At 35.4% G+C, this 115,343-nt stretch carries 86 protein-coding genes (2 of these 86 only partly in view); 30 read left to right on the top strand and 56 right to left on the bottom strand.

Annotation, left to right across the window (positions count from 1 at the left end; all coding sequences use genetic code 11):
* The 28 genes from FDM27_RS05535 to FDM27_RS05400 form a co-directional block, all read right to left on the bottom strand.
* Nucleotides 1–380 carry the start of a glycoside hydrolase family 78 protein gene (locus tag FDM27_RS05535; RefSeq protein ID WP_140485524.1) on the bottom strand. Its footprint begins 2,374 nt before the window's first position, so the window shows 380 of its 2,754 coding nt (coding positions 1–380); it begins with the start codon at nucleotides 378–380; the stop codon falls past the left edge of the window.
* Nucleotides 381–562: 182 nt separating this feature from the next.
* Nucleotides 563–2,128 (bottom strand): MGH1-like glycoside hydrolase domain-containing protein, encoded by a 1,566-nt coding sequence (locus tag FDM27_RS05530; protein ID WP_140485523.1) that lies wholly within the window; start codon nucleotides 2,126–2,128, stop codon nucleotides 563–565.
* A gap of 103 nt (nucleotides 2,129–2,231) precedes the next feature.
* Nucleotides 2,232–4,709 carry a glycosyl hydrolase family 95 catalytic domain-containing protein gene (locus FDM27_RS05525; protein ID WP_140485522.1) on the bottom strand — a complete coding sequence of 826 codons (2,478 nt, stop codon included), beginning with the start codon at nucleotides 4,707–4,709 and terminating at the stop codon, nucleotides 2,232–2,234.
* Nucleotides 4,693–6,120, bottom strand: a complete 1,428-nt coding sequence (locus FDM27_RS05520) for an alpha/beta hydrolase family protein (protein WP_255510486.1) — start codon at nucleotides 6,118–6,120, stop codon at nucleotides 4,693–4,695. Before FDM27_RS05520 ends, FDM27_RS05525 begins: the two co-directional genes overlap by 17 nt.
* Before the next feature lie 26 nt (nucleotides 6,121–6,146).
* A complete protein-coding gene (locus tag FDM27_RS05515) occupies nucleotides 6,147–8,936 on the bottom strand; it encodes a family 78 glycoside hydrolase catalytic domain (RefSeq protein WP_140485521.1) in 2,790 nt (929 codons plus the stop codon).
* A gap of 125 nt (nucleotides 8,937–9,061) precedes the next feature.
* On the bottom strand, nucleotides 9,062–10,936 hold the full coding sequence (locus FDM27_RS05510; protein WP_140485520.1) for a six-hairpin glycosidase: 1,875 nt from the start codon (nucleotides 10,934–10,936) through the stop codon (nucleotides 9,062–9,064).
* A gap of 78 nt (nucleotides 10,937–11,014) precedes the next feature.
* Nucleotides 11,015–11,932, bottom strand: coding sequence for a glycoside hydrolase family 43 protein (locus FDM27_RS05505; protein ID WP_140485519.1), 918 nt, complete (start codon nucleotides 11,930–11,932; stop codon nucleotides 11,015–11,017).
* A 13-nt stretch (nucleotides 11,933–11,945) separates the two neighbouring features.
* Nucleotides 11,946–13,526, bottom strand: a complete 1,581-nt coding sequence (locus FDM27_RS05500) for a glycoside hydrolase family 28 protein (protein WP_140485518.1) — start codon at nucleotides 13,524–13,526, stop codon at nucleotides 11,946–11,948.
* Between the two features lie 45 nt (nucleotides 13,527–13,571).
* On the bottom strand, nucleotides 13,572–14,996 hold the full coding sequence (locus tag FDM27_RS05495) for a glycoside hydrolase family 140 protein (RefSeq protein ID WP_255510485.1): 1,425 nt from the start codon (nucleotides 14,994–14,996) through the stop codon (nucleotides 13,572–13,574).
* Between the two features lie 2 nt (nucleotides 14,997–14,998).
* Nucleotides 14,999–18,157, bottom strand: a complete 3,159-nt coding sequence (locus tag FDM27_RS05490; protein ID WP_140485517.1) for a DUF6298 domain-containing protein — start codon at nucleotides 18,155–18,157, stop codon at nucleotides 14,999–15,001.
* 34 nt (nucleotides 18,158–18,191) lie between these two features.
* Nucleotides 18,192–18,854 carry a DUF3826 domain-containing protein gene (locus FDM27_RS05485; RefSeq protein WP_140485516.1) on the bottom strand — a complete coding sequence of 221 codons (663 nt, stop codon included), beginning with the start codon at nucleotides 18,852–18,854 and terminating at the stop codon, nucleotides 18,192–18,194.
* A gap of 11 nt (nucleotides 18,855–18,865) precedes the next feature.
* Nucleotides 18,866–20,551, bottom strand: coding sequence for a thrombospondin type 3 repeat-containing protein (locus tag FDM27_RS05480; protein WP_140485515.1), 1,686 nt, complete (start codon nucleotides 20,549–20,551; stop codon nucleotides 18,866–18,868).
* Between the two features lie 224 nt (nucleotides 20,552–20,775).
* On the bottom strand, nucleotides 20,776–21,441 hold the full coding sequence (locus tag FDM27_RS05475; protein ID WP_140485514.1) for a DUF3826 domain-containing protein: 666 nt from the start codon (nucleotides 21,439–21,441) through the stop codon (nucleotides 20,776–20,778).
* 195 nt (nucleotides 21,442–21,636) lie between these two features.
* The gene (locus FDM27_RS05470) at nucleotides 21,637–23,355 is read right to left on the bottom strand and encodes a polysaccharide lyase (protein ID WP_140485513.1); all 1,719 of its coding nucleotides are present in this window, start codon (nucleotides 23,353–23,355) and stop codon (nucleotides 21,637–21,639) included.
* A 126-nt stretch (nucleotides 23,356–23,481) separates the two neighbouring features.
* Nucleotides 23,482–25,503: a RagB/SusD family nutrient uptake outer membrane protein gene (locus FDM27_RS05465; RefSeq protein WP_140485512.1), complete on the bottom strand. Its 2,022-nt coding sequence runs from the start codon at nucleotides 25,501–25,503 to the stop codon at nucleotides 23,482–23,484.
* 24 nt (nucleotides 25,504–25,527) lie between these two features.
* A complete protein-coding gene (locus FDM27_RS05460) occupies nucleotides 25,528–28,782 on the bottom strand; it encodes a SusC/RagA family TonB-linked outer membrane protein (RefSeq protein WP_140485511.1) in 3,255 nt (1,084 codons plus the stop codon).
* A 356-nt stretch (nucleotides 28,783–29,138) separates the two neighbouring features.
* Nucleotides 29,139–31,154 carry a glycoside hydrolase family 127 protein gene (locus tag FDM27_RS05455; RefSeq protein ID WP_181161637.1) on the bottom strand — a complete coding sequence of 672 codons (2,016 nt, stop codon included), beginning with the start codon at nucleotides 31,152–31,154 and terminating at the stop codon, nucleotides 29,139–29,141.
* Between the two features lie 100 nt (nucleotides 31,155–31,254).
* The gene (locus FDM27_RS05450) at nucleotides 31,255–33,723 is read right to left on the bottom strand and encodes a polysaccharide lyase family 1 protein (RefSeq protein ID WP_140485510.1); all 2,469 of its coding nucleotides are present in this window, start codon (nucleotides 33,721–33,723) and stop codon (nucleotides 31,255–31,257) included.
* Between the two features lie 5 nt (nucleotides 33,724–33,728).
* The gene (locus FDM27_RS05445) at nucleotides 33,729–36,059 is read right to left on the bottom strand and encodes a DUF5703 domain-containing protein (protein WP_140485509.1); all 2,331 of its coding nucleotides are present in this window, start codon (nucleotides 36,057–36,059) and stop codon (nucleotides 33,729–33,731) included.
* A gap of 97 nt (nucleotides 36,060–36,156) precedes the next feature.
* Nucleotides 36,157–37,593 carry a sialate O-acetylesterase gene (locus FDM27_RS05440; protein ID WP_255510484.1) on the bottom strand — a complete coding sequence of 479 codons (1,437 nt, stop codon included), beginning with the start codon at nucleotides 37,591–37,593 and terminating at the stop codon, nucleotides 36,157–36,159.
* A 92-nt stretch (nucleotides 37,594–37,685) separates the two neighbouring features.
* Nucleotides 37,686–41,114, bottom strand: a complete 3,429-nt coding sequence (locus tag FDM27_RS05435) for a glycosyl hydrolase (RefSeq protein WP_140485508.1) — start codon at nucleotides 41,112–41,114, stop codon at nucleotides 37,686–37,688.
* 101 nt (nucleotides 41,115–41,215) lie between these two features.
* Nucleotides 41,216–44,494, bottom strand: a complete 3,279-nt coding sequence (locus FDM27_RS05430) for a glycoside hydrolase family 2 TIM barrel-domain containing protein (protein WP_140485507.1) — start codon at nucleotides 44,492–44,494, stop codon at nucleotides 41,216–41,218.
* Between the two features lie 161 nt (nucleotides 44,495–44,655).
* On the bottom strand, nucleotides 44,656–45,789 hold the full coding sequence (locus tag FDM27_RS05425) for a glycosylase (RefSeq protein WP_140485506.1): 1,134 nt from the start codon (nucleotides 45,787–45,789) through the stop codon (nucleotides 44,656–44,658).
* 160 nt (nucleotides 45,790–45,949) lie between these two features.
* Nucleotides 45,950–47,638 (bottom strand): hypothetical protein, encoded by a 1,689-nt coding sequence (locus FDM27_RS05420; protein ID WP_140485505.1) that lies wholly within the window; start codon nucleotides 47,636–47,638, stop codon nucleotides 45,950–45,952.
* A 63-nt stretch (nucleotides 47,639–47,701) separates the two neighbouring features.
* Complete coding sequence (locus tag FDM27_RS05415) at nucleotides 47,702–49,882, bottom strand: family 78 glycoside hydrolase catalytic domain (RefSeq protein WP_140485504.1); 2,181 nt, start codon at nucleotides 49,880–49,882, stop codon at nucleotides 47,702–47,704.
* A gap of 1 nt (nucleotide 49,883) precedes the next feature.
* Nucleotides 49,884–51,467 (bottom strand): sodium:solute symporter, encoded by a 1,584-nt coding sequence (locus FDM27_RS05410; RefSeq protein ID WP_071184471.1) that lies wholly within the window; start codon nucleotides 51,465–51,467, stop codon nucleotides 49,884–49,886.
* On the bottom strand, nucleotides 51,464–52,528 hold the full coding sequence (locus tag FDM27_RS05405) for a Gfo/Idh/MocA family protein (RefSeq protein WP_140485503.1): 1,065 nt from the start codon (nucleotides 52,526–52,528) through the stop codon (nucleotides 51,464–51,466). The genes FDM27_RS05410 and FDM27_RS05405 overlap by 4 nt, the downstream gene beginning before the upstream one ends.
* Before the next feature lie 147 nt (nucleotides 52,529–52,675).
* Nucleotides 52,676–55,180 (bottom strand): L-rhamnose mutarotase, encoded by a 2,505-nt coding sequence (locus FDM27_RS05400; RefSeq protein WP_140485502.1) that lies wholly within the window; start codon nucleotides 55,178–55,180, stop codon nucleotides 52,676–52,678.
* A 280-nt stretch (nucleotides 55,181–55,460) separates the two neighbouring features.
* Here FDM27_RS05400 and FDM27_RS05395 point away from each other — a divergent pair, with 280 nt between their 5' ends.
* On the top strand, nucleotides 55,461–56,411 hold the full coding sequence (locus tag FDM27_RS05395) for a helix-turn-helix domain-containing protein (protein WP_140485501.1): 951 nt from the start codon (nucleotides 55,461–55,463) through the stop codon (nucleotides 56,409–56,411).
* Between the two features lie 152 nt (nucleotides 56,412–56,563).
* On the opposite strand, the gene FDM27_RS05390 is transcribed toward FDM27_RS05395, so the two are convergent.
* Nucleotides 56,564–57,520, bottom strand: a complete 957-nt coding sequence (locus FDM27_RS05390; protein WP_071184467.1) for an SPOR domain-containing protein — start codon at nucleotides 57,518–57,520, stop codon at nucleotides 56,564–56,566.
* A gap of 102 nt (nucleotides 57,521–57,622) precedes the next feature.
* Here FDM27_RS05390 and dprA point away from each other — a divergent pair, with 102 nt between their 5' ends.
* Nucleotides 57,623–58,723, top strand: coding sequence for a DNA-processing protein DprA (gene dprA / locus FDM27_RS05385; protein WP_140485500.1), 1,101 nt, complete (start codon nucleotides 57,623–57,625; stop codon nucleotides 58,721–58,723).
* A 141-nt stretch (nucleotides 58,724–58,864) separates the two neighbouring features.
* Complete coding sequence (locus FDM27_RS05380; RefSeq protein ID WP_140485499.1) at nucleotides 58,865–60,013, top strand: TlpA family protein disulfide reductase; 1,149 nt, start codon at nucleotides 58,865–58,867, stop codon at nucleotides 60,011–60,013.
* A 91-nt stretch (nucleotides 60,014–60,104) separates the two neighbouring features.
* Here the strand turns inward: FDM27_RS05380 and trpS are convergent, their stop codons facing one another.
* Complete coding sequence (gene trpS / locus FDM27_RS05375) at nucleotides 60,105–61,082, bottom strand: tryptophan--tRNA ligase (RefSeq protein WP_140485498.1); 978 nt, start codon at nucleotides 61,080–61,082, stop codon at nucleotides 60,105–60,107.
* Between the two features lie 289 nt (nucleotides 61,083–61,371).
* On the opposite strand from trpS, the gene FDM27_RS05370 reads away from it, so the two are divergent.
* Nucleotides 61,372–62,133, top strand: a complete 762-nt coding sequence (locus FDM27_RS05370) for a lysophospholipid acyltransferase family protein (protein ID WP_140485497.1) — start codon at nucleotides 61,372–61,374, stop codon at nucleotides 62,131–62,133.
* 56 nt (nucleotides 62,134–62,189) lie between these two features.
* Here the strand turns inward: FDM27_RS05370 and FDM27_RS05365 are convergent, their stop codons facing one another.
* From FDM27_RS05365 to FDM27_RS05300, 14 genes are all read right to left on the bottom strand, one after another.
* A complete protein-coding gene (locus FDM27_RS05365) occupies nucleotides 62,190–62,627 on the bottom strand; it encodes a hypothetical protein (protein ID WP_140485496.1) in 438 nt (145 codons plus the stop codon).
* Nucleotides 62,628–62,870: 243 nt separating this feature from the next.
* Entirely contained in the window at nucleotides 62,871–63,278 is a 408-nt protein-coding gene (locus FDM27_RS05360) for a hypothetical protein (protein WP_140485495.1), read from the bottom strand.
* A gap of 148 nt (nucleotides 63,279–63,426) precedes the next feature.
* Complete coding sequence (gene recA, locus FDM27_RS05355; RefSeq protein WP_071186197.1) at nucleotides 63,427–64,434, bottom strand: recombinase RecA; 1,008 nt, start codon at nucleotides 64,432–64,434, stop codon at nucleotides 63,427–63,429.
* 125 nt (nucleotides 64,435–64,559) lie between these two features.
* Nucleotides 64,560–65,300: a hypothetical protein gene (locus FDM27_RS05350; RefSeq protein WP_140485494.1), complete on the bottom strand. Its 741-nt coding sequence runs from the start codon at nucleotides 65,298–65,300 to the stop codon at nucleotides 64,560–64,562.
* A 67-nt stretch (nucleotides 65,301–65,367) separates the two neighbouring features.
* Entirely contained in the window at nucleotides 65,368–65,706 is a 339-nt protein-coding gene (locus tag FDM27_RS05345) for a DUF86 domain-containing protein (protein WP_140485493.1), read from the bottom strand.
* Nucleotides 65,699–65,998, bottom strand: coding sequence for a nucleotidyltransferase family protein (locus FDM27_RS05340; protein ID WP_140485492.1), 300 nt, complete (start codon nucleotides 65,996–65,998; stop codon nucleotides 65,699–65,701). Before FDM27_RS05340 ends, FDM27_RS05345 begins: the two co-directional genes overlap by 8 nt.
* Nucleotides 65,999–66,063: 65 nt before the next feature.
* Complete coding sequence (locus FDM27_RS05335; RefSeq protein ID WP_140485491.1) at nucleotides 66,064–66,573, bottom strand: acyl-CoA thioesterase; 510 nt, start codon at nucleotides 66,571–66,573, stop codon at nucleotides 66,064–66,066.
* Between the two features lie 87 nt (nucleotides 66,574–66,660).
* On the bottom strand, nucleotides 66,661–67,044 hold the full coding sequence (locus FDM27_RS05330) for a DoxX family protein (protein WP_071184453.1): 384 nt from the start codon (nucleotides 67,042–67,044) through the stop codon (nucleotides 66,661–66,663).
* Between the two features lie 5 nt (nucleotides 67,045–67,049).
* A complete protein-coding gene (locus FDM27_RS05325; protein ID WP_140485490.1) occupies nucleotides 67,050–68,198 on the bottom strand; it encodes an ATP-binding protein in 1,149 nt (382 codons plus the stop codon).
* A gap of 91 nt (nucleotides 68,199–68,289) precedes the next feature.
* Nucleotides 68,290–71,376, bottom strand: coding sequence for a glycosyl hydrolase family 95 catalytic domain-containing protein (locus FDM27_RS05320; protein ID WP_140485489.1), 3,087 nt, complete (start codon nucleotides 71,374–71,376; stop codon nucleotides 68,290–68,292).
* A 158-nt stretch (nucleotides 71,377–71,534) separates the two neighbouring features.
* The gene (locus FDM27_RS05315; protein WP_140485488.1) at nucleotides 71,535–73,268 is read right to left on the bottom strand and encodes an alpha-L-fucosidase; all 1,734 of its coding nucleotides are present in this window, start codon (nucleotides 73,266–73,268) and stop codon (nucleotides 71,535–71,537) included.
* A gap of 75 nt (nucleotides 73,269–73,343) precedes the next feature.
* Nucleotides 73,344–73,688, bottom strand: coding sequence for an L-rhamnose mutarotase (locus FDM27_RS05310; RefSeq protein ID WP_140485487.1), 345 nt, complete (start codon nucleotides 73,686–73,688; stop codon nucleotides 73,344–73,346).
* Nucleotides 73,689–73,708: 20 nt separating this feature from the next.
* Entirely contained in the window at nucleotides 73,709–75,628 is a 1,920-nt protein-coding gene (locus tag FDM27_RS05305) for a glycoside hydrolase family 97 protein (RefSeq protein WP_140485486.1), read from the bottom strand.
* 19 nt (nucleotides 75,629–75,647) lie between these two features.
* Nucleotides 75,648–78,272, bottom strand: coding sequence for a glycoside hydrolase family 31 protein (locus FDM27_RS05300; RefSeq protein ID WP_219846404.1), 2,625 nt, complete (start codon nucleotides 78,270–78,272; stop codon nucleotides 75,648–75,650).
* A 514-nt stretch (nucleotides 78,273–78,786) separates the two neighbouring features.
* Between FDM27_RS05300 and FDM27_RS05295 the strand changes: the two genes are divergently transcribed.
* From FDM27_RS05295 to FDM27_RS05255, 9 genes are all read left to right on the top strand, one after another.
* Nucleotides 78,787–79,620 (top strand): helix-turn-helix domain-containing protein, encoded by an 834-nt coding sequence (locus FDM27_RS05295; RefSeq protein WP_255510483.1) that lies wholly within the window; start codon nucleotides 78,787–78,789, stop codon nucleotides 79,618–79,620.
* A gap of 48 nt (nucleotides 79,621–79,668) precedes the next feature.
* Nucleotides 79,669–80,727, top strand: coding sequence for a sensor histidine kinase (locus FDM27_RS05290; protein ID WP_140485484.1), 1,059 nt, complete (start codon nucleotides 79,669–79,671; stop codon nucleotides 80,725–80,727).
* Nucleotides 80,721–81,410 (top strand): LytR/AlgR family response regulator transcription factor, encoded by a 690-nt coding sequence (locus tag FDM27_RS05285; protein WP_140485483.1) that lies wholly within the window; start codon nucleotides 80,721–80,723, stop codon nucleotides 81,408–81,410. Before FDM27_RS05290 ends, FDM27_RS05285 begins: the two co-directional genes overlap by 7 nt.
* A gap of 134 nt (nucleotides 81,411–81,544) precedes the next feature.
* Entirely contained in the window at nucleotides 81,545–82,300 is a 756-nt protein-coding gene (locus FDM27_RS05280; protein WP_140485482.1) for an intradiol ring-cleavage dioxygenase, read from the top strand.
* Nucleotides 82,301–82,316: 16 nt separating this feature from the next.
* Nucleotides 82,317–82,982: a hypothetical protein gene (locus FDM27_RS05275; RefSeq protein WP_140485481.1), complete on the top strand. Its 666-nt coding sequence runs from the start codon at nucleotides 82,317–82,319 to the stop codon at nucleotides 82,980–82,982.
* Entirely contained in the window at nucleotides 82,979–83,485 is a 507-nt protein-coding gene (locus FDM27_RS05270; RefSeq protein WP_140485480.1) for a hypothetical protein, read from the top strand. The genes FDM27_RS05275 and FDM27_RS05270 overlap by 4 nt, the downstream gene beginning before the upstream one ends.
* A gap of 207 nt (nucleotides 83,486–83,692) precedes the next feature.
* A complete protein-coding gene (locus tag FDM27_RS05265) occupies nucleotides 83,693–84,880 on the top strand; it encodes a phosphoglycerate kinase (protein WP_071184437.1) in 1,188 nt (395 codons plus the stop codon).
* Between the two features lie 108 nt (nucleotides 84,881–84,988).
* Nucleotides 84,989–86,974 carry a LysM peptidoglycan-binding domain-containing protein gene (locus FDM27_RS05260; protein ID WP_140485479.1) on the top strand — a complete coding sequence of 662 codons (1,986 nt, stop codon included), beginning with the start codon at nucleotides 84,989–84,991 and terminating at the stop codon, nucleotides 86,972–86,974.
* A 172-nt stretch (nucleotides 86,975–87,146) separates the two neighbouring features.
* Complete coding sequence (locus FDM27_RS05255; protein WP_071184435.1) at nucleotides 87,147–88,166, top strand: DUF4837 family protein; 1,020 nt, start codon at nucleotides 87,147–87,149, stop codon at nucleotides 88,164–88,166.
* Between the two features lie 3 nt (nucleotides 88,167–88,169).
* On the opposite strand, the gene FDM27_RS05250 is transcribed toward FDM27_RS05255, so the two are convergent.
* The 3 genes from FDM27_RS05250 to rnpA form a co-directional block, all read right to left on the bottom strand.
* Complete coding sequence (locus FDM27_RS05250; RefSeq protein ID WP_140485478.1) at nucleotides 88,170–88,976, bottom strand: OmpA family protein; 807 nt, start codon at nucleotides 88,974–88,976, stop codon at nucleotides 88,170–88,172.
* Complete coding sequence (locus tag FDM27_RS05245) at nucleotides 88,976–90,610, bottom strand: S41 family peptidase (protein ID WP_140485477.1); 1,635 nt, start codon at nucleotides 90,608–90,610, stop codon at nucleotides 88,976–88,978. Before FDM27_RS05245 ends, FDM27_RS05250 begins: the two co-directional genes overlap by 1 nt.
* 71 nt (nucleotides 90,611–90,681) lie before the next feature.
* Nucleotides 90,682–91,092 (bottom strand): ribonuclease P protein component, encoded by a 411-nt coding sequence (gene rnpA, locus FDM27_RS05240; RefSeq protein WP_140485476.1) that lies wholly within the window; start codon nucleotides 91,090–91,092, stop codon nucleotides 90,682–90,684.
* A 123-nt stretch (nucleotides 91,093–91,215) separates the two neighbouring features.
* On the opposite strand from rnpA, the gene FDM27_RS05235 reads away from it, so the two are divergent.
* From FDM27_RS05235 to FDM27_RS05205, 7 genes are all read left to right on the top strand, one after another.
* Nucleotides 91,216–91,950, top strand: a complete 735-nt coding sequence (locus tag FDM27_RS05235) for a lysophospholipid acyltransferase family protein (protein ID WP_071184431.1) — start codon at nucleotides 91,216–91,218, stop codon at nucleotides 91,948–91,950.
* 14 nt (nucleotides 91,951–91,964) lie between these two features.
* Complete coding sequence (locus tag FDM27_RS05230) at nucleotides 91,965–92,951, top strand: acyl-ACP desaturase (RefSeq protein WP_071184430.1); 987 nt, start codon at nucleotides 91,965–91,967, stop codon at nucleotides 92,949–92,951.
* A gap of 156 nt (nucleotides 92,952–93,107) precedes the next feature.
* Nucleotides 93,108–93,761 (top strand): HD domain-containing protein, encoded by a 654-nt coding sequence (locus FDM27_RS05225; protein ID WP_140485475.1) that lies wholly within the window; start codon nucleotides 93,108–93,110, stop codon nucleotides 93,759–93,761.
* A gap of 234 nt (nucleotides 93,762–93,995) precedes the next feature.
* A complete protein-coding gene (locus tag FDM27_RS05220; protein WP_140485474.1) occupies nucleotides 93,996–94,382 on the top strand; it encodes a hypothetical protein in 387 nt (128 codons plus the stop codon).
* Nucleotides 94,383–94,522: 140 nt separating this feature from the next.
* Complete coding sequence (locus FDM27_RS05215; RefSeq protein WP_140485473.1) at nucleotides 94,523–95,605, top strand: efflux RND transporter periplasmic adaptor subunit; 1,083 nt, start codon at nucleotides 94,523–94,525, stop codon at nucleotides 95,603–95,605.
* Nucleotides 95,606–95,628: 23 nt separating this feature from the next.
* Nucleotides 95,629–98,874: an efflux RND transporter permease subunit gene (locus FDM27_RS05210; RefSeq protein WP_140485472.1), complete on the top strand. Its 3,246-nt coding sequence runs from the start codon at nucleotides 95,629–95,631 to the stop codon at nucleotides 98,872–98,874.
* Nucleotides 98,867–100,318: a TolC family protein gene (locus tag FDM27_RS05205; protein WP_140485471.1), complete on the top strand. Its 1,452-nt coding sequence runs from the start codon at nucleotides 98,867–98,869 to the stop codon at nucleotides 100,316–100,318. Before FDM27_RS05210 ends, FDM27_RS05205 begins: the two co-directional genes overlap by 8 nt.
* A gap of 140 nt (nucleotides 100,319–100,458) precedes the next feature.
* Here FDM27_RS05205 and FDM27_RS05200 read toward each other — a convergent pair whose 3' ends face one another.
* From FDM27_RS05200 to FDM27_RS05160, 9 genes are all read right to left on the bottom strand, one after another.
* Nucleotides 100,459–101,013 (bottom strand): hypothetical protein, encoded by a 555-nt coding sequence (locus FDM27_RS05200; RefSeq protein WP_140485470.1) that lies wholly within the window; start codon nucleotides 101,011–101,013, stop codon nucleotides 100,459–100,461.
* Nucleotides 101,014–101,032: 19 nt separating this feature from the next.
* Nucleotides 101,033–101,431 carry a hypothetical protein gene (locus tag FDM27_RS05195; protein ID WP_140485469.1) on the bottom strand — a complete coding sequence of 133 codons (399 nt, stop codon included), beginning with the start codon at nucleotides 101,429–101,431 and terminating at the stop codon, nucleotides 101,033–101,035.
* Between the two features lie 79 nt (nucleotides 101,432–101,510).
* Complete coding sequence (locus FDM27_RS05190) at nucleotides 101,511–102,293, bottom strand: enoyl-CoA hydratase/isomerase family protein (protein ID WP_140485468.1); 783 nt, start codon at nucleotides 102,291–102,293, stop codon at nucleotides 101,511–101,513.
* A 9-nt stretch (nucleotides 102,294–102,302) separates the two neighbouring features.
* Nucleotides 102,303–103,718 carry a sensor histidine kinase gene (locus FDM27_RS05185; RefSeq protein WP_083382062.1) on the bottom strand — a complete coding sequence of 472 codons (1,416 nt, stop codon included), beginning with the start codon at nucleotides 103,716–103,718 and terminating at the stop codon, nucleotides 102,303–102,305.
* A gap of 120 nt (nucleotides 103,719–103,838) precedes the next feature.
* A complete protein-coding gene (locus FDM27_RS05180; protein ID WP_140485467.1) occupies nucleotides 103,839–104,390 on the bottom strand; it encodes a CopD family protein in 552 nt (183 codons plus the stop codon).
* 115 nt (nucleotides 104,391–104,505) lie between these two features.
* Entirely contained in the window at nucleotides 104,506–105,519 is a 1,014-nt protein-coding gene (gene hemH / locus FDM27_RS05175) for a ferrochelatase (protein ID WP_140485466.1), read from the bottom strand.
* A gap of 113 nt (nucleotides 105,520–105,632) precedes the next feature.
* Complete coding sequence (locus FDM27_RS05170; protein WP_071184419.1) at nucleotides 105,633–106,499, bottom strand: AraC family transcriptional regulator; 867 nt, start codon at nucleotides 106,497–106,499, stop codon at nucleotides 105,633–105,635.
* A gap of 134 nt (nucleotides 106,500–106,633) precedes the next feature.
* Nucleotides 106,634–107,173 carry a YceI family protein gene (locus tag FDM27_RS05165; protein ID WP_140485465.1) on the bottom strand — a complete coding sequence of 180 codons (540 nt, stop codon included), beginning with the start codon at nucleotides 107,171–107,173 and terminating at the stop codon, nucleotides 106,634–106,636.
* A gap of 16 nt (nucleotides 107,174–107,189) precedes the next feature.
* Nucleotides 107,190–107,558, bottom strand: a complete 369-nt coding sequence (locus FDM27_RS05160; RefSeq protein WP_140485464.1) for a hypothetical protein — start codon at nucleotides 107,556–107,558, stop codon at nucleotides 107,190–107,192.
* Nucleotides 107,559–107,715: 157 nt separating this feature from the next.
* On the opposite strand from FDM27_RS05160, the gene FDM27_RS05155 reads away from it, so the two are divergent.
* The 10 genes from FDM27_RS05155 to FDM27_RS05110 all read left to right on the top strand — a co-directional run.
* A complete protein-coding gene (locus FDM27_RS05155; protein ID WP_140485463.1) occupies nucleotides 107,716–108,105 on the top strand; it encodes an OB-fold protein in 390 nt (129 codons plus the stop codon).
* 34 nt (nucleotides 108,106–108,139) lie between these two features.
* Complete coding sequence (locus tag FDM27_RS05150) at nucleotides 108,140–108,979, top strand: DUF5777 family beta-barrel protein (RefSeq protein WP_140485462.1); 840 nt, start codon at nucleotides 108,140–108,142, stop codon at nucleotides 108,977–108,979.
* A 135-nt stretch (nucleotides 108,980–109,114) separates the two neighbouring features.
* Nucleotides 109,115–109,543 (top strand): hypothetical protein, encoded by a 429-nt coding sequence (locus FDM27_RS05145; protein WP_255510480.1) that lies wholly within the window; start codon nucleotides 109,115–109,117, stop codon nucleotides 109,541–109,543.
* An 18-nt stretch (nucleotides 109,544–109,561) separates the two neighbouring features.
* Nucleotides 109,562–110,152, top strand: coding sequence for a hypothetical protein (locus FDM27_RS05140; protein ID WP_071184413.1), 591 nt, complete (start codon nucleotides 109,562–109,564; stop codon nucleotides 110,150–110,152).
* A 373-nt stretch (nucleotides 110,153–110,525) separates the two neighbouring features.
* On the top strand, nucleotides 110,526–111,782 hold the full coding sequence (gene hemA / locus FDM27_RS05135) for a glutamyl-tRNA reductase (RefSeq protein WP_071184412.1): 1,257 nt from the start codon (nucleotides 110,526–110,528) through the stop codon (nucleotides 111,780–111,782).
* A gap of 66 nt (nucleotides 111,783–111,848) precedes the next feature.
* The gene (locus FDM27_RS05130) at nucleotides 111,849–112,253 is read left to right on the top strand and encodes a GxxExxY protein (protein ID WP_140485460.1); all 405 of its coding nucleotides are present in this window, start codon (nucleotides 111,849–111,851) and stop codon (nucleotides 112,251–112,253) included.
* Nucleotides 112,254–112,333: 80 nt separating this feature from the next.
* The gene (gene hemC / locus FDM27_RS05125; RefSeq protein WP_140485459.1) at nucleotides 112,334–113,260 is read left to right on the top strand and encodes a hydroxymethylbilane synthase; all 927 of its coding nucleotides are present in this window, start codon (nucleotides 112,334–112,336) and stop codon (nucleotides 113,258–113,260) included.
* A gap of 22 nt (nucleotides 113,261–113,282) precedes the next feature.
* Nucleotides 113,283–113,936: a uroporphyrinogen-III synthase gene (locus FDM27_RS05120; protein ID WP_140485458.1), complete on the top strand. Its 654-nt coding sequence runs from the start codon at nucleotides 113,283–113,285 to the stop codon at nucleotides 113,934–113,936.
* A 36-nt stretch (nucleotides 113,937–113,972) separates the two neighbouring features.
* Nucleotides 113,973–114,998 carry a uroporphyrinogen decarboxylase gene (gene hemE, locus FDM27_RS05115; RefSeq protein ID WP_140485457.1) on the top strand — a complete coding sequence of 342 codons (1,026 nt, stop codon included), beginning with the start codon at nucleotides 113,973–113,975 and terminating at the stop codon, nucleotides 114,996–114,998.
* 33 nt (nucleotides 114,999–115,031) lie between these two features.
* Nucleotides 115,032–115,343, top strand: partial view of a hypothetical protein gene (locus tag FDM27_RS05110; protein ID WP_071184408.1) — the 5' portion only. Its footprint extends 63 nt past the window's final position; the window shows 312 of its 375 coding nt (coding positions 1–312); the start codon lies at nucleotides 115,032–115,034; its stop codon lies beyond the right edge, outside the window.

Below are 115,343 nucleotides of genomic sequence, written 5' to 3'. Positions count from 1 at the left end.
TTATCTGTAGATTTTATTTCGCCTTTATTGGTAAAAGCAATTACTTTCCAAAACGCATTTTGTCGGTCTCCCAGCTTTTTCCCGTTGTAAACAACATTAACCGAATTATCGCTTGTTACTTTTCCACTATCCCACAAATCGGCTTGGTTTGCATTCAGGTTTTCTAAAGTCGAAGCCACAAGAATTTGATAGGCCGTTTGCTTTACATCGTTTACATCCGACTTTATCTGCCAGCTCAAACGAGGTTTTAAAACATCAATCCCTTCCGGATTGTTCAGCATTTCGCACTGCAGATTGGTTACGCTGATTTTATTTTGGGCTTGCGCCGAATAAGTCAAAAGTGTAATGATTAATGTAAGATGTAAAAAAAACTTTTTCATAATGTTATTTTAACCAATGTAAAATCCCAAAGGGACGATATATTTATAGATTTTATAATAGTAAAGTTCATTAAGCCCCAGCTAGGCGACATAATTTTTTATATGTATCGCTCCGCTGGAGCTTTTTATCATTCGGACGTATTTTGCTATAAATATTATGCTTCTCCGAAGCATTCAAAACTCTATTCCGAAATCACTCGCTGCAATTTTTCAGAAACCGCAATTTCCTTACCGTTTTTAAAAATTCTGAAACCTTTTCCTTTACCATATTTCTCCCCTGTTTTATCCCAAAGAATCGTTATGATATTCCCGTGATACAAAACATTATCCAAACAAAACCAATCCCACTTATCTTGTGGAATCAACGGATTCACTTCAATTTTTTCATCCGCTCTTGGACGTAAACCAACCAATCCGGTAATCATCAAATCGTTAAAAGTCGAGTGATTGTAATAACGGCTTCTTTCCCTGTCACCCATCAGCCAATAACCTGTCGTTTCATCCAGATATTCTCCAATATAAGGTCTGCCACGATAGTATTGTGATTCGACATACAGATTCATCTGTTTAAAATAATCGGTTTTGGCAACGAAATTCTGATTGTAATTATTCAGAACATTCGCCAAAGCGGTTAAGGTTTGCGCTGTCGCAAAAGGCCAAATCGCACCGTCCCATTCGCAGGTTCCAGTTCCGTGAGTTCTAAAACGCGGACTTCTTCGCTCGGCAGTTGTCAAACCAAAAGGCGCCGAAAACCCTTTTTCATCCTTAATCTGTTCCCATGCTTTTTCAAAACCTTTGTCTTTTTGTGGCAAATTAAAATACCACGGAATAAATCCGATGGCTTCGCGAACCTGCGCTAAAGTATCTTTCTCGGTAAAAGTTTCAAAAAATTCACTTTTCGAATTCCATAATTTGGTTTCTATCAATTGTTTCAGGACATCAGCTTTGGCTTTAAACTTCGCTTCCACTTCCTTGTCGCCTTTCATAGATGCCATTTTAGCAATCGCAATTGCATTTCCATACATATAACTGTTAATCGTCGGTCTTGCATTTTGCACTTTTCGCCCGCCACTCAACGACTCTTCCATTCCGTCCTTTACGTCATGTTGCCAAAACAAACCATCTTTACGCTGACGGTCTTTTTCCCAAACCGCATAATCAGTCACCATATCTGGGTACATATCCAATAAGAATTTTTCATCCTTATTCACCAAATAACGATTGTACAAAGCATCAGCTGTCCAACTGCTGAATTTATACAATTTGTTCATAGGTTTTCCTTCATTGCCACGGTACCAAATTTTCACATCCTGCTCAATGTACTGCGGATTGTGCACCCAACGAAATTCATTGATATGATGCCCAACCGCACAAGCAATCAAATTGTATTTATCAGCATACGAACGATCTACCAAAAACTCCGTAATTCCGAAACCAAGTGGCGTTTTCTTGATGTGTTTTCGAGCTGTCCACCAACGATAATAATAAATTTCCTCAAAATTCTGTTGCGGACATTCAAACAACGGAATATTTTTTTCCATCCACGCCCACGCACTATCATTCGGAATCGCAAATTTCAGATTCTCCTCTTCCATGATGTTGAAATAATCAACATAATGCTTGTAATTATCCGCTTTTAAAATAACTGCCGTTCCTTTTTTAGAATGTGCCGCTCCTGACTTACAACTACTGAAAGCTGCAATCATTATTACGAAAGCTATTATCTTGTATTTAAATTGGTGTAACATTGTTCTAATTATTTTATTTAGTTTTCCGTTTGTCATTGCGAGGAACGAAGCAATCACATCTGTTGCTCACGTTATGAGATTGCTTCGTTCCTCGCAATGACCATTAATTCCCATAAAAAGTATAAGTCTGCCCAGCTTTCATTTCCACATCATATTCATTATACTTTGGCAATTGCACTTTAGGCAATTTTGCTTCTTTAGAAATGATTGGTTTCTTTACTTCAACCTCATAAAACAACGGATTCGGGTTTTTACCTTTTGCTTTTTTAAACGCAATTCCTTTTTCTGCTTTTAATGTATTTTCCAATTTCAATCGGCAGTTTCCTCCTAATTTTGAATACACTTTCAAAATCGAAACTTTATTGTTTTTCCAGGTCATATCAATTACAAATCCGCCTCGGGTTACCAAACCTTTGATGCTTCCTTCTTTCCAAACCGTTGGCAAGGCCGGTAATAAATGAATCGCATCTTCCTGAGATTGCATCAGCATTTCGGCAATTCCGGCAGTACATCCAAAGTTACCGTCAATCTGAAATGGCTGATGGGCGTCAAGCATATTTGGGTAAGTTCCTCCACCTTTGCGTTGGTCAGCGGTTACCAAATGCAATTGGTCCTGAATTAATTTATAAGCGTGATTTCCGTCTAGTAAACGAGCCCATAAATTAACTTTCCAACCCATAGACCATCCTGTCGATTCATCTGTTCTGTAAATCAAGGATTGTTTAGCCGCTTCAAATAATTCAGGTGTTTTAATTGGTGAAATTTGATTACTCGGAAACAAACCGTATAAATGCGAAACATGACGGTGATTGTCTTTTGGATTGTCCCAATCTTCCTGCCATTCCTGTAACTGATTGTGTTTTCCCACTTTCATTGGAGGCATTTTAGCCAAAGCTTCCTTCAATTTTTTAGTAAAAGCTGCATCTGGAGAAACCAAAGCTGAAGCTTTCATCACATTAGTAAATAAATCAAAAACCAACTGATTATCCATAGTTGTTCCCGAAGCAATGGTCGATTTTCCATCCTCACCGGCATGAACATTCTCAGGCGAAGAAGAAGGCACTACCACCAAATAACCTGTATTTGGATCTTGAATCATAAAATCTAAAAAGAACTGAGCCGCTCCTTTCATCACCGGATAAATTTCGTTTAAATATTTTTTATCACCGGTGTACAAATAACGTTCCCACAAATCCTGACAAACCCAGGCGCCACCTGTTGGCCACATTCCTGAAGCTGCCTGATCTACCGGAGCGGTTACGCGCCAAATATCGGTATTATGATGCAAGACCCAACCGCGGGCATTATACATTGTTTTTGCTGTTTCGGCACCGGTAACACTCAATTCTTTTGCCATTTGGATAAACGGCTCGTGCATTTCAGAAAGATTGGTAACCTCAGACGGCCAATAATTCATCTCTGCATTGATATTCATGGTGTATTTACTATCCCAAGGCGGAGAAACCATATCGTTCCAAATCCCCTGTAAATTAGCCGGCTGACCACCCGGTTGCGAAGAAGAAATCAACAAATAACGTCCAAACTGAAAATACAGCGCTGCCAGTTGCGGATCAAATTGATTCTTAAAATCACGAATACGTTCGTCTGTAGGTTTCTTTGCATTAGCATTTGAACCTAAATCTAAACTCACACGATCGAAGTACTTTTGATAAAAAGCTACATGATTCTTTTTAATGGTTTCGAAATCTTTTGGCAAAGCCACTGCTAAATATTTTTTACATTTTGGAGTTTGATCTTCATCCAAAGTTTTATAGTCCACAAAATTGGTCGCAATCGAAATGTACAAAGTCGCTTCATCGGCACCATTAATGCTTACAACACCATTTTTAGAAGTTACTTTTCCGCCTTTATTTTGAACTGCCAAACGCCCTTCAAATTTCACTTTTCCTTTTACTCCTTCAAAATTAGTTCCCGTTCCTGTCATTACAATCTCGTTGCTGTCTGAAAAAGAAACTGTTTTATCAATCGGGCTGTTCATCATTACATTACAAGTGATTTTTCCAGCTTTACTTGCCGATAATTTCACTGCAATCACCTGATCAGAAAAAGAAGTCAAGACTTCTCTCTTGTAAGTCACACCATCTACTTCGTATTGTACCGAAGCAGTGGCATTAGAAATATCTAAATCTCTATAATAGTTTTTGTAATCATTATGTCCGTTAAACGAAATATAAACGCCTCCAAAAGTCTGGTATGGCATTCCGTCATTGGTTTGCGACATAATATCGCGTGTGGCTAAATCCTGAGCTTCTTTGAATTTGCCTTCGAAAACTAATTTTCTAACAACCGGCAAAGCTTCCAATGATTTTGAATGCGCATTAGTATTTGGCGAACCAGCCCAAATAGTTTCTTCGTTTAATTGTAATCTTTCAATTGACGGATCTCCAAAAACCATCGCTCCTAAACGACCATTACCCAAAGGCAAGGCTTCGTTCCAGATAGCTGCGGGTTTATTGTACCACAATTTTAAATCGGATTTTGATTGCGCCTGAAATGTAAACGTTACCACAAAAGCCGATAATACAAATATTATTTTCGCTATATTATTTCTTAACTTCATATACTTTTTCGTTTTTTTCGCCAAAAAGGGCATACAATTCATTAATATCTTTTAAAGCATTTGCCGGTAACTTTTCGCCTTTAGTACCAAAAACCAATAACTTTTCTGTTGGTTCAATTACGCAAGTCGATTCATCTATTTCGCCTTTGCTGTTTTTTACTTTGCTAATATCCAAACCTAAATATTTTGCCATAAAAGGATACATCGCCATGCGTTTTGACTCTCCATAATTATGTCCTTCTTTAGGAAAATGTACATTTTCAACCAAACTTTGTTTTCCATACATACCATAGGTTTTTTGAATAAATGGAAATTCTAATTCCGGCACTGTAGCCGTCCAATCGCCACCATCGGAAACAATCAACTGTGGTTTTGGAGCTGCCATGGCTGCAATTTCAGCATTGTTAGTTCCGTTTCCACAAAGGTGTAAACCGCGACCACTTTCGCAAGGACAACCGCCTGTAAAATGAGACGAAGTCATAACCACAGTAACTGAAACTTTAATTCTGTCATCAATCGCTGCTAAAAACATCGTTTGAGAACCACCTCCTGAACCACCTGTAGCTCCTACCCGGTTCATGTCGGCATATTTTTGTGTTGCCAAATAATCTAACAATCGTTCTGCACTTAAAACCTGAATGGTTTGAGCAATACTATTTCTATGCAAAGTCGATTCAAATTGTAAAGTAGATTCGCCCCAGGCAAACAAGTCAAAATCTACTACAACTGCTCCCATTTTTGCCAAAATAGCGCAACGCAATTGCTGGTCTTTTCTATATCTTCCATCACCAAAATGCCCATTTGGCGTAATTACCACCGGCACTTTTCCTTTTAAAGGATAGGGTTTATAAATAGAACCTGTTACATAAACACCCGGAATAATTTCTAAACCAATATTCTCCACACTGTAATCTTTATAGATTCTTTTTGGGGTTAAAATTGGCTTTGCCTTTGGCATCGGCGGTGCTTTGTCTAAACCAATGGAACTAATGATGCATTGTTTTAAATCGGCTTTTCTGGTTTCCCAAGCTTTTAAATTAGGATACAAATCAGCCAAAAATTCTAAACGTTCTTTTCCAATAGTAGCCGATCTTCTGGCATATTCAAATTTTCGAATAGCATAAGTTGAATCGTTTTCTTTAAAAAAAGTAAGATCAAATGGCGCTAAAATGGCTGTCAATGAAACGTCTAGATTGCCTTGTCGAATTCTCCATTCGGCATAATCCAGTTCCTTGCCTTTTAGCAAACCATCTTTGTCGATGATGGTTATTTTAAAAATGGATTCTATTGTTTTGATGGCCTTTACTATCGGTTCTTTATAATTATCATCCGATGTTTGTGCTTCTACCTTTGGCAGCAACAAAAATAGCAATACCACAATAAACAACTTCTTCATTTTATTCCTTTTCATCCTTAAATTTATCATTTTATTTTCATTTACAAAGCACATTCTACAACATACATTCCTGAACCTAAAACAAATGAAGCTTTTTCTTCATTGGCTAAAACTTTTAGAACATTTTTAGAATCGCTTAGTATTTTACCATTTACTTTGATAAGTGCATTCTTTTTTACCGGCAATTTTACTGTTGCCGTGGTATTAGCAGGAATCGTAAATTTAAAAGATACTTTACCCTCTTTTTTCTCCCACTCCGATGCAATTTCCCCAAAAACCGAATTGTAACTTCCTTTTACAAAAGTCATATCACCTACAATTTCCGGTTGCAGGAAGAAATGTTTGAATCCTGGATTCGTTTCATCAGGAACAATCCCTACTAAACTTTCATAAAACCATTCCTCAATTTGCCCCATCATAAAATGGTTCCATGAATTTCCTTTTCTCGGATCCCATTGCTCCGTTAAGGTGGTCAAGCCAAATTTAATTTGGAAACCATAACCCGGAGCATCATAATGATTGTGCATTTTGTACATTACCTCATTCAGCCCATTATCGGCCAAAACCTGAAATAAATAACGATTCCCCACATCTCCGGTGGTCAATCGATAATTTCTAGCTTTAATGTCGTTAACCAAATTGTCTAAAACAGCCTGCTTATCTTCCGGAGCAACCATGTTTAAAAACAACGGAACGGCATTGCTAAACTGACTTCCTGTGCCATATTGTTTCGTCTTTGTATCAAAGAACTTGCCATTAAATGATTTTTTTACACTTATTGCTAAATTTTCATAAGTAACTGCATCTTCTTTCTTATTTAATAGCTTCGCAGCCTTAGCCAGCAAATCGACTCCAAAATAATAATGTGATGTAGCGGAAAGTGCTATCGGACTGTTTTTAGAATAACCCGCCGCATGTTCTCCGTAGTCATACCAATCGCCCAAGCCATAAGAAACAATGCCTTTGTCTGCCTTTGAAGTCAGGTAATCCACATATTTTTTCATTACAGGATAATATTCTTTCAACAAAGAATCATCGCCATAATATTCATAATACATCCAAGGCAAAATTACACCTGCCACACCCCATTCAGGCGAATCGGTAAAATCGCCACCAAAAATCACATATTCCGGCGCAATAGTAGGAATCATGCCGTTTTCACGCTGTGCATCGGCAATGTTTTGCATGATGGACGGAATATAATTTTTCAGATTGTAATTGTAAATTAATCCGGGACCGTTTAGATGTGATTCTTCAAGCCAACCCAGTTTTTCTCTGTGCGGACAATCGGTCAATACACTTTGAAAATTACTTTTAATGGCATTATTAATCAGCTCATGCGTTTTATTAAAAATTTCATTCGAAGAAGTAAAACTTCCTGCTGTTCCAGCCGAATTATAAATAAAATTAGATTTTAAATCTACAATTGTTGGCAGTGAAAAATCCTTTGTTTCTTTGTAATTCACACCTTCAATTTGCATGTATTGGTAGCCATAATAGCTAAATCTTGGCTGCCATTCTTCTACGCCTTCCCCATTTAAAGTATAATCAAAATAATACGTTTTTCCTGACCTTCCCTGACCAACGGTTCCGTCGTCATTCAATCCTTCACCAACCCAAATGCGTACTTTTTGTCCTTTTTTTCCTTTTACTTTTATCGTTGGAAAACCGGATAAATTTTGTCCCATATTAAAAACACGAACTCCAGCTTTTGGTTCCGTTACGGCTTTAACGCCAAATTGTTCTTCAATCTGTATAGGAGTGGTTTGTTGGGCTCTTAAAAACCCTTTTGGCGCTTCCTGAACAACAACTGATTTCCAATTATTATCATTAAAACCAGCCGTATTCCAGCCTTTCTGCTCCAGATTGGCATTATAATCTTCGCCTCCAAAAATACTGTTGAACGTAATTGGACTTTTTGAATATTTCCAACTTTTATCGGTTTTTATAATTTGTTCCGAACCGTCTTCGTAGACTACTTTCATCTTCAAAAACAAGGTTGGCGGGCCAAAACTCACGAAGAATTTCGCATACCTTTCGGCAAGCATATTGTACATTCCGTTACCCAATAAAACCCCGATTACGTTCTCGCCTTTCAGCAATTCGTTCGCATTGATTTCATAGGTATTGTAATAAACTGTTTTGTCATAATCCGTCCACAAAGGTGCAAACACACTATTACCTACTTTTTTTCCATTCAGTGTCAATTCATAATGTCCCAATCCCGAAACATAAACCACGGCTTCTTTTATTTTTTTCGAAACAGCAAATGATTTACGCAATTGAATACTTCTTCGGGACAAAGAATCGCTGGCATCAATAATGGCTTGTTTCTTTTCTTTTTTGAAAGTTACAGCATGATAATTTCGGCCTTCCGGCAAATGACTATCGGCCTTTGTAATGGCACCAATCCAAGTTGGATTCAAATCCGAAGGCTGCGTTCTGAAATAAGCTGCGACACTCCAATTAGAAACTGTCTTTTCATTCGACCAAACTCTTACTTTCCAGAAATACTTGCTTTCGCTTTTTAAGCCTTTACCATTATAACGCACATCCTGACTTGCAGCAGAAACTACTTTTCCGCTATCCCAAACATCTCCTTCGTTGCGATTTAATTTCTCTTTTGACGAAGCTATCAATAACTGATAAGCCGTCTGCAAAACATTGAAATCTTTAGAACTTAATTGCCAACTAAAAACAGGTGTTTGTGCACTTATTGCCAAAGGATTTGTAGCGCTATTGCATGTTAAATGGCTAACAGCAATTTGTCCATTAGAACTAAAAGTCACTAATAAACAAAGTAGAAATACTATGGATTTTAAATTCTTCATTTCTTATTGTTGAGATTAGCACACGGATGACACTGATTTACTTTGTAAAAGCGCGGATAAAAACGGATTTTTAAAATCTGTATTAATCTGCGTCTTCGCGATAGCGAATCCGTTTCATCTGTGTCCTATAATTTTTTCGTAACCAAAGATTTGATATTAAACACAGCTTCCGGGATTAATTTACCCGTATCAGGCAAATCAACAAAATCCGGTGTATCCGGTTCTGTATCTGGATTTGGCGTATAACGTTGCTCTCCTGTGCGGAACATAATGCGTGAAATACCATCAACCGGAGCATAGAATATCTTAAAAGTTTCTTTACTGTCGTTCACCTGAATCGTATAAGAACGAGAAGTAACATCTAACTTCACAGTAAGCTTATATTCTTTTCCGGCTTCGTATTTTCCAATTCCACCATGACGAGCTCCATGTTTTACTTTTATTTCCCCATCCGAATCAAATACAATTCGAATAGCAGGAAGTCCTTGTCTATTTTGGAATTCAACCTGTAAAAGACCATTATTATTTTGTTCAGGAACTACGGTAAAAGTAGCTTCCATTTTTTGGGCAAACGGAATCACACGTTCGGCACGGGAATAGTCGAAAGCATCCTGATCGCGAAGAGTCAGTGCTTTTTGGCCGTCAGCTTTCTTTTCTATTTTAGCAGAAGCCCATGCCAAATCGTAAGTATTCCACATTTTTAATTCATCGCCATTTGGCAAATTATTGAAAACATCGTTGGCATTTTCTTTCACCTCACTGGTTACCGGAACCGGAATTGAAGCTACCCAAATATCTTCTTTGTTCACACTGTAACTCACCCAAAGTTTACCGTCTGGTGGCGTTCCGTTTCCTTCCAGAATTCCGCGTACATACTGTGGACCTGCCGATTTGTAGTTTCCACCATAACGCATCGGACTGATTTCGCCGTGAACCAACAATAAATCTTTATAATTCAAACCATCATCAGAGGTAGAAATTGCCAATGGCCAACGGTATTCTGAAGGATTATATACTGTTGCATAACGGTTATCAGATGTTTTTTGTCCCCAGATTTTAGCATTGCTGTTTACAAAACCAGGCGCACGCAAAGGGGTATATTCCCAGGTTTTTCCATTGTCTTTACTTAAAGATGTCAAAGCAAATTTCCAAAGTCCCACGACATTTCCGTTAGGCAAATGATAATAATTGAAAGCTTTGTATTGTTTTTTTAATGGAATTAATTCGTCATCCCTGTCGGCTTCTTCCACCCACTGTTGCATTAACAAAGGTTTAGAAAGTAACTCATCGCAGGCTTTGATGAATTTTTTGTCTTTACTCTTTTTATAAAACGGAAAGGTCGTTGGCAACGGGTTTCCAGTTTTGTTGTATCTGATAAAATAAATTGGCCCAAAAGTTCCGTCTTTGTAGATTTCCCTCACCACACGACCAATTCCTTTCCCGTCATTAGGGTCGTCTTTTTTATCCATGGCCACTCCGTAATAACCTAAAGAAAGTAATCTGTTATCCGAAGAAACATAAAATCCCATACGCTGGTGCATAATGGCATCCAGATTTTTAGCCACACCTTCTACCTCTGTTTTTTTAAATCCGTCAGGAACGCGGTAAATAGGGAAAAGCACCTTAGGTTTTGTCCAGTTGACCCCATCTTTAGAAGTCATCAAAAAAGTCTGACTCGGCGGAATGTGCTCACCCGAAGGATCACTCAAATAATGTAAATAAAAAGTATTATTCCAATACGCCATCATTGACTGATGATTGTAGGTCCAACCAAAACCATCTGCTTTATCAGGATGTTCACGACTGGCACGCATAATTTGCGTAGCGTGAACCCCCACAGCCGGACTCAATTGTCCATGATGGTAATCGACATTGGAAAGTGTTTTACCAACATATTTTATGGTATCATTTTGAGCAATTGCAGAATGAATTGCACCACAAGTCAATAAAATTGTTGTTGCTGTTGCAATATTGCTTTTTATATTTTGAAATAGAATCATTGTTCTTTAATTTTATTTTTGCCACAGATTTTACGGATTTCAAAGATTTCTAATCCTTTTAATCTGTGGCATTATATTTTACTTCTTTTCAATTAAAGCTTTCAAAGTTTTCTTTGAAATAGTTGTAATCGTTCCGTGTTTATGACCTTCCGGAAGTTTAATTTTTGAACTTACGTTTTCAAAATTTTTAAAATCAGCAGTTCGAATGGCCTGGTAATTTTTAGCTCCGTAGTTATCGTAATAAATCAACCAGTCTTTGCCTAAATTCACTACTGTAGGCCCTTCCGACAAATAATCGGTTAAGGGATTTGAAATATTTTCGAATGGTCCCAGAGGTGTTTTTCCAAAAGCCACTTTTATATTTCGCATCGGTCGGGTATTGTCCTTTAAAACCAAAACATAATCGTTTTTAGCACGTTTTAACAACACACAATCAATAACCGAAAAACCAGGTTCAAAAAACAATTTGGTATCCGAAAAAGTCTTGAAATCCTTAGTCGTTACATAATACATTCGATGATTGTTTTTCTCTTCTTCCACTCCTTTTGCAAAACGGAAAGGAATAGTAGAAGCCCAAATGATAATATAACGATCCTGTTCATCATCATAAAAAATTTCGGGAGCCCAGACATTGACAACCTCTGGTTCGTTTTTCATCACGTGGATGTACTGTTGCTCTGACCAATGGATTAAATCCTTAGAACTGGCATAACCAAAACCGTCCCCGCCTTTCCAATCGGTGGTCCAAACCATGTGATACACATCATTTTTCCCTTTTACAATGGAAGGATCTCTCATGATTTTACTCTTTCCGGCTTCAGGTTTTAAGTAAGGCCCGCCCAAATCTTTCCAATGGTAACCGTCTTCACTGGAAGCCAAATACAATCCATCAGTAGCCGGTTCTCTAAAAGAAGTAAACAAATAAGCTTCATTCTTTTTAGAAACACAACTGGATAAACCAACTAATACTAATAATGCTATTGTAATTTTTTTCATCAAATTAATCCTTTTATTCAACAATGGCTGCCGCGTTTAATGCTGCTCCTTTGTTTACTACTTTTTTCACATTGTTAAAAACGTTATTCTTTAAATAAATTCCTTTGGTTTTAGCACCATCGGCTTCTAAGAAAATATCGGTAGCAAACATTGGGAAATTATTATTAATCATCATATTTGAAACATTCGTCAATTTAATCAATGGAGTATTGGCAATTGGTTTCATTGTAGCCACATTGTCTAAAATTAAATTAGTCGAATTTTCGATTTCGAAAGAAGCCCCCATTTTAGTGGTAACTTTTACATCGTGAAATTCAACATTATCTGTGGTGTTCAATGTAAATCCGTCTTCAGACTGGATATTTATGTTCGAAAAAGAAATATTTTGAACCGGCATTTCAGAAATCCCAACAATAGATCCGGCTTTTTTAACATCAGTTCCTGTTAAATTACTGATGTGAATGTTTCTAAAAATAGGTGTTCGCTCCGAAACCGGTTCTTCTTTACTTGATTTATCATAAAACAAATCCATGATAATAGCATTTTCTTTGATGTTTTTCATCACGATATTGTCAACACGAATGTCTTCAACCACTCCTCCACGACCACGAGCCGATTTCAATCGGATTCCTCTGTCGGTACCGTCAAAAACACAATTTGAAATCGTGATTTTTTTGATTCCACCCGACATTTCACTTCCAATAACAACTCCACCGTGACCGCTCAACATAGTACAATTGGTAATCGTTACATTCTCGGTAGCTACACCATATTTTCTACCGTCGGCATCTCTTCCTGATTTAATGGTAATACAGTCATCACCTACGCTAATGTGACAATTAGAAATGTGTACATTTTTGCAAGACGAAGGATTGATTCCGTCGGTATTAGGCGAATGCGGATTGTTGATTGTAATTCCAGTAATGGTTATGTTCTCACAAAACTCCGGATTTATCGTCCAAAAAGGAGAATTTTGAAAAGTAACTCCTTCTATTAAAATATTCTTGCAATTAAGCACCTGGAAAAAAGAAGGTCTGAAGAACTTTTTATCCATGGTTCTTTTATAATATGGTTCATAACCAATTGCAGGATTTTGTTCGTCCCACATTTTTTGCCATTTTGTTAAAGGAATTGGTCCTTTGGCAGTTTCAATTCGGTACACTTCATTCCACCAGACTTTTCCCTGTCCGTCGATTACTCCTCTTCCTTTGATGCTAATGTTTTCGGCATCTTTAGCATAAAATAATGGCGAAAAAGTTTTCATCATGATACCTTCATAACGCATTTCTACATAAGGCAGGTAATCATCAAAATTCTCAGAAAATTTTAAAACTGCCCCGGCATCCAAATAAATTGTGATGTTGCTTTTTAATTTTAAAGCACCTGTTAAATAATTTCCGGCAGGAAAATAAACAGTTCCACCTCCATCATTAGTTGATGCTTTATCAATAGCACCTTGAATTGCTTTTGTACACAGGATTCCTTTGTTGTTTCCACCAGCATTCAGGATATTAATCCATCCTTCATTTTTAGCGAAAGCGGAATTGAATCCAGCAATTAAACAAAGTAGTAATAGTATATGTTTGATTTTCATAATTGTTGCTTTTGGTTTTGCGCAGATTCGACAGATTTATGCAGATTATATTTTTGTATAAACTGATTCTAAAATTAGTACCCAGTCATTTCCATCTTCTTTTTTCCCAGAAGGCTGGAATTCTTTTTTTCCTTTGTTATCAAATGTTCCAATCTTTGTTTTTTCTCCGTTTCTTGGGTTGTACCAGCTTGCAGTTACTTTATTTCCTTCTATTTTACCAAGATTTATGGCTAATTTTCTTCCGTTGTAAGTATAAATCAAAGCATATTTTTTGCCTTTTATAGCTGGTAAATAATCGTATTTTGTACCCTGATTAGCAATTATCGAAGTATCGGCAACACCTTCAGTAAAAGGGAATTCCTCTATCAATTTTTTGATGTAAATCATTTGTCCGGCGCCAGTATCATTTATTGCATCGTTCCAAAGTACTTTATTCCCGTAAGCCGGATTATCTCCTTTTCTGAAAAATTGCATTACAGCACTGTGTCCGTATGTATATCCTGCAGCTCCCGAAAGTACCGACCAATATCCGTAACGACGTACATCATTAGCATTCCATTTTGGCTGTAAAGTGTCGTGTAAACCATGAGGAATTCCTTCATAAGATGGTTCTCCATCAAGCGTTGGTTTTTTAGGTTTTAATTCTAAATCTCTTAAAACAAATTTGTAATTGTCTTCTTTAAAAGCAGTAGGATCTGTTTCCTGTGCATACGTTTTATGTCCAGATTGAAACATATTGAAATCTAACCAAGTGGCGTTATGGAAATTCTCAGATGAATCTGTTCTTCCAAATGGATGAAAAGTTACTAATTGATTTGGATTAGATGTTTTTAAAGTTGTTCCAATGGCATTCCAAATGTCTTGAAATTCATTTCCTTTAGTATCACCACCGTTTAACCAAATTACATTAGTACGTTTTTTATATCTATCTGCTAAAAATTTAGCGTATTTTTCAGCTTGATCTTTCGTTACCTTACTGTCTTTTTTACTCACATTTGTACCCCAAACAGGAACCATTGCAACATAAATTCCGTTTTGTTGCGCTACATCCAAAGTATAATCTACATGATCCCAATAATCATATTCAGAAGCATTATTTGGATCGTTACCAGGTGAAGTAATCTGATGTGTTAAATTATCATTCATTAATGCCTGAGCACCATACACATTTACAGCATTCAAATTATGCAATACCATAACCTGAACAACGTTGAATCCTTTTGCTTTTCGATCTTCAAAATATTTTTTTACTCCTCCTCTATCCAGTTTACTGAATGCCAGCCAGCCTGTATCTCCTAACCAGAAAAATGGTTTTCCATCCTCTGTTTGAAAATACTGTTTGTTTGCAGTGATTTGAAGGTTTTGTAAAGGTTTTACAGTGTTCTGTGCATTAGAACAAATACTCGCAAAACTCAATCCTGCAAGAGTAATTATTTTACCAATCTTCTTTTTAGAAATCATTATTTTCATTTTTATTTCTTTTTAATATATGCTACTATTTTAGTTTCTTTTCCTTCAGGTACTGTCAAAGTATGTACTGATTTTCCTTGAATTGTTTCTTTAGAAATAACATTTCCTTTTTCAGGATTAATCCAATATACCTCAAAAGTACCGCTATACTGTGATAAATCAACTGTCGCTTTATTGGCTTTTAACAGATAAAAAATATAAGTTTTTCCATCGTCTTTTAAAGTCCAAACAGCACTGTTGTAATTCTCATCCTTGACTGTTTTCATGTTTGCCAATGACTCATAAAAACCGGGAACTGCAATCTCAGGAATTGCCGGCAAAGAACCTCCTGCCATTAACACTGACCAACCAAATCTATTTGCTCCGGGTGTATTATAAATAACCGCTTTATCGGCATATTTATCTCGGTATTCACGAACCGCTCTGTAGGTTTGTTCGTCGGTTTCTTTACCCACTTTCATCTGTCGGGCGTGTTGCCTTGGCGCCAGGTTTTTTCCGCCTTCAGGAGCATACAAACTTCCGTCTTCTTTATAATACCAATATCTAATATCGATTACATCAACTACCGCAGATCTAGAGGCATCATTTAAAACAGCATCCTGCACATCTTTAGTAGCACTCAAAGCGATTTTAGATTGGTTTTGATGTGCTTTTTTGTAATTAGCCGTTACGTCTATCCAAAATTGCATGAAGGACAATGGGCCTGTATATTCGGCACTTGTAAACTGAATCACATTAGCATTATCCTTAAAGTTTTCTAAGCTTTTTTCGATAAAGCCCTGATGTAATTTCTTGATATTCTCATTTTTGACATCATAGAATTGTTCGGCAATAAAAATTCTTTTATCACCCATATAAGGCGGTGGTTCAGGAAGCCCTGTGTTATTAATATTATTGGCCGGACGCCAAGGAGAACTTGACCAATGTGCTCCCGCTTCTAAAATATTATGCTGAAAATACTGTTGATTCATCAATATTTTATTTTGTTGAGCAGCTAAATCAGCAAAAGTTTTCAAACGATCCCAATACCAGGTATTGAATCTTGTCAAATCGTATTTACTCAAATGATCCCAGGCAGTACCTTGTCCTGTTCTGTCAAAAGGTTGTTCGTAAAAAGGTGCCCAAACATCGGCATCCATTCTGCGAATACGTTCGTGGTCGGCCATACGTTGTTCGTACCATAAACCATAATTATGATCCAAAGCCACTTTGTTATTATCCACTAAAAACTGAACTGTTTCGGATAAATTATCGGTATAACCCACACCATAATGCCCCGGTACAAAACGCGTAATATGCGGTCTTGCTTTTGCTATGTCCGACTCACGCAAACTTCCTCTCCACCAAGGAACATCAATAGTTTCGCCCGCAAGCAATCCTTTATTGGTAACTAAAAGCCCGTTTTTAATCATGATTTTGGAAGTAACTTCTGTTGATTTGGCTTCTGCCTTTACTTCACTAAACTGTTTTGCTTTCGAATAATCAACTCCAATTGGATTTCTGGTTGCAGCCTCCTCAATCCATTGTTTCAGGGTAGTTTGTTTCTTGCGGGATTCGGCAGTTAAAATTGCTGCCTGTTCAATTGTAGGACTTGAAGAAGGTTCTGTTCCTAAGTCTAAAATTTGAGCCTGCATTGGTAATTTCCCAAGGCGTTGTTCCAATAAAGCATAATACAAACTTCTAGGCGAAATATGATTATTAACATCAGTCCAATGACCGTTTCCAGCCCATTGTGCCCAGACTCCAAAAGCCCAGTTATCGGCTGTAGGCGGACTGTAATTTTCGATTTTAGAGGCCGAAGATTCCCAAATAACACTATTGGCAGCATTCCATCCCAATCCACGGGCATCCTGTTCTTTGTTTTTAAAACTGATGGCATTACCGTCAATTAAAACTACATCAAATAACATTCCTGTAGCCCAGCTCCCGATGGAACCACTAAAACTATAAGGCAAATAAGACTGACATTGTAAAAAGACATTTGGCCCTGCCGTAGCATAACCACCAACAGCAAAATCATTATATCCATATTCAGAATAGCAACGTTGAAATAAGGTTTGCTGGCCTTCGGTATAAAAAGTATTTCTTCTGAAAGCGGCAATTTCTGAAATTGGATTCAAAGAGATACAATCTTCAACGGTGATTCTTTTAACCGATTTTAATATCAAAACTGCACCACCTGCAAACTGCTCAAAGTTCACTTGTCTAACCCAAGCATCTTCGGTATTTTGTATCGAAACACCATGCCATCTGTGTTGTTCGTCTTTAGGATTTGTAGTGTCAAAATCTGATTTTAAAGTCAGATTTTCAACTCCAATACTATTAATTCTACCTGACCAATTGTAAACTACCACTTCCGATTGAGATAATTTTTCGTTCAAAGCATTCGTCAATGGAGCATCGATAGTGATTTTGTTATTCTGTACCTGAGTTACCTCCCTATCGGCACGAATTACAAAGTCATCTTTTTTCCAACCTATCCATCCCGTTTCTGCCCCGTATTCGGTCATACCAAGACTTTCTATCCACTGCTGACTGATAGGAGTATTAATCAAAATATGATCGCCTTTTTTAATAGTCGTACCATTTTTTAATGCAATAGTAGTGCTCCCTAAAGGAGTATATTCATCGGCCAGTTGAAATTTATCTTTCAAAACACGATTAGCTGTTCCCGAAATATTGACAATTGCTTCTCTATTAGTTCCGGTTCCCAGTATAATTGTACCGTTGTTTCCGGCTCCGCTTCCTCTTAAAACAATTCCGCTTACATTGATATTAATAATTCCCGAAACGGTATAAGTTCCTTTGTCTAAAAGTACTGTTCCTCTAAAACCATTGGCATCAACTTTAAGTGTAGCCACATAATCTATTGCTGCCTGAATAGTTGCAGTAGCATCTCCCGAAATATTTGGTACAAATGCTTTGACAGCAATAGTAGGAATTGCATATTGGGCTGCGCGATAACCCGCAAATGAAAAATCAGGTATTTGATTTCCTGAGTTATCCTGAGTTCTAACTATTTTCCCAGCCTTATCTTTGATAATGGTAGGAAAGTTATTTTGCGCAAAACTACTGTTGAAACTAAAGAACAAAACAAAACAGGAGATAAAAATCACATCCTGTTTTGATAGTATTCTATATTTGAGTTTTATAAAATTCACGTTGAAGTGGTTTTAATATTTGATTTAAAAAGAACTATTTTGATGATTCTTTTTTCTCTAATTGCTTTTTTTCCCAAGCTTTACTTGTATGATGCAATTCAATTCCTTGTGAAGCCAAGATATTATTTATTTTTCCTCTGTATTTAGCAAACCATTGAAACTGCCATTTATGCGTTCCCACATTCATAGCATTTTCTCTTGCCTCAACCAAATGATTGTAAATCATCTTTTTTTGCTCCTCATTAAGATTCTGAAACATGTCCAGAAAATTATGGTAGGTTTTAGGCATCACCTGATAAGTCATGGCATCTTTGACTTGAACTATTTGCAATTCATTTAATTTTTTAGATAATTTATCCAAATAATCATCATGCAATTTACTAATCGAAGCTTTATATTTTACCCAAACTTCTTCTGATTTTAACTTCTGTTCCTCCTGATCAATTACTGTTTTTTTTAGCTTTTCCAATTGAGAATCTCTTTTGAATTCGATTTTCTCAATATTAATATATTGCTTAACGATAATTGTTTGAATCTCTTTTTTATCAGACTCATTTACATCTAATTTAGCTACAATATGTAATGCTCGATCATTAATATCAGTTATATAATCTGTAACTTCATGCTGTTGTGCATTTGTATCGTAACAAATGCACATTAAAAATAACAGCTGTAATTTATTGATTTTTTTCAACATAAAGCTTCGTATTAATTTAATAATGATTGATTTAGCGTTTCTTTATTATTTGCAGGATTTGTCCAATCTACTTTTTGATTAGGATCAATTCCGTTAATATATTTTTCAATATTAGTGTAGCCGTCTCCATTCAAATCGCCATTAGCATCCGAAGCATCTTTAGGATTTAAACCGTATTTTTTCTCCCAGGCATCCGGAATACCGTCATTATCTGAATCTTTATAAGCTTTTCCTTTGTAATTAGGATAACCGCCCACTTGATCCGGATGCGTTATAATTCCTTTTTTATAAGAATCGGCCGGCAATCTTCTTTTGATAAATTCTTTTCCAATGCTGTTTTCCAGGCCGTCTTTGTACTCAATAGTTCCTGTGCGAACTTGTTTAATTACTCGTTCATCAACTGCATCTCTCTTTGGTAAAGTAGCTCCAACATTGTTCAATACAAATTCATAAGCCGCCTCAGCACTCATAATGGTAATTTGTGGCATCGGGAATGCTTTGTTTTGTTTGATATAGGCCAATTTATCTTTGGCTTCTTCAAAAGAAAGATTCTCTAATTGCACCCCACCATTCCAGTTGTCTTTAGTCACTTCGGGAACACCGTCTATATAATTTCCGTTTACGTAAGCACGTCCAAAAGTTTTTGGAACCATATAACCTGATTCCGGTTTTAAGATGCGGTAGCTAATCGGCTCCCCTTTTGGTGTAATAGGTCCCGGTTTGAAATAATTGTTGATGATATTAAACATCGAACGATAATCGCCTCCATCTAATGAACGATTCCACCAGTTAAACACCACATTATTTACAAAATTGAAATCGCCATACATCCCGATAGAGCAGTTTCTCGAAATATTATTAGCCCAAAGATTACGCATAAAAGTACTGTTTAGCCCTCCAATGGTACTTCCAAAAGCGTGGTTGTAAGTATCTAAACCTTCTGACGAAATAGTGTTCTGAATAGTAATATTACAAGCCGGTAATTTTTCTAATTTTGATTTTTCATTAGCCTGAAATTGATGACGGTACAATGAAATATTTTCGTCTAATCCCCAACTCATCGAACAATGGTCAATAATTACATTCCCGATTACATTTCCACCCAAAGCATCATCTCTACGGGTTACTTCTGTAGCTCCTCTTCTAAAACGCATGTGTCTGATAATCACATCATGCGTATCTATCAATAATGATTCTCCGGCAATACATATTCCGTCACCGGGAGCAGTTTGTCCGGCAATGGTAACATAAGGCGCACGAAGAGAAATTGGTTTTTGTAATTTGATAATTCCCGAAACGTTAAAAACAATGGTTCTGGCTCCAACGGCTTCACAGGCTTCTCTAAAAGTTCCCGCACCGCTGTCTTCTAAGCTGGTCACTACAAATAATTTTCCGCCTCGACCACCCGGAGTAAAAGCGCCTCCGCCTTCGGCTCCCGGAAAAGCAGGAATGCTGGCATGAACAAAATCTTTTGGGTAAGATGCCCAAGGCAAATAGGGACGACCTTGCAAGGTTTCTGCTTTGATAACGTTTACATTATCAGCCCAAATTTTAGCTAATCTTGCTTCTTCCTGTGCCAAAACAGCATCGGTTTTATCCTGAATTTCTTTTGGAATATCGGGATATTGGGCATGGATTGCTGAACAACTAAATAAAACGATACTTAAGCTGAACAAATATTTTAAATTGTACTTCATTTTTTAGGGATTTTTTTTGAGAATGAATTATTAATTCGAAAATAGAATTGATACAGTAAAATCAATTATTAATTCGAACAATATAACTGAATCAGTCAAATTGCATCGTTTTGTAATTGTTCCGCCTGTTCACTATCGAGTCCAAAGAATGAGGAATCACATAACTTGAATACCTAGTGTGATTCCTTCGTTCCTCGGAATGACATAAAATGAATAGTTTTAATCTACTTCTTTTTGTTTTTCTCTCTTTCTTCCAAACGTTTGTGCCAATCAGCACTTTCTTTGTTCAAATCGTAACCTTGTTTAGAAAGGTAATTGTTGATTCTTCCTTTGTATTTTCCAAACCAAGCATGCTTTTCTTTAGAAGTACCACCATCCATGGCGTGTTCTCTTGCTTCCACAAGTGCGTCATAGATGTATTTTTTTTGCTCAGCGGTTAAATTAGGCAACATATCGTTGTAACCTAAAACAGTAATAGGCAATACTCCATAAGTCATTCCGTCTTTGACCTGAACAATTTGGCTGTTAGTTAGCTTTTTACTCAGCTTTTTCAGATAGGATTTATGAAGCGACAGGATTTTTCTATCAGCATCATTTTTTAATTTGTCAATTGCTTTTTGCTGTTGGTCTTTATCCGTAACTGCTTTTTTAGTAGCATCAATTTTAGCATCACGAGATTCATGAATTGTATTCAATGAACGGTATTGCTCAGCAATTATATCTCTAACGGCTAATTGATCTTCTTTTGAATTTAATTTCAAATTATCAACTATTTTTTGAGCTCTTTCATTGGTTACTTTTACATATTCCGGATCATATCCTTTTTGTGCCAAAACTACATTGGTACCCAGAAAAAGGAATAAAACCGCTACGGTTAATTTCTTGTACATTTTCATATGTTTAGATTTTAATTTTTTAATGGTAACATATGTTATCGCCTTTTTAAATCATTGGTATTTGCTTACGCAAAGATTTTAATAATGGCGATTTCATCTTCTATATTTTTTAAAACTTAAGGATTATAAAGCAAAATTCTTGCTTCATCAGTTACAGACGAAGCAAGAAGTGTGCCATTTACAATTAAATTATTTCTTATATTCGGCTAATCCTTGTTCGATTTTAGCCAAAGTATCTTCATTATTATCTAAGTTTTTCCAATCTACTTTTTTAGTAGGATCTATGCCATTAATGTACTTTTCGATGTTTGTATAACCATCACCGTTTAAATCTCCATTAGCATCAGAAGCATCATTAGGATTCAATCCGTATTTTTTCTCCCAAGCGTCTGGCATACCATCATTATCTGAATCTTTATAGGCTTTTCCTTTGTATTCCGGATAACCACCTACTTGAGCAATATCAGTAATAATTCCTAATTTATACGAATCAGGTCCAAGACGTCTATGTTCAAACTGATAAAAAGTTTTCTTCTCTAAACCTTTGGCATATTCCGGAACACCTGTTTTAACCACTCTTAAGATACGAGTATCAACAGGATCACGTAATGGCAAATTAGCTCCTACATTCTTAAGAACATAATCATAAGTTTCATTAGCAGTCATAAACTTTTTTAACCAAGGCATTGGCATTGGTTTATTTACTTTCATCTTAGCAAAATAAGTTGAAGCCTCTTCAAATGTCATAGGATTTCCCTTTTTGTTTTCCATTTGCACTCCACCAGCCCAGTTGTCATTAGACACTTTTTCATTGCCTTCCACCACGTTTCCGTTCACATAAGCTCTACCAAAAACCACATAAGGTAATTTACTTCTACCCGATTCCGGTTTTAAAATTCGGTAGCTAATAGGATCATTTCTATCTGTAGCCGGACCTGGCTTGAAATAGTTATTTATAATATTGTATTGAGCAGTATAATCTCCACCGTCTATAGAACGATTTACCCAGTTAAAAATCACATTATTGGCAAAATTAAAGATTCCGTTCCAACCAATAGATGGATTTCTACCTGTATTAGAAGACCATAAATTTCTAACGAAAGAACAATTTTCGCCTCCTAAAGTACTACCAAAAGCATGGTTGTAAGTATCTAATCCTTCGGCAAACAAGCTGTTTTGAATAGTAACATTTACGGTTGGGAATTTTTTCTCCGGAATACCTGTACCATCATCATACATGTGTCTATAAAAAGACATATTTTCATCTAATCCCCAAGTGGCTGATACGTGATCGATAATGATATTTCCAACCGGATTTCCACCAATAGCATCGTCACGACGACCTACGAAAGTTTCTCCTCTACGAAAACGCATGTGACGAATAACCACATCATGTGTGTCAATCCAAATGGTTTCACCAGCTACACAAATTCCGTCTCCGGGAGCAGTTTGCCCGGCAATAGTTACATAAGGAGCACGAACAATTAACGGACTTTTTAATTTAATAATTCCCGAAACATTAAAAACGATGATTCTCGCTCCACCTTGTTCCAAAGCTTCACGCAAGGTACCCGGTCCTCTGTCCTCTAAACTTGTCACAGTATAAACCTTACCTCCGTGACCACCAAAGCTATACATTCCTCCTCCTTCAGCACCTGGAAAAGCAGGAATGGAAGCCTGTGGCAAATCAGTTGGTCTGGATGCCCAAGGAATAAAAGGTTTACCTTCTCGCTCTTGCTGTTCCACAATTACTTTAGCTTTTTCCCAAGCCTCATTTGAAAGTTTCTCCGCTTCCGCCTTAATCGCATTTTCTCTCGCCTGAACCTCAGGTGATATTTTCGGGTATTGTGCAAAACAATTCGCACTTCCCAAAACTAAAAAAGCTAATAAAAAATTTAATTTGTTCATTTTAAAATTATTCTTAATTAATAAAAAAATTGGGTTAGAATTGCTATTAATTAGATTAAAATTGGTGGTTTAAAAAAGAACTACCTGCATTCTTTTCAGGATACAGGTAGTTTTTATTACTTATCTTTATTGTAATGGGTCAAAGGTTGATGTACCTCCAGACCATCCTGTTGTTTGTCCTAAATAAATAGAAGTGTTTAATGCACTAGCAGGAATACCAAAGAAATAATATTGGTTATACCATTTGAATTTCCAGTTAGCAGATGTTGGATCAGCATTGTCTTTCACAACCACTCTTAAGAAGTTTGTATAGAAATAATCCAGATACTGATCATATGTAGTGATACCAGTTGGGTAAGTTGCAGGATTTCTATCCGCTACTGGAGCAACACCATTAACTGGTACAAACGGATCTGCATTACCTACATAATCTGTACCATTTTGTCTTTTAGCAATAAAGAACAATCCTTGTCTTCTCATACCCTCGATAGGAGTTTGATTCAATCGGGTACAGGTTCCAAAATCATCATTAAACAATAACCAACGTCTTAAATCCCAGAAACGTTTACTTTCATAGGCAAACTCTACTTTTCTTTCATTGATTACTGCAGCAAAATGTTGATCTCTAGTCAAAACATCAGCTAAACCAAATGTTCCTCCATTACTTTCAATACCTGCTCTCTCTCTAATTTTAGCAATTAAGGCTTTTCCTTCTGCTAATTGATTGATTCCAATAGCAGATTCGGCTAAATTTAATAATACTTCAGCAAAACGCATTTCCATATAATCTGTACCGCTAAACTGGAAATTGTTAGCTTTACTCGCACTTGGATTCGTTGCTTTACCTATATACAAATTAGTATTTACAGTACCTAATGTTTCGGTTACACCTGTTGGTAATACAGTTGCATTAGCTGGAGCTGTTCTAAACCAGTGATAAGAGAACTGTTTAAAAGCTGGTTCCTCAGCATGAGGCCATGGAGCACCACTATAAATAAAAGTTTTATAGAATCTTGGATCTCTATTTTTGTAAAACGTCTGTAATGAATAAGGATATGTTGTTGATACACCAGGTGCTTTACCATCTTTCATCGGAAAAGCTTCCATCATTTGCAAAGTAGCTCCTACTGAACCATTAGCTCCTTGAGTTTTAGAACGAACCGCTCTTTCCCAACCATTATTTCTTTGCACATTAGAAGAAGTCGTATTGTTAAAACCATAAACAATAACCGCTTCAGGATTTCCCACTTCGCTAAACCACATATTTCCCCAAGCAGTTCCATTTGCAAATCCGCCCGTATTAAATAATCTTTTAGACCCTCCCTCTGCTGATTCAAGTAAAGTAACTGCTTCCTTATTTGCATCATAAGCACGTTGCCAACGGCTCACATCATCATTACGATTGAACAAAGGACTTGCCCAAGTTAATAATACGCGTCCTTTGAAAGCAGCAGCAGCACCTTTAGTGATTCTTCCCCAGTTTACATTAGGCTCAGCCCAAACACCCGGTAATAAACTCTGTGCCATGTCTAAATCTGCGATAATTTGTTCAATACAGGCTGCAGTAGAGCTTCTTGGTATTTTTAATGTTTCAGGATCATCAGTAATAGAACTTTGAGCTGTCAAAACTAATGGAACACCTCCATACAAACGCACTAAATCAAAATACTGCCAAGCTCTCCAAAAGTACATTTGACCCTTTAATGGATCTTTATCAGCAGGAGCCATACCATACTTATCAATATTATCCAAGAATAAATTAATTTGTCTCAATCGTGTATAAGCATCATTACGAATCCCTGTAGTCATAGCAGATCCTATATAAGGCAAACAATTGGCATCAGTATTTCTTCCCGGATCCGCCCAAACTTTATTCCAATGTACTTCGCCAGTTAATTCATCAGTAGTTTGAGAAAAATCATCATTCCCATTAGAAGCTAAATCCCAAGTATAGGATTGTGCATTATTTCCCGGTAAAAATAACCTGTAGATATAATCTACATAAGATCGTGCTTGAAGAGGCTCTTGATAGACCTCTTCATTAACACCTGACAAATCTCTTTTTTCCTCAAGAAAATCATCACTACAGCTTCCTAAAAAAAATGCCGTTGCAAGACAAGCGAGTATATTTATTTTTATATTTTTCATTTTCAAAAATTTTAGTATTCTTAATTAAAAAGATAGATTCAATCCTAGAGAATAGGTTTTCAATTCAGGATAGATGTCATAGGCACCGTTGGGAGCTTTATATTCAAATGGATTGTACAAAATAAACGGATTAATCGCAGTTAAATTTAATCTACAAGAGCTAATTCCTAAGGCATCTGTATATTTTTTTGGCATTGTATAACCTAAATTAATATTACGCATTTGAATACTGGTTGCTGAACGCTGCCAGAATGATGATGTTGGACTTAAGTTCAATGCTTCGCTGTAAGGGTTAGGCATAGTTCCATTAGGATTCAATACCGGATCATAAATATTATTCCAGATAGAAGGTCTGTTGTCAATACCATCATTAATAGCGGAGTTCATTGTTTTTCTGGTTTGACTATCCACCTCATTAAATCCTCCACCAAATGAAGCTGTTACCACTGCATTTAAAGTAAAGTTTTTATACCCAAGCTTCAAGGTTGTTCCTGTTCCATATCTTGTATTTCTTCTTTTGGCTAATCGAATTTGATCATTTTCATCTATAATTCCGTCTGGTGCTCCAAACTCACCTGTAGCAGGATTAAATTGACCACGAACATCAGCATAAGATAAAGACCCTGGTCTTAGATTAGCTGCCAAGACACCAAATACTGATTGAATATTGTATTTTTCTACATAAGCATCAATATCTTCTTGTGTTTTTAACATCCCTACATAATCATAACCCCAAGCACCATTATCTCTTCTTCCTCCTGGTTGCGGATTCCAGGGTTTTAAAATTTCAATTGGATTAAAATCACCCACTACCATTTTATCATCTCCCCAACCAAAGTTAACATTGATTCCATATTTAAAATCACCTCCAATTGTATCATCCCAACCTATGGCAAATTCATAACCATAATTGTCTCTCCTTCCAAAGTTTTCTGAAGCTACTGAACCTCCAATGGTAAAAGGAACATCCGCAGTTCTGCCAAGCAAAATATCATCCTCAACATTGTAATAAGCTTCTGCAGTTAATGACAATCTGTTATTGAACAATCTGGCATCAATACCAAAGTTGGTTTTTGTATGATTTTCCCATGTAGCATCTCTATTCGGTGTAACTTCCATCTTCAACCCCGTAGTACCTAACTGATTATTTCCTCCTACAAACCCCTGTCCATCTTGGTAAGTAAAACGTTGTCTCCAACCCCAAGCTCTTGTTCCATCAGCACCAAGCAATCCTAAAGAATACCTTACTTTTAAGAAATCAATAAACTTCGATTTAAAGAAATTTTCTTTAGAGATTACCCATCCTGTAGAAATACTGTAGAATCGTCCCCAATAATTTTCTGGTGCAAAACGTGTAGAAGCATCACTTCTGAACAACACTTCTGCCAAATACTTATCTGCATAAACGTAATTCACACGACCTATATAACCCAAAGTACCTGATTCATTTCCTGTAGCCGTACCATCAATCGTTCCAAAGGCAGAATTAGAAAAACCATTAGTTGTTTGTAACGGACCGTCTCTATAAAACTGATCACGGGTATCGTTAGCTTCTCCTTTTTCTACAGAAGCTAATGCAGAAATAGAATGTTTTCCAAAGTCGCGGCTATAAGACACATTAAAGTTATACTGTTCTGAAAGGGAATTTGTATTATCCCAACCTAATCTATTACCATTGTTATTCGTTCTAGGTGTAACTGCTGTAAATTGGTCTAAAGGTCTATTCGGGTCATAGATATGCCCATTAGCTCCAGCTCCATTAATCCCTGGAGTAGTTGTAAACTGATACAATGTAAATCTTGTTCCAATATAGTTAGATCTATTGGTAACCATATTTCTCGCATAAGATGCTCTTGCTTTTAAACCTTTTACAAACGGAACTTGGTACTCCGCATAAAAATTAGAGGTTAAATTAAATCCTTTATTTGTTGCTACGTTATTTAATCTGTTAATCTCAAAGTAATGGTATTGTGATTCATTACGAGTATTTAAACGCTGTACTGGTAAACCTTGAATATACTGAGGCAAAATAGGAGAAGAATTTAACAATCTTCTATAATCATTTTCGTCATTTGTTCCTCCAACCCTACTATTTACTTTAGAATCATCATTATAAAATCCTGAAATCTGAATCCCTGCTTTAAAATCATCAGAAACTTTAAAATCAGCACCTGCCCTGTAAGTCCATCTTTTATAATCTACATTATCTAAATTACCACTCTGAGTATAGTAAGAAGTTCCTGCAAAAAAAGTAGCCCTATCTGTCCCACCAGTTACATTCATAGTGTGTTTCTGATTATAGGAAGGCTTCCACACATCCTCCATAGGGTTGTAATTGAGAGTTTTATAATACTCTATCTCATCCGGAGAAAAAACATATCGAGGATCAGTGTCTCTTCCTACCTGAGTGGATGCCCAACCATTAGGCCCATTCATAATGTTATAATAATTAGCATATTCCACTGCATTCAACATTTTAGTACGATACACCTCATCCTGCATCCCATACAATCCTGTATAAGTGAATTTTGCAGGTCCAGTTTTTCCTCTTTTTGTAGTTACCAAAACCACTCCATTGGCACCTCTGGAACCATAAACTGCTGCAGCAGCATCTTTCAGAAACGAGATACTCTCTACCTCTGAAGCATCCAGATTATCAAACAAAGTGGAATCTGGCGCACCATTTCCTGAAATCTGTATAATCCCATCTATTACATACAATGGCTGATCTGTCCCTCCATCTTTAGAAAGACTTACTGATCTACGAATATTCACTCTAGATTCTTCCCCTGGTCTTCTGGTTCCTCCTGAAAAACTAACACCTAATACCCTACCTACTAAAGTAGATGCTAAATTATTTGTTGGCAAGTCTTCTACCTCACTTGCTTTGATAGTTTGTATAGCACCTGTTAAATGGGCTTTTTTCTGACTACCATAACCCACAACTACCACCTCATCCAAAGAAGCAGAATCCTCCAACATAGTTAAATTAATAGATGATGCGTCCCCTACTTTTCTTTCCTGGGTCTTCATACCAATAAAGGTAAACTGCAACACCGCTCCTTTAGGAACCTGAATTCTATAGCCTCCATCAATATCAGTCAAAACACCATTTTTGGTACCTTTTTCGACAACATTAAGACCTATAACTCCAAGTCCATCTTTATCCACTACTTTACCTGTAATGATGACCTTATCATTTGCATTTTGAGCAAAACCATTCAGACACATAATACTGAACAGTAATACACTAAACACCATTTTAAATGTTTGTTTCATAAGTGTGTTTCTTTTTGGTTAAAAAATTAATTGTTTAAGTTTGGTTTATTATTTCTATTTGTAACTGAGAAATCGAAAGTAAAGCTCTTCATGCTATTTGTTTTTTTTAGATGGTACTGTTTAATAAGAGCAAATCACGATTTGTAAACGTTTACATTTTTTAAAACCACCTTAACATTTTATCTGAACTACAAGCTAAGCAAGTAAAATGTAAACGTTTACATTTATCAAAAGTAATAAAATTTTATTACACCACTCTTTTTTATCTATTTTTTTTTAAGTTTATTTTAAGTTTTCGTGTTTTTTTTATGTTAAAATTTCATTATCGAAATATTTCCGTGGTTTTAACAAGTCTTTTAATGTGAAAACCAAACACTCATTTCTTTAGCCGTTCCGTTGCCCCAGGAAAAATACGGAATTAATCGTAAGAAAATTTGTTCTTTACCTTGATTTAAAGGCTGATACAATTTCTTATTCCATGAATTATTGTCTAAAAATCCTTGTGCCGCTATCGAAATTAGACTTCTATTGCTCTTTTGAATAGGCTCAATTTTAAAATCAGAATTGGTATTCAGCACAATATTGTTTATCGAAGCCGTTTTAGAAATCCCATCTGATTCTAAACAATAAACTAATGGACCACGTTTTACCGCCACCTGATTTTTAGTTTCTTCCACTAATGGATTGGCTTCCATCAGTTCTACCGGCATTGGAATATTCAAACTAATTACATCCCCTTTTTTCCATTTACGTTCCACTTTTAAATAAGAACCAGAAACCGGATTACCTTCGACCTTTTGATTATTAACCAAAATAGTAGTTCCATTACTCCAGCCCGGAATTCTTAAAAACAACGCATACGCTTCTTTTGGAGCTTTATCAATGGTAATTGTAATAGCACCATCCCATGGATAATTGGTTTGTTGATGCAATTGGATTTCGACTCCTTCCTGAGTAGTTGTATTTAAATTATTACTTCCGTATAAATTAACATACAATCCTTGTTTAGATAAGCTATAAGCATAATTACCCACTTCGGCTAGCGTTCGGGTAACGTTTGGCGCACAACAGTTAGATAAGGCAATATATCCTTCACGTTCATTACTCCATCTTTGTTCGAAAGGCAAATCGACAGTTACAGTCAAAGGATTATTATAGCAAAATTTATTTCCCTCTAAATTAACTCCGGACAATACGCTGTTATATAGAGCCAATTCCACAATATCAGCATATTTGGCATCAGCCGTAATTTGTAACATTCTCCAGTTCCATAATACGTTTCCAATATTGGCACAGGTTTCAGTATGCGCTGTCGCATTCGGCAATTGGTACGGACGACCATAAGCCTGGTGTATTTTTTGAACAACAGTTGGATCATAAGAAGTTCCATCAGGAGAAACACCATCATACAAAGCTCCACAAGCTCCGGTAATGTACATTTTTCTAAAAGCCACATCATCCCAAATTGACTTTAAATTCTCCAACAATTTAGCTTCTCCAGTTTCGGCATACAAATCGGCAACACCAGCGTATAAATAATTGGCTCTCACCGCATGTCCCATAGCAGTAGTTTGTTGTCTAAACGGAATTCGATCCTGATTATCATCGGTTCCGTCATTTGTAGTTCCTCTAATATCAATTAGATTATTAGCCAGTTCCAGGTATTTTGGATTCTTTGTCGTGCGGTACATTTCGACAATTCCCATATAATGAGAAGGACAAATGGCATTTCGGGCTAACTCCGGCGAAGCTTTTTTATAAAAATCATATAAAAAGTCGGCAACTCCTTTGGCTACATTTAAAAAACTGGTTTTCCCTGTGGCACGATAATGTACACAGGCAGCTGTCATTAAATGCCCCATATTGTATTTCTCAAAACCCAATTGTTTTTTTACTTCTTCAGGACCCAAAGTTCCCCAACGCTGGTCAATTAAAACAGGGGTGTGCAAATAACCATCTTTACGTTGTACTTTCGCAAACATAGCAATGGCTTCGTCCATTTGTTTGTCCAACTTTTTGTCTTTGGTCACAGCATAAGTTGCCGCCAATCCTTCGAAAATTTTGTAAAAATCACCATCATGAAAAGAAGGACCCTTGAAGGTTCCTTTTCTATTTCCGGCAGCTATTTCAAAATTGGCATAGGCGTGAGAAACTTCATCATTGTGATACAAGTCCCACATAAAAGGTAAGGTTTCCTGATTCGCTACATTCAGTTGCTCTTTCCAAAATCCATTGGTCCAATTTACATCCTGCAAACCAACACTTCTCAATTTAGAATAAGGACTAGCCGAATTATCTACCAATCCCTTATTCTGAGCGAATGACACAGTCGAAAAAAGTACGGCTGACAATAGAATAATGTTCTTTTTCATTTTTATGATTTTAATATTTCGCACCAGATTAAAGTTTATTTTTTTACCGCAGATTCGCAGATTTTAATAATTAATAAAATCTGCGAATCTGCGTTATAATTTATTTTACAAATACATTTATTATTCTATTCATACTATCTCCATCAGCATCTTCAACCCTAACTTCAAGAGAGGCAAAACCTTTTTTAGTTGCTTTAAAAACAACTTCTTTTTTAGAAATTGAAGCAGAACCGTTTTCTTCTTTTACAATAGTGTATTTTGGTTTATCTGTAAAACCTTTAAATAAACTTTCAACATCTATTTTTAGAGATTCAGTAGCATTTACAAAATAATGTGGTTGTGCCATCCAGTTCAAATAATCTTCTAACTGTGTAAAACCTTTTCCTGTACCTTCATTGGCATCAGCGAAATCCCCTTTAATCGAATTTACATTCAATCCTTTTGCTTCTTCCCACCAGTTTGGTAATCCATCCTGATCGGTATCCCAATCCGTTGGACGAGTTTCTGATACAAAATTTGGCCATCCCCCTGCATCCTGTTCGTTATCGATCATTCCGCCTAAACCACTTTTACTTCCTTTATAAGTATAAGTTCCTTTTAAAGTTTCCTGAATAATTCTTTGATCATGAGTATCAAATACAGGTTGATTCGCACCAACATCTGACAATACATTTTTATAAGCAGCTTCAGCCGATTGTGTATTTACATGCGATTCGAAAAACGGTTTTGGTAAAAAGACATCATAATCTACTATTGCTTTATTAGAAAGGGTAAACTTTCTCCCTTTCTCCTGATTTCTAACATCAAAATAACCTGGCATAACATTACCATCAAAATAATATTGCTGTTTTCCTTTACCCACACCTTCAATCTGTGCATTCAAAGCGACAAATATTTTAGTAGCAACTCCCGGTTTGTAATAATTATTGACAAAGTTTACCTGATTAGCTCCTCCATCGGTAGCACGTCCACCCCAATTATACACCACATTATTACGAATATCAATTTTCCCACCATAATAACCATCTCCATTCAAACCTCCACCAATACTCCAATTGCGTCCGTAATTGTGAGCCAATAAATTATGATGAAAACTACCTACATCACCACCAATAGTGGCTGCATAACCATGCATTTTTCCAGCTGGATATTTATCGTGACCGGCAACATTCAAGGCTTCGGAAATTAAAGTGCGTTGCAAACTAATGTTATGCGCTCCTCTTGAACTGAAAGATTCATCAATAGTCCAGCTAATCGAACAGTGATCTATAATACTATGATTAGCCCCTGTTAATCCCATCCCGTCATAAGTAGTTCCACCTCCAATACGAACTCTCAAAAATCGAATAATCCCATCATTTCCAGTCAACCCAATAGGTGCTCTGCTGATCGTAATTCCTTCGCCCGGAGCTGTCTGCCCTGCAATAGTTACAAATGGCTGACTTACAACTAAACGTGATTTCAATAGGATATTTCCAGAAACATTAAAAACAATCGTTTTAGGCCCTACTTCCTGCTCAACAGCATCACGCAAACTTCCCGGTCCGCTATCATTTAAGTTGGTTACCGCAATCACTTTTCCACCTCTTCCTCCAATAGCAAAACGTCCATAACCTTCAGCACCCGGGAAAGCAATTTGGGCTGGTTTAAAAAACCAAACTTTTCCTTGGGTTACTTCCTTATTGGCATCAATTTCATCCACTCTCCAATAATAATTTTTCAAATTACTAAGTGATGCATTATCAACAGTAGCGGTATTTTTGTTCAAATTTCCTTTGAATTCTGGCGAATTATGATTGGCTTCAGCAACTTTTTGTTCGTTTTCTCCAAAATAAAAATCGTGAGAAACAGTTCCTTCCGGAGAATTCCATCCCAACTTAAAATCATTTCCTAAAATCACATGACCGTCATTATTAGCTGGTTTTGGAGTATTAGCTTGTTTTTTAAGGTTAGGCAAATCCAATTCGAAACCATTAAGAATCACTTTTTGAATTTTTCCGGTTGCTTTTGCATCAGCTTCAAAACGGATAACAACGTCTTTTCCGGTTTCAGCATTAAAATTAATGTAAGAAGTAGCCGCCTGAATGGTAGCCGTTACCCTATTAGTAGGCTGAATAGTTTGTATAAAAACACCATTCACAAAGATTGAAACCGGGGCATAATTAGCCAGTTCAGGACTATCAAAAGTATTACTGAAAACTAGTAAACTATGGTGTCCTTTGGACAATCCACTAATTTCCATTTCAACACTTTTATCAGCAACAATTCCATCACTTACCAAACGGGCGTAAAATGGTGCCTGCATTCCTGTTTTGTGCCAGCTCGAATTAATAGCTCCTTTCATAGTCACTTTCAGGTCTCCAAAACTTTTCTCAAATTGAGTTCCTTCGCTAATTGGCCAGGAAATATAATTGGGATCATTTACTTCCAAAGTTCTGCGTTGTGCCAAATCAAAATCGACTTTTAGGGATTTTGTAACTGGAATTGTATTTTGATTTTGCGCGCCAACACTGAATGTAAACGTTATCATTGTTCCTGCGCAAAAAGCAAGTTGTTTTACTAAATTCATATTTTTTATTTTAAATTTTTTTTTTCTGTTAGACCTTTTCCTAACAGATTTATGATATCTTTTTCTCTCTCTTTCGGAAAAACCTTAAGAAAAGTTACTTTTCCTTTTTCCATTTTTACTTCAACGGTCGTGTCTTTTGGTGCGTGCAATTTAAAATGCACATCCCAGGCTGCTGGCCAGGCAGGGAAAATATAAATTACATCTCCGTTTGTTTGCAACAGCATTTCCTGCATTCCTATCATGCCTGCACCTCCCCAGTTGTGATCTGGAACCCAATCAAATCCTGGCCCCCAAAAAGCAGGGAATCGTCGGTCAGAATTTGCCATTTTCAACAAATTGTATTTTGCAGCTTCTTCTGTTAATCCCAATCGAGCCGCAAAAATATTATCCTGCTTCCAACCAATATGACTTCTAAATTTCAATGCATCCGTATCGTATTTCCAGGTATTTACAGCAGTCTCTAAATCGGATTTCCCAATACCGTAAATTCCCCAAGGATAAACCGGATACAACTGTGGCACTTCAGAATTATTGATTCTTTCCCAAGTTTTGGCTGGAGCCAAAGTTTTATGTCCGTCAAATTCCCTGAAATTCAAAGGTGGAATCCGGGTTTGAAACCCTTGCAAATAAACTAAATCCTCTTTTGATAATTCGTTTTGCGATAATAACAAAAACTGTTCCGTAATTGTTCTTAAAGCAGAAATTGTACTATTGGCATTATTCGTCATTTTATAAGTTTCGGCAGCTGAACCTGGAAAAAGAACCAAATGACCATTTCCATCCAATGTTTTTCTACCTCTATTTTTTGCTAAATACAGATAATGTTCATCAAAAAAACGAATACAACTCATGATAAACGGATTGTATTTTCGAATATCTTCATTCGCATATTGCTTTTGTTGCAACATCATTTGGCAAAACTCAAAAACCGTATCCCATTCATATTCTAACCAGGCATTATATTCCATTCCCGGGTCATAATCCGCAGGACGTTTCCAATCGTATTCGGCTGGATTGGGTAAACCAAAATTTTCCAATTGTTCTGTAAAAGAAGCTCCGCCGTGTTTCCAATAGACTTCACTTCGCAATTCGGCATTTTTTTGTAAACTCAAATAATAATCCAATTGGGATTTCATCATATCAAAATCGCCACTTTTCACCATTGGAAAATAAACCAATCGCTGGTTTTGTGCTGTCATTGTTCCACCACCCCAATTACGGAAATCAGGCGTAAAATTCAATTCTTTATTCGTATGCACTGGATCTACAGTAAATAATCCACCGTTAAATTTGGTTGGATATTTTCCATACGCATTACACCCCAGCATATAACGAAACAACTGATAATTTTGTCCAATTTGATAGACCGAATCCTTCTCAGTTTTTCCTTTTTGCGTATAAATAAAAGAACGATTCCAGAAGTTATTCCACCACGCAATTGTATTTTTTTCTGCTTTATTGGATGTTTTCTTATATGCCAGAGTTTGTTTTTGCAATTCCTTTTTCCACAAACTCGCATCAGTAGATCGATTGGTATGCAACTGGATTTGGAATTCATGTTTTTTGGCTGATTTTATACTCGAAAGTCGGTAGCCTTTGAAATCCGTATCCTGATACATGCCATTATAAGTCCCGTCTGCTTTTAAATTGTTTCCAAACAATTGCCCCCCAAAAGTAAGATTCGCAATAGGATTCAGCATTTGGTCTTTAACCGATTCCATTTTTTGTTGCTTCACCGTGACATCAAAAACAGTATTGGCTCTATTCCTGTGGTAAAACTGCACCGCATTTCCTTGAAAAGAAATCGAATCTTTATAAGTGATAATATCGCCTTGCGGAGCCCATTTGTATGAATTGGCATTATTAGCTTTTCCTTTAGAATCCCGGTTTTTGTAACGCCAACTTTCATAAGCCACTTTCATTTCAGTTGGATTTTTACTCATCACATCAACATGAATAACTGGATTAAAAACATCAACCCAAAGTTTCACTGAAGTTCCGTTTTGAGAAACAGTTATATAGCCATCTTTCAATTGCAATTCCTGCTTAAAACCTTCATTATCCTTAAAAGGATTTGGATTCAAACTTACTTTTACTCTTCCTAATTTCAATAAAGTGTTGTGCTCATCAAAAGTACCAGAACGAGAAAAATAGAAATACAAATCGTCTTTTTCTACCCATACATTCGCACCAATATCACCTCCACCCAAAGGCATGGATTCAGATGAATTGTTACTCTGCGTTTTCCAAACCTGATTGTAATTATCAAGCGTGGAAATTTGCGCCTTGGTACAAAGCGTTACTAAAAGAAGAAATAGGAATATTTTATTTTTCAAAATTATTATTTTATTTATTAGTCATTGCGAGGAACGAAGCAATCACAAGTAGTTATTCACGTTATGTGATTGCTTCGTTCCTCGCAATCACAAAACCCTACCAATTATCAGTCCTGAAAGATGAAACTGGCAAACCACCGTTACTAAAAATTTGCGCTTTTGCAACATCTTTAAATAAGTAACGAACTGCAACCGGTTTTTCTACCTGTGGCGAAGAAAGCAAAACGGATTTTCTTCTTAATTCGGCTTTAGCGGGATAAAAAAACTTATTTTCTCCAGCAATTTCAAATCCAATTACTTCTTTTCCATAAGAAGTAATTCCGTTTGGAGCATTATCAAAAGCTACTGTTACAATGCTTCCTTTAATTTCCAATGCCTTAAATACAGGGCTTTCAAACTCAAAACCAGTCAATCCATAAGTTTTACTCAAAGCCAAATACCCTAATCGGCTTCCGCCAGCTTCTTTATCGGCGGGATGAATATTATTTTCTTCGCCAATATCCATCAATACTGCCATTCCAGCATTCGGAATTTCTGTTGAAGCTTTCAACTGTGCCTCACGCAAATAAGCCGAATTGTATTCTTCTTTATTGTCTTTTGGATGAAATTGTGCATAATTAAATGGAGCTATTTGTGCATAATAAAACGGAAAATCACCTTGTTGCCAAAGTCCTCTCCAGCTGCTCACCATCTTTTTCATCAAATCTTTATATTGCCCGGCACGCTCATAATTCGATTCGCCTTGGTACCAAATACAACCTTTGATTCCGTAACCAATTACAGGCGATAACATTCCGTTAAACAAAGTTGTTGCCACACGATTTGGGTCTTTAGCAATATCTTCTTTCTTGGTTGGAATCTTTGCTCCTTTAAAATCCTTCAACATTTCCTGATTCATCCAGGCTTCCATACTCGAACCACCATAAGAAACGTGAATTAAACCCACAGGAACATCTAAAACTTCCTGTAAAAGTGAACCAAAATACCAAGCCGTAGCGCTAAAATCTCCTGTAGTTTGAGCACTGGCAACATTCCATTGTCCGACAAAATCCTCGTTTGGAGTTAAAACTGTAGCTCTTGGAATGGTAATAAAACGGATTTTATTATTTTTCGAATGAACCACCGCTTCGTTTCCTTTCAACACTGGTTGTCCCGGAAATCCTTTTAACGGCATTTCCATATTCGATTGGCCGGAACACAACCAAACTTCTCCAATTAAAATATTTTTGATTGATTTTTTTTCTGTACCGTCCGAAACTAAAATTTCATAAGGTCCGCCTGCTGCAGGAGTTTGCAAAGCTATTTTCCATTTTCCTGATTTATCGGCTTTCACTTCATAGGTTTTAGAATCCCACGAAGTTTGGATTTTTATCGTTTGATTTTTATCTGCCCAACCCCAAATTGGCGCATTGCTTTGTTGTTGCAACATCATATTATCCGAAAACAAAGCCGGTAATTTGATAGCCGCATTCATCTGGAAACTTCCTATCAAACCTAAAATCGCAACAAAACCGTTTATTAAATTCTTCATCATTAAAATTTCATTTTAATTCTATTAAAATTTCACCATTAAGAAGTTAAGTTTCATTTAGCTTAATACTCTAAATATCTTAATGGTAAAAAAACTTATTTTTCAATTTTTAATGTCACTGGCCCCAGCAATCCTGCTTTCAATAAATTCTCTGATTCTACTAATCGATACGGAGCCGTTGTCCAGGTTAATCGCTCTTTTTCTGGTAATTTTTGATCACCAATTAATCGATTCGCCCAGGTATTCGTAATCTTTATAATAATCGTATTTTTTCCTTTTTTCAATGCTTGTGAAATGTCCGTTTTATACGGAAAAGTCCAAATCGTACCGCAATCTTTTCCATTAACAATTACTTCGGCCATATTTGCAATGCTCCCCAAATCAATCCAGATTTTATCAGCGTTTTTTCCTTTCCAAACAAAATCTTTTTTATAAACCGCTGTTCCCGAATAATATTTAATTTGTTCATTAGTTGAACTACTCCAATCAAAAAGCTTGTTGATTTTCACCACCTCTTTTGGACCTTTAAATTCAGCATCAAATTGCAATTCCCAATTTTCATCTAAAGTTTGCACGGTTTCAAAATTGGCACTATTTTGATTTCCTTTCGCCAAAGTATTTTTAGTCTCTTCTTTAAAAATCACAAAACCTGATTCATTTGCGTCTAAAGTTAGCGAAACAATGGTTCTTCCATTTTCAATTTTCCAATTGGCTAATTCCGAACTTTTATCAGTCACCGGATTGTACCAAACTGGAACTTTTCCAGCAATTCGAAATGAAACTTCCAGTTGTCTTTTTTCTTGGATTTGATTCGAAAGAAAATAAATTTCTTCGTCACCATTTTTTCGATGTGTCCAGGCAATCGAACTTCTGTCATTGTTTTTAGCATCCGAAAACAAAACATCTGCCTCTATTCCTATTTTTGCAAAATCAGTATCTAAAAACGGAAGCACAATAACTGTTCCTTTTCCTAGCTTCCATGAAGTAGAACCTTGCTCATTTTTAGTTGTCTCTTTCCCTTTTGTCCATAATTCGTCAACAACAGCCTGCCATTTTTTAGCCTCTAAATCCGATTGAAAACTAGGTGTATCCATTGGTTTTTCATCAATAAATACCGTAGCTCCTTCTTTTACTAATTGCAGTATTTTTTCGGCTACAGCCAAAGAAATAACTTTGTTAGGCGCCATTCTTCTGCTTCCCGGAAACAACAAAGCACCATATTCAATTCCTCCCCCGAAACTTACTTTACCATTAACCACTTTGGAACGATTCACTAAAACATCGGCATTAAAAGAATCATATTGGTAGCCATTCATTGGATTTACCCATTGTGATAAATCGGTATTGTTTTTTGAATAGGTAACTTCTTTCGGCATTTTGGTTGTCGGCTGCCCTTCATTTTCCAATCGTATTTTTTCACTTGCCACTCTTTCTTGCCCAAAAACATTCGGAATAAAAGGGAACAAACGATCTGGAACCAGCGAACGCGACGGTAAATCTTCGCCAATAAAAACCGCTAAATCCACCACTGGTTTTCCTTTTTGCAATTGCAATTGTACTCTTTGACAATAATCAAACCAGGCCTTTCCAGGTTTCCACCAAGTTTGGTCTCTTTGAAAAAAAGTTCCAATATCATCCAAAGTCATCCCTGGCGTTCTGTCCGTCCAAGGATTGTGTACAAAAACGTGATAGAAAAAACGGTTGATTCCCAAAGCATAATTTCTATCGGCCAATGTTTTTAAATTCCCCGGATGCTCGTCCCAATCCATTCGTAAAGCAGTAAAAGCTTCTGCCTGAATGATGTCTTTTCCATAAATATGTCCGCCAGAAATAGCGTCTAACATGTCAAAAGGTTTGTCGTGCGTAGGGCTTTTTAACCAAAACTCACCGCTTGGATAATCCACATATTTAAAGTGCAACAAAGCATCGCTCATCATTGTTGGCGCCACATTTTCGGAACTAAACTTCACATTCGCTTTTTTAGCGATATCAGCCACCGTTCCATAAAAATTATCGGCTACTAATTCGGCTATTGTTTTTCGAACATCGTATAAAACCTTTTCAGAAGTCGCTACATTTTCGATAGGAATTCCAGCCATTACAGGCAAATAATCGACAATATCATAACCACGACGTTTTTGAAATTCAGCCTGAAAAACAGACGACCAATTCTGGCTTCCACATTCCCAGCTATCCAAATGTAAAATTTCCAATACTCTTGAAGCCAATTCAGGTCCAGCAGTACGAATAGCTTCGCCAAACCAATGATCCAGTTGAAAACGAATCAGTTCAGGATTAAATTTATCTACTTCCAAACCTTTTCCTGCTCCACCAGTTGCATTTTCATGACCTGTAGAAGTATGTCCCATTCGGATAATTTTCCATTTTCCTTTGGGTGCTTTCCAACTTAAATTGCCATCAGCATCCACAAATTTTGAAATATTGATGATCGAAGATTTTTTAAACGAATCGGAATTCGGAATTTGTTCCGCAGTTGTTGTTGGACTCAATCGCCAAACCGCTCCTGATTTTCCTTCGAAATTATCAATTAAAGATTCGTTCGAAAGTGTAATTTTACTCACTTTCAAATTGTTCTGTCTCCATTTGGCGAAATCCAAATCTTCCGCGCCGGGCTCAGTTCCAGTAACATCATAAACGAATCGGAAATATTTAGCCGTTACGGGTTTTATGGTATGTGTATGATGCACATCCATATCCTGCCAACCGTGACGCGGTGCAATCATTCTTTCGTGAAAATTAAAATGAACACCATCATCACTCACTTCCACAATTAGGCGTTGCGCCTGAAAATCTCTGCCTTTGGTTTCAATTACAATTGATTTACATGTAAATGGTTTTTCAAATTCGTACTGAATCCATCCTTTTTCACCCAATCTGAAATTATCGTCTTTCTTAGCATCGGCCAAAAAAGAAGCATCGGTATGGTTGGAAGTTGTAACCTTTGGTGATAACTCCTGCGAATTAATTGTATTTTCTTTTATAGGAATAGCAAAAGTGGCAATGTCTTTATAGTAGTCTTTGTAATGCTCAGGAACTGCTAATTTGGTTGTCAATTTTTTTCCTCCAACAAATTCTGTTGTTGACCAAACTACTTTTTGCATTGACATTTCAGGTGTAATCCAGGGTCCACCAGCAACGGCAAAACCATCAGCAGCATGAAACGCTAATTTTAAGCCCAAACGATCTGCTTCAATAAAAGCCCATTTTACCATGTCCCAAAATTCAGGACTCAATTGCAATACTGGAGGGTTCATCAATGGAGGATTTGCCGGACCTTTTATAGTCATCAAATAAGCACCTGCAATTCCTGCCTGTTTCATCGCTTCTAAGTCGGCAGTAATGCCCGCTTTAGAATAGGCCGATTTCATCCAATACCAATACACCCAAGTTTTTGAGGATTCAATTGTTGGCTGAAATGAAATGTTTTCTTTCTTATGAATTTCCTGTGCGGAAAGCATTCCTGCAAAGAGTAAAATAAAAAAGAGGTGTGTTTTTTGAAACATTGTTGCTATTATTTATTCATTTGTTTTGTTATTACGAGGAACGGGCGTCATCTCATTTTTTGCTCTCGTTATGAGATTGCTTCGTTCCTCGCAATGACTCATTAATATTTAAATTTCTTCAAACTAGTTTCCAAACCGTTTTTACTTTCGTTAAACGGAATTAAATAAAAACTATAATTGTAATCTTGTGCTTTAATTTGGTATTTTTCCATAGGAGCAGCCACTGGCGACCAACTGTCATTTCCACCCACACCCATTTGCAACAAATCGATATTCAATGTCACAAATCCAGGATTTTCCAATTCATAAGTACGTTTCGCAGCATTCATATTTTCCTGCGTAAACGGCCAGGCACTCATTTGCAACAATTGGTCTTTATGTAAAACCAATAATCCTTTATTTTGATTTGCAGCAGATAAAGCCATCCAACGTACTTCCATACGATTCGCATTTTCTTGTGGTTTCTGATAAGGTTCGATGAATTTCTCGATAGCTAATGAATAACGACTAACAGTAAATCCGAAACTGCGGTCACAATAATTTTCCAGCTCGCCTTTTCCGTACCATGAAATTTGGTTAAAATTATTTGGAACGCCCATTTGCATTCCTACTTTTGGAATATTTGGCAACGGTTTTTCAATTTTTAATTGGTAATCTACCTGAATAATACCATTTCCCTGTACCAAATAATTCACACGTACCGAAGCAGAATCTTTTACAATTTCGTAATCACTACTGATTTTGATTTGGCTGCCAACTGTTTCTGAACTCATTTTTTTCAATTTTGGAACCGCATTGTACCATTGCTTCAACAATTTATTTGGTTTCCAACCTTTACGATCATTATCGGTTAAAGGACGCGTAAAATTTGGCAACAAAGGTGCTAAAATCTGTTCCTCTTTTTTAAACACATAAGAAGTTAATGCTCCATTAGATTTATCGATTGTAATTTCAAAATCAGTTCCGGAAACTTTATAATTCGAAGTTGATTCAGCAAGTTTTACAGTTCCTTTCGAAGTTAATTCAACATCCTGACCTTTTTGCAACAAAAATTGATCTGTTGAAACTGCATATCCTTTTGATGCCCAAAATTCGTCTTTGGCTAGCTGAAATTCGATATTCAAGAAATACTCCGCATCTTTATTAAACTTAGGAAGGTATTTTTTCACATCCAAAACCAAATCACTTCCAGCCTCAATATCCATTGGTTTTAAAACCACTTGTTTGACAACATTCCCATCTTCTAAAACTTTCAAAACAGGAATAAAATCAATTAAATTTTGAACAACCTGACGATTATGAATCTTTAATTTAAAATCCTGACTTAAAGTTGAAGTCGCGGGTTGATAAATCCATTTGTTCTCATACATTGCAGCTTTTGGTCTTCCATCAGCAGCTATCAATCCATTGATATTGAAATTTCCATCGTGTTTTTTCTCACCAAAATCACCACCATAACCTAAATATTCTCTACCGGTTTTAGCATCTTTTCTCCATAAACCCTGGTCTTTTAAATCCCAGATACAACCACCGATAACTCTTGGAGTCGAACGGAATTCATCCCACAATTCTTTTAAATTTCCTGTCGAATTTCCCATAGAATGCGAATATTCTACAAACAAAATCGGACGTGTATCTTTCTTTTGCTCTACTAAGAATTTTGGCGTAAAAACACCTGGATAAAAACGACTCACTATATCTACATAAGGTTCGTCCTGCGGGTTCTCATAACGGTGCGAATGATCTACCGTTTTTGGATAACGTGGATCTAACGGATCGATGTAACCGTCTAATCGAGGATTACCTTGCGCCGGTTCGTAATGCACTGGTCTTGTAATATCATAATCGTGTGTCCAGCCCGCCATAGCGGCGTGATTAGGCCCTTTTCCAGCTTCGTTACCTAAACTCCACATCACAATACTTGAATGGTTTTTATCACGATGCACCATTCGGGTCATACGCTCTAAATAAGCCGCTGTCCATTGCTGGTCATTACTCAAATGTCCGCCTAAACCATGGGTTTCCAGATTGGCTTCGTCCATTACCATCAAACCATATTTGTCACATAATTCATAGAAATAAGGATCTTCTGGAAAATGACTGGTACGCGCAAAATTGAAATTGAATTTCTTCATTACTTTCACATCCTCTTCTAAATCCTGATGATTGACTGCTTCCCCACGAGCCGGATGATGTCCGTGATGATTTACACCGTACACATAAGTTTCTTTGCCATTGATAAGCATTTTTCCATTCTCTTTCGAAAATTCGATAGAACGAAAACCCAACTTACAACTTTTCACTTCGCTAATACTTCCATCAGAATTTTTAAGCGTCATGACTAAGGTGTATAAATTAGGCTTTTCGGCACTCCATTTTAAAGGATTTTTAATCGTTTCCTGAAAAAATCCAAAACGTACTTTATCCAAACGTGGGGAAACTTCACCAATAATTTCGGAAGCTTTTCGAACTAAGGCTTTTTCAAATAGTGGTTTGTTTTGTGCATCATACAACTGCACTTCAAAAGTGTGATTCTTGATGGTATCACCCGTAAAATTGTCTAAACGCGGACGCAATTGGAAAACTGCATCTTGGTATTTTTTGTCTAATTTGGTTTGGTAAAAGAAATCGGCAATACGCAATTTTGGCTCTGCCATGATATAGACTTCACGTTGAATTCCGCTTAAACGCCAGTGGTCCTGGTCTTCCAAATAAGAGCCGTCACTGTAACGCAACACACGTACGGATAAAATATTCTCTCCTTTTTTTAAATAAGGAGTAATATTAAATTCGGATGAGTTACAACTGTCTTCTCCATACCCCACAAAATCACCATTGACCCATACCTGAAAAGCCGAACTTACTCCACCAAAATGAAGTGAAACCGTCATTCCGTTCCAATTTTCAGGAACTGTAAAACTACGTTGGTACGAGCCTACCGGATTATCATCTTGTGGTACGAATGGTGGATTTACTGGTCGAAAAGAGTACACCGCACTTTTATAAATAGCCTGTCCGTAACCTTTCATTTCCCAATTCGAAGGCACTTCGATTTTATCCCAGCCTTTCACTTCATTTTTATAGAAATCCTGTGGCGCTTCCTGAAGGTTTTTGGCAAATTTAAAATCCCAATCTCCATTCAATATTTTGATTCTGCTTTTGGCTCTATTCCCTTCCAAAGCATCGGCTACTGTTGCATACGAATAAGCTGTTGCTCTGGCCGGTTCCCGATTAATACTCGTAACCATTGGATTTTCCCAAGGATTATCAATGAATTTTTGTGGGACTCTTGGAATTCCGGCAGGTTCACCGGTTACCAATTGCGCATTGGCAGCCACTGAAGCCAAAAGTGTAAATGCTATAATCTTAATTTTTTTCATATTTTTTTTCACGCAGATCTTCGCAGATCCCTACAGATTTATTTTGAATTAACAGATAACTAAACAAATTTAATTATGTTACATCGAGCGCAGTCGAGATGCTGTACTTGTTCTCGACTGCGCTCGAACTGACAATAGGGCTAACTAATAACTCTTACTACTTAATTCTTTTTCTTTTTTTCAGGAGGAGCCACAAATTTCATTTGGCTTTTTCCTAAATCCTTAGAAGTTGCTACTGCAATTCCTCTTTGCTCTGATTTGTTAACGGCGCAATAAAAATGATATACCACTCCGTCGTGCTTTACTACAAATGATTTGTGGGCAAACATATTATCATACGGTTCTGAAGATTCAATCAAATTATCACCTTTCCATTCTTTCCAGTTTACTAAATCATTCGAAACAGCAAAACGATTGAATGCACCTTGATCCCAGCCAGTCCAAAAAGCTCCAAAATAAAACATCACCCAGGTATCGTTAACACGCTGAATATAGGCATCGCCTGTAATTCCTCTATGGTGATTTAGCAAAGCTTTTTTACCATAACGTTTCCAGGTTTTCATATCATTAGAAACTGCCATACCAATACGTTCAGCTCCTTTTGCCGGATTCAAACTATCGCCACGGGCATTGTAATACATGATAAATTTGTTTCCGGTAATGCGTTCTTTGTCTTCAATAACCGAATTTTTGTACATCGTACTGTTATCCCAAAAACTTGCATCTTTATCTTTTGGCGTTAAAACAGGTTTCGGTAAACGTTCAAATTCGTGTGCTTTTGTTGGAGATTGTTTCGTATAAGCCATTCCGATTGACAAAACACCTGCTTCATATCCGGTTGTATTTCCACCAAAATAACTCATCCAGTATTTACCATCGAATTTATTCCATTTGTAGCTTCCACCCCAAGTTGGGTCTTGCAATGAAATATAACCTGCTTTTTGATTGACATCCCAATGAGTTTCATCTTTTGAAAAAGACATTACTTTTCCTAAATGTTTCCAATTCAATAGATCGTCACTTTCAGCCAACCAGGTTTCGTATCCTCTTCCATCATAAATCAAATAAGTCATAAACCATTTGTTGTCTTTTCGGAAAACCGAAGGACAATCCATTTTGTATGAGTTATCCGTTGGCACCATCACCAAACCGTATTTATAAGGTGTTTTTACCTCGTTATAAATTTCATTCATAACGCTGTCGGTAATTTCTCTTTTCTTGAATTTGGTGGTTGCACAACTTGCAATCAGCAAAGCTGAAATTACTAGTGCAAAATATTTAATTGTGTTCTTCATTTCTAATGTTAATTTACTTCAATAGCCCACAGATTATACGGATTTAACCGATCTATGCGGATTTCTTTTTCTTTTTTCTTTCCACAGATTAAAAGATTATTACAGATTCATTATTAATTTAAAATCTGTAACAATCTGTTTCATCCGTGTAATCCGTGGCCTATTTTTCCAATTCCTTCAATCGGGCATCCATTACATCTCTATTCAATTTCACTTTTACCATTCCGGTAGGGTGAAATCTTTTTTTCAAATCGATAGCATTATACACAATCGTATAGACATCGTTTCCTTCGGGAATTAGGCACAATGGAGTACGCATAATGTCCCACCATTTTCCAACTTTCGCCTCTATTGGCCAATAACGGGCTTCAGACCAGTTTATACCATCTTTAGACAACGAATACCCCATCATATTAGGCAAATGATGTCCCCAACCGTCTGGTCCTCCGTCAAAAATAGCAATGTACAAACCATTTGGAAGTTGACTCACAATAGGGTTTTCGACAAATAAAGGATGTATCGATTTTATGGGTTCCAAACCTTTATTTAATCTTGTCCAGGGGCCTTCTAAACTATTGGATTCTGCCAAAGCCACAAACCAGCCTTTTCCTGAATTTTTAGGATAATCAGCCCAAGTTTCGAATGGATAAGCTCCGCTGTAAAATCCAAACCATTTTTCGCCCACCTGATACGGAAAGAAAGAAGCCACTCCCTGACGTCCTTCCCAAGGTTGAGAGTCCAATCCTGGTTCCATAATGATTCCCATATCTTTATAAGGTCCGCCAATTCCGTTGATGCCTTCTACAGTAGATTCGCATCTCCAAATTCTTCCAAAAGAATGATTCGGCTGGATTTCTTTATGAACGGTATAAGCCAAATAATAGCCGTACCATTTGTTCGCTTTTTTATTAAAAACCGGCATGTACGACCAGATTGCCCCACGACGGTCATTCATCGGGTTATCATCTTCGGTGATTGCATAAGTTCCGCTGGCTTGCAAAATGGTAGATTCGCGTTTCCAATGAATCGCGTCCTTGCTGGTCCAATGTCCAATTTTAGTTTTCACACGATCATAGTACATTTCGACACCCACTTCTCCTGCTCGTTCTGTTGGAAACATGTGATACGTATCACCTACTTTTACCACACGACCGCCTTCAAAACCACCTTGGATTCCTTCCGTTCCAGTCATTCCTTCATCGATTACCGGTTTGTTTTCACCACCAATAATTTCGAATAAAGGTTTTTCATCCGAGAATCCTTCTACGATAAAAGTTGGATTCCACAGCTTTCCATCAGGGAATTCAGCATTTCTAAAAGTTAAATTCTGACTGCTTTTCACTGCACCCAAAAACACAAATAATCCTTTTGCATCAGGCAAAATAGTTTGTGTTCCTTTTGAATACGAAATCGCATATACATTCACCGGAGGCAAACCCGTTACCGTTACTCCGTTTTCAAGAACCAGCTTTGCCTTATCAGCCACCGATAGCTGTAAATAATCTTTGTTGTCTTTTTCCCGAAAAATACCAACAAGTAATTGTACATTCTCTTTGAATTTTAATTTCAAAGGCGCATTAGTCCCTTTTTTGTATTGATCCAAAGGAAGTGTCACTCCTGAAAGCCCTTCTAATTCGGGAGCCAATCGAACGATATTGTTTTTACTATTCGAAAAAACATGCGCATATTGAGTCGTTTTGAATGTCTTGTAATTCGAATTGACAACTTCAAAAGAAGCCGATTTCCAACTAGTATTTTGTGCTGTAACTGAAAATTGGAAAAACACTAAACACAGCATTAAAAAAGCTGTGTCTAATTTGAAATTGTATTTTGTGCTTTTTGAAAACATTGATTCTAACTTTTATTTAAAAATGTGAGCAACTAGTGTGATGGCGCCCGTTCCTCGCAATGACTAAAGTGCTTTATAACTTACTTTGTATTCAACATTTGGTTTAACCGTCAATTGGTATTTATTTTTCGCCAATTCTGTAATTGTTCCTGAACTTGCTTTCGGTTTGCTTGAACTTTCAATAATCAATTTTCCTTCACCTTCAGCCGCTTTTACTTTGATTTCTGATTTGCTTACATACAAGGCCACTTCACCTTTTGGTGTTGGTACTTTTCCTTCCATCCATTGCAATCCACCTAAATTAGGTTTGATTTCATATTCAGCATAACCCGGTGCTGTAGGTTTTACACCCAAATAGTATTTTCCTAACAAATAAATTGGACTGGAACCCCAAGCGTGACAAAGGCTTTTCCCATAAGGGCGTCCGTACATCGCTAAATGTTCTGTTCCTTTTTTCGTTGGATTGTATTCTTCCCAGAAAGAAGTAGCGCCTTCTTTTAGCATTCCTCCCCAATAGTCTTTCATTTCTTTCAAAACGTAATCTTGCTCGCCCATTGCACACAAGGCTTCCAACTCGTAAAAACGCATGTATGGTGTTGTGATTTTAAGAATTTTATCATTGAGCAACACCTTATTTTTTATGCTTTGTTTTTGTTCTTCATTAAAATAATTAAAAAAAATACCGAACATATTAGCGTATCTGGTTACAATATCCTGCATTTTGCCGTCAATACGCTGGTGCTTCATCACGTTTTGTTTTTTATCCCAAAATACATCAAATAATTTTGTTTTTAAATCAGCAGCTAATTTTTGATACTGTTTTTGGTCTTCATTTTCACCGGCAATTTCAGCACTAACAGCCATGGCTTCTAAACTTCTCGCTAAAAGCATTTGCTCAAAACTAACCTCGCCAGTTTTTGGTAATCCGTCTGCCCAATCAATAAAAACCCAATCGCCTTCTAATGGTTCAAGGAATCCGTTTGTGTTTCTTCTTTTTAAGCAGAATTCCATCAGTGATTTCATTCGTGGATAAAAAGTTTTGATAAATTTCGTATCGCCCGTGTGTAAATAGTAATCGTAAACACCCACAAACCAATACAGCGAATAATCCATTATGATATTAACATGAGCCGTCACAGGTTCTTTACCACGAAGAGCCAACAGCGTTCGTTCTACGGAAGCCGAATCAAAGAATAAATAATAATTCATTAAATAACTTTGATAAGCGTCGCCAGACCAAACCCAACGGTCGCGTTTAATTCCGTCTATAAAAAATTCGCGAGACGTTAAATGCATAGTGTAAGCCGACACATCCCAAATTTTATTCAATTCTTGGTCTGAAGATTTGAATGCTCCACGATAGTCTAATGGTAAATATTCATAAAGCATCGAAATAGAATCATATTTTACCGTTGAATCTGCTTGTACTCGAACATAGCGGAATGCTTTGGATCCATTATGTGTGTAGGTTTCAGGCTGGTTTCCATCAAAATATAAATGGTCTAATGTTTCGCATTTGGCAGTATCCAGCGCTTCCTCACGAGATTCACCATAATAAAGTGCTACTTTACCTTTTCCTTTTAAACCGTGAATTTTAATGTAACCAAAAGTTTCCTTTCCAAAATCAACCAACTCACCAGCTCCTATTTTTTCTGTTTTTTTTGCATTCAAAGGTTTGGTTGTTAGTTTAAACGCGGAAGGTTTACTTTCTGGCGAATTAAAATTCCAGGAACCAACAGGCAACCATGGTGTTCCTGATTGTTGTGCTTTTCCTTTTTCATCAATCCAAAGTTTATCTTCATTGGTCACCTTCCAGGATGCATCCGATTTAACATATTTACCAGCAATATAGATAGCCGGCAACACTTCCTGATTGTATACTTTAAAAGAAATCTTATGTTTCCCGGCAGGAATTTTTATTGATTTTGGCTGTCCGTACACCTGAACACCATCTAAAAGTAATTGAAAAGATCCTTCCGAATAGATTTTTACATCGTCTGGGGCAGGAATATCTACTTCTGTTTGAAAAGTGACCAAGGCATAAGGACTGTAATATTGCCAAAGCGGTGGAAATACTGCTTCGCGTTCCGTACGTCTTACCTGCATTTTATTACTTAACCAAACTTCGAAATCACCCGGATACCAAATCCAGGTTTGAGCCGAAGCCGCTTCTGACAAAAAGAATACCGCAACAACGCAAACAATCGTTTTAAAACTTTGGCGTAAAGAAGAAAATAGGTTCATATTAATTGAAATTAAAAATGAGATATAAAACGACAATTGTTACTCCTAATAAACCAAACAACAATTTGACTTTTTTACTGGTTTTAGGAACTTCGGACTCGATTTCGAAATTAGTTTCGGGATTTTTATCCACTAATGAAATGACAATGGCTGTCACCATTAAAACGACAAAAATGTAAAAAGAAATTAATAAAAAGTGAGGCCAGGCTGTGTAAATATCAGCTGGAAAAATCCATAAATACAAAACCCCAACAAACAAACTAAAAGCTGAGCCCCATGAAAGTGTCCAGTTTACGGCTCTCTTTGTGGTACGTTTCCAAAAAATACTCAATAAAAACACAACCGATAAAGATGGTGCTAAAAAGCCCAAAACTGCCTGAAAAATATTGAATAAATTTTGTCCTTTGATATTATCAATCGCCACAGCAATTAAAATAGCAAAAATACATCCTGCTCCAATGGTGATACGACCAACTTTAATTTGATCCTTGATAGTTGCTGCAGGATTCATTTTCTTAACATAAATGTCATTCGTAAAAACCGTACTCAACGCATTCAATGAAGAACCAATTGTGGCTACTAATACTGCAATCATAACACAAATAACCAAACCGTTCATTCCGCTTGGAAATAAATTCGTAACCATTGTCATATAAGCCAAGTCAGAATTGCTTCCTAATTCTGGATATAAAACAGCACACAAAATTCCTGGTAAAATAAATAATGGCAATGCCATCACTTTTAGCCAACCTATAAAATTAACTCCTAATTGTCCTTGCTCTAAGTTTTTGGCTCCCAATACACTTTGTACCATCGATTGATCCGTACAAAAGAAAGCTACTGCTGCCACAGGATAACCTAATAAAATAGCAGGCCAGGGATAATGAGCATCATCTGCAGGACGCACTAAATTCCAAAAATTTGATGGCGTTTTTGCAATTAAAGCTTCAATTCCACCTACTTTTTGTAAACCTAAATAGGATAAGGTAAGCGATACAACAATTAACAAAATCATCTGAAAAACATTCACTTTGGCAATGGCTTTCAATCCTCCAGCATAGGTAAAAATCCCAGAAAAAATCACTAAAACCGTGACACTTTGCCACATTGGAATTCCTAAAATCTGGCGTACTAAAACACCTCCACTAAACAATCCCAAAGACAACCAGCTTACCAAAATTTTAACCATCGCATACCAGGCTAAAATAGTCTGAGTACTATCACCATAGCGTTTTCCCATGTATTCGGGCATTGTACTTACTTTACTCGCAATGTATTTTGGTGCAAAAACGATAGCCAAAAGCAGTAAAAAAACAAAGGCATACCATTCGAAATTTCCTGCTACAATTCCAGTGGTATATCCAATACTGGCAAAAGCTAATAATGAAGATGGTCCAACATTAGTTCCCCACATATTGAATCCAATATTATACCAATTCAACGAATTTCCCGCCATAAAAAGCGTTTCATTCTTCTTGCTTTGTTTGACACTAACAATGTATCCAATAACCAATAATATCACTAAATAAGCAGCAACTATTATAAAGTCTAAAGCAGTTAATTTATCGTAGATGGTATTATTCATAGGTTATATTCTTTTAAAACATCAGCAATTTTTACTGGCATTCCGGTTTGTAATGTTTTGTCCATTGCCTGCAATAAAGCTACGGTTCCTATTCCTTCTTTCATATCCGGATAAGCAGTAAAACCCTGCTCAATACTATCTGCAAAATAATCTAAATAGTTTTGGTACTCACCACCATGATGACTTTGTCCTTCAAAACGGAAATAATATTTAAGCGTTGCATCACCCCAGTGAATGATTTTCTCTTCGCCTTCTTTATCGGTAACTGAATAACGCAATTCATGGTAATCTGCCTGACTTGCTCCTTCGGTACCTCTTAGAATAACACTCATTCCGCTATCTCTTTTGGTTGGCTGCGTTGGCGAAGTATAGACTCCACTTACTCTGGCAATACGTCCGTCAGTAGCTTTGAAAATAAAGTGCATTGTATCTTCATTTTTCAAACCTGCTGTTTTTCCGTTGCTGCTGATCATTCCGTAACCCATTACTTCTTCGATATTAGGCAAATACCAACGGATAAAATCCACAGGATGACTCAATCCTCCGTACAACCATTTGAATGATTGTAACAACGACCATTCTTTTTTCAAAAACCAACGGTGATCCGCATGATAATGCGATTCTATTGTAATCAAATCTCCAATTACTCCTGCTTCAAAATCTTTTCTTTGTCTTTTAGCCGGTTCAAAAAAACGGGAACTCTGGCCTATAAATACTTTCTTTCCTGTTTTTTCACTCAATTCCAACAATTCTTTCGCATCCGAAAGATCATCAATAAAAGGTTTGGTACAAACTACGTGTTTTCCATGCAACAAGGCTTGTTTTACATGTTCAGCATGCAAATGATCCGGCGTATAAATCGCAATGATATCAATAGCTTCGTCTTTTAATAAATCATCATAATTAGTGGTATACGAATGAAAATCAAATTCTTTGGCTCTTTGCTTGCACAATTCTTCATTTCTATCACATACTTTTACCAGTTCTACTTTACTGCTTTCTATAGCGGCTGACATGGTACTACGTCCTTCTCCAAGACCTAAAATGGCTATTTTTAACATTTATTCGTATTTAAATTGTTTTTGCCACGAATTCACTAATTATTTCTTTTTTAATCTTTGTCGTTACTATTCCACTAATCTTAATAGAAATTCATGAGATTGTAAGCTAAAATTATTGATGTCATTCGTGAATTCGTGGCTTGATTTTTATTTTATGTTTTTCAGAAAAATCCAGGTTTCTCCTTGTTTTGCATCTTCAATACCTGTTTGGTATTTTTTCATTATGGCATTCCAGTCGTCTACACGCGGATTATTTTCGGTAGTTTTTGGATTTAATTTATCCAAACTTTCTCCTTTTGGAATACTGATAACCAACATTAATTGTCTTCCGTTTTTGAAAACCTGCAATTGTTGGAAATCGGCATTACAGAATCCTTTAGCTATTTCCGGCCATTTTTCAAATTGAGTTGTGTGATAATCCACATACTCTTTTTGCATTTTTTCATCAGCAACTAAATTAGCGGTTAATACAATATTTTCCCATTCTGATGCTGGTTTCGAATCCTTACATCTTTCGAAATTTTGAAAATCATACACTGGATTTTCGTAGATTTTAATTTCTAATTCAGGGAAAGCTAGAGCCAATTTTCTTTTTGTTCTTTCCGGCTGATTCATCAAACCGTAAATCACCAAATGGTTTTCCCATTGGTACAATTCTTCGCCTACAATTCGGAAACCTTTTATCGTTGATTTGATTTTTTCGATATCAAAATTCTTCCCGATTAATTCAATCGCAACCGATTTCGGCATTTCCTGTAATCCCCAAGCCTCGTCAACAACCACCTCTTTTTTCAGACTGGCATAAGGAGCACGGATACCCGAATTTTCCTTAACCGAATTGCTTACAAACTGGTTGTTATCCTGCCAAATATTCCCCGCAGGACCATTGTTGTTTTTTAGAATTTTCTGAATCGGAATCCAGTTGTTTTTAATCGTAAAGCCCTGACTTCCTTCATCAGTATACAAATACAGCCATAAAAATGGATCGTGAGCATACGGACTGTTGTACACTTTATCAATGTAATTTTCTTCTATTCGACTATCTGGCTGTGATGAAAGCGTGTAAATTCCAGCAACATCATGCAAATGTTTCGCATAATGATGAATTTTATTCGCCAAAATTTTATTGTTTCGCATCACATTTTCGGTGTGTGTCCAACCCCAACCCATCGAAATTCCGCTGTAAGCTACATCAGAAATTTCGTTATGTTCAATAGTCAAATTCTTCACAAAACCAGCTGCAATTCCTAAACATCCCCAATCTTCATTGGCAACATTAGTAATCAAATTATCAGCAATTAATTCATTCGAACAAACTTCTCTATCGTCTTTTACTTGTAATGGTAAATGCGCTTCGAAAGCTTCCTCAGAGAAAACGCCCAAATTAATTCCGTTTCCACCTATGTCTTTAAAAAGATTTCCTTGTACTTTGTTGTTATTTGTTCCTTTGTGCAAATCCAGTCCTGTAGAAGACAAATGCTCAAAACTACAAGATTCGAAAATCGTGTTATTAGCAAAATTCACTTCTACAGCTGCTCTTGGTCTTCCCACCCAAGCCTGATTTTCTAAAGAAGCCTGATTCGGCGTTCCTGGAGTTTTCAATTTGTAAGCATCTAATAAATACATTCCTGCCTGCAACGGAACGTGACCTTGCTGAGAAGGACGAAGCCAATTGCTGTACTGAAACGAAATTCCTTTAAACTTTAAATCGTGTACTGGCGAATCAATCGTTCCTTTTATTTCTACCAAATTCTCTAAAACCGGCACAGTTACTTTAACAGAAGCCATATTTTCTCCTGCTCTTGGAATGTAATAAATCTTTCTGTTTTCTCTATCCAAATACCATTCGCCAGCTTCATTCAGCATTGACATTCCGTTATTTAAATAAAATGCTGAATTTCCGTTATTTTTCGAAATCCAAGGCGCTGGCCAGGGATGCTCGCTTTGCACGCGGCTTTCTGGTTTTTCGAATGAAAGTCGGGCGCTGTCTTTTTTAACTTCGATATTTTTGATACGTAAATTGGCAATTGCCCACCATTGCACGATGAACATTTCCATTCCTGGCTCAAACTTAATTGACTTGTCTTTGAAAGGAATCCAGCAAGTTTCGGTTTCCTTGTCCCAAGACAAAATTCTTTCCATGGTAGTTCCAGCCGTACTTTTAGCTCGCACCGCTTTTACATCATTTACCCAAAGTTGGCGGTAATTGATTAATTCACCCGCTATTTCCGGAGCATCAGCAACCCACACTGTTCCTTTTTTTAATCCGTTGATGGAAGTAGTGGTTTTTTTCCAATTCTTAATTTCAATTCCTCCGTTAAATATCGGTTTTGCATTGGTATCTGCTTCAATAGTTGTTGGACTATCAGCTGTTCCAGAATCTTCTGGTCTTACAAACAATGGTTCATCAAAATAATAAGTCCCGTCTTTTATGATAATATGAATTCCTCCTTTTACCGAAGCATCTTTAAGCCTACGCAATTCCCTGGCTTTTCTCAGTGCCATGTGCACGGTTGCTAAAGGACTTGCTTTTGTACCTTCATTGGCATCATTACCGTTTGTCGCAACCCAAATATCGGCAGCCTGCATTGAAAACACAGTAAAAAACAGAAACAAAAAGCTCAATAAAGGATGTCGGTTTTTTAGAAACATAAAATATATTTTAAATTATAAATAGAATTCTGATTCTCCTCAATTTTAATACCATACTGTTTTCGAAAACAAAAAATGTAAACGTTATCATTTTAAAAGTAAAAAAAAAGTCTGTCGACTCTAATGTACTTGATAATAAATTAATTGGGCTGGGCAAGTTACCTATTTTAATACAAAAAAAATCATATTTTTAAACAACGGTCGATTCTATAAAAGTAGACAATATTCTAATAAATAAATTTAATAATTATCTTTATACCAATTTAATACAAAATAATTTATGAATTCTTTTTTATTACCAAAAACCTTGAAAGAAAAAGACGAACATGGTAATTATGGTGTTTGGTGGCACGAAAACAATCCGGGTCCCTTAAAAAAACTCCCTTTTATCAGTCAATTTGGTAGTATGAAATTTTCAAAAGTCCGGATTGACGACACCATGCGACCGCATCTCAATGACGGAATTGAGATTCATTATGTCAACAGCGGAAAATACGATTGGGTAATTGAAGGCAAGGAAATTGAATTATTCCCCGAAAATTTATCTGTTACCGCACCCTGGCACGAAAACGGCAGTATTTCAGGAATCATGGACATTGGCCAAATCAATTGGATTATCATTAAACCTTTTGAATTTTCAAAAAACACCGCTTTAGACTTAGGCAATTGGAGTAAATTGTCTAAAAATTTCCAGCAAAATCTGGGAGAAATGATAGGCGATGCCAACAATGCCATACTCGAAAAAGCAAAGAATTTTAAAAATTATTTTGACGAACTACGAAACGAATTAGCCTTTCAGGAAAAAGGTTTTGAAATAAAAGTTCAAAATATTCTGGAGAATCTATTTATTGATTTACACCGACAACTTTCGAATAAAATCCAAAAAAATCAGGAAGATGACAGCTTTATTGAAAAACTTACCCAATTGCTTCAGGCCGATTTAACCAAGAAATGGCACATTGAGGATTTAGCAGCGGTGTTTAGCATGGGAAAAACCAAATTTACTTATGAAGTAAAAAAACTAACCGGTTTCCCCCCTAACAGTTTCATTATTAGCCTGAAACTCGAAAAAGCGATCCAGTTAATTCAAAACGAAAAAAACAGCAACATGTCTGAAATTGCTTTTGTCTGTGGGTTTTCGTCATTACAACATTTCACCTCTACTTTTTCACAACGCAACGGAATCAGTCCAAGAAAATTCCAGATTCAACAACAGAAGAAAAGAAAATAGTAAAAACGATTCTAACAATCTTGTCATTTCGACCAGAGGGAGAAATCACATAATCTGACTAACATGATGAGATTCCTCCTTCGTCGGAATGACAAACTATGAGGCATTTCTTTGTGTAAAAAAAAGCCTTTCCGTTAAGAAAGGCTTTGAAATTATAGTGATTCAATCAGCAACCAGGCTTCTGGATTTTCTGATTCCCGAACTTCATTTTTAACTTTTTGAGCTTCGGCATAAGTAGCAAAACTTCCGTAAAGCACCGGATAAAGACCGTGTTTGTTAACCTCTAGTCTTCTGGCTTTATAACCCATTTTGGTTAACTTTTTCAAAACCTGCTCCGCATTACTCTCATCTCTAAAAGCGCCAGCCACCACATGGTAAGGCAATTTTTCCTCTTTAACTTCTTCTTTATCTGATTTTACCGAAAGCGTCACAGGAGCCATTGGACTTTTAATAAAAAATGTAGCCTCTTGGATTTTGCTTTCTACTTGCTTTTGCACGGCTTTTTCAACCAGAACTCTTTCAGAAACAATTTCGTTTTGGTAAACCGAATAAGCTGCACTTCCAGCCAAACCTAATCCCAGAATAAATATAGCTGCATATTTCAAGTAAGAACGACCGTTTCTTTCTTCGGTAACCAAAGAAATAACAGGAGTTTCTTCGATAACTTCTTCTTTTTCTTCGAAAAATTCTCTTTTAACAACCGGAGCAATAAAAGAACCCAAACCAAAAGAAGCAGTCAAATAATTCTTTTGATCAGAAGGTGTGAAAATCAAATTATCAGTAGCGTTCAATGAAAAACTACCTATATTTTTAATTGTTAAGATTCTGTTTTTTTCCAATTCTTTCTTCCAATTCAAAACTTCATACTGAATAGCACTAATAGCATATTCATAAGATGTTTTTTCAGCTCTGGCAATATGATTAGCTAATAAACCATCATTGTTTTTAATGTTGGTATTAAAAGAAATCAGTTTTTTAGGAGGAAAAAAAGAATTCGCACTCTCAACCCATTGAGCCGATTGAATTTCAGTCAAAAAAGCACCGAAACCAGGAACGGTAACGCATTGATAACGATATAAAAGTTGGCCTATGTAGTGTTCTATATTCATACAGACAAAGTTATACAATGAAAATAGTTATCAAAATTTTATTCACAATTTTTATTAACAATCTGACCGAAAATTTATACATTTCAATCTCAAATATTTAGCATGACAACATCCGATTTATTTTACATATTAGCTTTACAGAGAATCGAAGGCATCGGCGACATTATGGCGAAAAAATTAATTGGCCATTGTGGTTCGGCCGAAGCTGTTTTTAAAACAAAAAGCAGCCAGCTCGCCGCAATTGACGGTGTAGGCAGCATACTACTTAAAAAACTGAAAGATCAAAGTGTATTTGACAAAGCCAATAAAGAATTGGAATTCATTCAAGCCAGCAATATTAATGTAACGTATTTTCAGGATATAAATTATCCTGAAAAACTCAAACATTGCGTTGATGCTCCTGTCTTACTATTCACAGCAGGTAACATCGATTTGAAAAACAGAAAAATCATCAGCATTGTGGGAACACGCCAAATCACTTCTTACGGAACTGAATTTTGTAAAAAACTAATTGAAGATTTGACACCACTTGACCCTGTAATTGTTAGCGGATTTGCTTACGGAGTAGATATTGTTGCGCATCAACTGGCTATCGAGAACAACCTACAAACCATAGGCGTTCTGGCTCATGGTCTAAACCAAATCTACCCTAAAAACCACAAGAAATACATGGCTAAGATGGAAAAAAATGGAGGTTTTATGACCGAGTTCTGGAGTTCCAGCAATCCTGACAAAGAAAATTTTGTCAAGCGGAACCGCATCGTGGCTGGCATTGCCGAAGCTACTATTGTTATCGAATCAGCTGAAAGGGGCGGCTCATTAATTACCGCTAATATTGCCAATGATTACAACCGTGATGTTTTTGCCGTTCCAGGCCGCACGACTGACAAATATAGCGCAGGCTGTAACAACCTTATCAAAACCCAAAAAGCCAATGTGCTTACCAGTGCCGCCGATTTAATTTATATGCTTAATTGGGATATTAAAGAAGAACCTAAAGCGGTACAGAAACAACTATTCGTTTCACTCGACAACGAAGAACAAAAAATATACGATTACCTCTTAAAAACAGGAAAAGAATTAATGGATATTATTGCACTGGAATGCGAATTTCCTATTTACAGAGTTTCCAGTATTTTATTAAACATGGAACTCAAAGGCGTAATTAGACCTTTGCCAGGAAAATTGTTTGAGGCGATATAAAAAAAACTAATCTTATGAAACAAACCCAACCTTATTACTCTCTGTTTTCGAAAAAAGCATTCATTTTACTTTTTTTTTATTTTACAACAATGTTTTACAACTTTTGCTCAAAATAAAACAGCAAACGAAAAAGAGAAACCAGTGAATGAAAATGAATTCCTTTATAACACAAATTATTTGAATCTTGAAAAATTCAAAGGCGACAGTTTACCAGACAGAGTTTATAAAGAAATTGAACAAATATGTCTTAATAATAAATCAAAATTAGACAACTTTATAAAGATTCATAAACCATCAGAAGAATTTATAAAAACAGCACAAATAAATTTAGACTATTTTACTCCTGAAGCCTTCTATTCATTTGAACAAAACAATAAATACACTAATCAAAAAGCCTATTACCGTAATATCGATAAATGGAAAACAAAGCGTAATGAATTATTTTCAAAAATTAAAATAAGTAACGATGAAGCTTTGAACACACCAAATTATCAAAATTTTGTAACAGACATTTTACTACGTACAAAAGAAGAACTTTGGAAAGAAGCTTCCGGAGAAAACAAAGAGAATTTTTATAAAGAATGGTACAATAGTTCTATAGTAGAAGGCAATAAACTTTTTATAGATGATCCAGTTAATATATTAACCGAGAAAATCATCCAAAAATACTACTCAGGAAAATCCGCTGAATTTGCTTACGCAAGACTTTTAAAGAAATCAATTGAAGAAGAAAACAATAAAAACCTACCTCAGATATTCGAAAATTTTAAAAAACAATACCCAAACAGTAATTACATCTCTCAATTTCAACCTAAAATTGATTTAATTATCGAAAAGAACAACAAAACCTTAACAGATAAAATGATTTTTGTAAACAAAGGAGAACAATTCAATACCTTTGAAGAAGTCATTAGTCAGTTTAAAGGAAAAACCGTTTTAATTGACATGTGGGGAACTTGGTGCGGTCCTTGCAGAAAACAAATTGCGGAACACAGTGAAGCCTTACATGAATATTTTAAAGATAAAGAAATCCAGTTTTTATACATCGCTAATTTTGACAGCCATAATCCTGAAAACTGGAAAAAAATTATCTCCTATCAAAGCATTGAGGGATTCCACATTCTAGCCAATGATAACCTGACCAAAGATATTATGACTAAATCAAAAGGAACAGGCTACCCAACTTATATCATTTTAAAAAAAGATGGAAGTTATGAACTTTCAAGAGCAGGTTATCCAATGAAAAGAGAAACATTAACAAAACAATTGGAAGAGGCAATTTCTATGTAAATTTTGAATCCTAGATTAAAATAAAACCGCAAATTCGCAAATTATAAAAACATAAATAATCTGCGAATTTGCGGTAAAATATCTTAAAAAACTATCGCTTTTCGAAACCTAATTTCTCTCTCACTCTGGCTAAAACACCATTGGCTACAGCCGAAGCTTTCTCTGCACCTATTTTCAACAAAGCATCTACTTCATTTAAATTATTGATATAGTAATGGTATTTCTCTCTTTCCGTTTTGAAAGTATCACAAATTAATTCAAACAAAGCCTGTTTGGCGTGACCATAACCATAATTTCCACCTAAATAATTGGCTCTCATCGTTGCAATTTGCTCTTCATTGGCTAACAAAGAATAGATGGCAAAAGCATTACAAGTATCCGGATTTTTAGGAGCTTCAAGCGGTGTACTATCCGTTTCAATACTCATTACTTGTTTGCGCATCGCTTTATCTTCTAAGAAAATATTAATAATATTATTAGCCGATTTACTCATTTTTCCACCATTGGTTCCCGGAATCAACATACTATCATCCTGAATTTTAGCTTCCGGTAACACAAAAGTCTCTCCCAACTGATGATTGAAACGTGAAGCCACATCACGTGTAATCTCCAAATGCTGTAATTGATCTTTACCAACAGGAACAAATTCGGCATCATATAATAAAATATCAGCAGCCATAAGCATTGGATACGAAAACAAACCTGCATTTACATCGTCTAATCGATCAGCTTTATCCTTGAAAGAATGCGCCAGAGTCAATCTTTGAAACGGAAAAAAACAACTTAAATACCAAGACAATTCAGCCGTTTGTGGCACATCCGACTGCCTGTAGAAAACTACTTTGTTTACATCTAATCCAAACGCCAACCAGGCTGCCGCAACACTGTAAGTATTGTTTCTTAAAGTTTCCCCATCTTTGATTTGGGTTACCGAATGCAAATCGGCGATAAAAAGAAAAGATTCGTTTTCAGAATTATTAGATAATTGTATTGCTGGAATAATTGCTCCAAGTAAGTTTCCTAAATGTGGAGTTCCTGTACTTTGAACTCCCGTAAGTATTTTTGCCATTCTATTTTTTTCTTGAACGCAAAGTTCGCAAAGTTTTTTATTTTTTACCGCAAATTCGCAAATTTTAAAAATTTACTTAAAATGAATCTTATCTTCTATTTTTTTAAAACATATAAGTCATTTAAGTTTAAACTAATTCTTTAAAAAAACGAAAGAGAAGTAACTTAAATGAACTCACTGTACATATAAGCTTTAAAACTCATAACAAAATAACTTAAATGACTTATATGGTTTTGAAACATTAAAATTTTATAAAAATGATAGCATTTGATTCCTTATTTTTGGCAATATGAAAAGCATAAAAACAATTTTCTGGATTCTTTGGCGCATTTGGTTTTACATCTTGATGGCGATACCAATTTTTATTATGTTGCCATTTTTAATACTTTCTATTCTTTCTGAAAAAGGCTATCCTTATTTCTTTAGAATGGCTCGAATTTGGGCTAAATTCATCCTTTTCGGAATGGGATTTTATTACAAAATAGAGAAAGAACAATCGATAGAAAAAAATAAAAGCTATATGATTGTGGCTAATCATACCTCGATGACCGACATTATGTTAATGTTGGCGATTGTAAAAAATCCATTTGTATTTGTGGGAAAACAAGAACTGGCTAAAATCCCCATTTTTGGTTTTTTCTACAAAAGAACCTGCATTTTAGTGGATCGGAAAAACTCACAAAGCCGAATGGCGGTTTTCACCAAGGCTCACAAACGAATTGAGCGCGGATTAAGTGTTTGTATCTTTCCCGAAGGTGGTGTTCCCGATGACGAAACGATATTATTAGATCATTTTAAAGAAGGTGCTTTCAAATTAGCCATACAACACCAGATTCCTATTTTGCCTATTAGTTTTGGAGACAACAAAGAACGTTTTCCTTATACTTTTTTTGCCGGAAGCCCGGGAATTATGCGTGTAAAAATTCATAAACAGGTAGAGACTTTTGGAAAAACCGAATCGGACAGAAAAGAAATTCGGGAAGCAGTCAGAACTACTATTTACACCCAATTACTGGAATTTGAAACCGAAAAAAAAACTGAAACCGCTTAAAACAAAAAAATCACCCAGTTCATTAGGTGATTTTTTTGCCTTAAGAAAGATACTATTTACTGAGTAACGACAACTGCTACCTCTTCAAAGATATCTATCTCTTTAGTTGCATCATCTGGATCTGGGCCTTTACCTTTATAAAACTTAAACTTATAGTTTCCAGTTTCTTGAGGAACAAAATTAAATGAAGCATCAGACAATGGAGGTAATTCTTCTGTACAAACTTCGCCAACTTTTGTATTAGCATTAATACCTATTGTTCTGGTAAACGAATCGGCTCCGGTACCATAAACATAATACACTCCTCCGTAATTATAACAAACTGTAGGTCTTTGATACTTTAACTCAATTTTGTGAGATGCTCCTACTTTGAATGTTGAAGGCATCGTATAACTTTCAACAGGTAAAACATAAAAATTATACCTATCCGGTTCATCTAAACTACAACTTAACAATGTGGTCATTAAGACTAAAAACAGGGCTATTTTTTTCATTTTTTTGATTTTATAAATTAATAATCTATCGTTAATTCTTTTATAAAGACAGCAACAAATGAAAAAGGTTGCTTATAAAAACGTATTTTTTTCAAAAAAATTGTATCTAAACTCATTTGAGGCAAAAAAGGATAAAAAACAAACGAAATATAATCTTTGAGTATTGATTATTTTGAAATTACAATCTAAAAAAAGAAAAGAGGTTGTCTCACACTTTTTAATGAAACAACCTCTTTTATCAAATTATGAAGCCGAACTCACAACTATTGTTTGAGTTACAAACTCTGTTGCCGTTTTTTTGAACTTCAGGATATAAGTTCCTGCCGCAGTAGCTTTAAACTTGTATGAAGTTTTTTTAGTAGCAGCTGTTGTCCCACAATTACTTCCTTCATATTTAGTTTGCACTTCAATTGTTTTGGTGTTTCCTACAGTAGTTTCGATAAACTTATTAAAAACACCACAATTATTTTCTACTGCATAAGTCACTTCAAGTGTGATTTCCTGATTCACAGTTGAAGTAGTTGCTCCGGTTACGGCTGACACAAAAGCAGTTTTAGTTTCTACAGATGGTGTGTCATCATTATCACAGGAAACAAATCCTGCTGACACGAACAATACTAATGCAACTACTTTCAATTTTAAATTTTTCATTTTATAAATTTTTATAAGTTAATAATTACTTACAAGATGCTTATAAAATAAAAAGGTTGCTTATAAAACACATCAGACTCTAATTTTTCTTATAAAAAAATGCCCGCCAAATTGACGAGCATTTTGATTTATAACACAATACGAATTTTTAATTCTCTGCTAATTCTTTAATTCTGGCTTTGATTTTTACTTCTAATTCATCTGCTAATTCAGGATTGTCTTTGATTAATGTTTTAACAGCATCACGACCTTGTCCTAATTTGGTTTCTCCATAGCTAAACCATGAACCTGATTTTTTTACAATTTCGAATTCTACTGCTAAATCCAGAATTTCTCCTGTTTTAGAAACTCCTTCACCATACATAATATCAAATTCAGCTACTTTAAATGGTGGAGCTACTTTATTTTTAACAATTTTAACTTTGGTTCTGTTTCCAATAACATTTTCCCCGTCTTTAATTTGAGAAGAACGACGAATATCTAAACGAACCGAAGCATAAAATTTCAACGCATTACCACCCGTAGTAGTTTCAGGATTTCCAAACATCACCCCGATTTTCTCTCTCAACTGATTGATAAAGAAAACCGTACAATTGGTTTTACTAATAGTTCCTGTTAATTTTCTTAAAGCCTGAGACATCAAACGCGCGTGAAGACCCATTTTAGAATCTCCCATCTCGCCTTCAATTTCGCTTTTTGGAGTCAACGCAGCAACCGAGTCAATAACCACAATATCAATTGCTCCTGAACGAATTAAGTTTTCAGCAATTTCCAAAGCCTGCTCTCCATTGTCAGGTTGCGAAATAATTAAATTTTCGATATCTACATTTAATTTTTCAGCATAATTTCTGTCAAATGCGTGTTCCGCATCAATAAAGGCTGCAATTCCACCTGCTTTTTGTGCTTCTGCAATAGCGTGAAGCGTTAAAGTAGTTTTACCTGAAGATTCCGGTCCGTAAATCTCAATAATTCTTCCTTTTGGATAACCACCTACTCCTAGTGCTAAATCCACACCTAAAGATCCCGAAGAAATTACCTCAACTTCTTCAATGGCTTTATCGCCCATTTTCATAACAGTCCCTTTTCCGTAGGTTTTATCCAGTTTATCAAGAGTAAGCTGTAACGCTTTTAATTTGGCTTCTTTCTCTGTACTCATCTTTTCTTTCATTTATTTTAGGTGCTTATCTTTGGTAAAAATACTTCTTTTTTTGGAAGTTGCAAGGGGAATGTTTGAATGTATAAATGTCTAAAAAAACATTTTACCTCTGTTTATAATATTTATTATATTTTGCAATTATTATATAAATCAACTATTTCAAATATATCATCAAGCACCAACACTTTATTCTCTATTTTTAAAATTAATTCTGGGCAATCTTTAAAATTTTCAACAGCATATTCATTTAATTTTTTATCTGAATAAATGAAATTCAATTTTTCCGAATATTTTTTATGTAGCAAATATTTTATGTTTTTTCCTTTAGCTAAATTTTCCTTTATTTTTGAATAGTTAATTGGCTTTGTATTATTTAAGTAATTTGCAGCATTATTACCATTCTTTAGGTCGTTTAAGCGATTTGCTTCTGCTTTAATTCTTGAAGATTCTGAACGTTCATAACTAAGCCAATCTGCAACATTACTTCGGTCAACATCACTATAAAACAAACTAAGATTATCCGGAGAATAAACATATACCTCCAAATTATTAGAATAGATTAATTCAACGAATTTATAAAACTTGTCCGCGTCTGTTTTTTTATAATAAAACTCCCTTCTGCCTGACAGCTCAGAGTTTATAACAATTTTATTAATGCTTTTATAATCAATTTTATCTGGTTTTCTTTGATTTTCGTTTTCCTTAAACTCTACACTAAATGCCGAACCATTAAGTTTTACCAAACCATTTTTTACATTGCCATCTATTAAGATTATTTCCCCCTTTAAATATGGATTATTCCTTAATTCTAACTGAGCAAAACAAGATGTTGTTATCAATAAAAAAATAATTATTATCTTACTCATTTTAAATTTTTTACAATAAACAAATTTACAAAAACAACGCTTTCAACTCCGTAGCTTTTTCTGGTTACTATTCTCCTAATAAAACCTCAACTTCTTTTTGTAAAACAGGTAAGTTTTTAATCACAATCCCCCAAATTACATCATCTGAAACAGAATTGTAGCCGTGAATTATTCTATTTCGGACATCAACAATCTTTCTGGAATTTGAAATTTCAATGGATTTATCTTCTTTAAGAATTCGATTCATCGCCTCACCAATAATTTCGATATTTCTTTCTACAGCTCTTTTAGTTCTTAAATCGTTTTGATAAACTTCAAACAATTTCGGAGTATCTAGAAAATAACTTTCTATTTCATTTATAGAATTCAAAATATCAAAAAGCCAAGTTTTTATATTATTATCCATAAATCAATTTTTTGTTTTGATTTAATGTTTTTCTAAAATAGGGGTTTTTAATGGCTTTTTCTTCTAATAAGTCAACGTTTCTTTTTAGAATATTTTCGAGAGAAAATTTAAGATTATAATAATTGTCGCCATATTCCAAAACGTCAATGGGTTCAAAATCGACAATTAAATCTACATCACTTTCAGGGGTAAATTTATCCGTTAAAACAGAACCAAAAGCATACAAAGATTTGACTTTATGCATTTTGCATAAAGTTAATATCTCTTTATTTAATCTTTCTATTAGGTTCATTTTTACAAAATTATAGTATCAAAATTACATAAAATAAATTATTCTATTTTAATAAACTTTTGATTTTAAACAAACAACGCTTTCAACTCCGTAGCTTCTTCGGGTTTCATTTTTCCTGCCAGGACTAAACTCAATTGTTTACGTCTTAAAGCCGCATCATAACGCTGTTTTTCCAATTCAGTTTCAGGAATGATTTGGGCAACTTCTACAGGTTTTCCTTTTTGGTCAACCGCAACAAAAGTATAAATAGCTTCATTAGCTTTAGTTTTCACACCCGATTCTCTATCTTCTACCCAAACATCAATATAAACCTCCATCGAAGTCTTAAAAGCTCTGGAAACCTTTGCCTCAATAGTTACCACACTTCCCAACAAAATAGCCTTGGTAAAAGCCACATGATTCACCGAAGCAGTAACTGAAATATTTCTGGAATGTCTCTGCGCCGCAATACTGGCCGCACGATCCATCCGGGCTAATAACTCGCCTCCAAAAAGATTATTGATATGGTTGGTCTCACTTGGCAAAACCAAATCAGTTAAAATAGTTAAGGATTCCGATGGATATTTTGGTGTCATCTGATTTTAGATTGGAGATTGCTTCGCCAATTCGAGCCAAGCTCTCGGGTTACGATATTTGATTTCAGATTTAGTTGAAATTGATTTTTAACTCAACCAATACACCGCCATTACAGCCGGAATAAAATAAATAACAATAGTTCTGGCGCCGTCATAATCTTTGGCTAATCGCTGACCAAAAAGCATCATCAGTAAAGTAATCGCCGAAAATAACGCTCCGTAATAACCAAAGAGCCTTCCCTTATTTACTAATAATTCAATGCAACCCACAAAACACAAAACAGTCGAAATCAGCTCCATGATTACAAGATTAATCAACGCTAGTTTTACATGATTTTTTAATCGTGTTTTAGCAAAATGTTCTTTTAACCAGGTCACATTATCGTTCCAATAAAACAGTTTTTCATAACTGGATTGCAAAAAAGTAATTCCGAAAAATACCAGAAGTAAAAGCGAAGCCGGGTTATTCATAATCATTATTTTTTGTGAATTAAACGTGTGAGTTTGATTGATAAATCGGTTAGAATTATTTTTGCATTTCCGTTGCGTTCTATATGATACATCGCATCCGAAAGTTCTTTAAATATATCCTGAATATTGTTACCATTTACAAATGGTGCAAAATTTTCTAATTTGAATTTATCGACTTTTGGTTCGAAATAAACTAAACCTGGTGTTTCATAATTAATCAACAATGCCTGACGAAACATTTCCATACAAAACTGAAGAAACTTCTTTTGAGCTTCTCTCCCTAAAGTCGCAATTTTTTCGCTCCAAAGAATCAAATCCTGAATGGCAGCTGCATCTTTTTTGGCCTTAAAAGCAGCACGAACCCAGGTAACAAACCATTGCTCAAACGGATGTTCTTCGTCTTTATCTCGTAACAAATGCAAAGCGGCATTGTAATTTCCTTGTGCCTGATGGGCTAATTTTGTGGCTAATTTTAAATCTATTTCTTCACGAGAAACCAAAGCATCAGCAATAACTGCTTCACTTAATCCATTGAAATGTAAAATTTGGCAACGGGAACGGATGGTTTGAAGAATATCTTCTTCGCTTTCAGAAATCAGAATAAATACTGTTTTTTCAGGTGGTTCTTCGAGTAATTTCAAAAGTTTGTTAGAAGCGGCAATATTCAATTTATCGGCCATCCAGACAATCATGATTTTATAACCGCCTTCATAAGCTTTTAAAGAAAGTGATTTCAGGATTTCCTGAGCATCATCAACCCTAATTTCCCCCTGCTTGTTTTGAACACCTAAAACAGCGTACCAGTCAAACAATCCACCATAGGGATTTTGAGTTACAAACTCCCTCCAATCGGCAATAAAATCGATACTTTTAGGGTTTTTCTTTACCTCATCGGTAGTAACGGTAGGATAAGCAAAATGCAAATCGGGATGCGATAATTTTTGGAATTTTACATTGCAGGCATGATTTTCACCATTGTTTTCTCCGTTTTGATTGCCACACAAAATATATTGTGCATAAGCAATTGCCATAGCCAGAGTACCGCTTCCTTCAGGGCCTACAAACAACTGCGCATGCGGAATCCTTCCTAAATCAGCACTTCTGCTAAGATGGTTTTTAATGTGTTCCTGCCCTAAAATTTCAGAAAATTGCATGAAGCAAAGATAGCAGAAAATGGATAAGTCTAAAATTTTAGATTATAAAGTTTCTTCACTTACAATTCGAAATGTCTCAACAATTACAACCTTAGAATCTTAACTGAAATTGTTGTCCTGCTTTACTATTAGGTAACTCAAATCGACCATTGGTAGCTTTTAAAACTTTTGATTTTCCATTAACAATCAACTGGATTTTTTTGACTTTATCATAATGAATCGTCATTGTTTTTCCAGTTACATTCAAAATGTTGGCTGTTGTAAGTTTTCCATCTTCCCAGGTCATATCCACCTGAGCTCCGTTTTTAGCAATAATTCCATTGATGGTTCCTTCTGTCCAAAGCGTTGGCAAAGCTGGCAAAAGATAAATCGCATTAGCATTGCTTTGCAATAACAATTCCTGAATTCCAGCTGCTGCTCCAAAATTTCCGTCTATTTGAAAAGGTGCATGAAAATCGAACAAATTCGAATAAGTGCGTTGTGCTAATTGGTATCGCAACAATTCCAAAGCTTTATCTCCTTCCTGCACTTGTGTCCAGAGCAAAAACTTATTGGCAATTGACCAACCGGTAGCATCATCTCCTCTTTTTTGCAACACAATTTTAGCCCCTTTTTGAAATTCGGGAGTTTGTGGATTGATTAAATTTCCAGGATACAATCCCACTAAATGAGAAATGTGTCGGTGATGTGGATCTCCCAAATCTTTTCCGTTATTGTCTTTGTTATAACTTGTTTCCTGAACCCATTCTTTTACTTGTCCATCAGTTCCCAGTTCTATTGGTTTTTCAATATTGGTTCTTAATTCGTTCCAAACTTGTTGTTTTTCAATATCAATGTTCAAGATTTTTGCTGCTTCTAAAGTATAATCCAGAAGTCCTGCAATTAATTGTAAATCGTATTTCACACCTGTTTGATACGGTCCTTGTTCAGGAGATCTTCCTTTTCCTGTAGTATAAAAATAACCTTTCGGATATTGTTTTATATCATCCGTTTTTACCTTATTGCTATTTAGGTAAGTAGCATAAAAATTAGCCGATTTTCTTAATATTGGATACAATTGTTCCGCCAGCCATTTTTTATCCTGACTGCGCTGAAAAAGATCCCAGACATTATACATCAAAAAAGCCGTATTTCCAGGTGACTGAATACTTGTAGAGCCCGTTAAATCCGTTTGCCCATTGATGGATTGTTTGGTGTGCATTACAAAAACACCGTCTACCGCTTCATTTTTAGAAGGTGTAAAAACAATATTATTTTGTTTATCCAAATGATACGATGAAGTACTTGCGTTATACATATTTCTAGCCGTCAACGAGCCAGCAGGAATTTGAGTTTCGATCCAGTTTACCAATGCTTTTCCGCTGTCGATAAGATTAGCTCCACATGCAAACCAATAATTCATTTGCAAATTGATGTTAATGCAATAAGTCGATCCCCAAATTTCAGCAACCGATTGATTCCATTTTCCTTGTAAAGTGGCTGGCAAGGTTTTTTCGCGCGATGAAGCAATCATCAAATAACGTCCATATTGATAAAACAATTCTTCTAAGTGAGTATCGAGATTATCATACTGAGCTTTTGGATAAGAAATACTTTCACCTGCTTTTATGCCTTTAATCACTTTGGCGTAAGCCGCAATGCGTTCATTAGTTGGAATTGCTTTAGAAATTTCTTTTTTGCCCAAATCAAAACTCACGCGTTTGAATATCGGCTGATAGTCGGCGATGTGCTCTTTTTTCAACACTTCATATGTTTTTCCATCAGTATTCGAAAGTCGGTTTTCTGCTTTTTGAATCGCAAATTGTACGCCATATTTATGCTTGAATTGAGGAATGTCCCCATTTACTTTTCCGTCAGCATTTATACTAAAAGCATTTGGATCATAATCAGTTGCCGAAGTGATAATTATGGTTACTCCAGTTGCATCTTTAACTTCAACATTGCCGTAATGATCTATAAGTTCTCCATCATCAGCAATCACTTTTATTTTGGTACAATACTCTAAATCGGAAGCTTGATTGTAAGTCGCTTTTCCGCCACCAGTATAAGGTTCGGAGTCCTTCAATTTTCCTGTTATGGTAACCACACCATTATTCACCTGAATATTTCCGGGATGTGCCGAAACTGGTTTTACAATAAAGTTTAATGCTTTTGCTTCATCGGCAGTGTATCGTAAAACTATAACTTCAGCTGGATAACTGGCAAAATATTCTCTTTTATAATTTACTTTTTTGTATTGATAAAGTACTGATGAAATGGCGGTCTTCAAATCCAAATCTCTGTAATAATTCAGAATTTCAGGGTTTTGAGGCAAATTAAAATCAACAAAAACATTCCCGCTATTCATGAAGCCGTTTATGCCTTCGCCCATTTTTTTGTTTACATTGTCAGACGGAACTTTTTCCTGGACACCCCGATAACCTGCAGACCAAAAAGTTTCTTCGTTAAACTGGATGTGATCTTTTCCAGGCATTCCAAAAAGCATAGCACCTAAATAGCCATTACCAATTGGCAAAGCCTGTTCTTCCCAGTCTTTCCCATCACGGTCATAAATCGTAGAACTTGGATCATAAGCACCCGTTTTATACCACAATATATTATCTTGTTTACCAATTTGAGACGAATCATCATAAAGGTAATTTACATTTAAATTTTTGGTATTCACAACCGCAGGATCAACTCCAGCTGGAACTTTATCCGGATTCATAACTCCAGGTCCGTTTCCGTATTTTGGATGTGTGATCCAGTTTGAATAGATTGGGATTTCTTTATAACTTCCGTTTTTGAAACCAGCTGTAAAAATATTTTTTCCTGTTTTTGATAGAATTGTAACACGTAAAAATTCGGCTTGAGCCAAATCTATTTCTTTTTCGAATGAAAGAAATTGATAACCTTCAGGAAATTTACTAAAATCTGTTTCTGTTTTAAACTGATGAATCTGTTTTCCTTTATTATTAAAAGCTTCAAAAGTAATTATTGCTTCAGACCAATTATCTGATTTCACCTTTTTAAATTGTAATCCCAGAATTCCTTTTGCTTCTTTCAAATTAGTATAACCACCTTCTAAAACTACTCCCAGAATGGCACTTTTATTTACTTTTTGTTCTTGTGCAAAAGTGTTAGAAATAATTAAAATGATAAAAGTTAAGCCTAGAAAACGATTTAAAAAGTCTTTCATTTAAACTGATTTTGATTAATTTAAAACCATTGTTATCAAGAATTATGCTACTTTTTTAATTTACTTAAAAAAGGATAAAAAAATCATTCTAATTTAAATTTTGTTATCTAAGCAAACTTTATCACCAGGATTTATATTTTAATTTTTTAAAATTGATTTTACTCAATTTCAAAAGTTACAGCGGTAGCAAATGGCATATCCTTAGGGCAAGTTATTTGTAAGCCATCAGCTGTTTCTTTCCATTTTAACTTTCCTTTGTAACCTAACAACTTAACGGTTTTAACTTTCTTACCATAATGTTTTGAATCTGTAGCGAGAGACTTAATTTTTATTTGAGTATTCGGAGCTGGTACATTCATACAAAAGGCATACAGTTTATTGTTTTTACCAACTGTAAATCGGATATCCTGAGCGTCAAATTTAAATTCAGCTTGCCTACTACCCAATTTTCCTCCAGGAAGCATTTTTAACTTTCCATTAATCATTTCCCCTTCGGCTGGAATCACCCACGCATGACTTCCATATACTCCTTCTCCATTAACTCGCATCCAGTTTCCTACTTCTTTCAACATCTTTTGACTCTCATCATTAATTGAACCGTCAGGCAATAAAGAAATACATATTGCTGCATTTCCATCACGTGCTATAGCTTCAATAATATAGCGAATCATCATACCTGAATCATAGGTAAAATCCGGAGCATAAAACCAATCTCCTACGGGAGCTTCCGCAATCCAGGGCTGGTCTTTTTTAATCTCTGAAGGAATACCAAACTCCTCGGTATTTACTGTACCATTAGTGTTATGACGAAACTTAACAATGCTAAAAGTATTTACCTCACCGCGACGCTGTAAACTAGTGTTGTAAAAATCAGCCATAACGGTTTGCATCGCATTTGCTTTTAAACCTGCTCCTGTTCCATCTCCTGTAAATGGTCCCTGAACCGTACCATCAGTATAAATAAAATCAGGGTCGTAATGTTGCACAACATCCATCATTCTTAAAGCCCAATTTGTCGCATACCACTTAGCATATCCTAAATGATTACTAAATATTCCTGCTGGAGGAGGTGACCAATTGGAATTTGCAGCTTCAGTTACGCCTTTGTATTCTCTTAAATCGATACCATAAAGCATTTTCGGATCGTATCCTTCCCACCATTTTCCTTTACCATCAGCAAGCGTAAGATGACCATCATAAGGAATTCCTTTTTTAGCTCCTTCTTTATCGCTTCCAAATGCTGTTTGCCACCACCACCAGGTATACTCGTGATGAAAAGTCACTCCATATCGCATTCCGACTGCTTTACAGGCTTTTGCCCATTCACCAATCAAGTCTCTTTTTGGGCCAAGGTTTACTGAATTCCAAGGCTGATATTTAGAATTCCACATATCGTAATTATCATGATGTACTCCTTGAATCATTAAAAAACGAGCACCTGCATCCTGATAAATTTTTGTGAGTTTCTCCGGATCTAACCTTGTAGGGTTCCAATCACGCAAAACTTCTTTGTATCCTGATTCTGAAGGATGTCCATATTTTTTAATATGATTTTTATAGGCAACTTTATCTGTTTTATAAAGATTACGGGCATACCAATCCCCACTTTCTCCTGCAGCTTGCGGTCCAAAATGAACCCATATACCAAACTTTGCATCACGAAGCCAGGCTGGTTCGCCAGGGTAATTTTTTTCTATCGATTCCCAATTAGGTTCAAAAGGTCCTTTTGCAATAGGTATTTCTAACTTTACCTCAGGAAATGTTTCCAAATCTCCCATTGGCACGCTATTCACCGCTAATGGAGCTGGTATAGCGGGCATAGGATTTTTTTCTTGGGCATAAACACTAAACTGAAGTAGAGATAATAGCGTGAATAAAATTTTCGTTCTCATTTTTTTATTTTATTTATTATTTGAATCATTTTGTAACTGAACGTTCCAAACTGACAACCTGAATTATTAAATTAATTATTCCAATTTATATATTTGTTCCATCTGCAACCATTTTTCGCCATCTTTGGCTCCTGGAGGTGCCTGTTGAAATTTCCACATCAATTCTTCCCATTCCTGAACTTTTGGATTGGCAGCATCCATCATTTGTTTGCGTTCTGGAGTATAACTTTCGTCCACTTCCATAATCATAAACAGTCTATTGGAAAAAAGGTAAATTTCCATATCTATAATACCCGAATCCTTAATGCTTTTAGTAATTTCAGGCCAGGCATTGTCTTTAGAATGATAGCTTTTGTATATTTCTATTAATTCTGGGCTATCTACTAAATCGCAGGCATAGCACAATCTCTTTGCATTCATAAAATTCAATTTTACTACATTTATTTTTCTAAAACAGCTACAAATCCGCCTCTTGGAAGACATTCCACATTTAAAACATCTCCTTTTTTTATTTTTATAACTTCAACAGCAAATGACTTATCATTTTCTCCATCCTTAATAAGCTTTAATTTAAAATTTCCTGTCCCAAGAAAATCAAAATTTATTTTTAATGTTTGCTTTTCGTCCTTACCATTAATTCCGCCTATATACCATTGATTTCCTTTTCTTCTAGCCATAATAACTTTTTCTCCCGGATAACCATCAACAAGCTTGGTATTGTCCCAGCTTACAGGAACATTTTTCAGAAATTCTTTAGGTTCTGGAGGCAAACTTTTATACCCTTCCGGTCTATCGGCAAAATGCTGAAAACCAGATTCAAAAACTACTGACAAAGCTAATTCATGAGCATAAGAAGTAATATGTGGATGTTGCGAATTTGTAAAAGTTACCGGAGTATAATCCATCGAACCAATTACGTTGCGTGTAAAAGGAAGCGTTGCATTATGTACAGCAGCTTTATTAGTAAGAATGGGTTTATTGTTATACCATTCGGCTCCGTAAACAGCTTCGGTAGTCATCAAATTCGGATAGGTACGCGCCCAGCCACGCGGCACTGTAGCCCCATGAAAATTGACCATTATCTTATATTTTGCTGCATCCTTCAAAATATCAATACAGTATTTCATCATGTCCTGTTGGTCTCCGGCAAAAAAATCAACTTTGATGCCATATATTCCTATTTTATTAAGCCAGGCAAATTCTTCTGCTCTTTTTTCAGAGGTTAACAAGCGGTCATTAGGCGTTGGCTCAAGCCATGAAGTCCCCGAATTATACCAAATCATAGGTTTAATCCCTTTACTTTTGGCATAATTTACTGCATCAGTTATATTTCCACCATTGGTCATAACATCCCATTCCCAGTCAATGAGCACATAAGGCCATTTCATTTCGACAGCTAAATCAGTAAATTCCACAGCTTTTTGATAATCTTTAGACCCACGATTATATGCCCAATAAATCCAAGCAACCGCACCGGGTTTTATCCAACTCGTTTCTTCTAATGTATTCGGTTCGCTAACATCAGTAATCAAAGTAGATTCGACTACATCAGACAATCCACCAATGATTAACGTATGCCATTGCGAGTTCCATGGCAAGGTAGTTTTGACTCCAGTTTGCTTAAAACTGTCTCTTGGCGAAGCATAACTTACTTTGTATTCGTTTGGATTTTTCGAATTATTTAATTTTGCAGCACAGTTATTTTCTGAAATATTTGCTTCAGAAATTAATATCCAAACAGGATTGTTATTCACTTTGAACAAGGCTGGAAATCCCCACTCTTGTTTTTTGTTATCGCCCTTACCCGAATCTGAAAAAGGAAAAAAATCTTCATAGGATTCCGTATATTGTTGCACCCAACGATTAGTAGCCGATGGAAAAACATAAGTGGTGCTTTCGTCAATAACATTCACTAATGAATCGCTTTTATTGGTAAATTGATAACGAAATGCTACTCCATCATTATAAACTCTAAAAACAATATTCAACGGTTCGTTATTTGAATTCACATATTTGAAAATCTTTTCAGTTCCTAAATTATCACACCATTTTTGCTTACCAGAAATCATTTCATATTTCTGGTTTACTTCTTTTGCTTTAGATTCACTAACCAATTTCAAATTATCAGTAAATTGCTGGTCGTCTCTTAGAATGCCCAAAGGCGAACTTGGCATTATTTCAATATATTCCGATTTATTTTTATACAAAATTTTAAAATATACCTGACCAAAGGACTTTCCATTTGATTCTTTTTTCGAGACAATTACCTTAATCTTTTTATTTGGTGATACAATTTCCTGAGCATTTATTGTAAACGCAGTTGAAATAAACAGACAGAATATTAAATAGATGTATTTCATTAATCTTATTTTGATGTTTTTATTTTTTTTGAATAGCAATACTTTTTCCATTGTATTTTACCGAAATATTTGTTTTTCCGTTTTCGATACCAATACCGTTTGATTCGTTAACCCAAACGATATTAAACACACGGTTTTCAATTAATCCATTAAAACTTTTGCCTTTTCGTTTTCCAATTGTCAGCGTTTGTTTTTCTTCATTCCATTCAAAAGGAATCATCGAAAAAGCGCCTTTCTCATAGTTGTAATTTGTTCCTTCATCTTCATAAAGCTCAAACTTGCCATTAGCTCCTGTATAAATTCTAATCTCAAGATTTTCAGCAGGCTTTTCGTTTGTGTACTGCATTTTTTCACCCATTGGAATAATTGAACCCGATTTCACATACAGCGGAATGGTCGAAAGAGATGCAGCTGTTTGTACTGTTTGCCCACCTTTAAACTGTTTTCCTGTCCAAAAGTTAAACCATCCGGATTGATTTTCCGGTAAGTAAACATCCCAATTCTCGACTCCTTCTGAAACAACAGGTGCAACAAGAAAAGCTGATCCAAACATATACTCGTATTTTTGCTTCAGTGAATTTATATCATTTGCAAAATCCATTACCAGCGGACGCATTAAGGTTCCGTTTTTGAAGGTTACATCTGCAGCCTGAGAATAAATATAAGGCAGTAAACGATAACGAAGGTTTAAGTATTTTAAAGATTCAGCTTCGACTTTTTCTCCAAATCTCCAGAATTCAGTATCCGTTTGATATCCATGAACTCTTTGAAGAGGTGAGAATGTAGCCAACTGAAACCATCTTAAAAAACGTTCATGAAATTTAGGATCTGTATATTGACCTTTTCCTGGGCGAAAAAATCCTCCAGCATCAAAAGTCCACCAAGGCAATCCAGTTATGGAACAATTTAATCCAGCTGTTAGTTGTCGGCGTAGGGTTTCCCAATCGTTACCTACATCCCCAGTCCAAACGGCTGATGCATAACGCTGTTGCCCTGAAAATCCGCTTCTGGTAAGAATAAAAACTCTTTTGTCAGGAGCGTCTTTGCGCGAACCTTCATATACCGTTTTTGTTACGTACATCGGGTAAACATTTCGCATTTGCTCTCCCGGAATTGTTCCGTTATTAATTTTTCTACCAACTAAATCATCATTTTCCGGTTCAGTTGCATCCTGCCACCAGGCATCAATTTGGTAAGGTTTTAAGAGCTTTTCACTAAAATTCTTCCAATAATAATTTGCTGCATCAGGATTAAAAAAATCAACCCATTCGGTATTTGGGATATAGTATTTTTTGTTGCCAAATTCTTTCCCAAGTACACTTTCTTTATCAATTTTAGACCAAACGGAAAGCATCAGTCTCATATTCATTTGATGTAATTCTTTTACCATTGCAGCCGGATCTGGAAACAAATTTTCATCGAATTTCATCGAATTCCAACCGTATTTTCCCCAATATTGCCAATCCTGAACAATTAAATCCATTGGCAATTTTTTATCTCTGAATGCTTTGGCATTTTCAAGCAATTCATCTTGAGTGGTAAAACGCTCACGGCAATGAATATATCCTAATGACCATATTGGCATAAGCGGAGCATGGCCTGTCAAATTGCGATAGCTTGAAATAACCTCATCTGAATTTCCGGCAAAAACAACATAATCCAACTTATTAGCAACAGGAGATCTAAAGACTGTTTCATTAGTAACTTTTCGATAATACACTACAGGAAGATCGTTTTTTTCTCCTGTAACCACAATATCGTGTTTACCAGCTGTTAGTTTAATTAATGTACTCGTTGTAGGCGGAAGCCAATGATTTTTAAAATTAATAAGCTCTTTACCATCGATTGTCAATTGCCATTTTCTGGCCATTTTTTGACCAACATCCAGTAAAATAGCATATTCACCATTTTCTTTAACCGTGAAATTTCCCGTAAAAACACCATCTTGACGCGTTTCTTTTTGGGTTCCATTAGTGGTAGTAACAGCAACAGTAACCGCTTCTCCACTTGTACCTGCTGGCTTTAAATTCACCACACTATCTGCAGGATTAAAATCAGTAAGTCCGTAATTGTGCCATAACAAACCATAGCCTTTGCTTGACATAATAAACGGAATAGCAATTTGTGTATTTACCTGAGTTAATCTTCTGGGCAATCCTTTAATATCCAAATGTCCGTCCTGAAACTGACCTGTTCCATAAATATATTCTTCGGGTAAAGTACTAAAACCTTGTTCCACAATATAGCATGGCTCGCCTTGTACTAAACTTGGTTTAAAAACACGTCCTTCTGGTTTTTCGCTTAAAAATACCTTTCCTTCATGATTGCGATAAGACAATGTGCCACTTTTTTTATCTACTACCACAGTCATTTTTGACATAGCAATTTCAATAAGCGAATTAGATTCCGAAATCTTAAAATTTGGAACCTTAATTTTTGAAATAAAAACTAATTCAGGAATTTGACTTTTCATTTCCAAAGCATACTGAACTCTTACGGTATTTTCAGTTAAAGGACTCAAATGTAGTTCTCCTTTGTCAAGAGTTATAACTACTTTATCGTTCTGTTTTTTATAGCCCTTAACCACTTGTCCAATACAAAAGGCTGGAATAAGTAAGACCAATAGAATTGTTATTTGCTTCATTTTTTTCATTTAATATAATACTATTCGTTATGATTATCAATCAAATTATATAAAGGTCAATTAGGTTTTCTTATCACTTTAGAATTCATTTAATAATCTTTAAAATCTCCCTTTTCCAGAAAATCTAAGTTTATTTTTAATATTTGCCACACGCATTGGGTCTATTGATTGAATGTTGATATCGCTAGTTTTAAAGCACTTCTTCTTTGCATCTTTTCATAATTTGGACAGAATTTATACATTTCCGATTTTATCAAATCTGTTTACAATCTGTTTTTATATAAAAACAAGTCAACAAGCTTTTTAACGACAGCTATTTTACATATAAATTTGATTATTAGTTTTTTTAATCGTTAATTTTTATACAAACAAAAACAAATGTAACTTAGTCGCAACATATCTTTTTTATTCAAAAACGATTTTTTATTACTCAAAAACGATTATTTTTTATTTTAACACCATTATGTCTAAAAGCACTTTCAAACATTCGTTTTCGCTGTTACACATTGACTACGTGAAACTTAATCACAATTGGAATTTCAACAATGTAATTAGTCCGTATTATCGACTGTATTATATTGATGAAGGAATGGGAACTATATCGAACAGTTCAGATAAATTAATTCTAGAACCCGGTTATTTATATCTCATACCGAGTTTTACTATTTGCAATTTGAATTGTGAAGAATATTTGAGCCAATATTTCATTCAGTTTTTTGAGGAATCTCCGGATGGAATTTCGCTATTTAACCAGAATAGAAATGTAATGAAATTACCCGCTACTGAAACCGACATTATTCTCATCAAACAGATGCTAAAAAGCAACCCGGGAAGAGGGATTAACCGATCTGACAACCCAAAAGTCTATGAAAAAGAAGCTTTTTACAAAGAATACCGTTCTCATAATGACAAAATGAAACCGCATCTAAAATTTGAAAATCAAGGCACACTATTACTATTATTTTCCAGATTTCTAAACACTACAAATTTCAAACAAACCACACCTCAAGGAAGACCCTCAAAAATTTTGGATACCATGAGTTACATTCAGCTTCATTTAGACAAAAACCTAACCGTTGCCGAATTAGCCCAAAGAGTCAATCAAAATCAAGATTATTTTTCGAAACAATTTCTAATCCATACCGGACAGCGACCTCTAAATTACATTCACGAAAAAAAGATAGAAAGAGCACAATACCTTATTGCAACCACAAACAAGAGTTTTCTGGAAATTGCCTTAGACACGGGTTTTTCTAATTTACCTCACTTTTCTAAAATGTTCAAACAAATAGTGAGCCTTACACCGGGTGAATACCGCAATAAAAATGATTTCTACCTCAATAATTAGCCTTTTTATAACAAGAAGTTTAAATTTGAGTTAGCTAACTCTATTCTAATGAAAAAAAAGATTCCCTTTTATGCCTGGCACATCTTAGTATGCATCACTTTTATGCTGTTGCCTTATGCTTTTACATCAACAGGGAGTATTTTTAATTTACCCAATTTATCCCATAATGGTCACGACAGAATTTATTTTTTAATCTATTTTCTTTTACTGCTTTTCTTTTATTTTAATTATTACTATTTAATTCCCAAATTCTATTTTTCAAATAAAATGGTTTCCTATTTTGGAATTATCGTTGTGTTTTTATTATTCTTTCTTTGGATTTCGACTTATTTTGACCATCCCGAACGCAATTTTTTGGACTTTGGAAAAAGAATGCCGCTTCACAACAAAATGCCTCATTCCTTTCCGCCCAACTTTGACAAAAGAGGAGGCCCGCCTACCCAATACAGTCATACTATTTTGGTGTATTTAATTGGTGTGATTTCCAGTTTACTATTTGCTATCAATAATCAATTGCGAAAAGTTGAAAAAGAAAAAATGCAATCGGAATTGTCTTTCCTGAAAGCCCAAATCAATCCGCATTTTTTGTTTAACACCTTAAACAGCATTTATGCTTTAGCTATAAAAAAATCAGACAAAACAGCCGATGCCGTGGTGCAATTATCCGAATTGATGCGGTACATTATCACCAATGCTAATGATGATGTGATTTCCTTAGACAAAGAAATCAATTACATCAATAATTTTGTTGAACTTCAAAAAACACGTTTGGGTAATACGGTAAACATTAATTACAAAGTTGAAGGAAATCAATACGGAAAATGCATTACGCCACTCATCTTAATTTCTTTTATCGAAAACGCCTTTAAACACGGAGTTAACCCCAATCAAAATTCTGAAATCAAGATTCACATTAACATTGAACAAGAAAATTTGATTTTATTTGTTTCCAATAACAAAGTAAAATCCAACCCATCCGAAAGCGGCATTGGATTACAAAACACCATAGAAAGATTGACTCATTTGTATCCTGACACCCATGATTTGACCATTGATGACAATCCCGAAACCTATAATGTTACACTAAAAATTAAAGTAGCATGTTAAAAGCAATTGCATTAGATGATGAGCCATTGGCATTAGAGGTTTTGCAAAGTTTTTGCAATCAACTTGATGTGGTCGAATTAGAAAAAACATTCACCAAATCAGATGATGCTTTTAAATATTTAAAGAAATACCCCGTTGATTTACTCTTTTTGGATATCAATATGCCTTCTATTTCGGGAATCGATTTTTACAAAAAACTACCACACAAAACGATGGTAATTTTCACCACCGCTTATTCAGAATATGCTGTTGAAGGATTTACATTAAGTGCCACCGATTATATCCTGAAACCTTTTAGCTTTTCAAGATTTCAACAGGCTGTAGAAAAAGCACATTCGCAATGGAAATTGCAAAATCAGGATCCCGAACAACAATATCTTTTTATTCGCGCCGATTACAGCCTGATAAAAATTCTCTTTTCGGATATTTTATTTATCGAAGGATTGGATGATTATCTAAAAATTCACATCAAAAATCAAAAAACAATCGTTGCCCGAATGACTTTGAAAGCCATTTTGGAAAAACTCCCTCAAACGGAATTTATCAGAGTGCATCGCTCCTTTATTGTTCCCATTTCTAAAATTGACAAAGTCCGCAACAAAATCATTTATATCAATGAAGAAGAAATCCCGGTAAGCGCCAGTTATGAAACTGCTTTTTTTGAATTATTAAACCAAAAATAATTGTTAAAATATTACAAACTAGCATCATAAACTAATTCCTTTACCGCATAAATACCTCCAAACACCTCATATTTTTCATCGCTAACCGCCGTTTAAATACTTTTATACCATAACCTTATAAATTGTATGTAGTTATGGAAAGAAAAGATTTTTTAAAAGGATTAGGTTTAGTAGGATTAGGATCTTTGGCTATACCAATATTAAGTTCTTGCGGTGACGACGATTCATCTACCGATTCAAGTGCAACTGACACCACCCAGGCTACTGATACCGGAAGTTCTACGGGTTCATCAACTTGTAGCGTTACTCCATCTGAAACAGCAGGACCATTCCCCACTAAAAGTCCTTCATCATTAGTAAAATCAGATATTACCAGCGATAGAACAGGCGTTCCATTAACGATAAACATCACAATCCAAAATAAAAATGCCAGTTGTGCTGCCTTAGCTGGTGCAATCGTTGACATTTGGCATTGTGACAAAGACGGTTATTATTCAGAATACGGAGGAACCGGAATGCAATCGGCTGATTTTACTGCTGTTCATTTTCTAAGAGGAAGACAAACCACTAATACTAACGGACTGGTTAGTTTTACGTCTATTTTCCCGGGCTGGTACAGCGGAAGAGCCACACACATTCACGTACACATTTACAATTCGGCAGGAACTTCTTTATTGGTTACCCAAATTGCCTTTCCTGAAGGTTCCGGCAGTGCCGTAGTTCTGGTTAACGCTTCAACAGCAAATGGATATACCAAGGGCATGAGCGGATACACTTATAACGCTAGTGACAATGTTTTTTCGGATGGAGTAAGCAGCGAACTGTCTACCGTAACCGGAAGTGTTGCTGCGGGATTTGTATTAACACATACCATAAACGTAGCGGGCTAATTTGATTCCTCAAATTATGATAAAACAACATCCGGCACAAATGTATCTGGCAACAGCAAGAGAGCAACGGCAAACTAAGGGCTACAATTGTTGGTCAACATTAAGTATCGAAAATTATCAAGAAAAAACAAAAGATTTGGGTTCTTTATTTCTTTTTAATTATCAGATACTTGCGCCACATCAAAAATCAACAATGTTAGCCCAAGCCGATTGTTTGTACTATATTTTACCTCTCTATGGCGGAATTGAATATCAGGATAAACTAATTGCAACAGAAAAAATCGAACAAATTGTTTCCAATAAAGAAACTTCATTTGAAGTATCAAATCCATTTGATGAAAACGTGAGTTTTTTACAAATTGGTTTTAAAACCAATGAGCCAAGCCTTGAAAACAAATCACTTGAATTTGATTTTGAAGAAAAAAACAAACTCATTTCTTTATTCAAAAACAATACTGCCAATGCTTTTATAGCTCAATTTGACGGAAGGGAAGAAGTACATTACCAACTCCAAAACAAAGAAAACGAAATTTTTGTTTACATAATCAACGGCGTATTCGAATTTGAAAACAGACTTCTTGAAAGCGGTGATGCTTTAAGTTTAAAAGAAACAGAAGATGTAGAATGGGAATCTTTATCAGAAAACGCCATGTTGCTACTCATCGAAATACCATTAGCATGAACTATAAATCAAAAATAAGATTAGCCTATCGCTTTGAAATTGACCAAAGTGCTACTCTAACCTGGGACAAATATGTTTTTGAAGACACTTATCAGGAATATTTATTGCAACACCAACAATTTAATTCGAAAGAAAATCCGAAAAAGACTTTCAGGGAATTACTGGCCGAGAACGAAAAGGCTTCACAACTGCATTATCTGGTAGGCATCGCTGCTAATAATTATGTACAACAGTTAAAAGGAAATTGCTACCGCATAATCGATACCTTGGGAAAAAACTTTTTCCCCTTTATAAATTACCAATTAGACATTATAAATACCGACATTACTGATATTTCCAAACACAAAATAGGCATTACTTTTTACTCGCCTTTGCTTACTTATTTAGGAATGATTGACAACCACTTCCTGCTTTCCAAAAACACTGATGACAGTAATGAATTTGAAACTTTTATGATTGCTGCTCAGGCTCATCTGTCGGTTTGCTATTTAAAAGAACAATAAGTAATTGTTTATTCGATTTCAAAAAGCCGACAAAATTTAACTTTTATAGGCAATTTTTTAAATTAAAGGACATAAATAAAATTATTTGTGAGTTTACATCGTTTTCGTTGCTAAAAATTGATTTTTTTGAAATTTTCAAATTTAATACTAATAGAAAAGTTCTATATTTGTTTCACTTTCAAAAAAATAAACTAAAAACAATACCTAATGAAGACTTTAAACGATTTTAACTTCGCTAATAAAAAAGCAATCATACGCGTTGATTTTAACGTGCCATTGGACGAAAATTTTAATGTTACTGATACCACTCGTATCGAAGCTGCAAAACCTACTATTGACAAAATTCTTGCCGATGGCGGAAGCGTAATTTTAATGTCACACTTAGGTCGCCCAAAAGGAGCTGAAGAAAAATATTCATTAAAACATATCTTAAAAACAGCAACTGACATTCTTGGAGTTCCTGTAAAATTTGCTTCAAACTGTGTAGGTGAAGTTGCAAAACAAGCTTCAAATGATTTAAAAGCCGGTGAAGTTTTATTATTAGAAAATTTACGTTTCCACGCTGAAGAAGAAGCCGGAGATGTTGCTTTCGCTAAAGAATTGGCTTCATTAGGAGACATTTATGTAAACGACGCTTTTGGAACTGCTCACAGAGCACACGCTTCAACTACAATTATAGCTCAATTTTTCCCAACAGCTAAATGCTTTGGTTCTTTGTTAGCTAAAGAAATTGAAAGCATCAATAAAGTATTAAAAGATAGCGAAAAACCTGTAACTGCTATCCTTGGAGGATCTAAAGTATCCTCTAAAATTACAGTTATCGAAAACATTCTTGACAAAGTAGATCACATGATTATTGGTGGTGGAATGACTTTTACTTTTGTTAAAGCTCAAGGAGGAAAAATTGGAAATTCTATTTGCGAAGACGACAAACAAGAATTAGCTCTTGAAATTTTAAGATTAGCTAAAGAAAAAGGAGTTCAAATTCACATTCCGGTTGATGTTATTGCAGGAGACAAATTCTCTAATGACGCTAATACACAAGTGGTTGATGTAACTAATATTCCTGATGGCTGGGAAGGTATGGATGCTGGCCCACAATCATTAGCCAACTTCGAAAAAGTTATTATGGATTCAAAAACAATTCTTTGGAATGGTCCATTAGGTGTTTTTGAAATGGAAACTTTTGCTAAAGGAACTATCGCTTTAGGAAATCAAATTGCAGCAGCTACAGCTAACGGAACTTTCTCTCTTGTAGGTGGTGGAGATTCAGTTGCAGCAGTAAAACAATTTGGCTTTGAAGACAAAATGAGCTACGTTTCTACAGGTGGAGGAGCTATGTTAGAGATGCTTGAAGGAAGAACTTTACCTGGAATTGCAGCAATTTTAAACTAAATGTGATAATTTTAACAATATTTATTGATTTTTTTAGTTGTAACCTATTAAGTTTGCATAAATGATTTTGTAATCATTTAAAATTAAGCAAGTTGACAAATAAAAAATATGAATATAAAAAAAATAACAATATCATTTTTTCTATTATTAACAGTTCCCTTGTTTTCGCAAGAAGTTGCCGAAAGCAAGGGAACTGCTGTAATAGAATCTAAGGTATCTTATCTTGATTCTATAAAAAACAGCTTTGTTAATGATGAAATAGCAAGTTGCGTGGACAGCTTGTGGACAAAAGAATTGACTGATTTAGATTTGTACAATGACATCACTAAGGATATTGTTAATATCAATACGGATGAGAAAGTAGATTACGAGTTACCTACTGAGTTGTTAAAATCCAGATTGGAAGCCATGAATGCTAAATCACCTTTTAACATTCAATACAATCAGGGACTGGAAAACATCATCAAGTCGTTTCTAAAAAACAGAAAAAGATCTTTTGAACGTTTGATGGCAATTTCAGAATATTATTTCCCAATGTTTGAAGAAACTTTTGCCAAACAAAATGTTCCTTTGGAAATAAAATACTTAGCCATCGTAGAATCGGCATTAAATCCAAAAGCGGTTTCTAAAATGGGTGCAACCGGGATTTGGCAGTTTATGTATCATACTGGAAAACAATACAATCTAAAAATAGATTCTTATGTTGACGAACGCAGTGATCCTCTAAAAGCTACTGCTGCTGCTGCTCAATACATGTCAAATATGTTTAGCATTTTTGGCGACTGGGAACTGGTTTTAGCATCTTATAATTCAGGCCCGGGAAATGTTTCAAAAGCCATCAGAAGATCCGGCGGACAACAAAATTTTTGGAGTATTAAAAATCATCTTCCAAAAGAAACTCAAGGCTATGTTCCTGCTTTCTTAGCTACAATGTACTTGTATGAATACCATAACGAGCACGGAATCAAACCAAACAAAGCCATTGTACAGCATTTTGCTACTGATACGGTAATGATTAAAAAACAGATGTCGTTCAAACAAATTTCTGATTTACTGGACGTTCCTGTCTCGCAATTACAATTGCTAAATCCTTCGTACAAACTCAATGTAATTCCGCATTATAACGATCAAAATCATTTTTTACGATTACCAAAAGACAAAATAGGTGTTTTTGTTTCTAACGAAGATAAAATTTATGCTTACATTCAGCATGAATCAGAGCTTAAAAACAATAATCCTTTTAAAAACACAACAACAGCTGTTGCTGCTGTCGAAAAACCATCTTATCCTACCGGAAGCACTACTCACTATTACAAAGTAAAACAGGGAGACAACCTGAGCAGTATTGCAAAACAATACAACATTAGTATTGAGGAATTAAAAAAATGGAACAAACTAAGCAGTAATACTGTTGCATACGGAAAAGTACTAACCATCATAAGTACTGAAATAAACAATAATACTGCTGTTGCTTCGGCAGAAAACAAAATCAACAAGATTGAGAAGTTAAAAAAGGAAGTTAAAGAAGACACTCTTACTCATAAAACAATAAATTATATTGTTCAAAAAGGAGACAATCTAAGTGACATTGCCGAACAAAACAATGTAACAATTGCCCAACTTAAAGAATGGAATAAACTTTCAGGAAATATTATTCAGGCAGGTACCAGTTTACAAATAGCTGAAAAAGAAATTGAAACTAAAGAAGCCGTTGCTGCAACTCCTGAACTTAGAAACATTGAATACACCGTTCAAAAAGGAGATAATTTAGGAAACATTGCTAAAAAATTTGGAACTCCTATTGCTGATTTAAAAGAATGGAATCAGCTAACAGATAACAACATTATGCTGGGCAAAACACTTATTGTAGCTAAAAACGAAATTGCCATTAATACCTCAAAAGCTACTGCTGCTTCTTTTAAGAAAAACAAACTTGAAAAAACGTCATTGCAACAGGATTATTTAGTTAAAAAAGGGGATTCATTATTTAGCATTGCTAAAAAATCCGGAGTAACCGTTTCAGATATTAAAAAATGGAACGACATCAATACAGAAGATATCAAACCGGGAATGAAATTAAAAATAGGAGGATAAAACTAACCTCAACACCATAAAAAAAAGGCTTTATTTTGTAACAGAATAAAGCCTTTTTTAGTTTTAGAACCATTTATAAATCATTTTTATCTCACTTTTTTAAAAAATGGAACGATATTAGCTGGTTAAATTATTACATTAACACGATAATTCCAGTCCTAATAGGTACAAAATGAATAAAATCCATTTTATATTACTTTTCGTTTCCATCTTTTTTATTTCTTGCCAACAGCAAAACACGACTCCTAAAAAGACAAATGGAAAAATCAATAACATTTCGGTGATTATAGATGATTTATTATGGAATGGCGAAATTGGCGACAGCATCCGAAATAAATTTGCTTCACCGGTAATTGGGTTACCACAGGAAGAACCGCTATTCACCATCAATCAGTATCCGGTGAAATTAATGGAAGGTTTTATGACCGATAACCGAAACATCATTGTTATCAAAAAAGATACAAAAGAAGATTTTAAAATCGAAAAAAACAAAATTGCCATACCACAAAATGTGTTCTACATTTCCGGAAAAGCAGCCGATGATATCTTGTGTTTAATTCAAACACATGCCGCTGAAATTATCAAAATCATGCACCAAACCGAGATTGAAGAATGTCAACGTATCAACAGAAAATCACTTTTAAGCACTAAATTTTTCAAAGACAGTTTCAATATCAAAATCGAAATGCCTTCTAATTATGAATTAATGCTGCAAAAAGAAGATTTTGTATGGTTTAAAAAAGAAATCATCAGCGGAAATAACAGCATTTTAATTTATCAAATCCCTATGAACCGTCTTGAAACCAAAAGAGACAAAGTTTCAGGGATTATCCAAATGCGGGATTCCATTGGAAAACTATACATTCACGGCAAGGAATTAAACACCGATATGATTACCGAAGAAGCTTATGCTCCTTATTTTTCAAATATAGTTCTGGATCACAAAAAAGCTTATGAAACTAAAGGTACCTGGGAATTAAAAAACGATTTCATGTCCGGTCCTTTTATCAATTACGCCATTGTTGACAAGGATAACGACCGTATAATCGTTTTAGAGGGTTTTTGCTACTCTCCTTCAAAAGAAAAGAGAGATTTAATGTTGGAACTGGAAGCCATCATAAAATCGGTTAAAATCGATAAAAAAACAAGTTCTAAGGAAACTTCAAAAATTATGGCAATGTTTACAAGATAAAAACTAAATCTTAGTAATCAGAAATTCAACCCTTCGATCAAATTCATCACCCCTGCCCAGAGGAAACTGATTCCCCAAACCTTTATAAATCATTCTTAAACTGCTCACATTTTTAGAAATCAAATACCTGAAAACACTTTTGGCTCGGTTTAAAGATAGTTTTCTTTCCTTAGTAGCCCTATCGATTGCATCTATGTAATAATCAGGAGTACAACACACATGACCCAGGATTTCAAATTCAATTTTTTTGTTGTTTTGAAGAATTTCAGCAATTCTGTCCAATTCCTTTTGAGAAGCCGGTGTGAGTTTACTGCTTCCTAATTCAAAAAAAATATTCTCCAGATAAATACGATCGCCTACTTCATGCTTGTCCTGAAAAGAAGTATAAATTCCTTTTCCAAAACTATTTTTCTTTACAATCAATAAATCAACACGTCGGTTTTTAGAACGAATATCCTCTAAACTACCTCCTGAATGTTCGTCTAAGAGTACCCTGCCTTTGCCTTCAACAATTACAATTTTGTTTTTATTAAATCCGTTGGTAGTCAAAATATGCTTAACCGAATTAACTCTTTTCTCTGATAATTTTAAATTATAATCATTATTTCCCCGATCATCACAATAACCGTAAATCTGAATGGATTCGACCAAAGTTGTGTCTATTTTACTAACAAAATCAACCAACATTTGTTCCTGAACAACATCAATATTGGATTTGTCAAATTCAAAATAAACAGTACCAATCTTTCTTTCCTGAGCATTCAATAGCCCAAAAGAAAAAAAGACAATAATAAGAGCAGATTTAAACATTAGATTTTTAAAATATTCTTATACGTTGTGCTGTCATTTAAAATAGTAACTGCTTTTTTGATCTCCGAATTGGTTTTCATATAATATTGATAAAAACCCTCCTGATATTGGTATCGTTTTATAATTTCTTCTAAAATCAAATTCTTAATTTCTTCCTGATGATTGTCTAACTGATCGGCTTCACTTTTTTGAACTACGGCTAAAAGTTGCTTGTATTCATTAATGATAGTGCCATCGAGAGACTCTTTTTTGGCTATAGCCAAAGTGTTTTTCAATGCCTCTTCGGTTTCGGTATCAAAAGAAATTTTCTGATTTTTTAAATACTGCTTGAAATCCTGAAAATCAGCAGTAGTGAAATTTGGAATTTGATTACCTAAGTTTGGATTTTTATAATAATAGACAGTTGCGTAATTAAAAATCGCGTCGTTTTTAAGCAAAGCATTGGCAATAACACTTGTTTTTGATTCTTCTAACTGTACATCCGGTAAAATCCCTCCTCCATCATAAACCGTTCTGCCTTTTCGGGTTTTAAACGAATTATAATTAGTTTCCTTGGTTCTAACTGCAACTCCATTTTCTTTATGAGCGTAATCCATCGCTTGAATACATCTTCCCGAAGGGGTAAAATACCTGGAAATAGTGACTTTTAATTGGGTGTTATAAGTCAAATCAATTGGTTTTTGAACCAATCCTTTTCCAAAACTTCTGCTTCCTATAACTACCGCACGATCTAAATCCTGCAAAGCTCCGGATACAATTTCGGATGCCGAAGCACTTTTATCATTTACGATAATCACCAACGGAATATCCAAATCTATGGGTTCAGCAGCCGTTTTATAAGTATTATTGTGCTTCTCGTTGATAGATTTTGTGGTTACAATCACTTCGTTTTTTGGAACAAATAAATTGCAAATATTGATGGCTTCGCCTAAAAGTCCCCCGGGATTGTTTCTTAAGTCTAAAACTATTTGTGTAGCTCCTTGTTTTTTGAGTTCCAATAAAGCTTCTTTAGTTTCATTCGAAGCTTTTTTATTAAAACGACTCAGCACAATATAACCCGTTTTGTCATCAATTTTAGCAAAAAAAGGAACCGATTTTATTTCGACCTCATCCAAAGTAATTTGGGTTGTATTTGTTTTTCCCTGGCGCAGATATTTAATGTCAATTTTAGTGTTTTTAGCTCCTTTTAACAATTGGGAAGCATCCTCTTTAAAATCAGACAACGAAACATCGCCTATCTGAATAATTTCGTCACCGGCTTTAAAACCCGCTTTGTCGGCAGGGAAATTTTTATAGACTTCGCGAAGAATTAATTTCCCTGATTTTTGGGTAATCAAAGCACCAATTCCGGTATATTCTCCCGTATTATTAATTTTAAATCGCAGCACATCCTGCTCATTAAAATACACCGTATATGGATCTAAACTAGCCAACATTCCTTTAATGGCACTATCCATTAATTCGCCGGGATTAGTTTCATCCACATAATTGGTGTTCAGTTCTTTAAAAAGTGTGGTGAAAATTTCTAATTGCTTGGCTATTTCAAAAAAATCATCTTTAAAACTCACCCCAACATATAAAAATGCGGAAGCAACTACGGGAATCAGGTATCTTTTCTGTAAAAGGCGAATCATGATTGTGGAGTATAATATTGGATACTAAAGTAGGAATAAATCATCAATAATAAAATTGACACTAAAGTTGATTATTTAGCGGGCTCATCATCCTTTTCAGAAGATTCTTTTTTCACATTCTGGGCTACAAACTTTTCAAACAATTGAATGGTTTTAGTATTGATTTCTTCATAAGACAAATGCTCTTTAGTTTGATAAAAAAACATAAAAGCATACGGTTTGTCTAAATTATCTAAAAGAATGTGTTTGTTAAGTCGGTAGGTTTCGCGAAGGATGCGTTTGAAACGATTTCTGTCAACGGCTTTCTTGAAGTATTTTTTAGAAACTGAAACTCCCATTTTAATTCTTTCGTTCTCGTTTAAAGAACCCGAATGATAAACCAATCGCAACGGATATTTTGAAACCGATTTACCTTCAGAGAACAACAATCCAATGGTGATTTTACTTTTTAGTTTCTCGTTTTTTGGATAATTGAAGCTCATTTTTTAGGAAAACACATTATTTTTTAAAGCACAAAGGTACGATTTAACACTAAACCTATTATTATTTAGGAATTAAATAGCACTAAAAATTTATTTCTTACTTTTGCAGCTAATTTTTTAAGAATGCAAAAACTTATTTCGTATCCAATATCCATAATTTATTATTTATGTTTTGGACTTACGTTAGTAATTTTCCATCCAATTCAATGGATTTGCCTGAATCTTTTTGGTTATCAGGCACACAAAAAAAGTGTCGATTATCTGAACTTTTTTTTATTAAAATGCACTAACTTAGTAGGTACCACTTATAAATTTGAAAACAGGGACAGCATACCTCAAGGAGTTCCGTTAATTTTTGTGGCTAATCATCAAAGTATGTACGATATTGTGGCTATGATTTGGTATTTGCGACGATTTCATTGTAAATTTGTAAGTAAGAAAGAGTTAGGCAAGGGAATTCCGAGTGTTTCTTATAATTTAAGACATGGTGGCGGAGCCTTAATTGATAGAAAAGACCCTAAACAGGCCATTCCTGAAATTAAAAAATTATCCGAATACATTGAAAACAACAAACGTTCGGCAGTAATTTTCCCTGAAGGAACAAGAAGCAAAACGGGTAAACCAAAAGAATTTGCCCAAACCGGATTAAAAATATTGTGCAAAAATGCGCCCTCAGCCTATATTGTTCCAATAAGCATTAACAATTCATGGAAAATGGTAAAATTTGGTTTTTTTCCGGTAGGTCTGGGAAATCATCTTACCTTTGTGGTTCATAAACCTTTAAAGGTGAGTGAATTTAGCTTTCCTGAATTAATGGAGAAAACGGAAAGTGCGGTAGTAAAAGGAATACAATTTTAATATATATAAATAAAATGTCTATAAAAAACATTCGATTAGAAGTTATGCAGTTTTTGGAAAAAAACGTGACTGGCTATATGGATCAGTATTTGATTCCAGTGGAACAAATATGGCAGCCGTCTGATTTTTTACCCAATTCTGAAGGAGATAATTTCTTAGAAGAAGTAAAAGAGTTACGCGAAATATCAAAGGATTTACCTTATGATTTCTGGGTAGCAATGGTGGGTGATATGATTACCGAAGAAGCACTTCCAACTTATGAAAACTGGTTGATGGAAGTGGAAGGAGTAGATAATGAAGAGAGAAATGGTTGGTCTGCCTGGGTTCGTCAATGGACAGGGGAAGAAAACCGTCATGGCGATTTACTAAACAAATACCTGTATTTATCAGGTCGTGTGAACATGCGAGAAATTGAAATGACCACCCAACACCTTATCAATGACGGATTCGACATTGGAACCGGTAGAGATCCTTATAAAAACTTTGTTTACACCAGTTTCCAAGAATTAGCAACCTATGTTTCTCACAATAGAGTTTCGCAATTAGCTAAAAACTATGGTGATAAAAAACTCTCTAAAATGTGTAAGATGATTGCGGGAGACGAAATGCGTCACCACCATGCGTACAGCCATTTTGTGAGTGAAATTTTCAAAGTTGACCCTAGCGAAATGATGCTTGCTTTTCAATACATGATGAAAGCTAAAATTGTAATGCCAGCACATTTCCTGAGAGAATCAGGACAAAAAATCAGCTCTGCATTCGAATTATTTTCTGATTCAGCACAACGTATTGGCGTTTATACAGCCAATGATTATGTTGAAATCATGCAAAAATTAATTGATAAATGGGAAATTGACAAGATTGCAGGTTTAACAGACGAAGCCGAAAAAGCCCGTGATTACCTGATGAAATTACCGGCCAGAATGGCAAGAATTTCGGAAAGATTGGTAATTCCTAAAGAATCCCATATCTTCAAATGGGTAGAACCTGCGAGATTGTAAATCTAAGATTTCAGAAAGCAGATTTAAGATTTAAGATTTTTTGAAATTTATTTTTGCCATTGAAATTGAGTTATAAAACACAATTTAGTTAATTTAAAATGTTGATTTTTGAAGTTTTAAAGCTTTGAAAATCAACATTTTTTTTAAAACAAGAACATGAACAACAGCGACATTATCAGTAAAACAATCACTTTTGTAAAAGAACAACTCAATAATGCCGAAGGTGGTCACGACTGGTTTCATATTGAAAGAGTCTATAAAAATGCCTTATTGATTGCTAAAGAGGAAGTTTGCAATCTACAAATAGTCCAACTCAGCGCTTTGCTTCACGATATCGCCGACAGTAAATTTCACGATGGGGATGAATCAGTGGGACCAAAAGTAGCCAGAAGATTTCTGGAATCTCAAAATGTAGCCGGAGAAATTATCGATGCAGTTATCAATATCATCGAAAACATCTCTTTTAAAGGAGGTAATTTCGAAAAAAAATTCAGCTCGATAGAATTAGATATAGTTCAGGATGCGGATCGTTTAGACGCCATTGGAGCCATTGGGATTGCCAGGGCATTCAATTATGGCGGATTTAAAAACAGAGCACTCTATGATCCTAAAATTGCGCCAAACCTCAACATGAGTGCTGAAGAATACAAACGCAGCCAGGCACCAACAATTAATCATTTTTATGAAAAACTGTTGCTGCTAAAAGACAAAATGAATACTCCAACCGGAAAAAACATAGCAAAGGAAAGACATCATTTTATGGAAAAATTCCTCTCACAATTTTATGCCGAATGGGAAGGTGTTAAGTAAACAGTATTCAGATTTCAGTATTCAGTTGACAGAATTCATTATTAAAAAATATTACAGATTAACACAATCACCTTTTTTTATTCAAAAAAAGTAGTGTTTCACCCTATTTTTTAGTCATTTACCCTGAATTAACAAATATTTATAGAGAACTTCTTGCCAGTATAATTTAGTAAATATACATTTGTCGCCTTAATGAGAAAGGCAATAAAACATATTATCCCTTTATGTATAATAATGCTACTAAGCAGCAGTTCTTTATTTGCCCATACATTAGCTACAACAGCTTTGCTAGCCACTTCTTCAGAAACAATCACAAAAGAGACTGCTAATCATACAAACTTAGAACATCTTTTTGATAATAGATCTTCGATATCCGATGCAATGTTCGAAACCTACCAGAAAAAAGAAATTCTTAGTTCTGATAATGAGGAAGAAGATTCAGAAACTACGGCTACAAAAAAAGTCCTGGAAAAACAATCTTATCAACTCTCTTTTTTCCAACAGCAGGCAGCACCCGCTTTTATATCTTATATCAAGAAAACTCAAGCTTTCTGCAAAGAGCTTTCCTACCTACCCTCTTGTAATTCACTTTACATTATATTCGAGGTTTTCCGAATTTGATTCCAACTTTTTAAACATTTATTGCTTACACCCTATTATTTCTTATCCCTAATTGAGATAAGCTAAATAAGGTGTCCAGGTTGTTGTTTTATACTTCAGCCTAAAAATCATCCCATTGTTTTAAAAAGTTAAAGAAAATCATGAAAAAAAACGCAATTTTCATTGGTCTTATGGCCGCGTTATGCACTATTGGCTGCAACTCACATAAAGAGGAAAAGAAAGAAGAAACCACATTTAATGTTACTAATCCTGTGGCAATGGACACTTCAATTGTTAAAGAATATGTGTGCCAAATCCACTCTATTCAGCATATTGAAGTAAGAGCACTGGAAAAAGGATACCTTCAGAAAATTTATGTAGACGAAGGACAAAAAGTTAGAAAAGGACAAGCCTTATTCGGCATTATGCCAAATGTTTATCAGGCTGAATTGCAAAAAGCAAAAGCAGAAGGAAATGCTGCTTCGATAGAATATAAAAACACTAAACTTCTTGCCGATAACAAAGTAGTTTCAGCAAACGAACTGGCACTTTCCAAAGCCAAATTGGACAAAGCCAACGCTGAAATAAACTTAGCAGCAACCCATCTTGGTTTCACCAACATTAAAGCCTCTTTTGACGGTATTGTCGACCATTTACTGGCAAGGGAAGGCAGTATGCTTGAAGAAGGGGAACTATTGACCTCTCTTTCCAATAACAGTAAAATGTGGGTTTATTTTAATGTTCCCGAAGCGGAATATTTAAACTACATCATGAGCGCTGATAAAAACAAGAAGCAAAAAGTGAATTTGCGCATGGCAAACGATATGATATTCAATCAGTCAGGTATCGTAGAAACCATTGAAGGGGAATTCAACAACGAAACAGGTAATATTGCCTTTAGAGCAACATTCCCTAACCCACAAGGCATTTTAAGACATGGGGAAACAGGATCCATCCTGATGACTGTTCCTTTGAAAAACGTACTTATCATTCCGCAAAAAACAACTTTTGAAGTTTTGGACAAGCGCTACGTTTTTGTAATTGATAAAAACGGAGTGGTTAGACAAAGAGAAATTACTATTGGAGCTACTTTAGAAAACCTTTTTGTTGTGAAAAGAGGATTGGATGTAAATGATCACATTCTGTTAGACGGATTGCGATTGGTTAAAAACAACGAGAAAATAAAATTTAATGTTGAAAATCCTAAAAAGGTCTTATCAACTCTTGATGTTTACGCCGAGTAAAACCCCCCTTAAAGAACAACAAAATGTTTAAAAAGTTTATTCAAAGACCGGTCTTAGCGATTGTTATTTCGGTCATCATTGTATTTATGGGCTTGCTTGCCATCAAACAATTACCCATTTCGCAATTTCCTGAAATTGCACCAACTACCGTAAACATCTTTATCGCCTATCCGGGTTCGAGTTCAGATGTATTGGTAAAATCAACTTTAATTCCGCTGGAAACAGCCATTAACGGAGTACCGGGAATGCGTTACATAGCTTCCGATGCCACCAGTGCGGGAGAAGGAACTATTCGTGTCATTTTTGAACCGGGAACCGATCCCAACGTCGCCGTAATCAGGGTCAAGACCAGAGTGGATCAGGTGATGCCTTTATTACCTGATTTAGTACAACGCGAAGGGGTTATCATTACTCCTGTTCAGCCAAGTATGTTGATGTATGTGGATTTGTATAGCAAAAAAGGGCATGAAATAGATGAAAAATTCCTTTACAACTATGCTTATACAAACATGCTTCGCGAAATACAACGTATCAACGGAATTGCCAGTGCACAAATCCTGGGTAGCCGTAAATATGCGATGCGTATTTGGCTAAAACCAGACAGAATGCGTGCTTATAATATTTCTGCTGAGGAAGTAATGAAAGCCATGCAGGAACAAAGTATTTTGGCAAGACCGGGACGACTAGGACAAAGTTCGGGTATAAAATCACAATCGCTCGAATATGTACTAACCTATAGAGACCGATTTAGCGAACCTCAGGAATACAAAGACGTAATTATCCGTGCCAATGCCAATGGTGAGGAAATAAAATTAGGCGATATTGCCAATGTAGAATTAGGAAGTGAATTCTATGATATCTACGATAACTTAGACGGAAAACCATCAGCTTCCATCGTTTTAAAACAAACGTTGGGAACAAATGGTAGTGATGTAATCAGAGATGTAAAAGCCAAATTAAAAGATCTGGAAAAAGACCTTCCTCCAGGAGTTGGTTACAAAATTAGTTATGATGTATCGAGTTTCTTAGACGCTTCTATCGAACAGGTAATCGATACGCTTAGAGATGCCTTTGTTCTTGTTTCGGTGGTAGTATTCCTGTTCTTAGGCGACTGGCGTTCGACGCTTATCCCGGTTATTGCTGTACCTGTTTCCTTGATTGGAGCATTCTTCGTTATGCAAATGTTTGGTTTGTCTATCAACCTGATTACCTTATTTGCTTTGGTACTAGCCATTGGTATTGTGGTCGATGACGCCATTGTAGTCGTCGAGGCCGTCCATGTAAAAATGGAAGAAGAACATCTCACGCCTTTTAAAGCTTCAAAAGCGGTATTAGGCGAAATCGGGGGAGCAATTATCGCGATTACATTGGTAATGGTTTCGGTATTTATTCCTATTTCGTTTATGACAGGACCAGTTGGGGTTTTCTACCGTCAATTCTCAATCACAATGGCGGGATCTATTATCATCTCGGCAGTTGTTGCGTTGACATTGACACCGGTACTTTGTGCTATGTTACTGAAACACAATCACGGTCATGCTAAGAAAAAATCACCTATCGATCGATTTATCGATTGGTTCAACAAAGGATTTGAAAAACTTACCGGACATTATGTGGGTATCTTAAAGCACATTGTGAACCGAAGAGTCATTACTTTCGGGATATTAATTGGATTCTGTTTTGCCACTTATTTTACTAATCAGGCACTTCCGGCTGGTTTTATTCCAAGTGAAGATCAGGGGATGATTTATGCTATTATTCAAACGCCTCCGGGAACGACATTAGAACGTACCAATGATGTTGCTAAAAAATTACAACGCATTTGCGTGGAAATCGATGGTGTGTCTTCCGTTTCTTCTTTGGCGGGTTATGAAATCATGACTGAAGGTCGTGGATCGAATGCCGGAACCTGCTTGATTAACCTGAAACCCTGGGAAGAAAGAAAGCATTCGGTTCATGAAATCATGGAAGAATTGGAAAACAAGTCCAAAAATCTGGGAGCTGTTATCGAATATTTCGAACCACCGGCGGTTCCGGGATTTGGTTCATCAGGAGGTTTCTCTATGCGTTTATTAGACAAAACCAATGGAACCGATTATCAGGAATTCCAAAGGGTAAATAACGATTTCCTTGCTGAGTTACAAAAACGAAAAGAACTAACCGGAATCTTTACCTTTTATTCTGCCAATTATCCACAATTGAAACTGAACATTGATAACAAAGCTGCAATGCAAAAAGGGGTTTCTATAGGTAAAGCCATGGACAACCTGAATATCCTTATTGGAAGTACTTACGAACAAGGATTTATCAAGTTCGGTCAGTTCTTTAAAGTATATACTCAGGCAGCTCCTGAATATCGAAAAATCCCTTCGGATTTGGAGAAACTTTTCGTAAAAAACGAAGCAGGCGAAATGGTTCCGTATTCTGCTTTTATGAAAGTAGAAAAACAATTAGGACCTAATGAAATTACACGATACAACTTGTACAATTCAGCTTCTATTCGTGGATTACCAGCTAAAGGATATACCAGTGCCGATGCCATTAATGCGATTAAAGAAGTAGCACAATACAAACTTCCAAGAGGATATGATATTGCCTGGGAAGGATTGTCTTATGACGAGGCTAACAGAGGAAACGATGCTTTGTATGTATTTGGTATCGTATTGATATTCGTTTATCTGGTTTTGGCAGCACAATATGAAAGCTTTGTAATGCCATTGGCTGTACTGCTATCGTTACCTGTTGGATTCTTTGGTTCATTCGCTTTATTACAGTTAATGGGATTGTCGAATGACGTTTATGCCCAAATTGGGGTGATTATGCTTATTGGATTACTCGGTAAAAATGCCGTATTAATTGTCGAAGTCGCCGTCCAGAAGCGGGCTCAGGGAATGAGTATTGTTGATGCCGCCATGGAAGGAGCTAAACTGCGTTTCAGACCTATCCTGATGACCTCATTTGCCTTTATTGCAGGATTGATTCCATTAGTTATTGCAACTGGTGCCGGAGCCATTGGTAACCGAACTATTGGAGGTTCTGCTATGGGAGGAATGATTATCGGAACAGTATTCGGAGTTTTTATCATTCCTGGATTGTATTACACCTTTGCCAAAATGAGCGATGGCCGTAGTTTGATTCAAGACGAACATACCGAACCGGCTTCAGAAGAATTCATGAGAGCCAGTGAAGGAGAAAGCAGCCTGAAACTGAAACTCAAAGCAATGAACAAACAATTGAAAGAACTAATGAACAGAGACAAAAATGAATAAAGCAATTTTCAAATATATAAACCTAAGGTCAGGAATAACCCTGACCTTAGCTACCCTAATCTTCCAAAGTTGTGTTCCTGCCAAAACAACCCGTGAAGTTAAAAACACTTTGCCTGATAATTTTCAGAATGTTGTTTCCAAAGACACTACTAATTCCGCCCAAATTAAATGGAAAACCTTCTTTAACGATCCGCAATTAGCGGCACTTATTGATACCGCTCTGGTAAACAATCAGGAACTGAACATCATGTTGCAACAGGTAGATATTGCCAAGAATGAAATTCAGGCCAGAAAAGGAGAATACTTACCGTTTGTAGGCATTCAGGCTGCTGCCGAAGTGGAAAAAGTAGGACGTTATACCAGTCAGGGAGCTAATGATGCTAATACTGATATCAAACCCGGTGAAGAATTCCCGGAACCTTTAAAAAATTATAAAGTTGGCGCATTTGCCACTTGGGAAGTGGATGTTTGGAAAAAACTGCGCAATGCCAAAAAAGCTGCGGTAATAGAATATCTTTCTTCTGTAGAAGGCAAGAATTTCATGGTAACCAATCTGATTGCCGAAATAGCTGATTCTTATTACGAATTGCAGGCTTTGGACAACAAACTGGAGATCCTTACCCAAAACTTAGAATTGCAAAATAACGGTTTAAGAACCATTCGACTTCAAATGCAGGCTGCCAAAGCAACAGCTCTGGGGGTTAAAAGATTGGAAGCAGAGGTGTATAAAAACACTGGAGAATTGTACTCAGTAAAACAGGAAATTATTGAGGCTCAAAACAAACTCAATTTCTTGATTGGTCGTTCACCACAAGCAATACAACGCGATTCGGAACATTTTATAGACCAGAAAATAGATACTGTCTATTCCGGTATTCCTTCACAGCTCTTGACTAATCGTCCTGATATCAGACGAGCCGAGTATGAATTGCAGGCAGCCAAACTGGATACACAGGTTGCCAGAGCTAATTTTTATCCGTCGTTTACGTTAAGAGCTGGTGTGGGATTAGAATCCTTCAAGACTAAATACCTTACTACAATGCCTGAATCTTTGCTGTACGGTTTAGCCGGCGATATGGTAGCTCCGTTAATCAACAGAAACGCTATTAAAGCCCAATATTACAATGCCAACGACAAACAACTACAGGCGGTATTTGATTACGAAAAAACCGTTTTAAATGCCCATATCGAAGTTCTCAATGGTTTATCTAAAATTGAAAATCTTAGAAAGAGCTATGCTCAAAAAGAACAACAGGTAGCTGCTTTAAAGAACTCTATCGAGATTACGAATAAACTTTTCAGCGCAGCCAGAGCCGATTATATGGAAGTTTTATTAACCCAACGCGATGCTTTAGAGTCCAGACTTCAATTAGTGGAAACTAAAAAAGATCAAATGACAGCGAGGGTAAATATCTACAAATCATTAGGTGGCGGATGGAATTAATTTCTAGTTTTAATAGTTTTTCCAACCCCTCCTAAAAGCAGCAAAGCCACTCAATTTGAGTGGTTTTGTTGTTTTTTGTTTATAAAATTAAACTAAAAAATTTATTTAAAACATAAATTTCTAAAAGTAGCTTGAGAACCTTATATTTTTAATCCATTTCTATAATCTTCTGTACTCTTTAAAATCTCAGAAGGTTTTTTTGTAATAAATTCTAAATCTACATCTTCATAATCCATCATACTCATTGCAATTAAATCAACTTTATCAAGTCTTTTCAAAATTGCTGAAATTTTCTTTAATTCTTCAATTTTATTAACACAGGAATTAATTTGGGTACATTTTAGTATGTAATCTTTTTTAATTTTACTTATACAATTATCACAATATTTTTTCTCATCATAATACAAAAAAGAATATTCAAAATTAGTATTACAAAAATTACATTTACTAATTTTCAAACTCTCTTCAAAAATTCTTTTTTCTTTTTCATTTTTAACTTCCTCTTCCGCAACTTTAAGGCCAAGTAGGACTCCCCCAACTCCCCCCATAATACTAAAAATTATAGCTTGATATTTCTGTTTTTGTTCTAAATCATTCTTTTTTGTATAAAAAGAATCGAAAACAAATCCAAAAAAGCCACCTAAAATACAGCCTAAAACACCACCAATAATTGGGTACGAAATGTACTTAATCATGATTATATAAAATATTAAATTAAATCCCCTTAGCTTTCATTTCCAGAATAACATCCGAAGGATTTAAAAAAGTAGGTGCCTGCTCGGTAATACTTCCTGCTCTTTTCTTGTTCAGTTTAAAAACCACATCTTGTTCACTGGTAAACAATAATGCACTTAAAAAAGGATTATTCATATAAGATGCCAAAATTGGGTAAGTATCATCCAAACTATGAAAACTCTCTACTTCTTCGGTTTTATATCGGGCAATGACTGACATTTTCATCAGGTCATTTTCCAGTAAAACGGGACGAACATAAATATTCTTTAATTCAGTATCTCCTATTGTTTTTGCCAGGGTTAATTTGGCAAAAGTTTTAGCTGATATACTCTGTTTCACTCTTTCCCAAAACAGGACAAATATAGGCTCGTATGACATGTTGTTTTTAATTATTTTATTCTGAAATGGGATTCTCTAGTATGAAACTGCAAACCGCTACTGTTTTCTGAATACTCTTTTACTCCCCCGTAAAAACCGCTTTTCTTTTCTCTAAAAAGGCTTTGGTTCCCTCTTTGAAATCTACAGTTCCAAAACATTTCCCAAAGGATTTTATTTCTGTTTCAAAACCGTTCTCCCCTTCTTTGTAATTAGCATTAATGGCGTTTATAGCCATACTAATGGCTGCGGGAGAGTTTTTAATAATCCTTTGTGCTATTTGATTGCAGTAAGGCAACAACTCTTCCTTCCCTACTACGTGGTTTACTAAACCTGTTCTGTAAGCTTCCTCAGCCGTTACCATACCGGCAGTAAGAATCATTTCCATAGCACGACCTTTGCCTATTAATTGCGGCAAGCGCTGTGTTCCTCCATAACCGGGAATTATTCCTAATGAGACTTCCGGAAGCCCCATTCGGGCAACATTAGAAGCCACACGAATATGACAGGCCATAGCTAATTCTAAACCACCTCCAAGAGCAAATCCATTGATGGCAGCAATAACCGGGACTTTTAAATTTTCGACAAAATTAAATAAGGTATCCTGTCCCTGAGCTGCAAGTTGTACTCCTTCTTCTACCGAAAAACGGGCAAATTCAGCAATATCAGCTCCCGCAACAAATGCTTTCTCTCCACTTCCTGTCAAAATAATAGCTCGCGTATCCTGATTTTGTTCCAATTCAGAAAAAGCATGATGCAATTCCTGAATAGTCAGTTTATTTAAAGCATTTAATTTTTCCGGACGATTAATAGTAATAGTTGCAATAGTTTGCTCTTTTTCAATCAAAATATTTTTGTAGCTCATGGTATTGATTTAAGAGTTAATAATTGGGAGAGCAACTGTAAAACAAGTTCCTTTTCCGAATTCAGTATCAAAGACAATTGTTCCTTTATAGTTTTCAATAATATTTTTTATAATACCTAATCCTAGTCCCATTCCACTACTTTTGGTAGTAAACTTAGGTTCGAAAATCCGATTCATATCTTCAGCTTTTATTCCTATTCCGTTATCTTCAACCAGAATTAAAACATTATTGGATTCTTTTTTCACCGTTACTTTTACTGTTTTAGTTTCTTGTTCCTCCGGAATGGACTGAATGGCATTTTTTACTAAGTTAGTAATAATTCGAATTAATTGTGTTCGATCTATTTTAGAAATTATCTCCGGTGAATCACTTTCGAAAATAATATGCTCTTCATTAAAAATATCCAAAGCTAATTCTACCACCTCTACCACATTCAAAGTCTCATTTTGTTGCGCCGGCATCGAAGCAAAATTCGAAAAGGCAGAAGCAACAGCACTCATCGTATCAATTTGCTGAATTAAGGTTTCGGAGTAATCTTTCATTTTTTGCAAAATATTAGGATCCTCAGGATTAAATTTTCGCTGAAAACTCTGCACTGTCAATCGCATTGGTGTTAGCGGATTTTTAATCTCATGTGCCACCTGTTTTGCCATTTCACGCCAGGCTTCTTCTCTCTCACTTTGTGCTAATTTGATGGCACTTTTTTCCAGTTCATCTACCATTTGGTTATAAGCATTAATCAACAAATTGATTTCTTTACTGCTGGCCGTGAGTAAGATCTTCTCGTTTTTTTGATTCAAACTGGTTTCATTCAATTTATCTGAAATAGTTTTCAGTGATTTTGTAATGTAAGACGAAAGAAAATAAGCCAGTCCAAAAGCCACAATCAACATAAAAGAATACACCTGACCTAGACGAATTAAAAAACTGTTTAATTCTTTGTCATAAAACCCATCATCTTCCTGATAAGGTAAGTTTAAAACCCCCAATGGCTTGAATTTATCGTCTTTAATTTGGGTAAACGACGATCTGTTTTTTATTCCGTTAATGGTTTTAATGTCTTCATACCGTTTTTCAATCGAAGAACGAACTAATTTAAGAATGTATTTCGGAATAGGGGCTGCTGTTTTATCTACCGAAAAAGACTCTTTTGAGGATTTCAATAACTTTCCTTCTAAATCATAAACATTAATTTCAGTATTATGAATATGGGCTAATTCGTGAATTTTATCCTTAAAAATCAACTCCAGATTTTCAGTTGTTAGCGGATAAGTAGTAGTTGAAAGCACATAATTGATATGTTCCCGAACCGCATTTTCTTTTCGCTCTAATCGTTCACGATGGTATTCTTTAGCTTCATTTTTAAACTGAACAATAGAAATTGAAGCTAATAAAATCGAGGAAACAATTATCACTACGATCATCGAAAGAAAAATTCGAACTCGCAACGAAAGCATGGATAATTTGAAAATTCTAAGCATAGTTTTTAGTGTTCAGTATTCAGTTTCTTTAGTGTTCAGTGCCAACTGAATACTGTTAACTGCTTACTGTTTTCTCTCTCTAATTCTTTTATAAAATTTAAAACCCAGCATAATTAAAACCGAAAATAATACAATCCCAATTACACCATAAATCCAGTTAACAGCATTTTTTAAAATCACTAAAAATACTACTGCAAAAAGAATGATGGTAGCTCCTTCATTCCACAAACGCATGAAATTCGTCGTGTATTTTACGGCATCATTTTGCAATTGTTTAAATATTTGGTGGCATTTTAAATGATACAAATACAACACAAAAACAAAGCCAAGTTTAACATGCATCCAGGGCATTTGCAACCAGGCATTTCCCGTAGGGGTAAAAAACAACATCCAAAAAGCAAAAATACTCGCTAAAATTGCCGATGGCCAGGTGATAATATACCACAGCCTATAGCTCATGATTTTAAACTGTTCTTGCAAAATCTCCTTTTCGGGAGAAGGTTTATCGGCTGCTTCAATTTGATACACAAACAAGCGAACAATATAAAAAAGTCCGGCGAACCAGGTGATTACAAAAATTAAATGTAGCGATTTTAGGTAGTTGTAATATTCCATAAAGAATTTTAGATTTTAGATTTCTGATATTATGTATTCTGATATTATGTATTCTGAAAACATGAATTTAATATTTAAATCTGAAATCGTTAATCAACATTCAGTAATCTTAAATCTATTTTGCCCAATCATTGATCCAGTTCCCAACCGTTTGACACCATTCATCATCATCATTCAAACAAGGAATCGCTAAGAATTCTTGACCTCCGTTTTCTTCAAATTCTTCTTTGGCACGCATGGCAATTTCTTCTAATGTTTCTAAGCAATCCGAAACAAAAGCAGGAGTTACTACAGCTAATTTTTTAATTCCTTTTGCCGGCATATTGTTGATTTCAACATCAGTATAAGGCTCCAACCATTTGTCGCCTGCTAATCGGGATTGAAAAGTCAAACTGTATTTATCTTTTGGAATGCCTAATTTTTCAATTACCAATTTTGTGGTTTCATAACACTGGTGACGGTAACAAAATTCGTGTGCCGGTGATGGCGTATTACAACAAGAACCATCAATTTTACAATGTGATTTGGTTACATCGGTTTTACGAATGTGACGCTCCGGAATTCCGTGATAAGAAAACAACAAATGATCGTATTCAAAACCTTCTAAATGTTTTTTCATCGAATCGGCCAAATTCTGAATATAATCTGGTTTATTGTAAAACGCAGGAACGTCCGTAAATGTCATTTGAGGAAATTTCTTTTTACGAATTTCTTCTGCTTTTACTAAAATTGTCAGTGTTGAAGCCATCGCATATTGTGGATACAACGGGAAAAGCAATACTTCGGTAACGCCTTTATCGTGCAATTCCTGTAATCCTTTTTCAATGGTCATAGTTCCGTAACGCATTGCCAGCGCCACGGGAACATTTACTAAAGGCTGTACTTTTTGCTGCATTCTTTCAGAAAGAACTACTAAAGGCGAACCTTCGTCCCACCAAATTTTTGCGTAAGCATGAGCTGATTCTTCCGGTCTTTTTCTTAAAATAATACCACGAACTAATAAGGCACGCAACAAATACGGAACATCAATTACGTATTTATCCATTAAAAATTCGTCTAAATACGGTTTTACATCTTTTGGCGTTGGACTTTCCGGTGAACCTAAGTTGACTAATAATACTCCTTTCATTTGTAGCTTTTTGTTGTGTTTTAATTTTCGTCAAAAGTAGTACAAGCCACTTTGTAGAAATATGATAAATGTTATTTTTTATTTATGTTTTGATATATAAAACCAATATTGTTTTACATATTAGTATTAATCGACATCAAATATTTTTTTGGAGTGGTTCCAAATTTCTTTTTGAAAGCAGCAATAAAATGACTTCCGGTACTGTAACCTATTTTCAAGCCTACTTCGTTTACATTATAAGAACCACTATCTAGTAATTTTCGGGCATAATCCATTTTGTAATCAAACAGAAAACCATAAACGGTGTCACCATAAATTTGCTTAAAACCCATTTTGAGCTTTTTCAAATTCAAACCTACCTGATCGGCTAATTCCTGTAATCCGGGTGGTTCGGCCATGTTAGCAATAATAACTTCTTTGGCTTTTTTGATTTTCAACACATTTTCTTCATCGACCAAAAACGGACATTGTTCCGCATTTGGATCCTCATTTCGATTGAAAAAAAGACTCAATAATTCATAACCTTTTCCTTTATAATACAGGTTTTTTATCGATGGATTCAGGTTGTAATGAAACATCTGGTTCAAAACAATAGCCATCGACGGACTGATATCACTCTCGTTATAATATTTTTTTTCCTGATTTTCTTTGCTCAAAAACGGAATATGCTCGGCATCATTAGTAAACAATCCATGGAATTTTTTGATGGAAACAAATATAGAAATCAACCAGGTTTTAGGTGCAACTTCTACATTTAGAGGCAATTCTTTTTCGGTATTATAAAACAACAATGCTTTTTCTTCATTGAGTTTTAAATTATAATTTCCCTGATTAAAAATATAGTTGGCACTTCCTTTTAAACCGAAATGAAATTGGATTAAACCCAGCTGTACAGGACGTTGAAAAGTTAAAACCTCATCAGTATTATTTTGAAAACGAATTAAAATAAAATCGTCGTCAATCTTTATTTCTTCCTCCATTTTGTTGATTTAATTAATACAATTTATCAATTGTCGTTTTTAATTGAACGCCTTTGGTCTTTCAAAATTAAATCTTTTTGATGGTTTATTACAATTTCGGTCAAAATTTATAAAATCTTTAATTTTTAAATTCCTTATTTCAAAACAGCATCAACCTGAATATTGATTTTATTGGCCACTTTATTCTTAACCACGGCCGGTATTGCAATATCAAAATCGCTGGCGTTGACTGAAAAATTAGACTTCAAATTAATCCCTGAATTCGTCTGACTTATTTTAGCAACCGCCTTAATTACAAACGTTTTTCCGTGAAGTTCCAGTTTTCCGTTGATGATAAATTCCTTTGGACTTGCGGTTAAACTATTAACATCAAATCCTTCTATTTTTCCTTTAAACAAAGCTTTAGGATACTTATCACTTTCTATATAATTTTCATTAAAATGTTCTTCCATCAACGCTACTTTAAACCGAAAACCTTTTATTAAAGCTAAACTGGCTATTTCGCCTGTTTTAGAATTTAGAACTAAGGTTACATTTTTATTCGTTGCTTTTACTTCTTCAAAAGAAGGAACCGAAGCTTCAAAAGTAATCACTGCCGATTTACTAATGATTTTTTCTTGAGCAATTGACCAACTTGATATTAACAAAATTGCTATTACTATAGTGTTTTTCATCTTTTAGTTTTTAAAATTATTCATTTAATAATCCATCTTGCTGCCATTGTGCCACGATATCAATAGTTGACTGAGGCAACCTTGGTCCTCCTTGTGGCATTAGTAAACTATTACCATTATTCAACGAAATTCGATTCAGTAATCCGCGACTTTGAATGGCATTTTTTACTTGGGTATAAGTTACCAAAGACATGGGAGCGCCATTTCTAGGCGTTGCGGCATGGCAGGAAATACAATTATTATCTATAATAGATTTTACATTTTGTTGGTACGTAATCGCATCCTCATTAGGCATGTCCTCCATCAAAGTATCCGGATTATCATTGGAACAAGCCACTAAAAAGCTTGCAAAAACTAGTAACGAAAAAAGATTTTTTGGTTTCATAACGATTGATTTTAGATTAAAAATTTCATTGTATCACTCAGATAAATCATATACGTTGAAACTCCCAATCCAGTTTTCATACCACCATTATTTTTTCAAACAAAACCAATCTTTCTCTTTTTCCGTAGATAGTAATACACCATTAAAAACCAACATCATGAACAAAAAAATACGATATGGAATTCTAATCTTACTGGTGGCAGCCATTGCCATCTATAATTATACTTATCAGGAACATAGAGATATCAGCAGCGAAAAAGCCACTTATACAATTAGCATTCCCACATTGAAAAAAGAATTTGCTACTAATGACAGTTTGGCTTTCGCCAAATACCAGGACCAAACCATTGAATTAACAGCAAAAATTACCACAATTGATACCGAAAACAAAGCTGTTATTCTTGACAATAAAGTATTTGCGACTTTCAATGACAGCCTGCCCAAAGACATCGTTTCGGGCAAAAAAATAAAAATAAAAGGACGATTTCTAGGCTATGACGAATTATTAGAAGAATTCAAAATAGATCAAAGTTCCATTATTCGCTAAAAAACTACTTACTAACAAACCAAAATTATTACTTATGAAAAAGCTCATTCTACTCTTATTTTTACTTCCATTAGCATCATTCTCACAAGAGGATTTATTAAAAGGAATCGACACTATTTCCGGAAAAGAAAAAGTATCCGCAGCATTTAAAGGATTAAAAATTGTCAATCTGGAATCGACTAAACTAGCCGCAAAAGGCGATTTATATTTTATTGTTGCGCATCGATTTGGTTCCGTAAAAGATGGTTTTGAAGGCTTCTTTGGATTAGACAACGCCAACACTCAACTAAAATTTGTTTACGGGTTGACCGATTGGTTGACCATTAGTGGTGCCAGAAGCGAATTAGCCTATGATTTTTCTACAAAATATACTTTGTTCAATCAAACAACAGACGGATTTCCGGTAAGCATTGCTGGTTTTACAAGTTTAGCCATAAACAATACATTGAAAGAAAGTCTCTACCCAAAATTAACTTTCGATGATCAATTTACTTATGTGCAACAACTATTGATTTCCAGAAAATATTCTGAAAAATTATCGCTGCAATTAGCACCAACCCTTTTTCACGAAAACTTTGTGGATAATGCTGAACAAGACAATACACAATACGCCATCGGAATTGGAGGTCGTTATAAATTATCCAAACGCTGGTCGTTAAATATTGATTACGCCGCACATTTAAACAGAGCTTCCAATTCTGTTTATAAAAACCCACTTTCTATAGGTTTTGATTTAGATACTGGCGGACACGTTTTCCAAATGCACTTTACCAGTTCGCAAGGCATTCACGAAGCGGGATATTTAGGTCAAACTACTGGAGACTGGGCAAAAGGGGACGTTTTTTTTGGATTCAATTTGCTTAGAGTTTTTTAAAAAATCGGCTTTTTAAAACCAATTCTAAAAGCACTGGTATTTAAAACAATTCTAAATTAATCTTTTTCTCATAAATTTTAAAACCATGACTAAGAATCACTCGTAAATAATTTTCAAAACCTAAAAATTATGAAAATGAATACAACAGTTAAAAAAGTAGTTCTCGTGCTGGCAGGAATTGGCTTTTTGTTTATTGCCATTTTGCTGTTTCACATTATTACCGCAAAACCGGCAGTGTATGAAACTCCAAACTTACAAGTAAGCCGAATTGATTTTAAATCTAATATCGATTCGTTGCAAGCCAAACAAATTTGTGCCGATTTAAGAACCATCAAAGGCTTAACAAGCGATTCTATTATTGTAAAAAGAAATGTAGTGGTGTATTTCCACAATAATAAAATCACCAATTCTAAGAAAGTTTTCAATGAATTAATGAGTAAAAGACCTTATGAAGCCCAACGCTTTATTCTACCAGCTAATATGGCCAACAAAGAAGTTTGTCCTGTTGATCAAAATAGCGTGAGTTATAAATTATCTAAATCAATAAATCAATTTTTTAATTAATCCTTAAATTCAATTATTATGAGAAATTTTTCTAAAATTACACTAAGTGTATTACTAGTTGCATCGGCGGCATTTACTTCTTGCAGTGACGATGATGATCCAAAACCAGAACCAGTAGAAGCATCAATCTACACTCGTTTAGGTGGAACAACTATGGTTGCCGATCCTGAAAGCCCGGGACAAATGATCGAACAGGGACGTTTGAATTTCCGTAAAGTAGTAAACTCTACTGTAGGACTAATTGTTGCGGATGTGCAAAACAATGCGTCTGGAAATCTTGGAGCGCATTTTGCACCGGTGCTGGCAGAAGTTGGAGCTGGAAACACTACTAAATATGCAATATTAATAGACAATCTAACCGATTTCTTCTCTTTCAATACAGGAGGAACTAATGCCGTAAACACTTACTCAGGATTGAATATGGTAGATGCTCATGATCCGGCTAAAAATCCTCGTATGGGAACAAAATCTTCTAGTGCCGATTACACCAAATTTGTTGGATACGTAGGCGCGGCTGCCAACACTAATGGTGTGGCTTCAAATACAGAACTTTATACTGATATTGTAGCTGTTTTGGAATCATTGAGAACTCCTATTGTTCAAAAATAATTCTGATTTAAAAATAAAAACGCTGCCTTTTGGGTAGCGTTTTTATTTAAAATACAATCGACTTAATTTCAAAAGTAAGTTGTTATATAATTTTAAAAAAGTATTAATAAATTATATTTTAATAACAATTATCAAGAACCCTAAGCGATATTTTTTCGTAAATATTATAGTAATCAAACAACCGTGTTATTTAGAATAAATCTACATAAAAATCTAAAAAACTCTTGATTTCACTATATTTTTAAATAAAATTCAGCTTGTAATTGCTATTTTGAATCAAATTTTCCCGAAGCGATACAAAAAGAACTTACAGCGTTGTTTTTATAAAATAGTTAATAATAATTTTGTTGAACTTTTTAAGGAAAGTATAATTATGGAAAATTTTAATATGTCCAGAAACAGCACTTTTTACGCTTTAGGCTTAAGTTATAAAAAAGCAGATGCAACCATTCGTGGTAAATTTAGCTTAGATGCCAAGGCACAATCTATTTTATTAATGCAGGCTGAAGCTGAAGGAATCGAATCATTGATTGTTACTTCAACTTGTAACAGAACCGAAATTTATGGTTTTGCTAATCATCCTTATGAGTTAATCAAATTACTTTGTGAAAACAGCCAAGGTTCCGTTCAGGAATTTCAAGAAGTAGCTTATATCTATAAAAATCAAGAAGCTATCAATCACATGTTTCGAGTAGGAACAGGATTAGACAGTCAAATTCTGGGTGATTTTGAAATCATCAGCCAAATAAAAAATGCCTTCATTCAAAGTAAATCTTATGGTTTAACAAACACTTTTATGGAGCGTTTGGTAAATTCCGTGATTCAGGCAAGTAAAAAAATCAAAACAGATACTGAAATTTCTTCTGGTGCAACCTCAGTTTCATTTGCATCAGTTCAATATATCATCAAAAACGTAGAAGATATTGCTAATAAAAATATCTTACTTTTTGGAACCGGAAAAATTGGTAGAAATACCTGCGAAAACCTGGTAAAACATACTAAACACGAGCAAATCACTTTAATTAACAGAACCAAAGATAAGGCAGAGAAATTAGCCGAAAAACTGGATTTGGTAGTTAAGGATTATTCTGATTTGCAATTAGAAATACAAAAAGCCGATGTTTTAGTGGTAGCTACCGGAGCACAAAACCCAACAATTGACAAAGCCATTTTAAATCTAAAAAAACCTTTATTGATTTTAGATTTATCGATTCCTAAAAATGTGAATGAAAACGTGACGCAATTAGAAGGTGTCACTCTGATTCACATGGATCATTTGTCTCAAATGACCGATGAAACTTTAGAAAACAGAAAGAGACACATTCCTGCTGCCGAAGCCATTATCGAAGAAATAAAAGACGAATTCAGAACCTGGACTAAAGGACGTAAATTTGCTCCAACTATCAACGCTTTGAAAGCCAAACTGAACGACATTAAAAATTCGGAATTGGATTTTCAAAGTAAAAAAATAGCCGATTTTAACGAAGAACAAGCTGAAATCATCAGCAACAGAATCATTCAAAAAATCACTACTCATTTTGCCAATCACCTCAAAGACGAAAACACTATGGTGGATGAAAGTATCGAATGGATTGAAAAAGTCTTTAAAATTGAGGCATTGGTTAAGTAAAAGTTTTTCTCACCATTAAGAAATTAAGTTTCATTTAGTTTTAAATTAATCTCTACTTTTTTAATAATGACTAAAAAACAAATTACTCAGTTATCTTTTGAAATTACTGGTTTTGCAATAAAAGTGCATAAAAAACTTGGACCAGGTCTTTTAGAAAGTGTTTATGAGCAATGTTTGAAATATGAGTTAGAGAAAAATGGTTATGATGTAAAACAACAATTGATTGTTAAAATAGAATATGATGATTTAGAATTTGAATCTAATTTAAAAATCGATTTGCTAGTAAATGACTTAATTGTGGTTGAATTAAAATCAGTTGAAAGCATATTACCAATTCATGAAGCGCAGTTATTAACCTATATGAAAATATTAGAAAAGCCTCAAGGATTATTAATAAATTTTAATACAACGAATATAACAAAATCATTAAAACCGCTTGTAAATAAGTATTTTGCAATGTTAGATGATTAACATGACCCTTAATGAAACTTAATTTCTTAATGGTTAATAAAAATAAATAATGGTAACATTATTTTTAGATTAAAAACAAAATGGCAGAAAAAACAATACGCATAGGTACAAGAGATAGCGAACTCGCTTTATGGCAAGCACATACCGTTCAAAAAAAATTAAACGATTTAGGTTATAAAACCGAGATTGTTGCTGTAAAATCCCAAGGCGACATCATTCTTGACAAACCCCTTTACGAATTAGGAATTACTGGAATTTTTACCAAAACATTAGATATCGCCATGATTAACGGCAATGTGGATATTGCAGTACATTCGATGAAAGACGTTCCTACTGCCCTACCTATCGGAATCGTTCAGGCAGCTGTTTTAGAAAGAGCCAATACTTTAGATATTTTAGTTCACAAAGGCAATCTTGATTTTCTGGAAACCAATGGAACTATCGCCACTGGAAGTTTGCGTCGTCAGGCACAATGGCTTAACAAATACCCAAATCATAACGTAGTCGATTTACGCGGAAACGTAAATACAAGAATGCAAAAATTACAAGAAAGCGATTGGAGCGGAGCTGTTTTTGCCGCTGCAGGACTGGAAAGAATCAACTTAAAACCGAGCGATTATATCGATTTGGACTGGATGATTCCAGCACCAGCTCAAGGTGCCATGCTTGTAGTTGCTATGGGGAATGATAATTATACTCTGGATGCACTTTCACATCTGAATGATATTGAAACGGAAGTTTGCACTTATATCGAACGCCAATTTTTAAGAACCTTAGAAGGTGGTTGTACCGCTCCTATTGGTGCTTTGGCAAAATACAATGAAGACGAAGACACCATCCATTTTGATGGCGTTTTATTTTCACTAGACGGAAAAGAAAAAATCGAAATCAACAAAGTAGTTCCTATCGAAGAATGGAAAAAACTAGGATTTTATTCTGCTAAAGAAATTCTGGAAAATGGCGGAACAAAATTGATGGCGAATATTAAAGCAACTTTGAAAAAATAATTCCGTTTTCCAATTCCAAAACATGAAAATACTCTCTACCAAAATACTTACTGATTCTCAAAAAAAACCACTGATTGAAGCTGGTTTAGAACTCATCGAAAATGATTTTATCAGTACTCAAATCAAGTCTTTTGATTTGAAAAACATAAACGAAAGTTTGATTTTCACAAGTCAAAATTCCGTTGAAAGTATTTTACAACACCCTGAATTAGAAAAACTAAAAACCCAAAAAGTATATTGTGTTGGTATAAAAACCAAAAAATTACTAGCCGAAAATGGTTTTGAAGTAATTGCTTATACTGGTTATGCCGCTGATTTAGCCGAGATTATTACTTTAATTTACAAATCAGAAAGCTATACTTTTTTTAGTGGAAACAAACGTCGGGATACTTTACCAGACGCTTTAAAAGAAGCTGGAGTAACTTTTAACGAAATTGAAGTTTACGAAACCACTTTGACTCCTCAAAAAATCAAAGCTGCTGTTGATGCTGTCTTGTTTTTTAGTCCTTCGGGAGTGGAAAGTTATTTGGCAGATAATAAATTAAAAAACGAAATTTGCTTTTGCATTGGCGAAACCACCGCATCAGCATTGGAAAATAAAACAAAAAACATCATCGTTGCAGAACAACCTACCATCGAAGATGTAATTGAAGCAATATTAGAAGAATATAAATAAAATTTGCGCCTTAGCGCCTTTGTAGCAAATACGATTATGATAAAGAACGACCTATTTTTAAAAGCACTAAAAGGAGAAACTGTACAACGTCCACCGGTTTGGATGATGCGTCAAGCGGGAAGATATTTACCAGAATTTAGAGCTTTGCGTGACAAATACGATTTTTTCACTCGTTGCGAAACTCCGGAATTAGCTGCCGAAATTACCGTTCAGCCTATTCGCAGAATTGCTCCGGATGCGGCCATTTTGTTTTCGGATATTCTTGTAGTACCAAGAGCAATGGGAATTCACGTGGAATTAAAAGACAATTTAGGTCCGATTATTCCAAATCCTATTCGTACAATGGAACAGGTAAATCAGGTTTACGTTCCGGATGTAAATGAAACTTTAGGTTATGTTTTTGATGCAGTTAAATTGACTAAGGAAATGCTGAACGACGAAGTGCCGTTAATTGGTTTCGCTGGTTCACCTTGGACAATTTTCTGTTATGCTGTGGAAGGAAAAGGTTCGAAAAGCTTTGATACCGCTAAAGGATTCTGCTTTTCTAATCCCGTTGCGGCTCATACTTTATTGCAAAAAATCACCGATACCACGATTTTATACTTGAAAGAAAAAGTAAAAGCAGGAGTAAATGCGGTTCAAATATTTGATTCTTGGGGAGGAATGCTTTCTCCTGTGGATTATCAGGAATTCTCATGGAAATACATCAACCAAATTATAGAAGCGTTGGCTGAAGTAACTCCGGTAATTGTTTTTGGAAAAGGATGTTGGTTTGCTTTGAACGACATGGGGAAAAGTAAAGCTTCTGCCCTCGGAGTAGACTGGACTTGTTCGGCTAGAAATGCGCGTTATTTATCAGGTGGGAATATTACTTTACAAGGTAATTTTGATCCATCTCGTTTGCTTTCGCCAATTCCAACTATCAAGAAAATGGTTCACGAAATGATCGACGAATTTGGAAAAGACAAATACATCGTAAACCTTGGTCATGGAATTTTACCAAACATTCCTGTGGATCACGCCAAAGCATTTATTGATGCGGTGAAAGAATACGGGAACTAGTAAGCAGCTTACAGAAAGTAGATAAAAGAAAAAATGCTAAATAAAGACTTAAGAGACCAAGAAAGTATACGGATAGACAATGTGCTAAAAACGTTGCATTCTTTGGTTTTTGTGCCTGAAAACGCATTTGATGTTCATAAAATCGAAGAAGCTCTAAAAGATTTCGGACTGAATATAGAAAGTTTGAATGCAATAGCACCAAATGACTTAATTGTACTTTTGGAAAGATTGCATCTGGACTGGAATCAAAAAGAGCAATTTGCTGATTTTTTAGTTACTTTTTCGAAACAAAATTCCTTTGATTTTAGAGAAAAAGCCATTGCCGTTTACAATTACATTCAATCC

It is taken from the genome of Flavobacterium sp. GSA192 (assembly GCF_006386525.1).
Taxonomy (GTDB): domain Bacteria; phylum Bacteroidota; class Bacteroidia; order Flavobacteriales; family Flavobacteriaceae; genus Flavobacterium; species Flavobacterium commune.
The sequence above is the reverse complement of the archived record's forward strand: the minus strand, read 5'-3'. Positions and strand labels throughout refer to the sequence as shown.

Excerpts from the sequence above, each read along its gene's own strand:
- FDM27_RS05530 (WP_140485523.1), bottom strand. The coding sequence starts at position 2,128 with ATGTTACACCAATTTAAATACAAGATAATAGCTTTCGTAATAATGATT.
- FDM27_RS05525 (WP_140485522.1), bottom strand. The coding sequence starts at position 4,709 with ATGAAGTTAAGAAATAATATAGCGAAAATAATATTTGTATTATCGGCT.
- FDM27_RS05520 (WP_255510486.1), bottom strand. The coding sequence starts at position 6,120 with ATGAAAAGGAATAAAATGAAGAAGTTGTTTATTGTGGTATTGCTATTT.
- FDM27_RS05515 (WP_140485521.1), bottom strand. The coding sequence starts at position 8,936 with ATGAAGAATTTAAAATCCATAGTATTTCTACTTTGTTTATTAGTGACT.
- FDM27_RS05510 (WP_140485520.1), bottom strand. The coding sequence starts at position 10,936 with ATGATTCTATTTCAAAATATAAAAAGCAATATTGCAACAGCAACAACA.
- FDM27_RS05505 (WP_140485519.1), bottom strand. The coding sequence starts at position 11,932 with ATGAAAAAAATTACAATAGCATTATTAGTATTAGTTGGTTTATCCAGT.
- FDM27_RS05500 (WP_140485518.1), bottom strand. The coding sequence starts at position 13,526 with ATGAAAATCAAACATATACTATTACTACTTTGTTTAATTGCTGGATTC.
- FDM27_RS05495 (WP_255510485.1), bottom strand. The coding sequence starts at position 14,996 with ATGAAAATAATGATTTCTAAAAAGAAGATTGGTAAAATAATTACTCTT.
- FDM27_RS05485 (WP_140485516.1), bottom strand. The coding sequence starts at position 18,854 with ATGTTGAAAAAAATCAATAAATTACAGCTGTTATTTTTAATGTGCATT.
- FDM27_RS05480 (WP_140485515.1), bottom strand. The coding sequence starts at position 20,551 with ATGAAGTACAATTTAAAATATTTGTTCAGCTTAAGTATCGTTTTATTT.
- FDM27_RS05475 (WP_140485514.1), bottom strand. The coding sequence starts at position 21,441 with ATGTACAAGAAATTAACCGTAGCGGTTTTATTCCTTTTTCTGGGTACC.
- FDM27_RS05470 (WP_140485513.1), bottom strand. The coding sequence starts at position 23,355 with ATGAACAAATTAAATTTTTTATTAGCTTTTTTAGTTTTGGGAAGTGCG.
- FDM27_RS05465 (WP_140485512.1), bottom strand. The coding sequence starts at position 25,503 with ATGAAAAATATAAAAATAAATATACTCGCTTGTCTTGCAACGGCATTT.
- FDM27_RS05460 (WP_140485511.1), bottom strand. The coding sequence starts at position 28,782 with ATGAAACAAACATTTAAAATGGTGTTTAGTGTATTACTGTTCAGTATT.
- FDM27_RS05455 (WP_181161637.1), bottom strand. The coding sequence starts at position 31,154 with ATGAAAAAGAACATTATTCTATTGTCAGCCGTACTTTTTTCGACTGTG.
- FDM27_RS05450 (WP_140485510.1), bottom strand. The coding sequence starts at position 33,723 with ATGAATTTAGTAAAACAACTTGCTTTTTGCGCAGGAACAATGATAACG.
- FDM27_RS05440 (WP_255510484.1), bottom strand. The coding sequence starts at position 37,593 with ATGATGAAGAATTTAATAAACGGTTTTGTTGCGATTTTAGGTTTGATA.
- FDM27_RS05435 (WP_140485508.1), bottom strand. The coding sequence starts at position 41,114 with ATGTTTCAAAAAACACACCTCTTTTTTATTTTACTCTTTGCAGGAATG.
- FDM27_RS05430 (WP_140485507.1), bottom strand. The coding sequence starts at position 44,494 with ATGAAAAAAATTAAGATTATAGCATTTACACTTTTGGCTTCAGTGGCT.
- FDM27_RS05425 (WP_140485506.1), bottom strand. The coding sequence starts at position 45,789 with ATGAAGAACACAATTAAATATTTTGCACTAGTAATTTCAGCTTTGCTG.
- FDM27_RS05420 (WP_140485505.1), bottom strand. The coding sequence starts at position 47,638 with ATGTTTTCAAAAAGCACAAAATACAATTTCAAATTAGACACAGCTTTT.
- FDM27_RS05415 (WP_140485504.1), bottom strand. The coding sequence starts at position 49,882 with ATGAACCTATTTTCTTCTTTACGCCAAAGTTTTAAAACGATTGTTTGC.
- FDM27_RS05410 (WP_071184471.1), bottom strand. The coding sequence starts at position 51,467 with ATGAATAATACCATCTACGATAAATTAACTGCTTTAGACTTTATAATA.
- FDM27_RS05405 (WP_140485503.1), bottom strand. The coding sequence starts at position 52,528 with ATGTTAAAAATAGCCATTTTAGGTCTTGGAGAAGGACGTAGTACCATG.
- FDM27_RS05400 (WP_140485502.1), bottom strand. The coding sequence starts at position 55,180 with ATGTTTCTAAAAAACCGACATCCTTTATTGAGCTTTTTGTTTCTGTTT.
- FDM27_RS05395 (WP_140485501.1), top strand. The coding sequence starts at position 55,461 with ATGAATTCTTTTTTATTACCAAAAACCTTGAAAGAAAAAGACGAACAT.
- FDM27_RS05390 (WP_071184467.1), bottom strand. The coding sequence starts at position 57,520 with ATGAATATAGAACACTACATAGGCCAACTTTTATATCGTTATCAATGC.
- dprA (WP_140485500.1), top strand. The coding sequence starts at position 57,623 with ATGACAACATCCGATTTATTTTACATATTAGCTTTACAGAGAATCGAA.
- trpS (WP_140485498.1), bottom strand. The coding sequence starts at position 61,082 with ATGGCAAAAATACTTACGGGAGTTCAAAGTACAGGAACTCCACATTTA.
- FDM27_RS05370 (WP_140485497.1), top strand. The coding sequence starts at position 61,372 with ATGAAAAGCATAAAAACAATTTTCTGGATTCTTTGGCGCATTTGGTTT.
- FDM27_RS05365 (WP_140485496.1), bottom strand. The coding sequence starts at position 62,627 with ATGAAAAAAATAGCCCTGTTTTTAGTCTTAATGACCACATTGTTAAGT.
- FDM27_RS05360 (WP_140485495.1), bottom strand. The coding sequence starts at position 63,278 with ATGAAAAATTTAAAATTGAAAGTAGTTGCATTAGTATTGTTCGTGTCA.
- recA (WP_071186197.1), bottom strand. The coding sequence starts at position 64,434 with ATGAGTACAGAGAAAGAAGCCAAATTAAAAGCGTTACAGCTTACTCTT.
- FDM27_RS05350 (WP_140485494.1), bottom strand. The coding sequence starts at position 65,300 with ATGAGTAAGATAATAATTATTTTTTTATTGATAACAACATCTTGTTTT.
- FDM27_RS05345 (WP_140485493.1), bottom strand. The coding sequence starts at position 65,706 with ATGGATAATAATATAAAAACTTGGCTTTTTGATATTTTGAATTCTATA.
- FDM27_RS05340 (WP_140485492.1), bottom strand. The coding sequence starts at position 65,998 with ATGAACCTAATAGAAAGATTAAATAAAGAGATATTAACTTTATGCAAA.
- FDM27_RS05335 (WP_140485491.1), bottom strand. The coding sequence starts at position 66,573 with ATGACACCAAAATATCCATCGGAATCCTTAACTATTTTAACTGATTTG.
- FDM27_RS05330 (WP_071184453.1), bottom strand. The coding sequence starts at position 67,044 with ATGAATAACCCGGCTTCGCTTTTACTTCTGGTATTTTTCGGAATTACT.
- FDM27_RS05325 (WP_140485490.1), bottom strand. The coding sequence starts at position 68,198 with ATGCAATTTTCTGAAATTTTAGGGCAGGAACACATTAAAAACCATCTT.
- FDM27_RS05320 (WP_140485489.1), bottom strand. The coding sequence starts at position 71,376 with ATGAAAGACTTTTTAAATCGTTTTCTAGGCTTAACTTTTATCATTTTA.
- FDM27_RS05315 (WP_140485488.1), bottom strand. The coding sequence starts at position 73,268 with ATGAGAACGAAAATTTTATTCACGCTATTATCTCTACTTCAGTTTAGT.
- FDM27_RS05310 (WP_140485487.1), bottom strand. The coding sequence starts at position 73,688 with ATGAATGCAAAGAGATTGTGCTATGCCTGCGATTTAGTAGATAGCCCA.
- FDM27_RS05305 (WP_140485486.1), bottom strand. The coding sequence starts at position 75,628 with ATGAAATACATCTATTTAATATTCTGTCTGTTTATTTCAACTGCGTTT.
- FDM27_RS05300 (WP_219846404.1), bottom strand. The coding sequence starts at position 78,272 with ATGAAGCAAATAACAATTCTATTGGTCTTACTTATTCCAGCCTTTTGT.
- FDM27_RS05290 (WP_140485484.1), top strand. The coding sequence starts at position 79,669 with ATGAAAAAAAAGATTCCCTTTTATGCCTGGCACATCTTAGTATGCATC.
- FDM27_RS05285 (WP_140485483.1), top strand. The coding sequence starts at position 80,721 with ATGTTAAAAGCAATTGCATTAGATGATGAGCCATTGGCATTAGAGGTT.
- FDM27_RS05280 (WP_140485482.1), top strand. The coding sequence starts at position 81,545 with ATGGAAAGAAAAGATTTTTTAAAAGGATTAGGTTTAGTAGGATTAGGA.
- FDM27_RS05275 (WP_140485481.1), top strand. The coding sequence starts at position 82,317 with ATGATAAAACAACATCCGGCACAAATGTATCTGGCAACAGCAAGAGAG.
- FDM27_RS05270 (WP_140485480.1), top strand. The coding sequence starts at position 82,979 with ATGAACTATAAATCAAAAATAAGATTAGCCTATCGCTTTGAAATTGAC.
- FDM27_RS05265 (WP_071184437.1), top strand. The coding sequence starts at position 83,693 with ATGAAGACTTTAAACGATTTTAACTTCGCTAATAAAAAAGCAATCATA.
- FDM27_RS05260 (WP_140485479.1), top strand. The coding sequence starts at position 84,989 with ATGAATATAAAAAAAATAACAATATCATTTTTTCTATTATTAACAGTT.
- FDM27_RS05255 (WP_071184435.1), top strand. The coding sequence starts at position 87,147 with ATGAATAAAATCCATTTTATATTACTTTTCGTTTCCATCTTTTTTATT.
- FDM27_RS05250 (WP_140485478.1), bottom strand. The coding sequence starts at position 88,976 with ATGTTTAAATCTGCTCTTATTATTGTCTTTTTTTCTTTTGGGCTATTG.
- FDM27_RS05245 (WP_140485477.1), bottom strand. The coding sequence starts at position 90,610 with ATGATTCGCCTTTTACAGAAAAGATACCTGATTCCCGTAGTTGCTTCC.
- rnpA (WP_140485476.1), bottom strand. The coding sequence starts at position 91,092 with ATGAGCTTCAATTATCCAAAAAACGAGAAACTAAAAAGTAAAATCACC.
- FDM27_RS05235 (WP_071184431.1), top strand. The coding sequence starts at position 91,216 with ATGCAAAAACTTATTTCGTATCCAATATCCATAATTTATTATTTATGT.
- FDM27_RS05230 (WP_071184430.1), top strand. The coding sequence starts at position 91,965 with ATGTCTATAAAAAACATTCGATTAGAAGTTATGCAGTTTTTGGAAAAA.
- FDM27_RS05225 (WP_140485475.1), top strand. The coding sequence starts at position 93,108 with ATGAACAACAGCGACATTATCAGTAAAACAATCACTTTTGTAAAAGAA.
- FDM27_RS05220 (WP_140485474.1), top strand. The coding sequence starts at position 93,996 with ATGCTACTAAGCAGCAGTTCTTTATTTGCCCATACATTAGCTACAACA.
- FDM27_RS05215 (WP_140485473.1), top strand. The coding sequence starts at position 94,523 with ATGAAAAAAAACGCAATTTTCATTGGTCTTATGGCCGCGTTATGCACT.
- FDM27_RS05210 (WP_140485472.1), top strand. The coding sequence starts at position 95,629 with ATGTTTAAAAAGTTTATTCAAAGACCGGTCTTAGCGATTGTTATTTCG.
- FDM27_RS05205 (WP_140485471.1), top strand. The coding sequence starts at position 98,867 with ATGAATAAAGCAATTTTCAAATATATAAACCTAAGGTCAGGAATAACC.
- FDM27_RS05200 (WP_140485470.1), bottom strand. The coding sequence starts at position 101,013 with ATGATTAAGTACATTTCGTACCCAATTATTGGTGGTGTTTTAGGCTGT.
- FDM27_RS05195 (WP_140485469.1), bottom strand. The coding sequence starts at position 101,431 with ATGTCATACGAGCCTATATTTGTCCTGTTTTGGGAAAGAGTGAAACAG.
- FDM27_RS05190 (WP_140485468.1), bottom strand. The coding sequence starts at position 102,293 with ATGAGCTACAAAAATATTTTGATTGAAAAAGAGCAAACTATTGCAACT.
- FDM27_RS05185 (WP_083382062.1), bottom strand. The coding sequence starts at position 103,718 with ATGATCGTAGTGATAATTGTTTCCTCGATTTTATTAGCTTCAATTTCT.
- FDM27_RS05180 (WP_140485467.1), bottom strand. The coding sequence starts at position 104,390 with ATGGAATATTACAACTACCTAAAATCGCTACATTTAATTTTTGTAATC.
- hemH (WP_140485466.1), bottom strand. The coding sequence starts at position 105,519 with ATGAAAGGAGTATTATTAGTCAACTTAGGTTCACCGGAAAGTCCAACG.
- FDM27_RS05170 (WP_071184419.1), bottom strand. The coding sequence starts at position 106,499 with ATGGAGGAAGAAATAAAGATTGACGACGATTTTATTTTAATTCGTTTT.
- FDM27_RS05165 (WP_140485465.1), bottom strand. The coding sequence starts at position 107,173 with ATGAAAAACACTATAGTAATAGCAATTTTGTTAATATCAAGTTGGTCA.
- FDM27_RS05160 (WP_140485464.1), bottom strand. The coding sequence starts at position 107,558 with ATGAAACCAAAAAATCTTTTTTCGTTACTAGTTTTTGCAAGCTTTTTA.
- FDM27_RS05155 (WP_140485463.1), top strand. The coding sequence starts at position 107,716 with ATGAACAAAAAAATACGATATGGAATTCTAATCTTACTGGTGGCAGCC.
- FDM27_RS05150 (WP_140485462.1), top strand. The coding sequence starts at position 108,140 with ATGAAAAAGCTCATTCTACTCTTATTTTTACTTCCATTAGCATCATTC.
- FDM27_RS05145 (WP_255510480.1), top strand. The coding sequence starts at position 109,115 with ATGAATACAACAGTTAAAAAAGTAGTTCTCGTGCTGGCAGGAATTGGC.
- FDM27_RS05140 (WP_071184413.1), top strand. The coding sequence starts at position 109,562 with ATGAGAAATTTTTCTAAAATTACACTAAGTGTATTACTAGTTGCATCG.
- hemA (WP_071184412.1), top strand. The coding sequence starts at position 110,526 with ATGGAAAATTTTAATATGTCCAGAAACAGCACTTTTTACGCTTTAGGC.
- FDM27_RS05130 (WP_140485460.1), top strand. The coding sequence starts at position 111,849 with ATGACTAAAAAACAAATTACTCAGTTATCTTTTGAAATTACTGGTTTT.
- hemC (WP_140485459.1), top strand. The coding sequence starts at position 112,334 with ATGGCAGAAAAAACAATACGCATAGGTACAAGAGATAGCGAACTCGCT.
- FDM27_RS05120 (WP_140485458.1), top strand. The coding sequence starts at position 113,283 with ATGAAAATACTCTCTACCAAAATACTTACTGATTCTCAAAAAAAACCA.
- hemE (WP_140485457.1), top strand. The coding sequence starts at position 113,973 with ATGATAAAGAACGACCTATTTTTAAAAGCACTAAAAGGAGAAACTGTA.